Genomic DNA, 115,343 nt, shown 5'->3' on the forward strand with positions numbered 1-115,343 from the left:
GATGTCCACGACGATGCCGAGTTCGGACACGCCGATTCGACCGGAGGCGCTGCAGAGGAAGTAGTTGAACCAGCCGCCGTAGCTGGCGGAGCGGGTGATGGCGTTGACCTTGCCGGGCAGGTTCTTGAGGAAGTGGTCCACAGTGTCCTCATGCGCGGCAAGCGTGGTGGAGAGTTGGCCGAGGCCCGCGATGTCCTGCTTGAGCGACGGGCGGATGTCGGCGAGCAGCCCCGAGGTGATCGTGGTCAGGTCGCCCAGCGCGGTGATGGCGTCGCCGATCGGCTCGCGCTGCTCGGCCAGCCCGGTGCTCAGCCGCTGCATGTGGTCGATGAGCCCGGACACCTCCGCGCTGCGGCCGTTCACCGTGTCCAGCACGGTGTTGAGGTTGGTGATCACTTCGCCGATCACTTTGTCCTTGTCGGCGATGGCGGTGGTGAGCGACGCGGTGTGGCTCAGGATGCTGTCGATCGTGCCGCCCTCGCCCTGCAGCACCTGGATGAGGTGTGCGGTGAGTTCGTTGACCTGGGCCGGGTCGAGCGCCTGGAACAGCGGGCGGAACCCGTTGAACAGCACGGTGAGGTTCAGCGCGGGTTTCGTCCGGTCGACCGGAATCGTGTCACCTGGCTGGAAGACGTCGTTCGGGTCGCGGATGTCGCCGACGCCGAGCGCGATGTAGCGCTGGCCGATCAGGTTGCGGTACTTGATGGTCGCGGTGATCGAGCCGGGCAGCTTCCGCGCGGACTCGACGTCGAAGGCGACCTCGGCGAGCCGGTCGTCCACCACCCGCACGTCGGTGACCTGGCCGATGCGCACACCCGACATGCGGACGTCGTCGCCGACGACGATGCCGGTCGCGTCGGTGAACCGGGCCGCGTAGCCCATCGTCTGCCCCAGGGACTTGTTGGCGATCGTGAGGCCCAGCATGGCGGTCAGCGTCACGGTGACCACCGCGAACACGGCGATCTTGACCAGCGGTGCGAGCACTGTCCTCATCGCAGCGTCACCTCCGCGCCGCGGAACGCCGGGCCGAGCAGCAGACCCGCCCAGCGCGGCACGTCCTCGGGCATGACGCCGAGTCCGGGCGCGATCAGGGCGTTCACCAGGTCGCGCTCCTGCGGGCTGTTGGCCAGCGCGGGCGCGTCCGCGGCCTGCGGGACGGTCGGGCAGAACTGCTCGGGCCGGTCCGACTTGGGCGCGGGCGGCTTGGAGGTGCCGTCCTTCACCGGCCCGTCCGTGGTGTACTGCGGGAACTTCTCGCCGGGCTGGGCCATCCGGTAGCAGCGCGGACCGCGCTTGTCGTTGTAGCGCGGAGTGTCGACACCGGGCAGGTACTTGCCCCGGTTCGCCGCGATCTCGATGGTGACCCTGGAGACGTTCGGGTGGTCGGTTCCCTTGCCGAACGCGCGTTCCGACGCGGGGATCGCCTTGACCAGGTTCTCCAGCAGGCAAGGGTATTCCGGCGCGTACTTCGCCAGCACGGCCAGCGTGGACTGGGCGGTGTCGGCCAGGTCGATGAGGTTTCCCTTGTTCACGGCCAGGAATCGGTCGAGGTCGACCGCCGCCGTGGTGGCGGTGCTGAAGAGCAGGTCGAGGTTCGCCCGCTGCTCGGCGATCGTCCTGGTGGTCGTGGTCAGGTCGCTCATGGCTTGGAGCAGGTCGGGCGCGGCGTCGGCGTAGGTGTCGGCGACAGTGGCCAGGGCCGCCAGGTCCGCCTTGAGATCGGGCATGCTGGGCAGCAGCTGCTCCAGGTAGGCGTCGAGGTCGGCGATGGTCCGGCCGAACTGCGCGCCGCGGCCGTCCAGGGCGGTGGACATCGCGTTGAGCGTGGTCGCGAGTTTGGCTGGTTCCACGGCTTGGAGGACGGGCATCAGGTGGTCGAGGACCTTCTCCAACTCGATCGCCGACGAGGTCCGGTCCTGCGGGATCACCGAGCCGCCGCGCAATGCCTGCGGCGCGGGAACAGTGGGGATCAGCAGGGCCACATAACGTTCGCCGAACAGGGTCTTCGGCAGCAGGCGGGCGGAGACGTTGGCGGGGATGAGGTCGACGGAGTCCGGGTCGAGCGCGAGGTCGAGCACCGCGCGGTCGCCAGTAGGCCGGATTGCCCGCACCTCGCCGACGATCATCCCACGCAGCTTCACGTCGGAGCCCACCCGCAGCTGGTTGCCGACCCGATCGGTCTCCAGGCTGACCGGAACGACTGTGGTGAAAGCCTTGTTGTAAAATCCGATCGACAGCCACACCAACGTCGCCACGACGACCAGGAACACCAGCCCGTAGAGCTGGTACCGGACCTTCTCGAACCTCTCAGTGGGCCTCATCCGGCGATCCGCACTGTGGTCGACGCGCCCCAGATGGCCAGGCTGAGGAAGAAGTCCAGGAGGGTCTGCAGGACGATCGCCGTGCGCACGGCCCGGCCGACGGCCACGCCGACCCCCGCGGGACCGCCGCTCGCGGTGTAGCCGTAGTAGCAGTGCACCAGGATCACCACGACGCTGAACACCATCACCTTGAGGAACGACCAGAGCACGTCCTCAGGCGGCAGGAACAGGTGGAAATAGTGGTCGTAGGTTCCCGACGACTGCCCGTAGAACCAGACGGTCACCTGACGTGAAGCCAGATAGGAGCAGAGCAGACCCACCACGTACAGCGGGATCACGGCCGCGACGCCCGCGATCACCCTGGTGGTGACCAGGTACGGCACGCTCGGGACGGCCATGACCTCCAGCGCGTCGATCTCCTCGGAGATCCGCATCGCGCCGAGCTGCGCGGTGAAGCCGCACCCGACGGTGGCCGACAAGGCGAGCCCGGCGGCCAGCGGCGCGACCTCGCGGGTGTCGAAGTAGGCGGCGATGAACCCGGTCAGCGCGGAGGTGCCCAGCTGGTTGAGCGCCGAGTAGCCCTGCAGGCCGACGATCAGTCCGGTGAAGACAGTCATGCCGATCATCACGCCGAGCGTGCCGCCGATGACCGCGAGCGCGCCGCTGCCGAAGAACACCTCGGACAGCAGCCGCATGGTCTCGCGCGGATACCGGACGATCGTGCGTGGCACCGAGCGCAGCACCATCAGGTAGAAGGCGAGCTGCCGGCCCAGGACGGCCAGGCCGTCGAACGGCTGGTTCGCCACCGCGAGGACGCGCGTGGTGACCTGGCGGGGTGCCCTCTCCCGGATCGCCATGGTCACAAACCCTTGGGCGGGACGATTTGCAGGTACAGGCCGGTCAGCACGACGTTGATCGCGAACAGCAGCAGGAAGGTGATGACGACGGTCTGGTTCACCGCGTCACCCACGCCTTTCGGGCCGCCGGCGGGGTTCAGGCCGCGGTAGGCGGCGATGATGCCCGCGACGAAGCCGTAGAGGATCGCCTTGATCGTGCTGATCCACAGGTCCGGCAGCTGGGCCAGCGCGTTGAAGCTGGACAGGTACGCGCCCGGTGTGCCGCCCTGCATGACCACGTTGAAGAAGTAGCCGCCCGCGACGCCGACCACGCTGACCAGTCCATTGAGGAGGGTTGCGACCACGATGCAGGCCAGGACCCGCGGCACGATGAGCCGCTGGATCGGCGAGACGCCCAGCACCTCCATCGCGTCGATCTCCTCGCGGATGGTGCGCGACCCGATGTCGGCGCACACCGCCGACCCGCCCGCGCCCGCGACCAGCAGCGCGGTGATCAGCGGGGCGGCCTGCTGCACGATGGCCAGCGCGCTCGCCGCGCCGATGAACGACTGCGCGCCGATCTGCTGGGTCAGCGAGCCGAGTTGCAGCGCGATGACCGCGCCGAACGGGATCGCCACCAGCGCGGTCGGCAGGATCGTGACGCTGGCGAAGAACCAGCACTGCTGGATGAACTCGCGGCCCTGGAACGGTCTGCGCGGGATGAAGCGCAGCACGTCCCACGCCAGCGTGGTGACCCGGCCGACCTGGCGAAGGCCGCGCATGACCACCGCGTCGGACTCGAGTCGCAGGCTCAACGGCTGATCCACTTCGGCGGGGACTTCAGGCGTTCGTGCTGGTCACCCAACGACGGCGCGACGGAACAGATACGCGAAAAATCCACATGTACTAGAAGGACAGGGCGTGCGTAGTCGTGGCGCCACCGTCGGCGACGAACTCGGCGCCGGTGCAGTAGGAACTCTCGTCACTGGCCAGGAACAGCACGAGGCTCGCGATCTCCTCGGCCTGGCCGTTGCGCTTGAGGGCGACCCGCTTGCCGATCCGGCTGGTGTCGACCTCGATGCCGCCGAGCGCGGTCGGCAGCATCTGGGTGTCGATCACGCCGGGGTGCACGGAGTTGACCCGGATGCCGTGCTCGCCGAGTTCCATGGCGGCGACCTTCGTCATCCCACGAACAGCGAACTTGCTCGCCGTGTAGGCGATCACCATCTTCGCGGCGGCGAGACCCTCGATGGAGGACAGGTTGACGATCGAGCCCTCCTTGGCCGCGATCATCCCCGGCGCGACCGCGCGCATACCGAGGAAGCAGCCGAACTGGTTGACCCGGATGATCCGCTCGTAGTCGGCGAGCTTGGTGTCCACCAGCGGGCTGAAGTGCAGGATGCCCGCGTTGTTGACCAGCACCGTGACCGGGCCGAACCGCCCGGTCGCGTCGGCCACCGCGTCCGCCCACTCGTCCTCTTCGGACACATCGAGGTGGCGGAAGTACGCGTTGTCACCGAGTTCGTCGGCGAGTGTCTTGCCCTCGTCGTCGAGCACGTCGGCCAGGACCACCTTGGCGCCCTCGGCGACGAACCGCCGCGCCGCCGCCGCACCCTGCCCTCGCGCCGCGCCGGTGATCAGCGCGACCTTGCCGTCCAACCGTCCCATCTGGACTACTCCTACATCAGTTCATCGGTGAGTGGCATGAGCACGGTCTTGAGTTCGGTGTACGCCTCGAACGCGGAGCGACCGCCCTCGCGACCGAGTCCGGACTGCTTGAAGCCGCCGAAGGGCAGGTGCGGCTCGACCTGGAAACCGTTGATGCCCACGGTTCCCGCCCGCAACGCGCGGGCCACCCGGAAGGCTCGACGGTTGTCGGTGGTGTAGATCCCGGCGCCCAGGCCGTACTCCGTGGCATTGGCCAGCCGGATGGCTTCGTCCTCGTCGGTGAACGGCACGACCGCGAGGACCGGGCCGAAGATTTCCTCCTGCGCGAGTTCCGCGGTGTTGTCCACGTCGGCGAAGATCGTGGGCTGGACGAAGTTGCCCCCGGCCAGGTCCCCATCCACCCGGGACCCACCAGCCACCAGCCGGGCGCCGCTGTCCTTGCCGCGCTCGATGTAGCCGAGGACGCGGTCGAGCTGCTTGGCGTTGATCAGCGGCGAGGAGAGGACGGCCGGGTCGAACGGGTCGCCGTAGGTGATCATTCCGGCGAGAAGCTGGGCGGCGTTGAGGAAGTCGTCGTAGACATCGCGGTGCACCAGCGCCCGGGTGTGCGCGACGCAGGCCTGGCCGGACAGTCCCATGGTGACGGTGCCCATCGTGGTCATCGCGGCGAGGCCCACGTCCGGCGCGTCCGGGAACACCAGAGTCGGGCTCTTGCCGCCGAGTTCGAGGGAAACCCGCTTGAGCGTGCCCGCCGACGCCTCGATGATGTGCCTGCCGACCGCGCGGCTGCCGGTGAAGCTGACCTTGTCCACCAACGGATGCGTGACCAGGGCATCGCCGGTCGGGTTGCCCGGTCCGGTGACGACGTTGAGCACACCGTCCGGCAGGCCTGCCTCGACCAGCAGCTCCACCATGCGCAGCACGGTGAACGTGGCGAACTCGGACGGCTTGAGCACCACGGTGCAGCCCGCCGCCAGCGCGGGTGCGACCTTCTGGGCGTAGAGCAGGAAAGGGGCGTTCCACGGCAGGATCGCCGCTACCACGCCGATCGGCTCGCGGAAGGTCATCGCGAGGTGGTCGCCGCCCTGGTACGGCGGCAGGGTCTCCCCGCCCACCTTGTCGATCCAGCCCGCGTGGTGCTCGAACACGTCCGCGGCGGCCTCGACCGACGTCGCGTAGATGCCCGCGAACGAGAGCGGGACACCGTTGTCGAGCGCCTGCAGCCTGCGCAGCTCGTCGGCGTTGGCCCGCAGCAGATCCGCGTAGCGGTGCAACAGCTTGACCCGCTGCCCCGCCCGCGAACGCGGCCACGGGCCCTCGTCGAACGCGATACGGGCGGCGTGCACCGCCTTGTCCACATCGGACTCGGTGGCGATCGGGAAGGTGCCGATCGTCTCGCCGGTGGCCGGGTGGGTGTGGGTCCACGACGCTCCGTCGGCGGCGGGCCGCCACTGGCCGTCGATGAGGATGCCCTGGTCTGGCAGCCGTCCCACGTGGGAGAGCAAGGAGAGTGTCACTGCGCCTCCTGGCCGAGCTCGAGGATGTCGTTGGCGGCGAAGGAAAGCCTGGGGTCACGGTCGGCGAAGTAGCCGCCGACCTGGTCGGCCAGCGTTGCGGGGGTCCAGAGGTCGGCGTCGAACCGGCGCTCGACGGCGGGGGCGGCCAGCAGCGCCACCATGCCGCCGTGCACGACGAAAACCTGACCACTCACCGCTTGTGCGGCCGGTGAAGCGAGATAGACGACCAGCGGCGCGACATGCTCGGGAGAGAGCGGGTCAAGACCGTCAGCGGGGGCCTCGCCGAACACCTGCGCGGTCATCGCGGTGCGGGCGCGTGGGCAGATCGCGTTGGCGCGGACGCCGTAGCGCTCCAGGCCGCGCGCGGTGGCCAGGGTCAGCGCGACGATCCCGGCCTTGGCGGCGGCGTAGTTCGCCTGGCCGGCCGACCCGACGAGGAACGCCTCCGACGCGGTGTTGACGATCCGCGCGTAGACGGGTCCGCCCTTGGCCTTGGATTCGGTGCGCCAGTGCGCGGAAGCGTTGCGGGAGAGCAGGAAGTGGCCGCGCAGGTGGACCTTGAGCACGAGGTCCCAGTCGTCGTCGGACATCGAGAACAGCATCTTGTCGCGCAGCAGGCCGGCGTTGTTGACCACGATGTCGAGTCCGCCCCTGTCGAGCGCGGCCAGTGTCAGCGCGTCCGCCGTCGACCGCTCGGAGACGTCGCCCTCGACCAGGACGGCCTTGCCGCCCAGCGCCTCGATCTCGTCGACCACGCCGCCGCCCGGACCGCCCGGGAGGTCGTTGACCACCACGTCGGCGCCCGCGGCCGCCAGCGCCAGTGCCTCCGCCCGGCCGAGTCCGGCGCCCGCGCCGGTGACCACGGCGACCTTGCCGTCGAGGCTCACGGCGTCCACAGGCATCTCCCTCGGCACCGGGGGTGAATGGAACGCCAGACTAGAATCTGTTCTCGTTTTAGGCAAGCCCCGTCAGTCGCGCAAGGCCAAGGCCACCTTCGGGCACGACGCGACAGCCTGGACTAGTCGTGGACGGTCAGCCTCGGCGTCCTCGGGTTGCTTGACCAGCAATTCGTCGTCATCGTCAAGCTCGAAGTAGTCCGGCGCGACGTTCACGCACAGCCCGTTGGCCTCACACTGGTCACGATCGACATCGATACGCACGACAGCCTCCAGAACGAATAGAGAACGTGTTCCATGCTAGCTGCTATCTTCGACAAGAACGCGTTCCAGTCCGATGGGAGAACGCATGCGGATCACCTACACCCCCGAACAGGAACGGCTGCGCGCCGAACTGCGGGCCTACTTCGCCGAGCTGATGACCCCGGAGCGGCGTGAGGCGCTGACTAACTCCGGCGGCGAGTACGGCGGCGGCGACGTCTACAAGGAGGTCGTGCGCCAGATGGGCGCGGACGGCTGGCTCGCGCTGGGTTGGCCCAGCGAGCACGGCGGCCGCGACGGCTCGATGCTCGACCAGCTCATCTTCACCGACGAGGCCGCCATCGCGGGCGCGCCCGTGCCGTTCCTGACCATCAACACCATCGGGCCGACGATCATGAAGTACGGCACGCCCGAGCAAAAGGCGTTCTTCCTCCCCCGGATCGCGCGCGGCGAGCTGCACTTCTCCATCGGCTACTCCGAACCGGAGGCGGGGACCGACCTCGCGGCGCTGCGCACCCGCGCGGTGCGCGACGGGGACGAGTACGTCATCAACGGCCAGAAGATGTGGACCAGCCTCATCCAGTACGCCGATTACCTGTGGCTGGCCTGCCGCACGGACCCGGACGCGGCCAAGCACAAGGGGTTGTCCATCCTGATCGTCCCGGTCGACACCCCCGGCTTCTCATGGACGCCGGTGCACACCATGGCGGGACCGGGCACCAGCGCGACGTACTACTCCGATGTGCGGGTGCCCGTGTCGTCGCTCGTCGGCACGGAGCACGAGGGCTGGAAGCTGATCACCAACCAGCTCAACCACGAGCGGGTCGCGCTCACCTCGGCCGCCCCGATCCAGAACGCCCTGCGCGAGGTGCTCGAGTGGGCACGGGAGACGAAGCTGCCGACCGGCGACCGGGTGATCGACCAGGAGTGGGTCCAGATCCACCTCGCCCGGGTGCACGCGAAGGCGGAGTTCCTCAAGCTGATCAACTGGAAGATCGCCTGGGGCGTCGGCAAAGCGATCAGCCCGGCGGACGCCTCGGCGACGAAGGTGTTCGGCACCGAGTTCGCCACCGAGGCCTACCGGCTGCTCATGGAGGTGCTCGGCCCGGCGGGCCCGGTCCGCGCGGGTTCCCCGGGCGCGGTGCTGCGCGGCCGGATCGAGCGGATGCACCGGTCGTCGCTGATCCTGACCTTCGGCGGCGGCACCAACGAGGTGCAGCGCGACATCGTGGCGACCGTCGGCCTGGGCCTGCCGCCCGCGCGCCGCTGAACTGGAGGACTTCGATGGACTTCGCCTTCTCCGAGGCCCAGGACGACCTGTCCGGCCTCGTGCGCACCCTGGTCGACAGCGATCGTCCACTGTGGACGTTGTTGGACGAGGCCGGGGTGCTGATGGCCGCGCTGCCGGAGTCGGTGGGCGGCGGCGGTTTCGGCCTGCTCGAACAGTGCTCGGTCGCCCTCGAACTCGGCCGCGCGGCCGCTCAGGTCCCGTACGCGGCTTTCGCGGTGGCCGCGTCGGCGATCGCCGAGTTCGGCGACGATCCACGGGTGGACCTCGGAATGTCGTGCGCGGTGACCGACGACCCGCTCGACCCGGTGACTTTCTCGAACGGGCGGCTCAACGGGACCAAGACCCTGGTGCCGACCGGGGAGGTGTTCGTGGTGACCGCGGGCGCGGACGCCTTCGTCGTGCGGGCTGACGGGGTGAGCACAGCGGTGCAGGAGCTGGTCGACGGCACGGCCCTGGTGGTGACGCTGACCAACGTGACACCGGAGCGGATCCTGCCGGACGCCGCGGACTGGGTGAGCGATCGGCTGACCGTGTTGACCTGCGCGGAAGCGGTCGGTGTGCTGGCCGAGGCGCTGCGGCTCACAGCGGCGTACGCGGGTGAGCGCGTCCAGTTCGGGCGGCCCATCGGCACCTTCCAGGCCGTCACCCAGCGGCTGGCGGACGCCTACATCGACGTCGAGGCCGTGCGCCTCACCCTGTGGCAGGCGGCTTGGCGACTGAGCGAAGGGCTAAGCGGGGCCACCGAGGTGGCGACCGCGAAGTTCTGGACCGCTGACGCGGGACACCGAGTCGCGCACACGGCGGTGCATGTCCATGGCGGGGTCGGGATCGACCTGGATCACCGGCTGCACCGGTACTTCACGGCGGCGAAGCGGGTGGAGTTCACGTTGGGCGGCGCCACCGATCAACTGCGCAAACTGGGGGCCACCCTGGCCGTCACGCCCTGACCTGGCGCCGGTTGCCGAGGGTCCAGCCTGCCAGGACGACCGCCCCGAACGGGATTTCGATGGTGTACGTCCAGAAGCCGAAGAGCAGGGCGGCGACGGTCGCGGCGACCGGGTCGACGCCCAGGGCGGTGAGCATCAGGATCACCCCGCCCTCCATGACGCCCGCACCGCTGGGAGTGATCAGCACGGCGGTGAGGACCCGGGAGAGCGCGAAGACAGCGATGGACTGGGCGAGACCCGGGTAGGCGCCCGCCGCCCAGAGGCAGCACAGCATGACCAGCCACTGGGCGCCGAGGAAGCCGACCATGCCCGCGGACAGGCCGGGCCAGCGGGTGCCGACGATGGAGGCGGTGTCGGCGCGCAACCGGTCCAGGGCGGCGGAGGCGCGGAACCGCACGCGGGCGAGGCGGGCGACGGCGTCGAGGGCGCGGCCGACCCTGTCCGCCGCGGCATCCCAGTAGAGCGCGGCCGCGACCACGGCGACGAGCAGCAGAATCGACGCCGCACCAACCCAACCCGCCTTGGCCACCATCGGATCCGGGGCCTGCCCGGCCACCAGCAGGGCGATGATGCCGACGGCGGGCAGCACGAACCGGAACATGGTGTTCCACACGCCACTGACCAGCGTCATCACCATGATCGGCCGCCCGCGGAACCCCCAGCTCCTGGCCATCGCGAAGGTCAGCGCCACCCCGGCCGCACCGCCGAACGGCAGGAGGTTGCTGACCGCGCTGCCCGCCGCGTTGAGGGCCAGTGCGCGGCCCGTCGTCAGGCCGGGCAGCGAGTTGGTCAGCACGACGGTGTATGCCAGCAGACTGACCAGCCACACCGCCGTCATCAGCACGATCATGCCGGTGCCCAGGCGGGCGAACCGTGCGCCGATCTCCTGCCACGACACGGGATTGCCGGTGAGGGCCTGGGTGATCCGCGGCAGGTAGACCACGATCAGGACCGCCAGCCCCAATGACACCGCCGACAGCGCGACCCGGCGAGTCACGGCGCCTCGTCGAACGGATGGCGCAGCCGCACCCCGGCCGGAAGGTCGCGGCGCACGTACCACTCGGTGCCGAACACGAAGCGGTACAACGGATCCGGGATCTTCAGCAGCATCGCCAGGGTCCGCACGTCGGCGCCGCCCGCCTGGGAGGCGTGTGCGGCCATGCTCGCCCGTTTCCGTCCGGCGAACCGGCGGACGTTCACGCGGTGGGTGATCCGGCGGCCGGGGGTGTACGCGCGCTCGAAGGTTTTGATGTCGAAGGTGGGCGGGAAGCGGTAGCACCAGCCGATAACGCGCAGTGCCCTGCGCAGGAGGTTCCGGTCCACGGTGGCTTCCAGGACGATCGGGGTGCCCGCCAGCCGGGCGGCCGCCGTGCCGACCCGGTGCACCTGGACGTGATCGGGATGGCCGTAGCCGCCCGCGGGGTCGTAGATCGTCAGCAGGTCGGCGTGCTCCTCGCGCAGCACCGCCGCGAGTGCCTCGGCCGCCTGCCCCGGGTCGGCGTCGGCGAACGCGTCGGCCGGGCGGTCTTGGTCCAGCCCGGAGTCGGCGTACCCCAGGCAGACCACCCGTCCGCAGCCGAGCACGGCCGCGGAGTGGTCCAGTTCCCGCAGCCGGGTCACGCCGAGAGCAGCGCCCCGTGGCGTTTCCGCGAGGCCGCTCTCGCCCGCGGTGGCCACGACCAGCACCACCCGGTGGCCCTCGGCGGCGAGCCGCGCCATCGTGCCCGCCGTGAGGAGTGCCTCGTCGTCGGGGTGGGCGTGGAAGAAGACCGCGACACGTGGGTTCACCCGATCAGCGTAAGGAGCGCCCCGGGCCGGATCCAGCGTCAGGCACGGCAAGTCCACCCGGGCGGGGGGCGATTCCAGCCAGTTGGGGACGGTATCGGCGGGCGCCGGAAAATAGGCTGAATGGGTGAGGATCCTCCACGTGACAGACTGCTATCTGCCCAGGCTCGGAGGTATCGAGGTCCAGGTCTCGGACCTCGTGGCGGCGCAGCGAGCGGCTGGGCACCAGGTCGAGGTGGCCACGGCCACCACCGGTCCCGATCTGGCGGGCGTGCACCGGATCGCCGTCCCTTTGCCCTTTGACCTGCCAGTTCACCCGCTCGGCGGCGCGCGGATCACGTCGCTGCTGGCCGCGCGTCTGCCCGATGTGGTGCACGTGCACGTCGGCGCGGTCTCCCCGTTCGGCTGGCAAGGGGTGCGGGCCGCGGACCGGGCGGGCCTGCCCACCGTCGTGACGGTGCACAGCATGTGGGATCCGGTGACCCGCGGTATCTACGCCGCGCTGCGTACCACGTTCGATTGGCACCGATGGGGGCTCGTGGTCACAGCGGTGAGCACGGCCGCGGCGGCCGGTGTCCGCGCGGTGGCCGGGCAGGACGTGCCGGTGCACGTGGTCGCCAACGGCTTGGACGTTCCGCGCTGGCGGCCCACTTGTCCCGCCGGTGGCGGGGACGGCGCCGTGCATATCGTGGCCGTGGGCCGGCTCGCCCCGCGCAAACAACCGGTCCCACTGCTGCGGCTGTTGCTCGCCGCCCGCGACCGGGTCCCGGATGAGGTGGCGATGCGGGCCACGATCGTCGGCGACGGGCCCGCCCGGCGTTCCATGGAGCGGTTCGCCGCCGCACATGGCCTGGCGTCCTGGGTCGCGATGCCCGGGCGCTGTTCTCGTGACCAGGTCGCCGAGATCCTGGCGGGCGGGGACGTCTTCGTCGCGCCGGCGCCCCGGGAGTCCTTCGGTATCGCGGCGCTCGAGGCCCGAGCGGCGGGCCTGCCGATCGTGGCGCGCACCGAGAGCGGAGTCGGCGACTTCGTCCGGCACGGCACCGAGGGCCTGCTCGCGGGCACGTTCGACGACATGGCGGCCGCTCTGGCGCTGCTGTGCACCGACCGTGCCCTACGCGAGCGCATAGCCCGCCACAACCACACGGTCCCGCCCACGGTCGGCACGTGGCCCACGGTCTTGGCCGACACCGCCCGCTGCTACGCCCAGGCCCGCCACCGCTTGTCGGACACCACCACCCCCGACCGCCGCGCCGGCTAACCGCCCGCACTCCACCGACTCCGACCACCAGGCCACTCACCCGGCAGCCTCGAGCACCTGGCCCACCTGACAATCCCGCCACCAAGCCACAAACCCGACCACCAGTGCCCCACCCACCAAACCCGACCACCCGCACAACCCAGACAACCCCACCAACCGCCACCTAAGGGGACCGAGACGCCACTCGACCACGGCGATCGCCCCTCCGCCAGGTGCCCACACAAGGCGACCAACACCCCAAAATTCCGGGGAGGCGGAACAGCTAGTGGCGGCGGAGTGGGGGGAGGGTGGCGGCGTCGCGGGGGCGGGCGGGGCGGGGGATTCGGGTCATGGCCCGCACCCGGCGGGTTCGTCCATGTTCGGCGAGCAGCATGAGCAGTTCGCCGTCGACCACGGCCGCGAGTTTGCGCTGTGCCCAGTCCGATGCCGAGAGCACGACGTCCGGGTTCACCGGCCTGCCCTCGAACACCTCACGGACTAATCGCCATTCGGCGAGGCGGTCGCGGAGGAAACTGTTGTGTGCCAACGCGGGTGCGACTTTCTCGGCCCAGGCGGAGAAGTCGCCCGCGGCGGTCGCCCTGGCCCCGATGCGGACCGCGACCGCGGACACCGCCATCGCCTTGTCCGGATCCCGGAGCACGGTTTCGAGGAACGCGCGCTCATCCCGTGGCCGGGCGTCGCGGTACCAATCGAACCGCAGGTGCTCGTCGGCGGCCAGTGCCGCCGGATCATGATCAACGCAGCCGGTCAGCGCCGCTACGCATGCGATGTGGTCGACCAGATTCACCCGTTCCCTCCGGCGACATAGAGTAACGCTTCGCCTCCCGGAACGATCACGCAGGCCACGGGTGCGAAATCGGTTCCGGCCGCTTCGGGTGTGGCTAGTGTCGAGGCCATGTTGTTCCGAACCTCGATCATCATCGGCGCCCCGCCGGAGCGGGTCTGGGCGGTCTACACCGACCTCGTCCGCTGGCCGGAGTGGACCGCGTCGGTCACCGCCGTGACGCTCCTCGACCCGGGCCCGCTGCACCTGTCCCAGCGGGTGCGGATCAAGCAGCCGAAGCTGCCGACCGCCGTCTGGACCGTCACCGGACTCGACGCGGGCCGCTCGTGGACGTGGGCGGCGACGGCCCCGTTGGTCAAGACGGTCGCCACCCACACGGTGGAACCGCATGAGAACGGCACGCTGATGAGCGCGACCGTCGAGCAGAGCGGGCCGCTCGGCAAGCTGATCGGCAAGGTCGCCGCCGGGCTGACCGACCGCTACCTGGTGATGGAGGCCGAAGGCGTGAAGGCGGCGTCGGAAGGGCCGTGACCGGCCGTTAGAGTGGGGACACGGGTGTGGGGGCCCCGCCAAATCGAGTCGACCCGACGCGGTGACCGTGCGAGGCTGACCCCACCAACACCGCGAAACGTGGAGGTCCGTATGTCCGAGCAACCGGAGCAGCCTGAATCCGAGGACGGCGCGGAGCCGAAGGACCTCAAGAGCAAGTTCCGTGAGGCACTGGAGCGCAAGCAGGCCAAGTCGCAGAGCGGCGAGGGCCACGCCAACGCGGGCTCGAAGGTCGGCGACGCGCACGGCAAGCAGGGTGGCAAGCGCACCTTCCGCCGCAAGAGCGGCGGCTGAGCCGCCCCGCATGGGGTCGCTGAAGACCGTGCCGGGTGACGCGACGGCTCCGGAGGGTTCGGGGCCGCGCGTCATCGCGCACATCTGCAATGACACGGGCGGATGGGGTAAGGGCTTCGTGCTTGCCCTGTCCGCCCGCTGGCCCGAGCCGGAGCGGGAGTACCGCCGCTGGTACCGGGAACGGGCCGGGAACGACTTCGCGCTCGGCGCGACCCAGTTCGTCGAAGTCGAACCGGGCCTGCGCGTGGCCAACATGGTCGCCCAGCACGGTCTGCGGCCCACCAAGGCGGGCCCGCCGATTCGCTACGACGCCCTTGAGCGGTGTCTGAACGAGGTTGCCGCGAAGGCGGCCGACCTCGGTGCGAGCGTGCACCTCCCCCGCATCGGCGCGGGGCTCGCGGGCGGTGACTGGGACCGGATCGAGGCGATGATCCGCGACGCCCTGGCCGAGCACGGCGTGCACGGCACCGTCTACCTGCGGGAATGAGGGGCGGGCCCGAAGGCCCGCCCCGATCGGGTCACCGTGCGGTGGCCCGCTCCCACAGCTCCTCGAACTCCCCGGCGCCGACTTCGGTCAGCTCGGGTTCCTCGGTGCGCCAGTCCTCGTCGAGGGCCGACTCGGTCAGCGTCGGGCCGAACTCCGGGTCCTCCTCGGCGTCGAGCGAGCTGACCAGGCGGTCGCCCACGACCGTGACCTGCCGGGTGGGCAGTCCGTCGACGAACTCGCAGACGGCGTACCCCTCGGCGGCGGACATCGGCTCGATGTCGAACCTGACGTAGACAGTTCCCATCAGAATGGCGTCTTTCCACTGCGGACGATCCGGCTCGCGATATCGAGGCTGCCTTCGGACAGGTGTGCGAAGACGTTCTCCCGGCCCTTGATCATGTTCAGGCCCGAGATGTCGATCTCGACGAAGTGCGTGGTCTTGTTGTACCCCTTCTTCGTCGGTCGGCCGAACAGCTTCTGGACCAACTGGTACCTCGACATCTTCCCACCGGCCAGCTGACCCGCGGTCAGGTCGGCCTTCTTCAGCCCGGCGATCGCCTCCGGCGCGATATCGGTGAAGTACTGCCCGTTGCCGTACCGGGCGTTCTTGGCGCCCTTCGAGGCGAAGAGCTGCCCGGACTCGGCGATGCCCTTCGCTCCCGCCGCGTCGGTGTAGTGGTACATCGTCTGCGGCTTGGACGGCGCCACCTTCGTCGGGGCGGGCGCGGGCTTGGGCGCGGCCTTCGGCGCCGGGGTGTCGGCGGCCTTCGCGGGCACGGGGACTTCGTCCGCGCCCTTCACCACCGGCGCCGCCACGTCGTCGGCTGTCTTGGTAGTGGCGGCGACCACCTCGTCGGAGGCCTTCACCGCGCCGCTGACCGCGTCCGCGCCCTTGATCGCGAGCTTGGTCCCGGTGGCGGCGTACCCGGCGAACGGGATCGCCGACGCCGCCGACAGCGCGGCGTTGGTGTAGTCGCCCTCTGCCGCGTACCAGGCGGCGTTGGCGAGGTCGGCGGCCTCACCGACGACCGGCACCAGGCCGACGACGTCGAGTGCGAGGTGGCCGATGTCCGACCAGCTCATGCCGAACAGGTGGCCGTCGATCTCGATGCCCGAGATCGGGTTGCCGCCCGCGAAGGCGTACCGGTTCATGGTGAACGGGTCGGTGCCCAGCGACAGGTCCGACAGGGCGCCGTTGTACATGTCCCTGGTGAGGAACCGGTTGCGCTCGGGGCTGTAGTCCCGCGCGCCCATGTCGTAGTCGCCGGTCGCCGAGTCGTAGCGCTTGGCGTTGAACCGGTAGGTGTTGTACGGCTTCTTGTCCGGGTTGGCCGGGTCCGGCTTGTCCACGCCGGTGTAGACCTGCGTGTCGTCCTTGCCGTAGGCGGTGTAGCCGTAGGTGGCCCTGGCCTTGCCGTCCTCCTTGGTGAGGACCTCGACGTCGGTGTGGGAGTTGTAGCTGAAGTACGAGTACTCCTTGCCGCCGTCGTGCTTGACCATGCCGAGCCGCTCGTTCCACGGCCCGAACGTGTAGGTCTTCTTGAGCACGCCGCCGACTTCCTCGGCGACGACCTCGTCGGACAGGCCCAGGAACGAGAACTCGGTGGTCTCCGCGCCGCTGCCGCCCGCCTTCTCGGTGCGGGAGACGGTGCGGTCGAACGGGTCGTGGACGTAGGTGGTCGTCTCGGTGGTGTTGTCCGGCTTGGTCTGCTTGTGCGAGGACACCCGGTCGAAGCCGTCGTAGGCGTACTTCTCCAGGATCTTGCCCGCGGAGCTGACGGTGTCGAGCCTGCCGAGCGGGTCGTAGTTGTAGGTGGAGGTCGATCCCTGGCTGCTGCTGGAGATCAGCCGGTTCCGGTCGTACACCGACGTCGTGGTCTTGCCCTCGACGGTCTCCTCGGTGATGTTGCCGTTGGCGTCGTGGACGTAGGTCTCGGTCTCCTGGACGCCGCCGCCCGCCGCGGACCGGGTGAGCTTGCTGATCCGGTCCCGCGGGTCGTAGGTGTAGTCGTAGACGTGGTCCAGGTAGGCCGAGTTGTCGTCGGCGTTCATCCGCTTCGCGGCGTCGCGCACCCGGTGGCCGTTGGCGTTGTAGTCGATCGTGTGCTGGGCGACCACGGTGCCCGCGCCGGTCTTCTCGACCTGGGTGCGGAGCTGCCCGTCGAGGTAGTAGCCGTAGTCGACGGTGTTGCCGTTGCCCTTGATCTCCTTGAGGACCTCGCCGCGCCGGGTGTAGGCGAAGGAGGTGATCTTCGGGCTGTCGCCGGTCTCGGTGGTGGTGACCTTCGAGACCAGGTCGCGGGCGTCGTACTCGAAGGTCGCGCTCTGCCGGTCGTGCGTGCGCGACTGCGGGTTGCCGTTGCGGTCGTAGCCGAACGACGTGGTGTTGCGGACCGTCCCCGCGAGCTTCTCCTCGACCTTCGCGAGCTGGTTCAGCCCGTCGTAGGCGAGGCTGTAGGTGTCGACCTTGGCGCCGGAGCCGGTGTCGGTCAGCGACGACAGGTTGCCGTTGGCGTCGTAGGTGTAGGCGAAGGTCTTCTTCTCGGTGTCGGTCTCGCCCGTGTTGTCGCGCACCAGCTTCACCGAGTCCGCCACGACGACGCCGTTCGCCGCGTCGCTGACGGTCACCTTGTGCGTGGCGCCCTCGGCGAAGCTGAACCGGCCCAGGCTGACCCACTCGCCTGCCCGCTTGGTCTGGTCGACCGCGACGGGTGTGGACCCGCCCGAGTGGTGGACGGTGAACGGCGCGTTGGTGGCCGTGCCCGGCGCGTACCGGGTGAACACCTCGTAGGTGCCCGCCGCGGCGACGACGGGCTTCCAGGTGAAGACCGCGCCGCCGCTGCCCGCGTTCGCCGTGCGGTAGTCGTAGCCGGAGAACCCGGTGCCCGCGCCGGAGGTCGCCCAGGTGCCGGTCTGCTCGACGTTGGCGGCGTCGGAGTTGTCGACGAGGGCCACGTGCTTGCCGACCGGGACACCGTCGTCGGACTTGGACTTGATCTTGCCGTCCGGGTAGTACGCGGTGTCGACCGTGCGGGTGACCGACCCGCCCGCCGCGCTCAGCGTGGACTTGGTCTGGTTGCCCACCGCGTCGTATTCGTAGCTGGAGACGATGTCCCACGGGTCGGTCGAGGTGCGCACCCAGCCGTTGTCGAAGTGGGTGTACTTGCTGACGTTGCGGACGGTCTGCCCGCCCGACGGCGGCGCGCTGGTCTCCACCAGGTTGCCCACGGCGTCGTAGCTGCTGATGATCTTGTCGGGGGTGTTGTACCGGGCGTCGTCGCGGTCGAACGGGAGAATCCGCTCCTTGGCCCGGTTGAGCTGGTCGTAGACGGTCTGCTCGACGAAGTCGTCCGGGTCGTCGCCGGTCTCCACGCCGCGCGGGGTGATCTTGCGGGTCTGGTTGCCGACCTCGTCGTACTCGAACTTCGTGCTGCGGGTGACCAGCGTCGAGCCGTCGAGCTTGTGCGGAGCCTTGACCTCGACCGGCTTTCCGCGTTCGTCGAAGGTGATCTCGACCCGGTTTCCGTCCTGGTCGACGTTCGCCACGGCGAGACCGTCACGGCTGTACTCGTTGCGGACCGAGTGGCCGTCGGCGTCGGTCTCGGTGAGAACCCGGCCGTTGAGGTCGTAGGTGTACTTGGTGGTGAAGTCGTTCGCGTCCGCCGTGGCGTTCTTGCGGGCGTCGACCACCAGGACCAGGTTGCCGACCGAGTCGTAGGCGTTGGTCAGCTTGTCGCCCGCCGCGTTGATCACCTGCGCCGGTCGGTACAGCTCGTCGTAGACCGTCCTGGTGACGTAGTCGTCAGGGTTGGCGGTGGTCAGTGTCCCCAGCGGCTGCGTCTCGGTCAGGACGTTGCCGACCTTGTCGTAGGTGAACGTCGACCGCTTCTCCGGGCCGGTCGGGGTGTCCTTCGGCTCGGTCACCGCGGTCACCAGGTCGCGGGCGTCGAACTCCGCGGTGGTGACGGCGCCGTTCGCGGCGGTTCGGACGGTGGTGTTGTTGTTGGCGTCGTAGACCGGCGCCGGGGTGGTGATGAACTCGCCCGCCGTGGCGTCCTTGGGGATCTTGGATTCCAGGTCCCGGCCGAACACGTCGTAGGTGAAGGTCGAGGTCTTGCCCTTGGCGTCGGTGACCGAGGTGACGTTGCCGCGGATGTCGTAGTTGGAGTTGGTGACGTTGTTCAGGGCGTCCTTGATCGACTTCGGATAGCCGACGGGGTCGTAGTCGGCGTAGGTAGTCGGGTTCCCGTTCGCGTCGGTGGCGACGAGCAGCTGCCCATACTGGTCATACGTGTAGGTGGTCTCGTAGTCGCCCGCGGTCGGGGTCGCGGTGCCCTTGGGGTCGGTGACGGAGGTGAGGTTTCCCTTGGCGTCGTAGGCGAAGGCCCACCGTCTGCCCTCGGGACTGGTCTTCGACGTCAGGTCGGCGGTGTATCCGTCGGGGCTGAACTGGTAGCCGAGCGTGCCCGCCGGGGTGTTGTTCTTGTTGGCCTCCGGGTCGCGGACGGAGGTGGGGACACCGGTCTTGGCGTCGTAGGTCCACGTGGTGAGGGCGCCGTTGGGGGCCTTGGAGGAGACGACCTTGTTGTCGGCGTCCCAGCCGAGTTCGGTGACCTCGTTCTTCGCGTTGACCACCTTGGTCGGCCTGCCATAGCCGTCCATCGTGTACTTGGTGGTCTTGTTCTCCGCGTCCACCGCGGTCGCCTCGATCACCGAACCCGCGGTGCCGTCCGGGTCCACATAGGACAGCCTCGACACGCCACGGCCGCGGTCGGTGATGGTCTCGGGCTTCCACTTGTCCTTCGGGTCGACCGGGGCGGTGTAGTAGGTCAGGTCGGTGGCGTTGCCGCGCGGGTCGGTGACCTTCACCAGCTTGACGTTCTTGTTGCCCTGGGTCGCGTCGTAGGTGAAGCCGAACGTCTTCGCGATCGGGGTGCCCGCGCCGTCGACGATCCGCTCCATCAGGCCCTTGTCGCTGTAGGACAGGGTGATCGTGCGGCCGGAGAGGTCCTTGATGGACTTCACCTGGTCGATGATGTGCGGGTTGTTGGTGTCGGCCTTGGTGTAGTAGTCCAGGGTCAGCGTCTGCCGACCGGCCGGGTCGGTGACGTAGGCGAGGAACTTGCGCGGCTGGTTGTTCGACTTGCGCTCGGTGTAGGTGAAGCGCAGCTCGTTGCCGTTCTTGTCGCGGGTCGCGGTGAGCCAGCCCGCCTCGTCGAACCAGAACTGGGTGCGGTCGGGTCGGGTCATCACCCAGCGGCGGGACTGGTCGGTTCCGCCGTCACGGCGCAGCTGCAGGTGCACGCCCGCGGGCCGGTCGTAGGTCCACCGAGCCGGGTCGGTGCTGTTGTTCTTGTTCAGCTCGAACTCGTGGCTGGTGCCGTCGCCGTCGGCGAGGGTGACCCGGGTCGGGTAGTCCTGGCCGCGCGGGTGCAGGTCGAGCGGGGTGCCCAGGCGCACGATGCTGGAGACCGACAGCGACCAGCCGAAGCCCATGGACGTCGCGGCGGTGTCGAGGCTGTTGTAGGTCATCCGGACGAACGACGCGAGGCCGCGGCCGGGCAGGCTGATCGGGTCGTAGTTCCAGACCACGTTGCCCACGTAGGGATTGACCTTGAGCCCGCTGCCGGAGCCGGTGCCGGTCGCGACGTACTGGTAGAACTTCTCGAGACCGAGCTGGTCGGACGTCGGGTCCTCGACGGTGACGTTCTGCGGCAGCGCGGGCAGGTTCCCGGTCTGCGAAAGCCATTGGCCGGTCGTGCGGTTCAGCAGGTCCCAGTTCAGCACGAACTGCTCGCGCTTGTTTCCCGCTCCGCTTTGGATCGGCGTCTTCACCTTGGCCTGCACGGTGACCGTGGCGCCGGGGGCGACGTCGCCGGGCAGCGCGGTCTCCAGGCGGTTGCCGCCGGTGGTGACGTCGGTGCCGTCGGGCAGCGACCAGCGGTAGGACAGCACCTGGTTGGCCGCCGACCAGGTCGTGGTCGTGGTGTTGGTCAGGGTGACCGGGAAGGTGTACTCGTCGCCCGGGATCATCCGCACCGACGGGGTGTCGGCGGCGTAGTAGGTCAGCTCCGGCGTGGGCGCGGTGTAGGTGACGACGAGCTTGGGCCGCAGCTGCGGTTCCACCGCCTCACCGGAGTTGAAGATCGCACGCTGGGTCGGGCCCGCGGTGGTCTCGTCGCGGAGCTTCACGATGACGCCGTTGTTGGCGGCGCGGTTGCCGATCCAGTTCTGCACCGTCGACGTGGCGTCCCAGATCCGCCAGCTGGGGTCGTTGGTGATGTTCGGGACGTTGTCGAACGCGGCCCCGAAGTCGCCGCCCGGCGAGGTCCAGGCCGCCGCGGCGGACGCGCGCTGCCAGGTGGCCTCGGACTCGACGAACGGCTTGCTCAGCGGGTGCGCGTCGAACACCCCGCCCGAGCCGAATGTCGACGTCGCCCACAGCTGGAACTCGGCGTCGAGAATCCTTGCCTGGTCGGGGATGTCGGTCAGGTCGCCGAAGTCCACAACGGACCGGGTGGTGCCGAAGGTGCTGCTCTGCTTGCCGACGAGCTGCCAGGACATCCCGGTGGGGCTGTTCTGGTTCGACGTCGGCTGGGCGCTCGACAGCGTGGTGTCGGAGTGCGGATCGCCCGCGAGGTTCTGGTAGAGCTTGACGACCCGGCCCGCCTTGGGCAGCCGGACGAGTTCGGTGGTCGACGGGATGAGCTGGCCGTCGCGGGTCTTCACCACGATCATGTAGTAGTACGCGGAGCCGAACGGGTCGGCCGAGTCGGCGGCCGTGGGCTTGGCCGTGGTGTCGACGAAACTGGTGGTGGTGGCCGAAAGCGGCCCGACCAGCGTCCACGGCGACGGGGTGAACGACTGGAACACCGTGCGGTGGACCTGGTATTCGACGATATCGTCGGCCTGGTTGCCCGGGTCCGGGTCGGTGTACGGGGTCCAGGACAGCTCGGCGCCGGTGGCGTGGATCGTGGTGGGCGCATGGAGAACGGCGCTCGGCCTGCCGTAGGTGAGCACGAGCTTCGGCGTGTTCGCGGTCTCGCCGTTGTAGGCGTACTCCGCGGCCTCGTAGCGCACGCCGCCGAGCTGCGGGGCCTCGTTCTTCGCCTTGAGCATCACCCCGTGGTTGGCAGCGGTGCCGGACACCCAGGCCTGGGCGAGGTTGCGGATGTCGAACGAGTGCCAGTTGCCGGTGACGTTCGCGGGCTTGCTCTGCGTCCCCGTTCCCGCCTCCGCGATCGCGGAGTTGATGGAGTTCCAGGTGGCCGTGGCCTCGTCCCAAGCGGCGGTGACCCGGCGGGCTTCGATCTCCACGGTCTTGCCGTAGGGCTCGAAGTCCTGGTCGTAGTACAGCCGCAGCTGCGCGGAGCTCAGGGTGGTGCCCGACGGCACGGTGCCGAGGCCGAAGCGGACCAGGCTGCGGTACGCGGTCGTCGTGGTGGCGTTCGTGGTGCCGGTCGAGAGCCGCCAGTTGCCGTCGTAGTTCGTGGTCGGCGTGTCCTGGCCGATCATCACGTCCTGCGACTGGCTGACCGTGGGCTGGATGGTGATCGTCGGGTCGATAACGACCGGGTACTGACGCTCAGCGGCAGACAACCAGGCCTGGTCGGCGCGCACGATGATGGTGATCTTGGCGCCCTGCTGCTCGACGGTCTGGGTGACCTTGTCGCTCCATGCCTTGCCGTAGACCGAATTCCGGTCGTCGCGGCTGTCGTGCATGAACGGCTTGGGCATGGTGAACAGCGGGGTACCCTCGGCCTCGGCGCCGGAGTAGAAGCGGATCGAGCCGTCGGCCTCTGCCTTGGCGGTAACGCCGCCGAGTTGCATGGTGAACCGGTAGACCGCCTCGCGCGGGGCCTTGGCGAGGACGATCTTCTCCTTGAGCGAGTCGCCGACCTGGTAGACGAGGTCGGCGCCGTCGAAGGCGTTCGGGTAGACGATCGTGTTGCGCTCGACCTTGGGCGTCAGCGTCTTCTGCCCGCTGTCGACGCCCAGCGCGACGTGCTTGCCCGCGTGCTCGAAGCGCACGAGCTTGTCGGACTTGTCGCCGAAGGAGCTGCGGAAGACGTTGGTGTCGTTGCCGAAGCGGTACCCGTCGCGCTCGGCCGCGCGGATCGCGGTGTCGATGGGCTGCCAGGCGCCCTTGGCGTCGCGGTAGTGCTCCGGCCTGGCCGAGACCTCGGCCTCGAACTGGCCGTCGGCGCGCTGGAAGACCTTCGAGGTCTCCGACCGCAGCTCGGCCACCTCGCGGATCCGCTCGTGCGGCTGCCGTGGCGGCGCGGGCTTCGACAGCGGCTCGGCAGCGGCGGGCGGGGGCTCGAACAGGGAGTCCAGCCAGGCCAGGGCCCGGCTGATGCCGGGCCAGGCGCCGGAGCTGTGCGGCTCGCCCGCGGGTATGCCGGTGAAGGCGACCGCGAACAGCGCGAGAACGATGAGAAGGCGTGCGGGCATGGCAGAGCGGCGCGACGTGCGCATTGATCCCCCAGTAATCAACACGGCCCAGCAGGTGGAGATTCACCGACTGGGTTCGGCTTCGGTTCCGAGCTAACCCGAGCCGTGTTGGGGGGACAATCGGCCGAACGGCCGAACCCGAGGACCGTCCTGCGCCGAACGGCTCAGTGACCTCGCAAGTCATTGAGGTGAGCGAGAGTGGCGTCGAGGTCGTCCACGAGTTCGGTCATCACGTCGGCCACCGCGCGGATCTCGTTCATCGAGCCGACGATCTGGCCGACCGGCATGGCCAGGACCGACGGGTCGCCTGCCCGCATCATCCGCTGGTGCGCCTCGCTGACCAGCAGGTTCTGCAGCGGCATCGGCAGCGGCGCCGGGGCGTCGGCCTCCGCCCACGCCTGGGTCCACTGGTTCTTGAGCAGCCGCGCGGGCTTGCCCGTGTAGACGCGTGAGCGCACGGTGTCGCTCGACGTCGCGCGGACGAGGGCCTGTTGCAGCGTGCCCGCCGAGCTGAGTTCCTGGTACTCCTTGGTCGCCAGCCAGTACGAGCCCATCCACGCGCCGACCGCGCCGAGGGCCAGGGCCGCGGCGATCTGCCTGCCGGACCCGATCCCGCCCGCCGCCAGCACGGGCACGCGGTCGCCGACGGCGGCGACGATCTCCGGGATCAGCACCATGGACGCGATCTCACCGGTGTGCCCGCCTGCCTCGTATCCCTGTGCCACCACCAGGTCCACGCCGTTGTCGACGTGCCGCACGGCGTGTTCGGCCTTGCCCGCGAGGGCGGCGACCGGCACGCCGCCACGGTGCGCCTGCTCGATCACGTCGGTCGGCGGTGAGCCGAGGGCGTTGGCGATGAGCGCGATGGGGTGTTTCATCGCGACGTCCACATGGGACCGTGCCACGGAGTGCAGCCAGCCGAGGACCCCCGCGCCGGAAGCCTCGTCCTCGGGCAGCGGGGGGACGCCCAGCTTGCGCAGCGTGTTGTCGACGAACTCGCGATGGCCTTGCGGGATAAGGGAATCGAGGTCGATCTGGGTGCCCTCGGTCGGCACCTTGGCAGGCATGACGATGTCGACGCCGTAGGGCTTGCCGTCGCAGTTCGTGTCCATCCAGTCGAGGACGGCGTCGAGTTCCTCGGGGTCGTTGAAGCGCACGCAGCCCAGGACGCCGAGCCCGCCCGCGCGGCTGATCGCGGCGGCGACGTGCTCGGACGGGGTGAACCCGACGATCGGGTGCTCGATGCCGAGGGTGTCGCACAGGACCGTTCGCATCAGGGCGTCTCCTCAGGTCCGGGCGGGCGCGGCGGCCCAGGTCGGCTCGTGCTCGGCCGCGTGCGCCTTGGCCCACCGGTAGTCGGGCTTGCCGCTGGGCAGGCGGCCGACCTCGTCGACGATCCACAGGCTGCGCGGGGCCTTATAGCCGGCCAGCTCGTTGTGCATGTGGGCGCTGATCGCCTCGAAGTCCGGTTCGGCGCCCGGCCGGACCTGCACGACGGCGGCGACCCGCTGGCCCAGCCGGTCGTCGGGGACGCCGATGACCAGCGCGTCGAAGACGTCCGGGTACGCCTTGAGCGCGCCCTCGACCTCCTCGGGGAAGACCTTCTCGCCCGCGGTGTTGACGCACATGTTGCCGCGGCCGAGCAGGGTGACCGTGTCGTCGTCCTCGAGCCGGGCGAAGTCGCCGGGCACGACGTAGCGCTTGCCGTCGATCTCGACGAAGATCGTCGCGCTCTTCTCAGGGTCCTTGTAGTAGCCGAGCGGGACGTGCCCACCGCGGGCGAGGCGGCCGGTCTCCCCTGGCTTGACCGGCTGGTTGTGCTCGTCGATGACCAGCACGTTCGGGCCTCGGCGCACCCGCGGACCGCCGGTGGAGGGCTCAGCGCCCTTGACGACCATGCCCATCCCGTTGAAGCCGGACTCCGAGGAGCCGATGGCGTCGGTGATCACCACGTTGGGCAGCGCCTCGATGTACTGCTGTTTGACCGACGCGGAGAACAGCGCGGCATGGCTGGAGATGGCGAGCAGCGAGGAGGCGTCGTAGTCGCCATCGTGGAAGGCCTCGATGACCGGGCGGGCCATGGCGTCGCCGACCAGGGTGACGACCCGGACCTGGTGGCGGGCGATCGCCTTCCACACCTCGTGCGCGTCGAAGGTCGGGAGCAGCACCACGGTGTCGCCCGCGAACATCGCCGCGAGCGCGGCCCACTGCGCGGCGCCGTGGATCAGGGGCGCACACGCGAGCCGGGTCAGCCCGCCGGTCACCTGCCCTTGGCGGGACTGGGCGTACTCGTCGGGCAGGGGTTCACCGGAGAGGAAGTCGATGCCGCCGCCGAGGACGCGCCAGACGTCCTCCTGGCGCCACATCACGCCCTTGGGGCTGCCGGTGGTGCCGCCGGTGTAGAGGATGTACAGGTCGTCGGGGCTGCGCTCCTCGAAGTCCCGCTCGGTGTTGCGACCGTCCATCGCGGACTCGAGGGCCACGCCGGTGAAGTCGAGGTCGGTGTCGTCATCGATCACGACCACTGTTTTGAGCTTGGGCATGTCGGGCAGCACGGCCGCCACCCGCTCGGCGTAGCGGCGCTCGTGGACGAGGGCGACGAGGTCGGCGTTGTCGAACAGATATCGCAACTCGTTCTCGACATACCGGTAGTTGACGTTCACCGGCACGGCCCGGAGCTTGTAGACCGCCACCATGGTCTCGATCGCCTCGATCGAGTTGCGTGCGTAGAGCCCGACGTGCGAGCCCTTGCCGACACCTTGTTCGGCCAGGTAGTGGGCCAGTTGATTGGCCCGAGCGTCGAGTTCGGCGAAGGTCCTGGAGTGCTCGCCGCAGGCAACCGCGACCCGCTCCGGGAAGAGGTCCACCGCGTGCTCGAAAAGATCCGCGATTGTGAGCGCCATGGGCTTAAAGTAGAACGTGTTATCGTTCGTGACAATCCCCTGTCGCCAGGAGGTTTCGGATGGACTCAGCGCAGCCGCACTGTCTGGTCGAACAACGAGGCCCGGTCCTGGTGGTGACGATGAACCGCCCACAGGCCCGGAACGCCTTGTCCGGCCCGATGATGGCGATCATGCGGGACGCCTGGGACCGGGTCGACAAGGACGATTCCGTCCGGGCCTGCATCCTCACCGGCGCGGGCGGCTCGTTCTGCGCGGGCGCCGACCTCAAGGCCATGACCAGCACCCACCCCGGCGATTCCTTCTCCTCGGGCGGCTGGGACCTGTCGGTCATCGAGCCCCTACTGAAGGGCCGCCGCCTCACGAAGCCCCTGATCGCGGCGGTCGAGGGACCGGCGATCGCAGGCGGGACCGAGATCCTTCAAGCCACGGACATCCGGATCGCCGGCGAAAGCGCGCGTTTCGGGGTCTCGGAAGCCCGGTGGGGCCTGTTCCCACTGGGCGGCTCAGCCGTGCGGCTACCTCGCCAAATCCCGTACACAGTGGCAGCGGACCTACTCCTCACCGGCAGACACCTCAAGGCGACCGAGGCACGGGACATCGGGCTGATCGGGCATGTGGTCCCGGACGGCCAGGCCTTGGACAAGGCCCTGGAGATCGCGGGCCTGATCGCGGCGAACGGGCCTTTGGCGGTTCAGGCGATCTTGCGGACGATGCGGGAGACCGAGGGGATGCCGGAGAACGAGGCGTTCAAGGTCGACGCACGGTTGGGGGTGGAGGTCTTCCTCAGCCAGGACGCGAAGGAAGGCCCCACAGCCTTCGCGGAGAAACGCACCCCCAACTTCCAGGGCCATTGACGCGGGTCGCCCACCCGGGGGGCCGGGTGGGCGACCGACGGTCATTCGCCTAGAACTGAAGGCTCCAGGCGTCGATGTAGCCGGTGTCGTACCGGGCCACGTCCTGGACCTTGAGCTTCCACGTGCCGTTGGCGACCTCGGTCGACGCGTTCACCGTGTACGTGGTGATCACGTTGTCGGCCGAGTCGTTGCCCGAGGAGTTCTTCAACCGGTACGCCGTGCCATCCGGGGCCACCAGGTCGATGACCAGGTCACCGCGCCAGGTGTGCTTGATGTCGACGTTCACCTTCAGCGTCGACGGAGCGTTGCCCGCCTGGCCCGTCACGGTGACGTCGCTGGTGATCGCGGCGCCCGCGTCCGGGATGTTGACGTTGTTGGTGTTCTCGAACTTGCCACCCGTGGGCGGCGGGTCGGTGCCGCCGCCGTTGTCGATGAGGTCCTTGACCTCCGGGTAGATCAGTTCGATCCGGGTGCCCTCGTTGAGGCAGCCGCCCAGGTGGTGCAGGGCGATCACCTTGTGCGAGGACGCCGCGAGCACCGGGGAACCTGATGATCCGCCGGTGGTGTCGCAGTAGTAACCCATGTTGATCGAGTCACTGCGGGGGTTGTCGACGTCGCAGGTGGCGCCGCCCTGGGTGTCCTCGTAGACGGACAGCTCGTTCGGGTCGCCGCTGCCGTGGCCGGTGATGTAGATGCGCTCGTTCTGCACGGGCGCGCGGACGTCGAGCAGCAGGTATCCGAAGGACTCGATGCTGGCGAAGTTGTTCACCGAGAACAGGGTGTAGTCCAGGCTGGCACTGGTCTTCAAGAACTGCGCGCCCGTCACCTTGACCGCGGGCTTCGGGTTGTTGCCCCCGCAAGTCGCGCAGGCGTAGTCGAACCAGATCTCCATGGAAGCCATTTCGGTGGCGCTGGCGATGCAGTGGTTGTTGGTGAACAACCGGTTCGTCGAACCGACACGCCACGCGGTGCAGTGGGAAGCACCGTTCTTCAGGATCTTCGCCACCGAGCGGGACTTCGCGTACTCGGTGGGGTGGCTCTGCTGGTAGCAGACGGCGTCCTTGCGGGCGTCCGTGCCGCACACCGACAGGATCCCGGAGTCATGCTGCGCCTGCTCCTCATCGGTGAAGCCGCGGGTGAACTTGTCGACCACCAGTCCGGTGTCCGAAGTGGACGGCTTGCCGCCCGCCCGGTGCAGCGTCACCACAGCGGTGTCGCCGGTAATCGACAACGCCCAGAAACCGTCGCCTTGCTTGGTGTAGAGCGAGTCGGTGGCGGCGGCCTCGGCCCTCGTCGGGTCGCCGCTGTAGGTGTGGACCTCGGTGCCCGCCGGGTTGGCGACGGTCACCCGGTCGCCGTCGGCCAACGCGAGTGACGCGAAGTGCACCTTGATGTAGGCCGAACCCGGCTTGCTGATCACCTGCCGCGCGGAGCGCGCGGCGTAGCCGATGCGAATGTCGGCCGCGTGTTCCTCGCCGACCTGCTGAACCTGCTGGACGCCCTCAGTCACAGCGGGTCGCACGTCGTCCGGTGCGGCCACGGCCGAACCGCTGGTTCCCAGGACGGAACCGGCGGCCAGTGCCATGGCCAAGGTCAAGAACAAGCGCTTTCGCCTGTCGGATTTCGGTTGGAGTGTCATCGCAGGGGAAACTCCTCTCGTGTCGCGATCGCGACACGAAAAGGTTTACCGCCAAGGAACCGGGACGAACACCCCCATTCCGCCGTTGCCATTCCCAGTAGCTCAGATCACGGACTCATGACCGGCCCAGTAGGGGTCACGGAGCCGCCGCTTGTAGAGCTTTCCGTTGGGATCTCGGGGAAGTTCGGCGAGATAATCGATCGTGCGGGGCAATTTGAACTTCGCAAGTCGAGCCGCGGCGAAGGCGAGGATGTCCTCGGTGAGCTCATCGGACCCGCTCACACCGTCGACCGGCTGGACCACCGCCTTGATCTCCTCACCCCAGTCCGGGTGCGGGATGCCGAAGACGGCGACGTCGGCGACCTCGGGGTGACACGAGATCTCGCCCTCGATCTCCGCCGGGTACACGTTGACGCCACCGGTGATGATCAGGTCACTCTTGCGGTCGCACAAGAACAGATAGCCGTCCTCATCGAGATAACCGATATCCCCCAGGGTGAACATCTCCCCGATCCGCGCCGCCCGCGTCTTGGCCGCGTCGCCGTGGTACTCGAAAGTCGAGGTGCCCATTCGCATATAGACGAGCCCGGGCGTGCCGGTCGGTGCCTCGACACCGTCGTCGTCGAAGATCTTCACGATCGATCCGGGCCACGGCAGACCCACGGATCCGGGTTTGCGCAGCCATTCCTCAGCCATGATGGTCGTGCCGCCGCCCTCGGTCGCGGCGTAGTACTCGACCACGACCGGCCCCCACCAGTCGAGCATCCGCCGTTTGACCTCGACCGGACACGGTGCGGCGCCATGGATCATCACCCGCAGCGACGAGAGGTCGTATTTCGACCGGACGTCGTCCGGGAGTGCGAGCAGCCGGTGGAACTGGGTGGGAACCATGTGGCTGTGCGTCACCCGGTACCGCTCGATCAGCCGCAGCATCTCCTCGGGCTCCCAGCGGTCCATCAGCACCACGGAGTGTCCCAATTGGAGGGAGGTGACCACGAAGTTGATGACCGCCGTGTGATACAGCGGCGACCCGCACAGGTGCACGTGGTGATGGAAGGGTTTGAGCCCGAAGATGCCGAAGAACCACGACGCCGCGGGCGGCACGTCGTCCGGGTCGGTCCCGGAGAGCGGCCGGCGGACGCCTTTCGGCCTGCCGGTCGTGCCCGAGGTGTAGAGCATGGGCGAGCCCTGGGTGCGGACGTCCGGGCGGCCTGCGGGTTCGTCTGCGCCGAGCTGGTCCAGCGGCCGGAATCCGGCGACCTCGCCCACCGCGAACCGCGCCTGCGCGGGAAGCCCACTCCGCGCGGCGGCGTCCGCGGCGGTCTCGCCGAACCGGGCGTCGGCGATGAACGCCTTCGCGCCGCTGTCGTCGATCAGGTACGCCACTTCGGCGCCCACCAGGTGCCAGTTCGCCATGACGACGTACAGCCCCGTCTGCATGGCGGCGAAGTACACCGCAAGCAGGTCGGCGCCGTTGGGCAGCATCAGGACCACACTGTCGCCCGGGCGCAGGCCCATGGCCTGCAGCCCTCTGCCGTAGCGGTCGGCAGCGGCGGTCAGTTCGCCGTAGGTGACCTCGCGGCCGTCCGGGCAGACGACCGCGAGACCGTCGGGGGTGTCGCTGGCGATGTTCCACAGACCGATCGAGCGCATCCACCCAATCTAGAACGTGTTTCAACCGGCGACAAGGCTCGCGAGAGCCTCAATCTCGGCCGTCGACCCGCAGCCGACGACGAGCATCGTCACGCCCGCCTTCTCCCACTGGCCGATCCGGGTGCGAACGTCCTCCGCGGTCCCGATGATCGCGATGTCGTCGACCAGTTCGTCCGGGATGGCGGCGGCGGCCTCGTCGCGGCGGCCCGCACGGAACCGCTCACCGACCTCGTCGACCACGGCGTCGTAGCCCATACGCCGGAACAGCGTGGCGTGGAAGTTGAGCTCGGGCGCGCCCATGCCGCCGAGGTAGAGCGCGAGGATCGGTTTGATACCCGCGTAGGCGGCGGCCGGGTCGTCGGTGACGATCACCTGGGCGCCCGCCGCCACCTCGAAGTCCGCCCTGGAACGCCGAGCGCCGGGAGTCGCGAACCCCTCGTCGAGCCAGGAGTTGTACTGGTCGGCCATGCGCAGCGAGAAGTACACCGCGAGCCAGCCGTCGGCGATCTCGGCGGCGAGCGCGACGTTCTTCGGCCCTTCGGCGCCGAGCCAGATGGGGAGGTCAGCCCTCAGCGGATGCGTGATGGGGCGCAACGGCTTGCCGAGGCCGGTGGCGCCTTCGGCGGTGTAGGGCAGTGGGTAGTGCGGGCCGTCGGCGACCACCGGAGCCTCACGGGCGAGGACCTGGCGGATGATGTCGACGTACTCGCGGGTGCGGGCGAGCGGACGGGCGAACGGCTGGCCGTACCAGCCCTCGACCACCTGCGGCCCGGACACGCCGAGACCGAGGATGGCCCGGCCGCCGCTGAGGTGGTCCAGGGTGAGGGCGTGCATGGCGCACGACGTCGGTGTGCGCGCCGAGAGTTGGGCGACCGACGTGCCCAGCCGGACGCGGCTGGTCGACGAGCCCCACCAGGCCAGCGGGGTGAACGCGTCCGAGCCCCACGATTCGGCGGCGAACACCGCGTCGAAACCGTGTTCGTCCGCGGCGGCCACGAGCTCACCCGCGTTGCCGGGCGGCTGCGCGCCCCAGTAGCCGAGCTGAAGTCCGAGCTTCATCCTGGCACCTCCTTGCGCGCAATCTTAGAACGTGTTCCACTCGAATGGTGACGGTGCCACTGAGCGCCCCGCTGCGTGTGGGGTTCGACTACACCCGGTCTCTCGGGCCGGTGCTGGGCCACTTCATGACCGAACTCCGCTCCCGGCGGATCGTGGGCGTTCGCGGTTCGGACGGCCGGGTGCACGTCCCCCCGGTCGAGTACGACCCGGTCACGGCCGCGCCGCTGGGCGAGTTCGTCGAGGTGGCGGCCGAGGGAACGGTGGTGACGTGGTCTTGGATGCCGAAACCACTTGCGGGACAACCCTTCGACCGACCGTTCGCCTGGGCGATGGTGCGCTTGGACGGCGCGGACACACCCTTGCTGCACGCCGTCGACGTGCCCGACTCTTCGGCGATGTCGACCGGCATGCGCGTGCGCGTCCGCTGGACGGCGGAGCCGGTCGGCGGAATCACGGATATAGCATGCTTCGAGCCTATCTCGAACCCGACGACAGATCTGCCGCCCGTCATAGCCGCGGATGTCTCGATGGTGACGACACCCATTCACCTCGACGTCGTGCACTCCGTCTCCCCTGAGGAAAGCAAATACCTGCGTGCGCTCGCCCACGGGAAGCTGCTCGGCCAGCGGTGCCCCAAGTGCCACAAGGTCTACATCCCCCCACGCGGCGCCTGCCCCGTCGACGGGGTGCCCACCACCGACGAGGTCGAGCTGCCCGATATCGGGACCGTGACAACGTTCTGCGTGGTCAACGTGCCGTTCCTGGGCCAGCGGATCAAACCGCCCTACGTCGCCGCCTACGTGCTGCTCGACGGCGCCGACATCGCGTTTCTGCACCTCGTCCTCGGCTGTGCGGCCGACGAGGTGCGGATGGGCATGCGGGTGCGCGCGGTATGGAAACCGCCCGAGGACTGGGGAACGACGTTGGAGAACATCGACCACTTCGCGCCGACCGGTGAGCCGGACGCGGCCTACGAGACCTACGAGGGCCACCTATGAGCACCGAGGTGGCCGTCGTCGGCTTCGCCCAAGCCCCCCATGTCCGCGCCACCGAGGGCACGACCAACGGCGTGGAGATGCTCGTGCCGGTGTTCGCCGAGCTGTTCGCCGAGACCGGGATGACCAAGGAGGACATCGGCTTCTGGTGTTCCGGGTCGTCGGATTACCTTGCCGCGCGGGCGTTCTCGTTCATCGCCGCGGTCGACGCGATCGGGGCGATCCCGCCGATCAACGAGTCGCACGTCGAGATGGACGGCGCCTGGGCGCTGTACGAGGCGTGGCTGAAGATCCGGACCGGGGAGGTGGACACGGCCCTGGTGTACGGGTTCGGCAAGTCGTCGGCGGGAGACCTGCGCCGCACCTTGGCTTTGCAGCTCGACCCGTACACGGTCGCTCCACTGTGGCCGGACTCGGTCAGCGTCGCCGCCCTGCAGGCCCGTCTCGGGATCGACGCCGGGCTGTGGTCGGAGCTGGCGATGGCCGAGGTCGCCGCGCGGGCAGGCGGCGGTGACGCGGTCGACCTGCTGGGTCAGCCCTACATCGCCGACCCGTTGCGCCGACACGACTGCGCGCCGATCACCGATGGCGCGTCCGCCGTCATCCTGGCCTCCGGCGACCGGGCCCGCGAGCTGCGGGAACGACCGGCCTGGATCACCGGCATCGAACACCGGATCGACTCCGGCAGCCTCGGCGCCCGTGACCTCACCACCTCACCGTCCACTGTGGCCTCCGCCAGAGCCGCGGGAGTCGACGGTGTCGAGGCGGCGGAGCTGCACGCGCCGTTCACCCACCAGGAGATCCTGCTGCGCCAGGCGATCGGGCTCGACGACACCGTGTCGGTCAACCCGTCCGGCGGGCCGCTCGCGGGCAACCCGATGTTCGCCGCGGGCCTGTCCCGCATCGGCGAAGCGGCCCGGCTGGTGTTCGACGGGCTGTACGGCCGGGTCCTCGCCCACGCGACCAGCGGCCCCGCCCTGCAACAGAACCTTGTCTGCGTCATGGAGGCCCGATGAAGCAGCCCGCGGCCGTGCTCGGCGTCGGCCAGACCCACCACCGGGCCAAGCGGCTCGACGTGTCGATGGCCGGGCTGTGCCGGGAGGCGATCGACCGCGCGATGGCTGACGCCGGGGTCGACTGGGACGGGATCGACGCCGTGGTCGTCGGCAAGGCGCCCGACCTGTTCGAGGGCGTGATGATGCCCGAGCTGTTCCTCGCCGACGCCCTCGGCGCCGTGGGGAAGCCGTTGCTGCGCGTGCACACCGCGGGTTCGGTCGGCGGCTCGACCGCGAACGTCGCCGCGAGCCTGATCCACTCCGGCGTGCACCGCCGGGTGCTGGCCGTCGCGTTCGAGAAGCAGTCGGAGTCGAACGCCATGTGGGCGCTGTCGATCGCGCCGCCGTTCTCGATGCCCGTGGGCGCCGGGGCGGGCGGCTACTTCGCCCCGCACGTGCGCTCCTACATCCGCCGCTCCGGCGCCCCCGAGCACATCGGCTCGCTGGTCGCGGTGAAAGACCGGCACAACGGCGCCCGCAACCCGTACGCGCACCTGCGTCAGCCGGACATCACCCTGGAGTCGGTACGGGCGTCGACGATGCTGTGGGACCCGATCCGCTACGACGAGACGTGTCCGTCCTCCGACGGCGCCTGCGCCATCGTGCTGGGCGACAGTTCCGCGGCACACAAGGATTCCGCCTGGATCCAGGCCACCGCCATGCGCACCGAGCCCACGACCTTCGCGGGCCGTGACCAGGTCAACCCGCGCGCGGGCCGCGACGCCGCGCACGCGCTGTGGCGCGAGGCCGGGATCAGCGACCCGCTCCAGGAGATCGACGCCGCCGAGATCTACGTGCCATTCTCGTGGTTCGAGCCGATGTGGCTGGAGAACCTCGGTTTCGCCGCGGAGGGCCAGGGCTGGAAGCTGACCGAGTCGGGCGCGACCGCGATGGACGGGCAGCTCCCGGTGAACGCCTCCGGCGGTGTCCTGTCGTCCAACCCGATCGGCGCCTCCGGCATGCTGCGCTTCGCCGAGGCCGCCCTGCAGGTCATGGGCCGCGCGGGCGACCACCAAGTCGACGGGGTCCGCCGCGCGCTGGGCCACGCCTACGGTGGCGGGTCGCAGTACTTCTCGATGTGGGTGGTGGGCAACGAAAAGCCATAACCGCGCGAGTCCCCAGTTCCCGACGATGAGTTCTCATGTGAAGTGAGAAGTCATCGTCGGGAACTGGGGACTCGCGTTGTTACGGCTTCGGCTGGGTCACTTGTAGGCGACCTGGAATTCCTTGATGCCGTTGAGCCAGCCCGACCGCAGCCTGCGCGGCTCCCCCACCTTGCGGATGTCGGGCATGTGGTCGGCGATCGCGTTGAACATCAGGTCGATCTCCATGCGGGCGAGGTTCGCGCCGACGCAGAAGTGCGCGCCCGTGCCGCCGAAACCCAAGTGCGGGTTGGGATCGCGAGTGATGTCGAACTTCTCCGGCGCGTCGAACACCTCGGAGTCGTAGTTGGCCGAGCTGTAGAACAGGCCGACCCGCTGGCCCTTCTTGATCTCCACGCCGCCCAGCTCGGTGTCCTGCGTCGCGGTGCGCTGGAAGGAGACCACCGGGGTGGACCAGCGGACGATCTCGTCGGCGGTGGTCGAGGGACGCTCGGCCTTGTACAGCTCCCACTGCTCCGGGTTCTCCAGGAACGCGTGCATGCCGTGGGTGATGGCGTTGCGGGTGGTCTCGTTGCCCGCGACGGCGAGCAGCAGGACGAAGAAGCCGAACTCGTCGGACCCCAGGTTGCCGCCGTCGACGTTGGCGTTGACCAGTTTGGTGACGATGTCGTCGGCCGGGCAGCGCTTGCGCTCCTCGGCCAGGTTCCAGGAGTAGCCGAGCAGCTCCATCGACGCGGCCTCGGGCTCCACCGAGTACTCCGGGTCGTCGTAGGCGATCATCTGGTTGGACCAGTCGAACACCTTGTGCCGGTCGTCCTGCGGAATGCCCAGCAGCTCCGCGATCGCCTGCAAGGGCAGCTCGCACGCGACGTCGGTGACGAAGTCGCCCGTGCCGGTCTCCTTGGCGGCGTGCACGATCCGCGCGGCCCGGCAGGCGAGGGCGTCCTTGAGGCTGTTGACCGCCTTCGGCGTAAACCCGCGCGAGACGATGCCGCGCAGCTTGGTGTGGTGCGGCGGGTCGATGTTGATCAGGATGTTGCGCTGCAGGTCGATCTTCTCGCGCTCCATGTCCGGGCCGAACCGGATGATCGCGGTGTTCTCCCAGGTCGAGTAGAGCTCGCTGTTGCGCGAGACCTCCTTGACGTCGGCGTGCCTGCTGACCACCCAGTAGCCGTCGTCGCCGAACCCCGCCGCGTTGTGCGGCTGGGCGTTCCACCACACCCCCGAGGTACGCCTCAGCTCTGCGAACTCCGCGACCGGCACGCGCTGGGCGTAGAGGTCGGGGTCGGTGAAGTCGAAGCCCTCGGGGATCTCAGCCACGGCTACCTCCATGCTGGAACAGGTTCTATATTCGATTTGAGCATACGGTGTTAACTTTTGGAACCCCAGCAGCAAGATCGATCTTCGGCCGATCTTGCCTCGTTTAGGAACGTGTTCTAGTTTGGGGGACGGAAGCCGAGTGGATGGAGTGCGGTCGTGGGCAATCCCGTCATCGTCGAGGCCGTGCGCACCCCCATCGGCAAGCGCAACGGCGCCCTGTCCCACCTGCACGCCGCGGAGATATTGGGCGCCGCCCAGCGCGGCCTGGTCGAGCGCGCGGGAATCGACCCGGCGCTCGTGGAGCAGGTCATCGGCGGCTGCGTGACCCAGGCGGGCGAGCAGTCGAACAACGTCACCCGAACGGCCTGGCTGCACGCGGGTCTGCCGCACACCACCGGCTGCATGACCGTCGACTGCCAGTGCGGCTCGGCGCAACAGTCCACTCACCTCGTGGCGGGCCTGATCGCCATCGGCGCGATCGACACGGGAATCGCCTGCGGCATCGAGGCGATGAGCCGGGTCCCCCTGCGCGCGAACGTCGGCGACGCGTCACCGCGGCCGGAGTCGTGGTCGATCGATCTGCCCAACCAGTACATCGCGGCGGACCGCATCGCCGCCAACCGGGGAATCACCCGGTCCGATGTGGACGATTTCGGCGTCCGGTCGCAAGCGCTGGCAAAGCGCGCGTGGGACGAGGGCAGGTATGACCGCGAGGTCATCCCCGTCGGCGACATGACCCGAGACGGCGGGCTGCGCGACACGACGATCGAGGGCTTGGCGGGGCTGAAGCCGGTGCTGGAGGGCGGATTGCACACCGCTGGTACGTCATCGCAGATTTCGGACGGCGCCTCCGCGGTCCTGGTGATGGACCTTGAGCGGGCACGGTCGCTGGGTTTGCGACCGCGGGCCCGGATCGTCGCGCAGTGCCTGGTGGGGGCGGAGCCGTACTACCACCTCGATGGCCCGGTCCAGGCCACCGGGCGGGTGTTGGAGCGCAGCGGGATGAAGCTGGGCGACCTGGACTTGTTCGAGGTCAACGAGGCCTTCGCGTCGGTCGTGCTGTCGTGGGCGCGGGTGCACAACCCGGACATGGACAAGGTCAACGTCAACGGCGGCGCCATCGCCCTGGGCCACCCGGTCGGCAGCACCGGCACCCGCCTGATCACCACAGCCCTGCACGAACTCGAACGCCGCGACGGTTCCACCGCCCTGATCTCGATGTGTGCGGGCGGCGCACTGGCCACCGGCACGATCATCGAACGCCTCTAGGCGCCGTAGACAGGGGTGGGTGGGGCCGCCTTGTCGAGCAAGTCGGCGATCACCGGGGCCAGTTCCGCGGGAACCCAGCGAGCGCCCTTGTCCACCGAAGGACCGTGCCGCCAGCCATCGGCGAGCGACACCTTGCCGCCTTCGACCTCGAAGACCCTGCCGGTGACACCGGCGGATTCCGCACTCCCCAACCACACCACCAAGGGCGAGACGTTCTCCGGCGCCATGGCGTCGAACCCCGAGTCTGGCGCGGCCATCGAGTCGGCGAACGCCACTTCGGTCATCCTCGTGCGGGCGGCGGGGGCGATCGCGTTGACAGTGACGCCATAACGGCCGAACTCCGCCGCCGCCACCAGCGTCAGCCCCGCGATTCCCGCTTTGGCCGCCGAGTAGTTCCCCTGCCCGACACTGCCCAGCAGACCCGCGCCCGAACTCGTGTTGATGATCCGCGCGTCCACCGTCAATCCGGCTTTGCTTTGACCACGCCAGTATTCGGCGGCGTGGCGCATCGGGGCGAAGTGCCCCTTGAGGTGCACGCGAATGACCGCGTCCCACTCGGCTTCGCTCAGGTTGACCAGCATGCGGTCACGCAGGAAACCCGCGTTGTTCACCAGGACATCCAGCCTGCCGAAGGCGTCCAACGCCGTGTTGATCAAGTCGCCCGCGCCTGCCCAGTCGGCGACGTCGGAGGTGTCAGCGACAGCCTGGCCACCGAGCGCCTCGATCTCGGCGACCACCTCGGCCGCCGGGCCCGCGGAAGCGGACGATCCATCGAGGGCAGCGCCGAGGTCGTTGACGACCACCTTCGCGCCCTCGGCGGCGAAGGCGAGTGCGTGGGCACGGCCGATCCCCCGCCCGGCACCCGTGACCACGACGACCCGGTCCTGGCACAGCCCCATCAGTTCTCCCTGGTGTCGCTCGCGGACAGGAACGCGGGGACCTCGCCCCCGCCGTGCACCAACAGCGTCGCCCCGGTGACGTAGGACGCCATCGGCGAGGCCAGGAACACCGCGCAGGCGCCGATCTCGTCCGGCTCGGCGAGCCGTCCAATCGGGACGGTCGCGCCGACCGCGGCCACCCCGGCGTCGGTGCCGTAGTGGAGTTCGGCCATTTCGGTGCGCACCATGCCGACGGCCAAGGCGTTGACCCGCACGTCCGGCGCCCACTCGATCGCCAGGCTCGCGGTGAGGTTGTTGAGGCCCGCTTTGGCCGCGCCATAGGCGGCGGTGCCGGGCGAGGGGCGAGTGCCGCTGATGCTGCTCACCATGACCACCGACCCCGACCGCTCAGCGAGCAGCGGGTACGCACGCTGGGCGACGATCAGCGGAGCCAGCAAGTTCAGCTCGACGACTTTCGCGTGGAACCGCGGGGACGCCTCGGCGGCTTTGGCGAACGGCGCGCCGCCCGCGTTGTTGACCACCGTGTCGAGCCGGCCGTAGCGCGCGCGGACGGTCTCGATCAAGGCGTCGACCTGTTCGGCGTCGCGCACGTCGCACTGGACGAACTCGCCAAGTGGGACGTCCGGGCGGGTTCTTCCGCAGGTCACAACGGTGGCGCCGGCCTTGTGGAACGACCTGGTGATGCCCGCGCCGACGCCGCGCTCGCCGCCGGTCACCAGCACCACCGAGTCCGGCAGGGACAAGCTCACGGGCGCCTCCTAGCCGTCGTCGGGATCCGCTGCTAACGTACCAAGCAATCGCTAGGTTTGGAAGGAGGCGGGCCCACCATGGGCATCACGACCAGCCGCGTCGACACGGGCGTCGCGGTCGTCACCGTCGACTTCCCGCCGGTCAACGCGATCCCCGTGCAGGGGTGGTTCGACCTCGCCGACGCGGTGACCGCGGCGGGTCGGGATGAGTCGACGCACGTGGTGGTGTTGCGGGCCGAGGGGCGCGGGTTCAACGCGGGCGTGGACATCAAGGAGATCCAGCGCGCGACCGGGTACGACGCGCTGGTCGGGGCGAACCGGGGCTGCTACGCGGCTTTCGCCGCGGTGTACGACTGCGCGGTGCCGGTGATCGCCGCGGTGCAAGGGTTCTGCCTCGGTGGCGGGATCGGTCTGGTCGGCAACGCCGATGTGGTCATCGCCAGCGAGGACGCGACGTTCGGCCTGCCCGAAGTGGACCGCGGCGCGTTGGGCGCGGCGACCCACCTGGCGCGGCTCGTCCCACAGCACCTGATGCGCACGCTGTACTTCACCGGCCGGTCGGTCGACGCGGCGACGTTGCTCCACTATGGATCGGTGTACGAGGTGGTTCCGCGCGCATCGCTCGACTCGGCCGCTTTGGCACTGGCGAAGGAGATCGCGGCGAAGGACACCCGGGTCATCCGGCGGGCCAAGGAAGCGATCAACGGCATCGACCCGCAGCCGGTGCACCGCAGCTACCGCTTCGAGCAGGGCTTCACCTATGAGCTCAACCTGATCGGCGCGTCCGACCACGCCCGCCAGTCCTTTCTGGACGGCAAGAACTAGAGAGGATCACGGTGCGCGACAAGCGGATGACGGCCGACGAGGTGGTGGCCTGCCTGTCCGACGGCATGACGGTCGGGATCGGCGGCTGGGGCTCGCGACGCAAGCCGATGGCGCTGGTGCGGGCCATCCTGCGGTCGAAGTTGAAGGATCTGACGGTCGTGTCCTACGGCGGGCCGGACGTTGGTCTGCTGTGTGCGTCGGGGCAGGTGCGCAAGGTCGTGTTCGGGTTCGTCTCGCTGGACACGATCGCCTACGACCCGTGGTTCAAGCACGCCAGGGAGAACGCGCGGATCGAGGTCCGCGAACTGGATGAGGGGATGCTCCAGTGTGGCCTGCGGGCCGCCGCGCACCGGTTGCCTTTCCTGCCGATCCGCGCGGGCCTCGGCTCGGATGTGTTGCGACTCGACCCGACGCTGCGCACTGTCCGGTCGCCGTATGACGATGGCGAGGACCTGGTCGCGATGCCCGCGCTGCGGCTCGACGCGGCGTTGGTCCACCTCAACCGGGCGGACCGCCACGGCAACGCCCAGTACCTCGGCCCCGACCCGTACTTCGACGACCTGTTCTGCCTGGCCGCCGAACGCCGCTATGTCTCCTGCGAACAGATCGTCGACACAGCGGAACTGACCGCCACGGCCCCAGTGCAAACGTTGCTGCTCAACCGAATGATGGTCGACGGTGTCGTGGAAACGCCGCGTGGTGCGCATTTCACCAGCTGCGCTCCCGACTATGGCCGCGACGAAGCCTTCCAGCGCTCCTACGCCCGGTCGGCGGCCGACCCGGCGCTGTGGGCTGAGTTCACGAACCGCTACCTGTCCGGCGACGAGGCCGCGTACCAGGCCGAGGTTGGGGTACCCGCATGAGAGCCGACATCTGCGCCGTCGCGTGCGCCGACCTGTTCCGCGGGGACGGCGAGATCCTGGCCAGCCCCATGGGAACCATGCCCACCCTGGGCGCCCGCCTTGCCCGCCTGACCTTCGCCCCCGACCTGCTCATCTCCGACGGCGAAGCCCTGCTGTTCGCCGACACACCGGCGCTGGGAACACCCGGCCAGGTCGAGGGCTGGCTGCCGTACCGGGCGGTGTTCGACGTCCTGGCGTGGGGCCGCAGACACGTCGTCATGGGCGCCAACCAGCTCGACCGGTTCGGCAACCAGAACATCTCCTGCATCGGCGACCACGCCCAACCCCAACGCCAACTACTCGGCGTACGCGGGGCGCCGGGCAACACGGTCAACCACCGAACCAGCTACTGGGTTCCGAAGCACAGCCCACGAGTTTTCGTCGACCAGGTCGACATGGTTTCGGGCGTCGGCTACGACAAGGCGGCGGGCCCTTTTCATGACCTCCACCGGATCGTGACGGACTTGGCCGTACTCGACTTCGACACCCCGACCCGCGCGATGAGGCTCGTGTCGGTACATCCGGGCGTGACGGTCGCAGAGGTGGAAGCAGCGACGGGTTTTGCTTTGTCCGTTGAGGACGCAGTGGAGACCCGGACGCCGACGCCGGAGGAACTGACCCTGCTGCACACCCTCGACCCCAACAACCTGCGCGAGCGCGAGGTCCCCTCCCGCGAGCCCGCGGTCCGGGCGGCGACACACCGATGAGCGCATCCAGCTCGCCAGCCCCGGGACTCGGTCGACAAAGCAAGCCCGAAGTTCTCAATTTTGCGACCGAAACCCGAAAAATCGCAGCCCCCACCCGTCCCGGGGGGACGGCCCTTGTCCAGTTTATCGGGGGTAAGGGCTGGGTGGGCGGTTGTGGATCTTCCTGTGGATAGCCGGAGGTAGGTGTGGACAACTTGATGGAAACGGCGTTCACGAGGTTGGTCGGGGTTCGGTTCCCGGTGGTGCAGACCGGGATGGGGTGGGTCGCGGGGCCTCGGTTGGTCGGGGCCGTCGCGCAAGCGGGTGGGCTTGGGATTCTTGCCTCGGCGACCATGACCTACGACGAGTTGGCCAAGGCGATCGCGGAAACCAAGGGCCGCACGGATAAGCCGTTCGGGGTCAATCTGCGGGCCGACGCGGTGGACGCCCCCGCGCGGGTGGACTTGTTGATCCGTGAAGGGGTCAAGGTCGCCTCCTTCGCGTTGGCGCCCAAGAAGGAGTTCATCAGCAAGCTCAAGGACCACGGCGTCGTCGTGGTCCCCTCCGTCGGTGCCGCGCGGCATGCCGAGAAAGTCGCGGCCTGGGGTGCTGACGCCGTCATCGTGCAAGGCGGGGAGGGCGGTGGGCACACGGGACCGGTGGCCACGACACTTCTTCTCCCGTCCGTTGTGGACAGTGTGGACATCCCGGTGGTGGCCGCCGGTGGGTTCTTCGACGGTCGTGGGCTGATGGCCGCCTTGTCCTACGGCGCGGCCGGGATCGCTATGGGGACGCGGTTTCTCCTCACCCAGGAGAGCACCGTGCCCGACGAGGTGAAGCGCGCCTATCTCGAGCGGGGGCTCGACGGCACGGTCGTCAGCACCCGGGTGGACGGGATGCCGCATCGTGTGTTGCGCACCGAGCTGGTGGACAAGCTGGAGAGGTCCGGCCGAATCCGGGGCCTGGCCGCCGCCGTCCGAAACGCCACGAGGTTCCGCGCGCTGACGAAGCTGAGCTGGTCGGCGATGGTCCGTGAGGGCCTGGCCATGCGCCACGGCAAGGAGTTGAGCTGGTCGCAGGTGATCATGGCCGCGAACACGCCCATGCTGCTCCGCTCAGGCCTGGTCGAGGGCAACACCGACGCGGGTGTGCTGGCCAGCGGTCAGGTCGTCGGCCTGCTCGACGATCTCCCGACCTGCGCGGACCTGATCGACGCGATCATGGCTCAGGCCCAGGAGACCGCCGAGCGGCTGGCGACACTCAGACGAGTTCCTTCTCCATCGCCGCCAGGCTCGTCTCCAGGTGCGTGAGCAACCGCTGCAGATGCGGGACCGTGCGCCTGCACCCGGTCAGGCCGAACTCCAGGCTGCCGTCGTAGCTGGTCACCGTGATGTTGAGTGCCTGCCCCTCGTACGGGATCGACACCGGGTACACGCCCTCCATCCGCGCGCCGTTCCAGTACAGCGGGCGCTTCGGGCCCGGGACGTTCGAGATCAGGAGGTTGAACGCCGGCGGGGTGAGCTTCTGCGCGCCGGGCACCAGGGCCACCGCGAGTGGGGCGAACGGGATGGCGCTGAGCGCGGTGATCTGGAGTTGGCTCATGCCGCTGTAGAACTGCTTGCCGCGCCGCATGGACTCCGAAATGGCGGTGAGGCGGTCCACCGGGTCCTCGACGTCGGTGGCCAGCGTGCAGAGGATCAGCCCGACGGCGTTGCCGCCCGCCTCACCGTCGCTGTCCGAGCGCAGGGAGATCGGGACGGCCGCGACCAGCGGCTTGTCCGGCAGCGCACCCAGTTCGATCATGTACTCGCGCAGCGCGCCGGCGCACATGGCCAGCATGACGTCGTTGACCGTGGCGCCCGCGGCGACGCCGACGGCGCGGATGCGGTCCATCGGCCAGCCCTGCGCGGCGAACCGGCGGGCACCGGTGATCGGGACGTTGAACATCGACTTCGGCGCCTCGAAAGGCAGCGTCGCGGACTGCTCCTGAAACACCTGATTGGCGTAACGCACGACCGCCGGGGCCAGGCTGATCACGTCGCGGACCGCGCCGAACGCGTTGGCGATGCCGCTCAGCGGCGGGCCCTCGCGACCCCGTGGCGGCGCCGCCGCGTCGGTACGCATCCGCGGGGACCACGGCGGACGCATGTCGCGCTCGTCCGGGTCCTCCGACAGCGACTTCTGCAGCAGCCGCAGCGCGGACACGCCGTCGACGAGCGCGTGGTGGACCTTGGTGTACACGGCGAAGCGGTTCTCCGACAGCCCGTCGATCAGGTGCGCCTCCCACAGCGGCCGGTGCCGGTCGAGCAGCGAGCCGTGCAGCCGCGACACCAGCTCCAGCAGCTGGCGGACCTGGCCCGGCGCGGGCAGCGCGGACAGCCGGACGTGGTATTCAAGATCGATGTCATCGTCGTTGGCCCAGGCGAGCGGCCCGACCGTGCCGATCCCGCGCGGCCTGCGCCGGAACAGCGACCGGATGTCGACTTCGGACAGCAGCTCGCGGTGCAGGTTGCCCACGAAGTCCGGCCCGGCGCCCTCCGGACGCTGGAACAGCTGCAGCCCGCCGACGTGCAGGGGATGCTCCCGCGACTCGCCGAGCAGGAACATCGAATCCGTCACGGGCATCATCGCCATCGCGTTCCTCCTGGTACGGGTCGTCCCGAAGGGTCAACGCTGCCACTCGGATGTGGTTACCGCAATCAACCGAGACGTTCGACAATGGTGACGTTGGCCTGACCGCCACCTTCGCACATCGTCTGCAGGCCGAAGCGGCCGCCGGTGCGTTCCAACTCGTGCAGCAGCGTGGTGAACAGCTTGGTCCCGGTCGCGCCGATCGGGTGTCCCAACGCGATCCCGCCGCCGTTGACGTTGACCTTCGCCGGGTCCGCGCCGGTCTCGGAGATCCACGCGAGCGGCACGCTGGCGAACGCCTCGTTCACCTCGAACAGGTCGATATCCGAAATGGACATTCCGGCCTTGTCCAGGGCGAACCGGGTCGCCCGGATGGGGGCGGTGAGCATGTAGACCGGGTCGTCGCCGCGCGCGGACAAATGGTGGATACGCGCGCGCGGGACAAGGCCGTGGTCTTTGACCGCGCGTTCGGACGCGACGAGAACCGCGCTGGCGGCGTCGGAGATCTGGCTGGCCATGGCCGCGGTGGAGATCCCGCCCTCACGCAGCGGCTTGAGCCCGGCCATCTTCTCCAGTGACGTGTCCCGGCGCGGGCCCTCGTCGACCCGCGCGTCGCCGAGCGGGACGAGCTCGCGGTCGAACCGGCCTTCGTCGATGGCGGTCACCGCGCGCTGGTGGCTGGTCAGGGCGAACCGCTCCATTTCCTCGCGCCCGATCGCCCAGCGCTCGGCGATCAGGTCGGCGGAGCGGAACTGGTCGACCTCCTCGGCGCCGTAGCGCGCGGCCCAGCCGGTGGACCCGGACATCGGGGTGGGGAAGCCGAACTGCTGCCCGACGGTCATCGCCGAGCCGATCGGGATCTGGCTCATGCTCTGCACGCCACCCGCGACGACCAGGTCGGCGGTGCCGCTGAGCACGGCCTGCGCGGCGAAGTGCAGGGCCTGCTGACTCGACCCGCACTGCCGGTCGACGGTCACCCCGGGGACCTCGTCGCTGAACCCGGCGGCCAGCCAGGACAGCCGCGCCACGTCGCCTGCCTGCGGGCCGATGGTGTCGACACACCCGAAGACCACGTCGTCGACCGCCGCCGGGTCCATGTCCGTCCGACCCATGAGCGCGCGCAGCACGTGCGCGCCGAGGTCGAGCGGGTGCACGCCGCTGAGCGCTCCGCCGCGCCTGCCGGTGGGCGTGCGCAGGGCGTCGACGATGTAGGCCTCGGCCATGATCACTCCTTCGTCTTGGTGGCGATCCCGTCCAGGAGGATGCCCAGGTACTGCCTGGCGATGTCGTCGTGGGTGAGCGGGCCGCCGGGGCTGTACCAGCGGACGGCGACCCAGACGGTGTCGCGCAGGAAGCGGTAGGCGACCTCGACGTCGAGGTCCGGGCGGAACGCGCCGCGGGCGATGCCGTCGGTGAGGATGGCCGACCACATCTTGCGGAACTCGACGTTGCGTTCCTCGATGTAGCCGAACCGCTCGAACTCGGCCAGGTACCCGGCTTCGTTCTGGTAGATCGCGACCTCGGCGTGCCGCTCGTCGATCGCGGCGAAGGAGGCGGCGACGATGGCCTCCAGGGTCTCGCGCGGGCCGAGACCGCGGGCGAGGATCTCGTCGTAGCGGCCGAAGAGCGCGTCGAGGAAGCCGGTCAGGATCTCGTCCACCATCGACTCTTTCGAGTCGAAGTGGTGGTAGAGGCTGCCGGACAGGATGCCCGCGCGGTCGGCGATGTCGCGGACCGTGGTGGCCCGGAACCCGCGCTCGGCGAACATGTCGGCGGCGAGCGCGAGCAGCTCGGCGCGTCTGCCGGTGCCCTCGGACGGCTTCCGTTCTCGCATGTCTGGGGTGTTCCTTCGCTCAGGGGTGCTGGCTGCTGACCGAGATGACCTCTCCGGTGAGGTAGGAGGCGTAGTCGCCGGCCAGGAACACCATGACATTGGCGACTTCCCACGGCTCGGCGGCCCTGCCGAACGCCTCCCGGCCCGCCAGTTCGGTGAGCAGTTCGTCGCTGGTCACCTTGGCCAGGAAGGGATGCATGGCCAGGCTGGGCGCGACGGCGTTCACCCGGATGCCGTGTTCGGCGACGTCGACGGCGGTGCACCTGGTCAGCGCCATCACCCCAGCCTTGGCCGCCGCATAGTGGGCTTGGCCAAGCTGGGCGCGCCAGCCGATGACCGAGGCGTTGTTGACGATCGACCCGCCGCCGCCTTGGGCGATGAACCGCCGGACCGCCGCGCGGGTGCAGCGGAAGGTGCCGTTGAGGGTGACGTCGAGGACGCGGGACCACTCGTCGTCCGTCATGTCCACAATGGACTTGGTGCCACCCAGGCCTGCGTTGTTGACCAGGACGTCGATGCGGCCGAAGTGCTCCGCGGCGCCGTCGATGAGGGCCTGCACGTGGGTTTCGTCGGTGACGTCGCAGACCAGTGAGTGCACCTTGCCGGGGTGGTCGGCGGCCAGTTTCGCGGCCGTCTCGTTCAGGCGGCGTTCGTGCCAGTCGCTGACGACGACCTTGGCGCCCTCCTCCAGCGCGCGGCGGGCGACCGCGGAGCCGATGCCGGTGCCCGCGGCGGCGGTGACGACGACGACCTTGCCGTCGAGCAGGGCGTGCCCGGCCGGGTACGGCGGAATCTTCATGAGCGGGCCTCTCGCGGCAGGCCGAGGACACGCTCGGCGATGATGTTGCGCTGGATCTCGTCGGAGCCGCCGTAGATCGTGTCGGCCCGGCTGAACAGGAACAGCCGCTGCCACTCGTCGAGGCCGTCCGGGGTGAGCATCGAGGCCGCGCCGATGACGTCCATCGCGAGTTCGCCGAGACCGCGGTGCCAGCGGGACCAGACGAGTTTCGCGACGGAGGCGTCGGTGCCGCGCATGGCGTAGGCGTGCATGACTTCCAGGCCGACGCGGGCCCGGGCGAGCCGTTCCGCGATCGCCGGGTCGTCGGCGGCGCCGTTCCTGGTCGCCAGGGCGACGAGGGCGTCGAGTTCGCGGCGGAAGCCGACCTGCTGGCCGAGGGTGGCGGCGCCGCGCTCGAAGGAGAGGGTGCCCATGGCGACCTTCCAGCCGTCGCCGGGTTCGCCGACGACCAGGTCGGCGGCGGTGCGGGCGCCGTCGAAGAAGACCTCGTTGAACTCGGAAGTGCCGGTGAGCTGGACGATCGGGCGGACCTCGATCCCGGGCTGGTCCATTGGGACGAGCAGGTAGGACAGGCCGTGGTGGCGCCGCGAGCCGGGGTCCGTGCGGACGATCACGAAGCACCAGTCGGCCAGGTGCGCCAGCGAGGTCCACACCTTCTGCCCGGTGATCACCCAGTCGTCGCCGTCGCGGCGGGCCGACGTGCGCACCGACGCCAGGTCGGAGCCCGCGTCCGGCTCGGAGTAGCCCTGGCACCACAGCTCGCGGACGTGCCGGATCCCTGGAAGAAAACGTTTGCGCTGCTCGTCGGTGCCGAACGCGAGCAGGGTCGGGCCGAGCAGTTCCTCGCCGATGTGGCTGACCCTGGCGGGTGCGTCGGCTCGCGCGTACTCCTCGTGGAAGGCGATCCGGTCGGCGAGGCTCGCGGCGCGGCCGCCGTGCTCGACCGGCCAGCCAAGGCAGGTCCAGCCCGCGGCGGCGAGGTGGCGATCCCAGGCGAGGCGCTCGTCGAACGCCTCGTGCTCACGACCCGGTCCGCCGAGTCCGCGCAGGTGGCGGTACTCGCCGGAGAGGTTGTCGGCCAGCCACTCCCGCGCCGATGCCCGAAAATCGTCCACGCGCACCTCCGCTCTTGCTCCCGTCGGTACAGTAGCCTACCAAGCACTTGCTTTGGAGGAGGTTCGGTGACGACCACCACCCCGGCGGCGTTGCGCGCGGCGGCCGAGCGGTTCGGCGACGGCGAGGCGGTCGCGGACGGCTCGGTGCGGCTGAGCTGGCACGACCTGCTCACCGCCGCCGAGACGGTGGCCCGGGCCTTGATCGCGGAGGGCCTTGCGCCTGAGGACCGGGTGGCGTTGTGCGCACCGAACACCCATCACTGGGTGGCCGCGGTGTTGGGCGCGCAGTACGCGGGATGCGTGGCGGTGCCGGTGAACACACGGTTCACGGAGCCGGAGATGGCCGAAATCCTGACCCGCAGCAGGGCGCGGGCACTGTTCGTCGTGGGCACATTCCTTGGGGTGGACCGACTTGCCAGGTTGCAGGGCTTTCTTGACGGGGTGACCGTCATCCGGATTCCCGGCGAGGGCGACCGGCCGTCGCCGGACGTGATCGAGTGGGACGCGCTGGGTGCGGTCGCGGAACGGGTGCCGGTCGAGGTGGCGCGGGCGCGGGCCGACGCGGTCACCCCGGACCAGGTCTCCGACATCCTGTTCACCTCGGGCACCACCGGGCGCAGCAAAGGGGCGATGACCGCGCACCGGCAGGCGCTCGGGGTGGCCGCCGCGTGGGTGGAGTGCGGCGAGGTGACCTCGGCCGACCGGTACCTGATCGTCAACCCGTTCTTCCACAGCTTCGGCTACAAGGCGGGCATCCTGGCCGCGCTGCTCAGCGGGGCGACGATGGTGCCGCAGGCCGTGTTCGACCTCGATCGGACGCTGGAGCTGGTCGAGCGCGAGCGGATCACCGTGCTTCCCGGTCCGCCGACGATCTACCAGACGATGCTCGACCGGCCAGGCAAGCGGCCGTCGACGCTGCGGCTGGCGGTGACCGGGGCCGCGCCCGTGCCGGTCGTGCTGGTGGAGCGGATGCGCTCGGAGTTGAGCTTCCAGACCGTGTTGACCGCCTACGGGCTGACCGAGGCGGTCGTGGTGACGATGTGCCGTCCCGGTGACGCGCCGGAGACCGTGTCCCGTACCTCCGGCCGGGCGGTCGCCGGGTTTGAGGTGCGGATCGCCGGGGACACAAGGGAAATCCTGGTGCGTGGGCCCAATGTCATGCTCGGTTACCTTGACGATCCCGAGGCCACCGCGCAGGCCGTCGACGGCGACGGCTGGCTGCACACCGGGGATGTGGGCGTGCTTGACGCGGACGGGTACCTGACGATCACCGACCGGCTCAAGGACATGTACGTGTGCGGCGGGTTCAACGTGTATCCGGCGGAGGTCGAGCAGGTGCTCGCCCGGCTGCCGGGGGTCTCGGAGTGCGCGGTGGTCGGGGTGCCGCATGAGCGGCTCGGCGAGGTCGGCCGGGCGCACATCATCCTGGCCCCGGGCACCTCATTGTCCACTGAGGACGTTCTGGCGCACTGCGCGGAACGGCTTGCCAACTACAAGATTCCCCGCTCGGTCGAGTTCCGGACGGAGCTGCCGCGCAACGCCACCGGGAAGATTCTCAAGAGAATGCTGAGGGACGGATGAGCGAGGTCCTCTACGAGCGTCGTGGCGCCACGGCCGTGGTCACGATGAACCGCCCGGAGTTCCGCAATGCGCAGAACTCCGCGATGACCTACGCGCTGGACACGGCGTTCGGCCGGGCGGTGGATGACCCCGAGGTCAAGGTGATCGTGCTGGCCGGTGCGGGCAAGCATTTCTCCGCCGGGCACGACATCGGCACGCCGGGCCGGGACGTGGACGTCTCGTTCGAGCGCAAGGCGGTGCTGTGGTGGGACCATGTCGGGCGCGAGGGCGGTGACCAGCGGTTCGCCCGGGAGAGCGAGGTCTACCTCGGGATGTGCAGGCGGTGGCGGGAGATCCCGAAGCCGGTGATCGCGATGGTGCAGGGCGCATGCGTCGCGGGCGGGCTGATGCTGGCCTGGGTGTGCGACCTGATCGTCTGCTCGGACGACGCGTTCTTCTCGGATCCGGTGGTGCGCATGGGGATTCCCGGGGTCGAGTACTTCGCGCACCCGTGGGTGCTGGGTCCGCGCGCGGCGAAGGAGTTCCTGTTCACCGGCGACCGCTTCGACGCGGCTTGGGCGCTGCGGCACGGGATGGTGAACCGGGTGGTGTCCCGGGAGTCGCTTGAGTCCGAAGTGGAGGCACTCGCGGCGCGGATCGCGGAGATGCCGCAGTTCGGGTTGGCGTTGACGAAGAAGGCCGTCAACCAGGCGGAGGACCAGATGGGGATGCGGGCGGGCATGGACTCGGTGTTCGGCCTGCACCACTTCGCGCACGCGCACAACGCTGAGGTGTCGAAGGATTCCCTTGGCGGCTTCGACGCCCGCTCGATGAAGCAGGCCGCTGATGGATCTTGACCTGTCACCCGCCGTGACTGCCTTCCGCGACGAGGTCCGCGCGTGGCTGGCGGCTCACGTGCCCGAGGGTCTGCCGTCGATGGACACCGCCTCTGGCTTCGCCGCGCATCGGGAGTGGGAGCGGACCCTGGCCGACGCGCGGCTGGCGGTGGTGTCGTGGCCCGCCGAGTACACCGGGCGGGACGCGTCATTGCTGGAGTGGGTCCTGTTCGAGGAGGAGTACTACGCGGCGGGGGCGCCGGGGCGGGTCAGCCAGAACGGGATCTTTCTGTTGGCGCCCACCCTGTTCGCCCATGGGACCCAGGAGCAGCGGGACCGGTTGCTGCCCCGGATGGCGCGGGCTGACGACGTGTGGGCTCAGGCGTGGTCCGAGCCGGAGGCGGGCAGCGATCTGGCCGCGCTGCGCAGCCGGGCGGTGCGCACGGACGGCGGGTGGCTGTTGTCGGGTCAGAAGACGTGGAGTTCGCGGGCGTCGTTCGCCGACCGGGGCTTCGGTCTGTTCCGCACCAACCCGGAGGCGGCGCGGCACAAGGGGTTGACGTACTTCCTGTTCGACCTGCGGGCCGAAGGGGTGACCGTCCGCCCGATCGACCAGCTCGACGGCGAACCCGGCTTCGCGGAGATCTTCCTCGACAACGTCTTCGTCCCGGACTGCGACGTTTTGGGCGCGGTCGACGACGGCTGGCGGGTCGCGATGAGCACGGCCAGCAACGAACGCGGACTGTCTTTGCGCAGCCCAGGACGCTTCCTCGCGGCCGCGGACCGGTTGGTCGACCTGTGGGTTTCCCGGGGCGACCTGTCTTCCCGCGACCGGGTGGTCGACGCGTGGATCGGGGCGCAGGCCTACCGGCTGCACACCTTCGGCACCGTGAGCAGGTTGGCCGAGGGCGGTGAACTGGGGGCGGAATCGAGTGTCACCAAGCTGTTCTGGTCGGAACTGGATGTCGCGCTGCACGAGACCGCGCTCGACCTGCTTGGGGCTGACGGCGAGTTGGCGGGGCCTTGGCAGGACGGTTACCTGTTCTCGCTGGCGGGCCCGATCTATGCGGGCACCAATGAGATCCAGCGCAACGTCGTGGCTGAGCGCTTGCTGGGGCTGCCGCGATGAAGTTCACCCTGTCCGCGGAACAGCGCCAGTTCGCCGCGTCCCTCGACGATTTCCTGTCCGCCGCCGCAGTTCCTTCCGCGGCTAGGGCATGGGCCGCGGGTGACCACGCTCCCGGCCTCGCGATTTGGCGGGAACTCGCCGACCTGGGTGTCATGGCCCTCGCCGTCCCCGCACGCTTCGGCGGCCTTGACGCGACCACGGTCGACCTGGTGGTCGCCTTCGAACAACTCGGCAGGCACGCCGTTCCCGGCCCCTTGGTGGAATCCGTCGCGGTCGCACCATCCCTGGCCGACGTGTCCCTGCTCCCGGACTTGGCCTGCGGCAAGGTGATCGCCACCGTAGTCCTCCCACCCCACGTCCCCCACGCCCTGGACGCCGACATAGCCGACGTCATCCTCACCCCACCTTTGTCCACAGCAGGGCTGCCTTATCCACAGCCCACCCCAACCCCCTCCCCTCCACCCCCCACCCCCGATAGACTGGCCAAGGGCCGTCCCCCCTGGGAAGGGCGGGGGCTGCTCGGAGGTCGGCTTGGCGATTTCGACGGCGGTGGGGGCCGGCTGGGCGACTTCGACGGCGGTGGGGGCCGGCTGGGCGACTTCGACGGCGGTGGGGGGCGGGTTGTGTCCTCTGTGGACGGGGCTCGGCGGCTGTTTCGGGTTGACGCGCCCGTAGTAGAGCATCCCGCGTTTGAGGTTGGGGTGTTGGCTGTGTCGGCGCAGTTGGTTGGGTTGGGGCAGGGGCTGCTGGAGCGGGCGGTCGATTATGCCAAGGCGCGCACGCAGTTCGGTGGTCCCATTGGGCGGTTTCAGGCTGTGAAGCACCAGCTTGCCGATGTTCTCGTGGGGCTCGAACTGGCGCGGCCCTTGGTGTTCGGTGCGGCGGTGACGATGAGTCCGCGTGATGTGTCGGCGGCGAAGGTGGCTGCGGGGGAAGCAGCGGATCGGGCGGCGCGGGTGGCGTTGCAGGTGCATGGGGCGGTGGGTTACACGCGGGAGTGTGATCTTGGGTTGTGGCTTACTAAGGTTCGTGCGCTGCGATCGGCGTGGGGTGCGGCGTCTGTGCATCGGGCGCGGGTGTTGGAGTCGCTCGTTGCTCGATGACGTTCTTGCTGCGCGGGTTCTTGCTGCGCGGGTTCTTGCTGCGCGGGTTCTTGCTGCGCGGGTGCGCGGGTGCACGGGTGCACGGGGTGCGGGTGCGCGGGGTGCGGGTGCGCGGGGTGCGGGTGCGCGGGGTGCGGGTGCGCGGGGTGCGCGGGTTCCTGTGGGTGGGTGCCTGTTTGGGTGGTTCGCCTTGATTCGGGGACCCCTCGAAATGGGGCTGTGCGGGTCAAAAGGCGGGGCACGTAAAGCCCACCCGCACCGCGAGTTTAGCCCCATTTCCCCCGAATCAAGGCGAACCACCCAAACAGGCCGTTGGGCTTGGCCCGTTGCGTTCGCGGGGTTGTGGGGTTGCGGGTCGCGAGGTTGTGGGTCGCAGGGTTGCGGGTCGCGGGGTGGCGGGGTTGCGGGTTGTGAGGTCGCGGGGTTGCGGGCACCGCGGTTGTGGCACCGCCGACGCCCAGCGCGACTAGCGGGTTATCGCGAGTCGGAGTCGATGAGGTGTTTGCCGCCGACCAGGATGACCTTCACGGTCCGCTTCTTCATTTCCTCGCCCGCGGCGGTGCTCGTGGTGACGTCGACCGGCACGTTCACTGAGCCGTCCGAGTTGGCGGTCACGCCTCGGGCGTTGCGGGAGCTGACGTACTTGAACTGGCCCCAGTACTCGTCGAATGCCGCTCGGTCGGCGAAGGCCGCCTTGCCGTTGGGGCCGAGCATGTTCCAGCGGTCGTCGAGGGACGCCTTGCCGTAGTAGGCGATGACCAGCTCGCCCGCGGCCGGATAGCTGGTGACCTTCTCCGCACCCGTCACCGCCGTCGACGGTGTGGTGCTGGGCCGATCCGACGATGAGGACGACGGGGGTGACGCGTCGGCGGTGTCGCCCTTCGCGGCGTTCATCGCGATGAACGCGATGGTGCCGCCGATCAGCAGCAGCACACCCACGACCGCCGCGATCAGCTTGGTGCGCACCGGGTCGGGCTGCCTGCGGGCGGGCGCGGGCCGCTTGGGCTCGGGGACGTAAGCGGTCGCGGGCGGCTCGTGGCGGACCGGGCGGGTGTCGTGGTCGGCCTGCCGGGTCGGGCGCCAGTCGTCCTGTTCGGTTGGCCGAGCTGGGCGCCAGTCGTCCTGCTCTGTGGGGCGGGACGAGCGCCAGTCGTGCTGTTCGGCGGGGCGAGCGGGCAGTGGGGCCTGCGGGCGCATCACCGGGCGCACCGGTCTGGTCTGCGGTTCCGCCGCCATCGCCAGCTGCGCCAGCTGGTCGGTCGGCGTCGACAAGGTGGCCGCCGCCTCCGCCATCGTCGGGCGGTTCTCGGGTTCGGTGCGCAGCAACGACATCAGCGTCGACGTGAGCGGCCCGGCGTTCTGTGGGCGGTCGATGCGGCCCGAGGCCACCGCGTGCAGCAAGGCCAGCGGGTTGGGGTTCAAACCGAACGGCGGCGTGCCCTCGACCGCGTGGTACAGCGTGGCGCCGAGGGAGAAGACGTCGGAAGCGTGGCCCGGGTCCTTGCCGCGCGCGATCTCCGGCGCCAGGTAGGCGGGGGTGCCCGCGAGCATTCCGGTCTCGGTGATCGTGCCGTCGCCGAGCGCGCGGGAGATGCCGAAGTCGGTGATCTTCACCGTGCCCTCGCCGGCGAGCAAGATGTTGCCGGGCTTGACATCGCGGTGGACGATCCCGGCCGCGTGCGCGGCGGCGAGGGCCGCGGCGACCTGGTGGCCGATGGAGGCCACCTGCTCCGGCGGGAGCGTGCCGCGCTCGGCCAGGACCGCGGAGAGGCTCTGGGACTCCAGGTACTCCATCACCAGGCACGGGTCGCCGTCGTGTTCGGCGACGTCCAGCATGGCGATGGCGTTGCGGTGCTGCAGCCGCGCGGCGATCCGCGCCTCGCGCATGGCGCGCCTGCGCGCCTCATCGGTCTGGGCGGCGCTCAGGCCCGGCCGGACGTGCAGGTGCTTGATCGCGATGACCCGCCCCAGCCGTTCGTCCTTGGCACGCCACACGACTCCCATGGCTCCGCTGCCGATGGTCTCCAGCAGCCGGTAGCGATCGGCGACAAGCTGACCCTCTTCGATGACCCGGCACTCCTTGGATTCGACGTTGACATGTGACAGTAGCGAACCCGGTCGGACCAACCGCATTGGTCCGGGTAGTCAACCAAGCGATTGTTTGGTTGAATTGGGCCGTGACTCAAGAGCGGATCGCGCTGCGTGACACCGTGCGATTGCTGCTGTCCCGCACCTCGGACGTCCGTACGGCGATGGAGTCCGATCTCGGGTATGACCCAGCCCTCTGGAAACGCCTGTGCTCGGACATCGGCGTCGCCGCGCTGGCCATCCCCGAGCGCTTCGGCGGGCTCGGCGCGGGCATCGCGGAAACCGCCGTGGTCCTGGGTGAACTCGGCCGAACGCTGACACCCGCGCCACTGCTGGGAACCACTCTCGCCACGCACGCGCTGCTGGCCTCCGGCGACGACGACGCATGCGCCCGGCTGCTGCCGGAAGTCGCCACCGGCCGGATCGTGACGCTGGTGTGGTCCGACGCACAGGGAACCTGGCGTGACCCACCCTGCGTAGCGAAGGGACAGTGGGTAACCGGGCAGGCGCATTATGTGCTGGATGGTGACATTGCTGACACGGTATTGGTTTTCGCCTTGGCAGGCCCCGAAATCGGCCTGTTCGAGGTGACGGCGGACGCTCCCGGCTTGGTCAGGACGAGCACCCCCACCCTCGATCCGACACGCAGGCTGACGACTGTCACCGTCGACTCCCCTGCCGTGCGGTTGGGCGGCGACCTGACCTCGGCGCTGCCCCGAATCCGCGACCTCGCTTGCGTCGCGTTGAGCGCGGAACAGGCGGGCGCGGCGGCACACTGTCTCAATGAGACGGTCAGGTACAGCAAGGAGCGGGTCCAGTTCGGCAGGCCGATCGGTTCGTTCCAGGCGTTGAAACATCGTATGGCGGACCTGCACGTGCTCGTGGAGACCGCGCGGGCCACCGCTGAAGCCGCCGCAGAGGCGGATGTGAGTGCACTGCCGGTGCTCGCGGCCGCAGCCAGAATTCATTGCACGGAGGCGTTCCAAACGGTCGCGGCGGAGATGATCCAGTTGCACGGCGGCATCGCCATCACCTGGGAGCACGACGCCCACCTGTACTTCAAACGCGCCCACGGCACTTCGCGGCTATTCGGTCCGGTCAGCGACCATCTCGCCGCGTTTACATCCAGTCGTCATGGCGGGACCAGGTGATCAGGTTTTCCAGGATGCCGGGCGTGGCTTCGGAAGTTTCCGTTGCCGCATAACGCCCGCGGTAGAACAACAAAGGCCGCTCGTCGCGAGGTTCGCTCAGGGTGGTGACGCGGCCGACCACGACGTAATGGTCGCCCGCGTCATGCACGGCCTCGATGGCGCAATCGATCCACACCAGCACGCCGTCCAGCGCGGGCGCCCCGGAGGGTGCCGGATGCCATGGCACGCCCGCGAACTTGTCGGCGCCCTTGGTGCCGAACACGGTGCTGACGTCGCGCTGGTCGTGGGTGAGGACGTTGACGCAGAAGTGGCCCGCCCGTTCGATGGCGGGCCAGGCGCGGGACTGCTTGCCCGGGCAGAACAACACCAGCGGCGGGTCCAGCGACAGCGCCGCGAACGACTGGCAGGCGAAGCCGACCGGCTCACCGCCGTCCATCGCGGCCACCACCGTGACCCCGGTGCAGAAGTGCCCGAGCGCCGCGCGGAACGTGCGGGAGTCGACGGTGGTGGCCACGGTCATCGCATGCCCACGCCGAAGTCATGGCCCCACAAGGAAACCGCGGTGCTCTCGCGGGCGATCCAGTCCTCGTCGTCGACCTGCCTGCCCTCACAACCGAACTCGACGTCGAACCCGCCTGGTGTCTTCATGTAGAACGACAGCATCAGGTCGTTGACGTGCCTGCCGAGCGTCGCCGACATGGGCACCTTGCGCCGCTGCGCGCGGTCCAGGCACAAACCGACGTCGTCGGAATTCTCCACCTCGACCATCAGGTGCACGATCCCGCTCGGGGTCGGCATCGGCAGGAACGCGAGACTGTGGTGGCGCGGGTTGCACCCGAAGAACCGCAGCCAGGCGGGCGGCCCATCGGCCGGGCGACCGACGAGCTGCGGGGGCAACCGCATAGAGTCGCGCAGGCGGAAACCGAGCACGTCGCGGTAGAACCGCAGGGCTGCCTCGTCATCCTTTGTGGACAAAACCACGTGCCCAAGCCCCTGTTCGCCGGTGACGAACCGGTGGCCATACGGGCTGACCACTCGCCGGTGCTCCAAAGCCGCGCCGTGGAACACTTCCAGGGTGTTGCCGGACGGGTCGTCGAACCGGATCAGCTCCGCCACCCGACGATCAGCGAGTTCCTCGGCCGTGCCCTCCTTGAACGCCACCTCGGCGGCGGACAGGTTCGCCCGCACCTCGTCCAGGTCGGCCGCGTTCGCCGCCTCCCAGCCGGACGCCGAGAGCCGGTCGGCCGCACCGGGGACGATCACCAGTCGGGCCGGGAAGTCATCCATCCGCAGGTAAAGCGCTTCCGGGTCACTTCCCTTGCCTTCGACCATCCCCAGGACCTTGAGCCCGTACTCGCGCCACGCGGGCATGTCGGTGGCCTCGATGCGCAGGTACGCCAGGGACCGGATGCCCATCACTTGCTCCCATCGGTAAGGAAGTCCAGCACCAGCCGGTTGAACTCGGCGAACTTCTCCAACTGCGCCCAGTGTCCACACCGGCCGAACACATGCAGTTGCGCGCGCGAGATGAGCTTCAAGGCGACCAGCGCGCCGTCGAGCGGGTTGACCCGGTCCTCGCGCCCCCACACCAGCAGCACCCGCTGCCGCAGCCGGTGCGCCTCGCGCCAGAGCATGCCTTCCTCGAAGGTGTCGGGCCGCATGAAGGACGCGCCCATGGATGCCATGGCGCGCAGCGAGTCCGGGTCCGCGGCGGCTTCGAACCGTTCGGCCACCAGCTCATCGGTGACGAGCGAGCGGTCGAACACCAGGGTCCGCAGGAACTCCGCCAGCTTCTCCTTGGACGGTCCGGGTGGCGCGCCGAACCGGGCGAGCTTCTGCACGCCCTCGGTCGGGTCCGGTGAGAACACGTTGAGGCTCAACCCACCGGGCGCCATCAGCACGAGCCTGCCTGCGCGATCCGGGTGTCGCAGCGCGAACCGCACTGCGGTTCCGCCGCCGAGGGAGTTGCCCACCAGGTCGGCCTTCTCGACGCCGAGCGCGTCCAGTGTGGACAGCAGCGCGTCGGCGCTGAAGGTGAAGTACTGGCCTTTCACCTCGGGCCGGTCGGACTTCCCGTAGCCGGGCTGGTCGATGAGGATGGTCCGGAACCGCTCGGCGAACACCGGGAAGTTCGGGCCGAAGTTGCTCCAGCCGGACGCGCCCGGCCCGCCGCCGTGCAACAGCACCACTGGCGCACCGGAGCCCGATTCCTGGTAGTGCACCCGGTATCCGCCCGCGTCAACGAAGCCAGAGGAAATATCCACAGTGGACGTCATCAGACCCACGCGTCCCGCACCGGCAGACCGAGCTCGGACTGCCCGTACATGGCCAGGGCCTTCTCCGGGTCGTTGATGGCGTGGACCCGGCCCGCGTGCGCGTCGCGCCAGAAGCGCTGGATGGGGGTGCCCGCCTTCAGTGCGCGCCCGCCCGCGCTCTCGAACAGCCGGTCCACCGCGCCGATCGCGGCGCCGGTGGCGTTGACCTGGTCGCGGCGCACCCGCATCCGCAGCGTCATCGGGATCTTCTCCCCCGCCTCGGCGTAGGCGAGTTCCTCGTTGATATCGCGCTCGATCGCGCTGATGGCGCCGTCGATGCGGCTCGCGGCGTCGGCGATGCGCAGCTGAGTGAAGGAGTCGTCGGCCGCCTTGCCACCGGTGGACGCGCGGACCCGCTCCCGGGTGTAGCCGATGTACGCGTCGTAGGCGCCCATGGCCATGCCGATGACCGGCACGGAGATGGAGCACGAGAAGACCGAGGCGAACGGCAGCTTGTAGATGGCCGCTGTGTTGACCGCGTGCCCAGGGCAGACGCACTTGCCGGTGGCCATGAAACTCAGGGTGCGGTGCTCGGGGACGAACACGTCCTCGACGATGATGTCGTTGCTTCCGGTGCCGCGCAGGCCGATGGTGTCCCACACGTCATCGATGGCGTAGTCCGCGCGCGGCAGCAGGAACGTGCGGAAGTCGACCGGGGTGCCGTCCTCGCCGAGGACCAGCCCGCCGAGGAACACCCAGCCCGCGTGGTCGCAGCCGGAGGAGAAGCTCCACCGGCCGCTGAACTGGAACCCGCCGTCGACGGGCTTGGCCCGCCCCATCGGCGCGTACGACGAGGACACCAGGGTGTCGGTGTCCTCGCCCCACACCTCCTGCTGCGCCCGGTCGTCGAACAGGGCCAGCTGCCAGGGGTGCACGCCCAACACCGACGCCACCCAGCCGGTCGAGCCGCAGGCGCCCGCAATCATCCGCACCGCCTGGTAGAACGTGTTCGGCGACGCCTCGTGGCCGTCGAAGCGGGCGGGTTGAAGCAGCTTGAAGAAGCCCGCCTCGCGCAGCGCCTTGATCGACTCCACCGGGATTCGCCTGGCGTCTTCGGTCTCCTGGGCCCGCTCACGCAGGCCGGGAAGCAGGTCGCCCACCGCGGCTAGGACGTCGTCACTCATCGACCGCACCCCAAACTGAAACGTGTTCTGCTGATACCAGTCAGACTAGAACACGTTCTCGTTTGTGTCGACAGGTCGCCGGTCAGACCGGCGACCCACCGCCCCTGGCCCGGTCCCAGTGGCCGCCATGAACCCAGGTCAACAGCCGGGTCCAGGTATCAGCACGCAGCGACAGCGTTCGACTCGCGTTGTCGCGCAGGGACGATCCAGTCCCGCGGACAGCGACCAGGACGCAGTTGCCGGTCGTGCAGAAGCTGCTTCTGCGATAGACGACAGCCATGATGACGACTCCTCGCTCGGTGAACGTGCCGAACGGGGTCGCGCCAAAGGAACCTGTCACTGAGGGTGACACGACCCTCGAACAATCAGGTTAGCGTTCGATAACTAGCGCGGGCTATCGACCAACCGGGGCATCGCAGTGGGGCCGTTTGTCACTGCGGGATAGTCGAATTCGCCGTGTTTCACGCCTTGGGTGAACGCGATCCACTCATCCGGGGTGAACACGTGCGGCGGCAGCGACTCGTCTTTGGAGTCACGCAGCGAGACATCACCGTTGTCCAGGACGGCGACCTCGACGCAGGCGCCAGTAGAGCAGAAGCTGCTCTTCCGATAGATGATCATTGAGCTGGTTGGTCCTTGCTCGTGTAGGTGCCGATCATTGAGCTGATCTTCGCCCGGCTTTCCTCCACGCTGAGGCACTTGCGACCGAGGTCGTCGAAGAGCCGCGCGTAGCGGAGGACGTCGGATTCCTGCTCCAGCCACCGATCGCCCGCGCCGAGCTCGATGTGGACCGAGTTGCGGTCGTACTCGCTCTCGAACGTGAAAACGACGAAGGTGCACTGGTTTCCCAGGTCGGGCCCGGCGGAGAAGGGGTAGATCCGCAGGGTCACGTCCTGGCGTTCGCTCGCCTCGAGGAGGGCACGCAGCTGACCGTCCATGACCTCGGGGCCGCCGACCATCCGGTGCAGCGTCGCCTCGTCCATGATCGCGCTGACGCGCGGTTTGTCCTCGCGTTCGGCGAACGAAGCCTGCCTGCCGAGCCGCAGGTCGACCCGCTTCTGCAGGGCCTGCTCGGTGTCGCGCGGGTAGAGCGCCCGGAACAGCTCGCGCGCGTACTCGGCGGTCTGGAACACGCCGGGGATGACCGACTGGACGCAGTAGCGCAGATTGGTCGCCTCGGACTCCAGCGCGATGAAGGTGTCCATGTTGGTGGACACGATCTCGGAGAGGTCCTGCCACCACGCCTGCCTGCGCCCGTCGCCCGCGAGCCGGACCAGCCGGTCGATCAGCTTCTGGTCGTCGACCTCGTAGAGGGCGAGCAGATCGCGGACGTCGCGCTGCTTGGGGATGCCGCGGCCGGTTTCGAGCCTGCTGACCTTGGAGACGCTGCACTCGAGTTTCTCGGCGGCGTCCTCGAGGTGCATCCCGGCGGCTTCCCGGAGCTCGCGCAGGAGCTGTCCGAGTCGCCGTCTGGGGATCAGTGGCCCCTGGGACGGCATCGCCCCTCCTCGAACGTCTTGCGGTCACCGTGCAATTGCGGGACGCGTTTGCCTCGGCCGATGCCGCGTGACGGTACACCAGGATCCTCGGAGATCCGCACGTCGTGCTGCACCGATCGGGTGGATTTGACCTGATTGTGTCATGCAATTGCATGAGGGCATTGCTTCGTTCCCTCTCATAACGCAACCTGAGAGTGGACACGCGTCACATCCAAGCCGGGAATCGGGTCCCGGCCGGTGGAGGGGAGGACGCGCGATGACCACCAGAAGGATCACCACTCTCGCGCTCGCCGCCGCGCTCATGGCCGGATGCACAGGCCCCGAGGCGGGCGAAGCGGGAACGACGCTGCTGATCGCGATGACCGCCGTGGCCAACGAGCCCCGGCCCGCGCTCACCACCCTGGCCCGCCAGGAGCTCTCCGCGGCCATCAACAGCGACCGCGCCGCGCTGCGGATCGTGCTCAGCGGGACCGAGCGGCCCGTGGTCGTGGACGAGCGCGACCTGCGGCTGCGGCGCGGCACCCAGATCGAACACGACCCGGGCAGACGGGCCGACCTCGCGGGGCGCGAACTGGACCGGGTCGCTGGCGTGCTTTCCAACGGTGCCAGCAACTCCGCGCACCTGGACCTGCTCACCCTGCTCGACCACATCGCCCGCACGCCCGGCCGGGTCACCGCCGTGGTGATCTCGTCCGGCCTGCAGACCACCGGACCGCTCGCGGTGGACCGGCTCGACTGGGACCACGTCGGCGCCGACTCGGTGACCGATCAGGCCCGGTCCTTGGGCCTGGTCCCGGATCTGCGAGGCAAGCGGGTGGTGTTCGCCGGGCTCGGGGAAGTCGCCCGCCCGCAGGACACGCTGTCCCCGCCGCTGCGCAGTCGGTTGGTCGACATGTGGTTGAAGCTCTGCCGCGCAGGCGGCGGGGAGTGCGTCAGCGACAGCGATCCGGCCGTCGGTGGGCCGCCGCTGTCGACGACGCCGGTGCCGACGGTTCCGGTGCCGCAGCCGCCGCCGATCCCGGCTGAGCCGAAGGCGGTCAACCTGCCCAGCGACATCCTGTTCGGCCCGGACTCGGCGGTGCTGCTGCCCACCGCGGAGCCACTGCTGGCCCGGCTCGCGGCGGCGACACCGCCGGGGGCGCGGGTGAGTCTCGTGGGGCACACCGCGTCGGTCGGGCCCGCGGAGTCGGCCCGGGAGTTGAGCAGGCAGCGGGCGGCGGCGGTGCGCGACGGGCTGGTTCGGCTCGGCGTGCCCACGGCGGCGATCACGGTCGACGGGGTCGGCTACGACCAGCCGCTGGTCGCCGACCGGGACGCGGCGGGAGCGCTGATTCCCGCCGCGGCGCAACAGAACCGGACTGTCACGGTCAGTCTGCGGTGAAAGGAGTACGCCATGACACGACGAATCCGCCACCTGCCACTGTCGATGTGGCTGCGGCACCCGGTGCGCTCGGGTGCGGTCGCGTTCCTGGCCCGTCGGGGGGCGCAAGACCACGCCGAGATCGAACACGAAGCCAACGGGCAGGCCGCCGCGAGCCGGGTGGTCGGCAGGCGCGGCAGGCGAATCGGCAGGCTGTGCGAGCGTTCGATGACCGCCGCGATCCGCGCGACCTGGCACCTGGAGAACGCGCTGATCGCCGATGACCGCCCGCATATCCTCGGTGGCAGGCGATCCGCACGGCACGCCAACGCGGAGAAGGGCTGGTCGGCGACCGGCCGGACCGCGCGGCGCGATCTCGTGTCGACCCTGCGGACGATCCAGCGTGATCAGGACGCGGGGGTCACCGTGCACCAGCATTCGCGCAGTTCAGTGGTGACGGTGTTCGCCTACGTGCTCTTAGCCGTCGACGCGGTGGCGCTGTTCGCGGTGTTCAGCCTGCTGCTCAACATCGACTGGGCCGCGCCCGCCACCGCGCCGCTGGTCACCGCCGCCGCGTTCTCCGTGTTCGGCGCCGGGGTGCAGGCGAAACTGGCGGTGGAGCTGGGGAAGCGGATCTGGTCCTGGCGGGTGGCGAGCGCGCACCGGGCGCCTGACGGGCTCGATCCGCATGACCCGGCGGAGGAGTTTCCGCCGCGGGGGTTCGTGGTCGCCGTGTCGGCGACGGTGTTGGGGCTGGTCAGTGTGTTCGCGGCGTTGTCCATCCTGTTGCGGGTGCGGCATGAGGGCGAGCTTGTCGGGCAGGTCGGAGTCGCCACGGTGGTCGGGCTGGTTCTGGCTGGGTGTGCGATCGCGGCGCCGTGGATTCTGGTGCAGCAGGAGGCTTTTGACGGCTCTCCACTCACCCGGCGGGCAGGCGCGTTGACCCGGGTTGTTCAGGCCGCCGACGAGTCTCGGTTCCGGGCGCTTCGGCTTGGGGATCGGGACATCGCCAAGGCGCGGCGGCTCGACGCCCGGGCCCGCAGGAACTACGGACGGGTGGAACTAAGGGTCGGCCAGTGCTATGCCCGCAGGCATCGGGCGATTCTGCTGGCCCGGGAGCTGGGTTCGGTGGAGATTCCCAGCCCCCGGCCGGACAGCACGCCGCCACGGGCCGCCTTGCCGATCCGCGTGCCGGTCGACCTCGGCTACCTGACGACCGCGTTGGACCAGTCGGACACTGCGATCGAGGAAGCTCGGGCTGCCCGGGCAGCGCTCACCGCGCGGCTGTCGCCGCCTGCCGAGCGGTTCGATCCCGAGCTGTACATGTCATGAGGCTTCCCGCCGAAGCTCCAGGGCTATGTCGATGAGTTGGTCCTCCTGCCCACCGACCAGCTTGCGTTCTCCGGCGCGCACCAAGATCTGCGCGCCGGAGACGCCGTAGCGCTCCGCTTGGCGGTAGGCGTGGCGCAGGAAGCTGGAGTAGACACCCGCGTAGCCCATCATCAGGGCCATCCGGTCGAGCAGGCACTCCTGGGGCATGGCTGGGCGCACGACGTCCTCGGCGGCGTCGACTATCGCGAAGAAGTCGACGTCGGTGCGGATGCCGAGTTTGTCGCACACCCCGACGAACGCCTCCACCGGCGTGTTTCCCGCTCCCGCACCGAATCGGCGGGTGCTGCCGTCGATCTGGACCGCACCGGCACGGGCGGCGGCGATGGAATTCGCGACGCCCAGGCCGAGGTTTTCGTGGCCGTGGAAGCCGACCTGCGCGTCGGTGCCAAGTTCTGTGACGAGCGCGGCCACCCTGTCCGCGACCTGTTCGAGCACCAGGGCGCCCGCCGAGTCGACGACGTAGACGCACTGGCAGCCCGCGTCGGCCATGATCCTTGCCTGCTTTGCCAATGCTTCCGGCGGTTGCGAGTGGGCCATCATCAGGAAGCCCACGGTCTCCAGTCCCCGCTCACGCGCCAAACCGAAGTGCTGCACCGAGATGTCCGCCTCCGTGCAGTGGGTGGCGATCCGGCAGATCGACGCGCCGTTGTCCTGGGCGATCAGGATGTCGTCCTTCACCCCGACGCCGGGGAGCATCAGGAAGGCGATCTTGGCGCGCTTGGCCGTGTCCACCGCGACCTTGATGAGGTCCTGTTCCGGGGTGGTCGAGAAGCCGTAGTTGAACGACGAGCCTCCCAGCCCGTCGCCGTGCGCGACCTCGATGACCGGCACACCCGCTCCATCGATGGCGGACACCATCGCGCGGGCCTCATCGAGGGTGAACTTGTGCCGCTTGTGGTGCGAGCCGTCGCGCAGCGAGGTGTCGGTGACGCGGACGTCGAGGGAGTCGGAAAAGGTGATGGGCAGCAACGGTCTAGTCCCCTCGCGTGGCTAGCAGTTCGCCGACGCGGGTGGCGGCGGCGGTCATGATGTCGAGGTTCCCGGCGTAGGGCGGGAGGAAGTCCCCGGCACCCTCGACTTCGACGAAGACGGTGACCCTGGCTGGTCCGCCGTCGTCGGTCGGGTCGAACTGGGGGTCGGACAGCAGCCGGTAGCCGGGCACGTAGGTGGCGACCTCGGCGACCATGTCGTGCACCGACTGGGCGATCTTGTCGGTGTCGGCGTCCTCGGGGATGGCGCAGAAGATGGTGTCGCGCATGACCATCGGCGGGTCGGAGGGATTGAGCACGATGATCGCCTTGCCGCGTTCGGCGCCGCCGACCACCTCGATGCCGCGGCTGGTGGTGCGGGTGAACTCGTCGATGTTGGCCCTGGTGCCCGGACCGGCCGACGCGGAGGAGACGGTGGCGACGATTTCCGCGTAGGACACGGGAACCACGCGGGACACGGCGGCGACGATCGGGATGGTGGCCTGTCCGCCGCAGGTGATCAGGTTGACGTTGCCCGCGTCGCGGTGCTCCCCCAGGTTGACCGGCGGCACGACGTACGGGCCGATCGCGGCGGGGGTCAGGTCGACCACCGGGATACCCGCCTCGGCGAAGCGCGGCGCGTTCGCCCGGTGCACATACGCCGACGTGGCCTCGAAGATGAGGTCCGGCAGGGGGTCCTGGGCGAGCAGCCAGTCGACGCCCTCGGCGCTGGCCTCGACACCGAGGTCGCGCGCGCGGGCCAGGCCCTCGCTCGCCGGGTCGACGCCGATCATCCAGCGCGGCTCGATCACCGGGGAGCGCAGGAGCTTGTAAAGCAGGTCGGTGCCGATGTTGCCGGACCCGACGATCGCGGCGGTCGTCTTGCTCACTGGGCACTCCGTCCGAAGTGGAGGGATACGTCGCCGAGTCCGGCGAAGGCGGCGACGAACGTGTCGCCGGGTCGCGCGTCGATCGCGCGGGTGCAGGAGCCGGGCAGGACCACGTGGCCCGCCTTGAGCCGGACGCCGAAGGACGCGACCTTGCGCGCCAGCCAAGCGACCGCGACGACCGGGTCGCCGAGGACCGCGTCCGACCTGCCCGCCGCGACATCCTCGCCGTTTCGGGTCAGCACGGCGTCGATGCCTTTGGTGTCCACCTCACTGGGGCGGACCCGGGCGTCGCCGAGGACGAAGCCCGCGGAGGACGCGTTGTCGGCGATGGTGTCCGCGATGCTGATCTTCCAGTCGAGGATCCGGCTGTCGATCAGCTCGATGCTGGGGACCAAAGCCTCGGTGCGTTCCAGGACGTCGGCCTCCGTGCAGTCCTCGCCGGGAAGGTCGTCACCGAGGATGAAGCCGACCTCGACCTCCACCCGGGGATAGCAGTAGCGACCGGCGTCGACCGGGGTTCGCTGGTCAAGACGCATGTCGGCGAGCAGGTGACCGTAGTCGGGCTCGTCGACGCCCATCATCTGCTGCATCGCCGCCGACGACAGCCCGACCTTGTGGCCGACCACCGCCGCCGTGCGCCGCCGGATGTTGATCAGCTGGATCTCGTAGGCATCGGCGGGGTCGAGCTCGGGGTAGGCCAGGACCAGCGGGTCGATCGGCGCCCGCCCGGTCTCGGCGGCCCGCAGCAGGTCCGCCAGCTGGGTGCGTTCGTCAGCCGTGAGCAAGGGAATCTCCCATCGGGACAGCGAGGGACTGGCCGGCGCGGCGGCCGGAGAACACGCAGTCGGCGAGCGAGAGCCCGCTGACGTAGGACTCGGAGCAGAGGCCGACCGCCGACCGGCCCGCGGCGTACAGCCCGGCAACGGTCCCGCCGTCCTCGCGCAGGACTTGGCCGGTGGTCTCGTCGACGCGCAGGCCGCCGAGGGTGAGCATCGGGCAGGGGTAGCCGATCGAGGGTCGGATGGAGACATCGATCAGCGAGAAGGGTCCGGTGGTGAGCGGCCGGACCAGGTCGGCGGGCTTGCCAAGCGGGTCGGTCTCGGCGGCGTTGTAGGCGGCGAGGGTGCGGGCGAGGCCGTCAGCGTCGACACCGGCTTCGCGTGCGGCCTCGGAGAGAGTCTTTCCGCGCACCCGCGCGACTTTCAGCAGGTAGCGGACCTGCAGGTACTGGAACCACAGCGACTGCGAGCGGGCCTGGGCGCGAGCGGCGCGCACGCCTTGCTCGTCGATCAGCAACCAGCCTTTGCCGCCGTGTCGGGTGATCAGCTCGTGGCCGATGGCCGCGCCATACCGCGACTCATCGCAGATCCGGTCGCCGCGCTCGTTCACCAGGACGCCTTCGAGGAGCGCCGAGGGCGGGGTGATGAACCGCCACGCCGACACCTTGTCCATCGCCCCGACCGCGCCGCCAACCGACTGGCCGAGGCGAATGCCCGAGCCGTCGTCGCCCGACGTGCCGAGCGGCAGGCCGCCGCGGTACGCGGGTGCGTGTTCGCGCAGCATCTCCCGGTTGGCGACGAAGCCGCCCGCCGCGATGACCACGCCCCGGCGAGCGGCGATGGTGACGGTCTTGCCGTGCCGCCGCTCGATCCGCTCGGCCCGCGTGGTCAGCGCCCGGCGCAGGGCCGGGACGTAGAGGCCGGGTTTGGCCGCGTACCTGCCGAGCAGCCGATACCTGAACCGCGCCCACCGGGATGCCTCGGCGAGCGTGCGGCATTCGACACCGGTGACCCGGCCGTCCTCGCTGGTCAGCGCGGTCACCCGAGTCTGCGGCAGGACCCGCGCCCCGGCGCGCGTAGCCGATTCCGCGAGGCGCGAGTAAAGGAGCTTTCCGGAAGTCCCGGAGCCCTTCGCGCGGTGGCCGCGGGGTGCGGGGTCGGGGCTGAGGGAGCGCTCGCTGCCGGAGTAGTAGAGGTAGTAGTCGTTCGTCGGGTAGGAGGTCTTGGTCGGGCACACGCTGCCCTCGAACGGGACCCCCTGCTCCTTGAGCCACTCGATCGACTCGGCCGAGCCGTCGACGAACGCGCGCAGGGTGGCCGGGGTGACCGCGTCGCCGACTTCGAGCCGCAGGTACGCCGCCATGGCCTCCGCGGTGTCGGTGACGCCCGCCTCCCGCTGGACCGACGTCCCGCCTCCCGCGTAGACCACGCCCCCGCTGGCCGCGGTCGCGCCCCCGCCGCCGAAGCGGTCGAGCACGAGCACGTCAGCGCCCCCGGCGGCGGCTTCGATGGCCGCGCAGGCCCCGGCGGCACCGAACCCGATGACCACGACATCGGCCGACTCTTGCAACTCGTTCCTCCTGCGAATCCGCAGTTCCCGTAGCGCTCGACGGAACAGAACTATAACCTGTTCTAGTATTGTGCGGAACGGTGAGACGACCGGAGGTGGACATGCCCGACGCGACCGACCTCGATGCCGACTGCGACATCGACCACGACACCGCCTATGACGTCGTGGTGGTCGGCAGCGGGGCAGCGGGCATGACCGCGGCACTCGCCGCGGCCCGGCGCGGGCTGCGGACGGTGCTGGTCGAGAAGGCCGCGACCTACGGCGGCTCGACGGCCAGGTCCGGCGGCGGGGTGTGGGTGCCGAACAACCCGGCCCTGCTCGCCGCGGGGGTGCCCGACAGCCCGGAGCAGGCACGGGACTACCTCGCGCACATCGTCGGCGACGTGGTCCCCGAGGATCGGCGGCAGGCCTTCCTCGACAATGGGCCCGCCGTGGTGTCCTTCGTGCTGGCGAACACGCCGCTGGAGCTGGCCTGGGTGCCGGGCTATTCCGACTACTACCCCGAGGCGCCCGGCGGACTGCCCGGTGGCCGGTCGGTGGAGCCGAAGCCGTTGGACGCCAAGCTGCTCGGCGCCGACCGCGCGCGACTCAACCCGCCGTACCTCAAGGCGCCCACGGGGATGGCGATCACCCAGGCCGACTACAAGTGGATGAACCTGATGGCCCGGCACCCGCGCGGACTGCTGCGGACGATGCGGGTCGCGGGCAGGCGGATGCTGTCGCTGCTGCGCCGGCGCGAGATGCTGACCATGGGGCAAGCGCTTTCGGCCGGTCTTCGGGTCGGCCTGAGCCGGGCCGGTGTGCCACTGCTGCTGGAGACACCGTTGGTCGACCTGTGCGTCGAGGACGGCCGGGTCACGGGTGTCGAAGTCGCGCGCGGCGAGGAGAAAGTCGTGCTGCGGGCCCGGCACGGCGTGGTGCTGACGTCGGGTGGGTTCGAGCGCAACGAGCGGATGCGCAAGGAGTACCAGCGCGAGCCGATCACGGCGGACTGGACCGTGGGCGCGGTGGAGAACACCGGCGACGGCATCGAAGCGGGCCTGCGCGCGGGCGCGGCGGTCGACCTGATGGACGACGCGTGGTGGGGTCCGTCGATCGAACTGCCGCGCGGGCCGTACTTCTGCCTCGCCGAGCGGACGCTGCCGGGCTGCGTCCTGGTGAACCAGGCCGGAGAGCGGTTCGTCAACGAGGCCTCGCCCTACGTCGACGCCGTGCACGCGATGTATGACGGCCACACCGAGGACAAGCCGCACATCCCGGCGTGGCTGATCCTGGACCAGCGCTACCGCAACCGGTACGTCTTCGCCGGACTCGGCCCCCGCCAACCGCTCCCCGGCAAGTGGTTCAAGTCCGGTGCCCTGCACAAGGCCGCCACACTGGGCGAGCTGGCCAAGCGGATCGACGTCCCGACGGATGCGTTGGTGTCCACTGTGGAGCGGTTCAACGGCTTCGCCAGGACCGGGCGGGACGAGGACTTCCAGCGCGGCGAGAGCGCCTACGACCGCTATTACGGCGATCCGCGCAACAAACCCAACCCGTGCCTGGGCCCGGTGGACAAGGCGCCGTTCTACGCGGTGCGCATCGTTCCCGGCGACCTGGGCACCAAGGGCGGGCTGCGCACCGACACCCACGCCCGGGTCCTGCGCGGGGACGGCACGGCGATCCCGGGGTTGTACGCGGCGGGCAACGCGAGCGCGGCCGTCATGGGCCACACGTACGCGGGGCCGGGCGCGACGCTCGGTCCCGCCATGGTTTTCGGCTACCTGGCGGCGCAGGATATCGCCGACCGGGCAGGTACCACTGGAGGAACGCGATGACGCAGGCCGAACAGCCCGTCCGGACCATCGACGTGGGCGCCCCGCCCGCGCGCTTCGCCCGCGGCTGGCACTGCCTCGGCCTGGCCGAGTCGTTCCGCGACGGCAAGCCGCACGCGATCGAGGCCTTCGGCACCAAGCTCGTGGTGTTCGCCGCCGAGGACGGCACGCTGAACGTGCTCGACGGCTACTGCAGGCACATGGGCGGCGACCTCACCCAGGGCACGGTCAAGGGCGACAACATCGCCTGCCCGTTCCACGACTGGCGCTGGGCGGGCAACGGCAAGTGCGCCGCGATTCCTTACGCCAAGCGGATTCCGCTGCGCGCCCGGACCCGGTCGTGGCTGACCCAGGAGCAGAACGGGCAGCTGTTCGTCTGGAACGACCCGGAAGGGAACCCGCCGCCGGAGAACGTCGTCATCCCGAAGATCGATGGCGCGTTCTCCGACGAGTGGAGCAACTGGACCTGGGACAGCGTGCGGATCGACGGCGCGAACTGCCGGGAGATCATCGACAACATGGTCGACATGGCGCACTTCTTCTACATCCACTTCGCCTTCCCGACCTTCTTCAAGAACATCTTCGAAGGCCACATCGCCACCCAGTACTTGAACTCGCGCGGCAGGCCGGACGTGCACTCGAAGTCCAACTACGCCTCGGAGGATCTCGCGCTGCGCTCGGAGGCGTCGTACTACGGGCCGTCGTACATGATCAATTACCTGTGGAACGACTACAAGGGCACGGTGATCGAGACCGTGCTGATCAACTGCCACTACCCGGTCAGCGAGAACTCGTTCGTGCTGCAGTGGGGGGTGATCGTCAAGCGGCTGCCGGGCGTCTCACCGGAGGACGCCGACCGGATCGCGGGCAAGTTCGCGAAGAGCTTCAGCGTCGGGTTCCTGCAGGACGTGGAGATCTGGCGGAACAAGACCCGCATCGACAACCCGCTGCTGTGCGAGGAGGACGGCCCGGTCTACCAGCTTCGCCGCTGGTACGAGCAGTTCTACGTCGACGCCGCCGAGGTCAGCGACGACATGACCAGGCGCTTCGAGTTCGAAGTGGACACCACCAGGGCGAACGAGGTGTGGGCCAAGGAGGTCGCCGAGAACCTGGCGGCTCGCGAGACCACGGAGTAATGGTGTCCGAGCGGCGGGAGTTCCTGGAGGGCGGCTTGGCGCCGCTGGCCTGCGACCGGTGTGGGACACGGGTGCTGGTCAAAAAGAACAGCGCCCGGCACACCAGTGTCCAGTGGACGACCGACCCCGCCGCGACCTGCCCGGAGTTCGCCGAGGCCGTGGCGGGCGGCGCGGTGAGCGCCTTGGTCGACACCTGTTGGACCCTGCACGCGACGATCGAGCGCGCGGCCCGCGACGGAGAGCTGGAGGTGCCCGGTGAGTGAGCTGACCTCCCACCTGCTCACGGTGGCGGCGGTGGTCGAGGAGACCGCCGACGCCCGGTCGATCGTCTTCGACGCCGACTTCCCCTACGCCCCGGGCCAATTCCTCACCCTGCGGGTGCCCAGCGACCAGTGCGGCTCGGTCGCCCGGTGCTACTCGCTGTCGAGTTCCCCGTATGAGGGCGGCAAACCGCAGGTCACGGTGAAGCGCACCGCGGACGGGTACGCGTCGAACTGGGTGTGCGACAACGTCTCCGCGGGCTCGACGATCGAAGTGCTTCCCCCGTCGGGCATCTTCACCCCGAAGTCACTGGACGCCGACCTGCTGCTGTTCGCGGGTGGCAGCGGAATCACCCCGGTCATGTCGATCCTGAAGTCCGCCCTGGCAGCGGGTTCCGGCCGAATCGTGCTGATCTACGCCAACCGCGACGAGTCCTCGGTGATCTTCGCCCGCGAGCTGCGGGAGCTGGCGGACAAGCACCCCGAGCGGCTGACGGTGATCCACTGGCTGGAGAGCGTGCAAGGCTTGCCCAGCGTGGCCCAGCTCCTTACCCTGGCCCGCCCGTTCGCGACCTACGAGGCCTTCACCTGCGGACCCGCGCCGTTCATGAAGGCCGTCACCGAAGCGCTGAAGACGCTGGGCTTCCCCCGCGAACGCCGCCACCTGGAACGGTTCGCCTCCCTGGGCGCGAACCCGTTCGACCAGGCCGTGACCGCCGCCCCCGATCCGGACGGCGAGAAGGCGGTCGTCGAACTGGAGCTGGACGGCAGACGCCACACCGTCGACTGGCCGGTCACCAGCAAACTCCTGGACGTCCTGCTCGACAAGGGCCTGCCCGCGCCGTACTCCTGCCGGGAAGGCGCGTGCAGCGCTTGCGCGTACCGGCTGGTGTCGGGTGAGGTGAAGCTGCTGAACAACGAGGTGCTGGACCAGGAAGACCTCGACGAGGGCATCCGTCTCGCCTGCCAGTCGGTGCCGGTGACCTCGAAGGTCGAGATCAGCTACGAATGAGGGTGTCGCATGCCAATTGACCCCAAGGTCGCGATCGGGGCGGAACTGCCCGGGACGTCCTTCACCTGGACGGCCTCGGATGTCCTGCTGTACCACCTGGCCCTCGGCGCGGGTGCCGACCCGACGTCGCCTCGGGAACTCCGGTACGCGCTTGAGGACGACCTCCGAGTGCTCCCCACGTTCGGTGTCGTGGCGCCGAGCCTGCGGGTGTTCGAGCCGCCGTCCGTGTCGTTTCCGGGTATCTCGGTCGACTTGGCGAAGGTGCTGCACGGCAGCCAGGGGATCACCGTGCACGGGCCGATCCCGGCCGACGGCAAGGCCCGGATCGACTCGCGGATCGTCGAGGTGTGGGACAAAGGAAAGGCGGCCGTGATCGTCCAGGAGGCGACCGCGACCAGCCCGGAGGGCGTGCTGCTGTGGACGACCCGTTCCAGCATCTTCGCCCGGGGTGAGGGCGGGTTCGGCGGCGAACGCGGGCCCGCCACCGTCGCGTTCGAGCCCTCTCGGGAGCCCGATTTGGTGATCGACACGCCAACCCTTCCGCAGCAGGCGCTGCTGTACCGGCTGTGCGGGGACCGCAATCCCCTGCACGCGAGCCCGGAGTTCGCCGCCGCGGCGGGCTTTCCCGCACCGATCCTGCATGGGCTGTGCACGTACGGGATCGTGGCGAAGGCGATCACGGACGCCGCGCTCGACGGCGACGCCACCCGCGTGCGGTCCTTCGAGGCGCGGTTCGCCGGTGTGGTCTATCCGGGCGAGACACTGCGGACGTCGATGTGGGCGGACGGCGACAAGATCCACGCGACCTCTGTCGTGGCTTCCCGCGACGACACTCCGGTCCTGAGCGGGATCACGCTGGCGGCGACAGAATCAGCGCGCTGGTAGGCACCCCGGTTCCGGCGGTGACCACGACGTTGCGCACGGCGGCGACCTGATTCGCCGCCGTGCCGCGAATCTGGCGGACTCCCTCGGCGATCCCGTTCATACCGTGGATGTACGCCTCACCGAGCTGCCCGCCATGCGGGTTGAGCGGGAGCCTGCCGTCCAGTTCCAGAGTGCCGTCGGCGATGAAGTCCTTTGCCTCGCCGGGTTTGCAGAAGCCGAGCTCTTCGAGCTGGACCAACACGAACGGGGTGAAGTGGTCGTAGAGCACCGCCACCGACATGTCTTCCGGCGACAGGCCCGACTGGCCCCAGAGCTGCCTGCCGACCAGGCCCATCTCAGGCAGGCCGGTGAGGTCCGGCCGGTAGTAGCTGTTCATCACGTACTGGTCGGTCCCACTGCCCTGCGCGGCGGCCCGCACGATCGCGGGCCGGTGCGGCAGGTCACGGGCCCGCTCGGCGGAAGTGACGACCAACGCCACCCCGCCGTCGCTCTCCTGGCAGCAGTCCAACAGCCGCAGCGGCTCGGCGATCCAGCGTGAGGACTGGTGGTCGTCGAGGGTGATCGGCCTGCCGTGGAACCAGGCGTGCGGGTTCGTGGCCGCGTGTTTGCGGTCGACCACCGCGATCCGGCCGAAGTCCTCGCTGGTGGCGCCGTACTCATGCATGTACCGCCGGGCGAACATCGCGACCGTGGCCGCGGGCGTGCCCAAGCCCATCGGGTAGTGCCAACCGTTGTCCACGCCGGTCGACGTCGGCTGCTGCGCGGCGGCGGCCTGGACCCGGCCGAAGCGTTGACCCGATCGCTCGTTGAAAGCCCGGTAGCACACGACGACCGACGCGATTCCGGTCGCGACGGCCATCGCGGCCTGCTGGACGGTCGCGCACGCGGCGCCGCCGCCGTAGTTGATCCGACTGAAGAACGACAGCTCCGGGATTCCGACCTCACGGGCGACCGCGATCTCGGAGTTGGTGTCCATGGTGAAAGTGACCAGACCGTCCACATCGGACGGCGACAGTCCCGCGTCCGCGATGGCCGAGCGCACGCACTCGGCGGCGAGCCGGAGTTCGGTGCGGCCGGAGGCCTTGGAGAACTCGGTGGCGCCGATGCCGACGATCGCGGCCGCGCCGGACAGCGTGCTCACTAGGCCACCTCACAGGTTCGGTGGCTCCACTCGCGAAGGCACTGTGACATTGATTCGCTCGCAAGCTCGCTCATGGCAGCTCCACCCGGACCGTCCCGGTGACGTGGTCGCCGATGCTGTTGCGCCCCACCACGTTCACCACGACGAGACTCCCCTCACGTTCGCTGACCTGGCCGCTGAACGTGAGCGTCTCGTTGGCGTAGCACGGCACGCCCAACCGGATCGCGATGCCACGCACCAAGGCATTCGGGCCCGCCCAGTCGGTCACGAACCGCTGCACCAGGCCGGTGTCGGTGAGGATGTTGAGGAAGATGTCCTTCGACCCACGCGCCACAGCCGCGTCGCGGTCGTGGTGGACGTCCTGGTAGTCGCGGGTGGCGATGGCCGTGCTGACCACGAACGTCGGCGTCACCTCGACGACCAGCTCGGGCAGGGTGTCCCCGACGGCGACCGTCATGACCGCACCCGCCAGACCGGCAGGGTGAGCTCGTCGTCGATCCGCTGGAAGTCCACCCGCACCGGCAATCCGACCCGCACGTCCGCCGAGTCCGCGTCGATCAGCTCGGCCAACAACCGCACTCCTTCGGCCAGTTCCACCAGCGCCACCACGAACGGCAGCCGCTTGCCGGGCATCGGCGGGTGGTGGTGCACGACAAAGCTGTAGACCTCGCCGACGCCCTGCGCCACGACATAGGTCAGTTCCGTCGACCCGCAGGCAGCGCACATCGGGCCGGGCGGGTGCCGAACCTCGCCGCAGGCCACGCACTTCTGGATCCGCAGCTCGCCTCGTCGCGTGCCCGCCCAGAAGAACTCCGTGTCCAGGCTGACCACCGGCCGCAGCACCTCGCCGACCGGTTCCTCGACGGGCGGGCGGAACTTGAGCACCCGGAACAACATCTCCGCCACCGGCTCATCGCCGACGTACCAGGTGCTGACCGTGGTGACGAACCAGCCCTCACCCAGCGCAGTCCGCTTGGGGCCCACCACCTCGGTCAGCCGCGCGCCGACCGTGACCTCGTCGCCCGGACGCAGATAGCGGTGGTAGGTCTGCTCGCAGTTCGTCGCGACCACCGAGGTGAAACCCGCCTCGTCGAGCACGGACACCATGGCGCCCAAGGGATCGTCGGCCGGGCGGGTGCCACGCAGGCCGAACATCGTCCACACCTGGGCCATCGCGGGCGGCGCGACGAGTCCACCGTGGACGGACTCGGCGGCGGCCACCGGGTCGGTGTAGACCGGGTTGGAGTCACCGAGCGCCTCGACCCAGTGCCGGACCATGGGCACGTTCACCGGGTCCGGGGCGGCCCGCCGCGACGACTCGCCGCGGGCGATGACCTCGTCGGCCACTTCCCGGATCATCGCGGCACCCGAGGCAGCTTCAGGCCGACGGTGGCGATCAGCTCCCGTTGGATCTCGTTCACGCCGCCGCCGAAAGTCAGCACCAGGTTGCGCTTGGCCTGCGCGTCGAGCCAGCGCACCAGGTCCGCGGTGTCCGGGTCGGCGGGATCACCGTGCCTGCCCACGATCTCCTCCAACATCCGGCACGCGCGCTGGGTGCGCTCGGAGGCGAACACCTTCGTGGCCGAGGCGTCGGCAACGTCGACCGGTCCGTCGACGGCAGCGACCTGCCAGTTGAGCAGCTCGTTGACCCGCACCCACGCCGACACCTGGGCCAGCGTGGTGCGGACGTCGTCGAACGACAGGATGGGCGCACCGTCCGGGCCTTTGGTCGAGCCCGCCCAGTCACGCACCCGGTCGCACAGCCCGGCGAGCCTGCCCGCCGGTCCGAGCATGACCCGCTCGTGGTTGAGCTGGGTCGTGATCAGCCGCCAGCCCTCGTTCTCCTGGCCCACCAACATGTCCACCGGGACCCGAACGTCGCTGTAATAGGTGGCGTTGACATGGTGCGCGCCGTCGCAGGTGATGATCGGCGTCCAGCTGAACCCCGGGTCGGTGGTGTCCAGGATGAGAATCGAGATCCCCTTGTGCCGCGGCGCGTCCGGGTCGGTGCGGACCGCGAGCCAGATGAAGTCGGCGTCGTGGGCGCCGGTGGTGAAGATCTTCTGTCCATTGACCACATAGGACTCGCCATCGCGGACCGCGGTGGTGCGCAGCGACGCCAGGTCGGTGCCCGCCTCCGGTTCGGTGTAGCCGATGGCGAAGTGCACCTCGCCCGCGAGGATGGCGGGGAGGAAGCGTTCCTTCTGCTCCGGTGTGCCGTACCGCTGCAGCGTCGGCCCCACGGTCTGCAGCGTGACGTAGGGCAGCGGGATGTCGGCGCGCGCCGCCTCGTTGACGAAGATCTGCTGCTCGACACCGCCGAACCCGCGCCCGCCGAACTCCGTCGGCCAGCCGACTCCGAGCCGGCCGTCTCGGCCCATCCGCCGGACGACGTCGCGGTACACGGCGCCGTGCCGCTCGGTCAGCATGAGGTCGCGTTCGGCCTGGGTGAGCAGACCGGCGAAGTAGGCCCGCAGCTCGTCGCGCAGCGCGCGCTGGGTGTCGGTGAGGTCGAGGAGCATGGTCACCCTCCTACCGCGGCCAGGCGATCTAGCCGCTGGCCCGCGCCGCCGACGAAACGGGCCAGGTCCTTGCCCGTCGAGTAGTACCGGTGCATGGGGTACGCGGCGTCGACGCCGAGCCCGCCGTGCAGGTGGTGGCAGACCTGCAGCGCGGCGGGCAGTTCCTCGGCCAGCCAGTAGGCGGCGACGTCGAGGTCATACCCGGCGTCGCGGCCGGAGTCGAGCCGCCAGCAGGCCGACCGCGCGGCCAGGTGCAGGGTCCGGGCGCAGGTGTAGACGTCGGCGATCTGCTGGGCCACGGCCTGGAAGGTGGCCAGCGGCTTGCCGAACTGCTCGCGCCGCCGCACGTGCTCGGTAGTCAGGTCCAGCGCTCCCGCGGCAAGCCCGTCAGCGACCGCGCAGGCGCCCGCCAGGGCGAACCGGTTCAGCTCCCGGGCGGCTTGACCGCTCGGGTCGCGGCCCAGCAGGTCGCCCGCCGAGACCACGACGTCGGCCAGGTCCATTGTGTACTCCGGCATCCCGGACGAGGTCGACGTCGGCGTGAGCCGCACCCCGGCCGCGTCCGGCGCGATGAGCAGGACACCCGCCACACCGCCGCCGCGGATGGTGGCCGGGACAAGGATCTGGGCCGCTTCGGCCGCGTAGGGGACGCCGATCTTGGTGCCGGACACCAGGAACCGGTCGCCGTCGCGCCGGGCAACGGTGGTCGGCACCGCGGGCAGCGACACCGAGGGCTCCCTCGTCGCCGCGGTGAGCAGTGCATCACCGGTCGCGACCGCGCACAGGTGCGCGTCCTGCTGGGCATGGGTGCCGAGGCGGGCCAGGGGCAGCACGCCGAGTGCCAGGGTCGCGAGGGCGGGCAGTGCCGCGGCGCGGCGGCCCACCTCGGTCAGCACGAGCGAGGTCTCCAGGACGCCGAGGCCGTCCCCGCCGAGCCGGAGCGGCATGGCCAGGGCGACCAACCCCGCCCGGACCAGGTCCGGCCAGTGGGTGTCGTCGCGGGCCAGCACTTCCGCGGCGAGCGCGGCCACCGCCGACCGCGTTTCGTCGAGTCCGAAGTCCACGCCGCCTCCGAAATTGGAACCTGTTCTAGTTTTAGCCGACCAGCCCGCCCATCGCAAGAGCTTTGGCCCAGGAACGCGTTTTACCCGGACGATCCAGCCGCTAGGCCGAATGGACTAACTTGGGATCGGCGAATGACACAATCTGTAACAAGCCCACAAAACGGCGCGAGTCTCCGCTTAAGCGCGCAGCGCTTTTTAGTCGCTCCCAGCCGGAGGGGCAGCGGGCCATGCGAAGGACCAAGATCGCCGCCATCTCGACCCAACTCCTGCTGCTGTGCGGCCTGGTCCCGGTGGCGGCGGTGACCCTCACCGCGCCCATCGCCTCCGCCGCGCTCCCGACCGGGTTCAGCGAACAAGTGGTGGTCAGCGGCCTGGTGCAGCCCATGGCGGTGGAGTTCAGCCCGGACGGGCGGGTGTTCGTCGCGGAGAAGAGCGGGCTGGTCAAGGTGTTCGACGGCCTGGCCGACACCTCGCCCACGATCTTCGCCGACCTGCGCACCAAGGTGTTCAACCAGCACGACCGCGGCCTGATGAGCCTCGTGCTGTCCCCGACGTTCCCGACCGACCCATCGGTGTACGTGCTCTACGCGCACGACGCCGTCATCGGCGGCACCGCGCCCCGCTGGGGGACGGTCAACGGCACCAACGACGTCTGCCCCAACCCGCCCGGTGAGACCGCCGACGGCTGCGTGATCTCCGGGCGGCTGTCCAAGCTGAACGCGGCCGTGCCCGGCGGCGCCGAGCAGGTGCTGGTCGAGGACTGGTGCCAGCAGTACCCCAGCCACTCCGTCGGCGACCTGGCGTTCGGCCCGGACGGCTTCCTCTATGCCAGCGCGGGCGACGGCGCGAGCTACAACTTCGTCGACTGGGGCCAGGACGGCAACCCGCGCAACCCCTGCGGCGACCCGCCCACCGGCGTCGGCGGCGTGCAGACCGTCCCGACCGCCGAGGGCGGCGCGCTGCGCTCGCAGGACATCCAGACCATGGGCGACCCGTTGGGCCTGGACGGAACGGTCATCCGGATCGACCCCGCCACCGGCCAGGGCGCGCCCGGAAACCCGATGGCGGGCCACGCCGACCCGAACGCGCGCCGGGTCATCGCCAACGGCCTGCGCAACCCGTTCCGGTTCGCGATGCGCCCAGGAACCAGCGAAGTGTGGATCGGCGACGTCGGGTGGAGCACCTGGGAGGAGATCGACCGGATCGCCAACCCGACCGACGGCACCGTCGACAACTTCGGCTGGCCGTGCAAGGAAGGCACCGCGCCCAACGACGGCTACAACAACGGCCTGACGATGTGCACCCGGATCAACAACAACACCGTGCCTACCGTGAATCCCCACTACACCTACCAGCACGGACAACCCGTCGTGAGCGGCGACGGCTGCTCGACCGGCACCGGTTCGTCGATCTCCGGGGCGGCCTTCTACAACGGCGGCGCGTACCCGGACAGCTACGACGGCGCGTACTTCTTCGCCGACTACAGCCGCCGCTGCGTCTGGACGATGCTCGCCGGCGCGGGTGGCGTCCCGAACCCGGCGACGCGCGCGGTGTTCCAGCAGGGCATCTTCCCCGTCGACCTCACAGTCGGGCCCAACGGCGACATGTACTTCGTGGACATCGCGCTGGGCCAGGTGAAGCGGTTCCGGTTCAACGCGGTCAACCAGCCGCCGGTCGCGTCCATCGTGGCGAACCCGAGCCAGGGTCCGCTGCCGCTCACCGTGTCGTTCACCGCGGCGGCCTCGGCCGACCCGGAGGGCGGCCCGCTGACCTACGCCTGGGACCTCGACGACGACGACATCTTCGACGACGCCACCGGCCCGACCACCAGTCGCACCTACACGACGGCGGGCAGCTACGACGCCGCCGTGCGCGTCAGCGACGCGAGCGGCCAGACCGACATCGCCCGCACGGTGGTCGTCGCCGGGTCTACCCCGCCGACCGCGACGATCAACACCCCAGGCACCTCTTTCACCTGGGGCGTAGGGGATCCGATCGCCTTCAGCGGGTCCGCGACCGACGCCGAGGACGGCCCGCTGCCCGCGTCGGCGCTGAGCTGGCGGGTGGTCCTGCAGCACTGCGTCACGATCGACGCCTGCCACGAGCACACCCTGGTCGGCTTCGACGGGGTCGCCTCCGGGCAGTTCGAGGGTCCCGACCACGAATACCCCGCCTACCTCGAGATCCGGATGACCGCGCGCGACAGCACCGGCGTGGAGACCACCGTCAGCAGGCGGCTGGACCCGAAGGTCGCGACGGTCACCGTGGACAGCTCACCGCCGGGCCTGACCGCCACCGTCAGCGGGAAATCGGGCACGACCCCGTTCACCACGCAGGCCATCCTCGGTTCGCAGGTGACGCTGTCGACCGCCGAGCAGCAGACGCTGGGCACCACGACCTACGCCTTCCAGAGCTGGTCCGACGGCGGGCCGCGGGCCCACAACATCACCGCGTCGAACACCACGTACACGGCGACTTTCGCCCCCATCTCGGGCAGCGACCCGACCCTGGTGGCCGCCTACAGCTTCGACGAGGGCGCGGGCACCACCCTGACCGACCGCTCGGGCAACGGCCACACGGGCACGCTCGCCGGGCCGCTCTGGTCGGCGGCGGGCCGCTACGGCGGAGCCCTGTCCTTCGACGGCGTCAACGACCTGGTCACGGTCAACGACACGGCCAAGCTCGACCTGACGACCGGGATGACCCTGCAGGCGTGGGTGCGGCCGACGACCAGCACCGGCTGGCGCACGGCGATGCTCAAGGAACGCCCGGGCGGCCTCACCTACGCGCTGTACCCGGCGGGTTCCAACCAGCCGTCGGGCTACATCTCCAGCGGACCCGACCACGCGGTCAACGGCCCCACCACGCTGCCGACCGCCACCTGGTCGCACCTGGCGATGACCTACGACGGCACGACGATGCGCTTGTACGTCAACGGAACCCAGGTCGCCACCACGGCCAGGAACGTGGCCGCGCTGACGTCGACCTCACCGCTGCGTCTGGGCGGCAACACGGTGTGGGGCGAGTACTTCTCGGGCCTGCTCGACAACGTGCGGATCCACAGCCGGGCCCTGACCGCGGCGGAGATCGCCGCCGACCGCGACATCCCGGTCGCCGGTGACACCGCGCCCCCGACCGCGCCGACCGGCCTGACCGCGCAGGGTTCGCTGGGCACGGCCACCCTGTCGTGGACCGCCGCGACGGACAACGTGGCCGTCACCGGCTACCAGGTCCACCGTTCGACCACCTCGGGCTTCACCCCGAGCGCGGGAACCCTGATCACCACGGTGACCGGCACCGGTCACACCGACCAGGGCCTCGCCGCGGGCACCTACCACTACCGCGTGATCGCCCGCGACGGCGCGGGCAACCTGTCGCCGCCCTCGGCCCAGGCGAGCGCGACGGTCACGGCGGACACCACACCCCCATCGGTGTCGATCAGCACACCGGCCGCGGGATCGGAGCTGGCCGGGATGGTCCAGGTCATGGCGTCGGCAGCGGACTCGGGCGGCGTCGCCGGTGTCCAATTGCGACTGGACGGCCAACCGCTGGGCGCCGAGGACACGGCCGTGCCCTACGGAACCACCTGGGACACCCGCCTCAGCACCAATGGCACGCACACCCTGACCGCCGTCGCACGGGATTCCGCGGGCAACACGGCGACTTCGGCCCCGGTGACCGTGACGGTGTCCAACACCGCCGCACCGCCGGGCGCGCCGGTGGCGTCGTACAACTTCGACGAGGGCAGCGGCACGACACTCAACGACCGCACCGGAAAGGGCCACACCGGCACCCTCGCCGGCCCCCTGTGGTCGGCGGCGGGCAGGTACGGCGGAGCCCTGTCCTTCGACGGCACCAACGACTTGGTGACCATCGCCGACGCGAACGACTTGGACCTCACCTCGGCGATGACGCTGGAAGGCTGGGTGCGCCCCGCCGGGAGCGCCGACTGGCGAACGGTTCTGCTCAAGGAACAGCCAGGCGGCCTGAACTACGCCCTGTACTCGGACAACGCCGCGAGCAGACCGGCCGGGTACATCCGAGTCGGGTCATCCGACCGGGGAGTCACGGGACCGAGCGCGGTGCCGCAGAACGCGTGGACCCACCTGGCCATGACCTACGACGGCACGACGATGCGCTTGTACGTCAACGGAACCCAGGTGAGCACAGCGGCGGTGACCGGCGCGGCCGCCACCTCGACCAGCGCGCTGCGCATCGGCGGAAACGCGGTGTGGGGCGAATACTTCAACGGCCTGATCGACGACGTGCGGGTCTACGGCCGGGTGCTCACCCAGCCTGAGATCAGCACCGACATGAACACCCCGATCGAGTAGGTGATGCGAGCGACCAGGGCGTGTGCGCAGGCGCCACGCCCTAGTCGCGCGGCAGGCCCAGAACCCGCTCCCCGGCGACCGTGAGCAGGATCTGTTCCGTCCCACCCGCGATCGTCAGACACCGCGACAGCAAGAACTCATGGAGTGCCGCCGAGGACCGCTCGTCCACGACCGCCCCGTGTTGTCCGAGGAGGTCCACAGCGGCCTCCGCGACCGCCTGCCGGTGCCGCACGCCGATCAGCTTGCGCACCCCGGACTCCGGGCCCGGCCCCTGCCCGTCGAGCGTGCGCAGCGTCGATCGCAGGTCCACCAGCGACACCGCCGTGCCGTCGGCGACGAGCCCGCCGAGCCGGTCGAGCACCACCGGATCGGTCACCGGACCGAGGGCGGACACCAGCTTCTCCACCGATTCGCCCACCGCCGAACCGCTGCCCATCGCCACCCGCTCATCGGCCAGCGTCGCCCGCGCGAGAGCCCAACCACCGTCCACCGCCCCGACAACACAGTCGTCCGGCACGAAGACGTCATCGAGGAACACCTCGTTGAACATCGATTCCCCGGTGATCTCCCGCAGCGGCCGCAGCGTGATCCCCGGAGCGGTCATGTCGACCAAGAAGTACGTGATCCCCTTGTGCTTGGCCACCTCCGGGTTTGTCCGAGCCAGACAGATCCCCCAGTCCGCCTCCCGCGCCCGCGAAGTCCACACCTTCTGCCCGCTCAGCGACCACCCGCCGTCGACCTTCGTCGCCCGGGTGCGCAGCGCGGCCAGGTCTGAGCCCGCTTCGGGTTCGCTGAACAGCTGGCACCACGCGATCTCGCCACGCAAGGTCGGCCACGCGAAGCGTTCCCGCTGCTCGTCGGTGCCGTGCCGCAGGATGGTCGGCACCGCCCAGGCCCCGATCACCAGGTCCGGCCTGCGCACCCCGGCGGCGGCCAGTTCGGCGTCGATCACCAGTTGTGTGCGGGCCGACGCGCCGAGGCCGAAGGGCTTGGGCCAGTGCGGGACGAGGTAGCCGGTGTCGACGAGGGCGGCCCGCTGCTTCTCGACCGGCAGCGCCGCGATCCGGCGAACCTGCTCGCGAACGTCCTCATCGACACCCACGTCGATCCCGAGCCGCCGACGCGCGCCGCCGACGACCAGCGTGGCCGCTCGCTGCCGCCACCGCGCGGAGCCGCCGAGCAGGCTCCGCAGCGCCGACGCGCGCCGCAGGTAGAGGTGGGCGTCGTGCTCCCAGGTGAAGCCGATACCGCCGAGGACCTGGACGCAGTCCTTCGCGTTGTCGACCGCGGCGTCCAAGGCGATCGCGCCCGCGACGGCCGCGGCCACCGGGTCGTCCGCCCTGGCCGCGTCCCACGCGACGGCGGCGGCCCGCTCGGACCGGCAGAGCATGTGCGCGCACAGGTGTTTCACCGCCTGGAACGAACCGATCGGCTTGCCGAACTGCTCGCGCACCTTGGCGTGGGCGACCGCGGTGTCCAGGCACCACCGCGCGATCCCGGCCGCCTCGGCCGCGCCGAGGGTGACCGCCAGGTCCGCGACCCGCGCCGCCGTGAGACCCGGCAGGGCCGCCTCCGGCCGGATCCCGTCGAGCCGGACCCGGACCAGCGGCCGGGAGAAGTCGAGCGTCTCGACCGGTTCCGTGCGGCCCGCGGTCGGCACCACCCACCACAGCTCACCCGCACCCACCACGAGCTGGTCCGCCGCCGCGACCAGGACCTCGCCGCCCAGGGTCCCGTCCGCCCGCACGGCCACACCGTCCGGACACAGCGCGACCGTGACCGACACCGTGCCGTCGACCAGTCCGGGCAGCAGTTCCTTCGCCTCGGGGGTGCCCGCCTCCGCCAGCAGCAGACCGGCGAGCGCCGAGGTCAGCAAGGGCCCGCCGAACAGCTCGTAGGCGCTCTGCTCGAGCGCGGCCGCCAGGTCCGACACGGACCCGCCCGCGCCGCCGAACTCGGCGGACACGGCCATCCCGAGTACCCCGAGGTCGATCAACTCGCGGGTACAGTGTGGAACGTGTTCACGGACCGACCGATGGGGAGCGACCCGGGCGGCGACCGCCCGAACCGCGTCCTGGATCGCGCGCTGTTCTTCGGTGACCGCGATCGGCACGGGCTGACCTCCTCGTGTCGGAACCACGAGCTACTATAGAACGTGTTTCAGTTTTCGACGGACAGGAATGTTGGATGACCGCCACGAACCGGCCCCGCGCGGCGAATGGTCTGCTCACCGAGGACGAGCCCGGCTCGGCCGCGCAGCGCGACCGCCGCAAGCGGATCCTCGACGCCACCATCGCGCTGGCCTCCAAGGGCGGCTTCGAGGCGGTCCAGATGCGCGCGGTGGCCGAGAAGGCCGACGTGGCACTCGGCACGCTCTACCGCTACTTCCCCTCGAAGATCCACCTGCTGGTCACCGGCCTGGCACGGGAACTCGAACGCGGCCTGGAGCGGCTCGACCGCGCGACCATCCCCGGTGAGACGCCCTACGACCGCGTCCTGCAGGTGCTCGGCCGGGTCACCCGCGCCATGCAGCGCGACCCGCACCTGACCGAGGCGATGACCCGGGCGTTCATGTTCGCCGACGCCTCCGCCGCCGCCGAGGTCGACGCGGTGGGCAGGCTGATGGACCGGATGTTCGCCTACGCCATGCACGACGAGCCGACCGAAGAGGACATGGCGATCGCCAGGGTCATCGCCGACGTGTGGCTGTCCAACCTGGTCGCCTGGGTGACCAGGCGGGCCACCGCGAACGACGTCGCCGACCGCCTCGAACTGACGGTCCGGCTGTTGCTGCGCAAGGATTCCCGCACTTGACCCATTCGGTAGCTGGCCCGCGGAGCCGGGGAGCGGCATGCTGTGCGGCGTGCCTACCGAGAACACCACTCCCGCGTTCGACCTGATCGGCAAGCGCTACGACGAGTCGTTCGTCGAGCGGGACGCGCAGATCGCCGAGACGAACTGGCTGATCGACCGACTGCCGCCCGGCGCCCGCGTGCTGGACCTGGGCTGCGGCAGCGGCCTGCCCACGGCCAAGCAGCTGATCGACGCCGGCTTCGAGGTCGTCGGCGTGGACGAGTCGCAGACGATGCTCGATCTGGCCGAGGAGCAGGCGCCCGGCGGCACCTACCTGCGCGGCGACCTTCGGGAGACAGCGGAGCTGGGCGAGTTCGACGCCGTCGTCGCCTTCTTCGCGCTGCTGATGCTGTCCAAAGCTGACATCGCCAAGACCCTGGCGAACATCCGCGAGCAGCTGCGCGGCCCGAAACTGCTGCTGATCAGCATGGTGCAGGGCGATTTCGACGCGTTCCCGGTGAACTTCCTCGGCGCGCCGACGTCGGTCTCGGCCTACCCGCCCGACCAGCTGCGCGAGGTGGTCACCAACGCAGGCTTCGAGGTGTCACACCTGCACGAGGTCGAAGCCATGGCCGAACCCGGCCGCATCGAGGTCCAGCTCTACCTACGCGCGGCAGCTGTCTGACCTCGCGAGTCGCCCCGCCAGGCAAACGAGTCGCCCCGCCAGGCGAGCGAGTTCAACGTTCAGGCAAGTGAGTTCAACGTTCAGGCAAGTGAGTTCGACCCTTCAGCCGAGCCAGTCCCCCGCCTGGAGGGCACCGCGCAGTCGGGTGAGGGCTCGGTGCTGGGCGACCCGGACGGCCGTCGCGGTCAGCCCGATCGCGGTGGCCGTCTCCTGCGCGGAGAGGCCGACGACCAGCCGCAGCACCAGGATCTCGCGCTGGCGCGGGGCAAGGGTGTCGAGCAGGGAGACCAGCCGGGTGCGCATCTCGCCGCGCAAGGTGAGCTGCTCCGGGCCGAGTCCGACGTCCATGGTCTCGGGCAGTTCGGCCACCGGCTCGGAGCGGTCGCGCCCGGAGCGGCGGTAGAAGTCGGCGACCTTGTGCGAGGCGATCCCATAGACGAACGGCAGGAACGACTCGCAGTTGTCGTGGTAGCGCGGAAGGGCGCCGAGCACGGCCAGCAGGATCTCCTGGGCCACGTCGTCGGCGGAGGAGTACGCGGACCCCGTGCGGCCGATCCGGGCCCGGCAGTAGCGGATGATCGCCGGGTTGATCCAGGCGAACAGCGTTCCGATGGCTTCGCGGTCGCCCTGCAGCGAGGCGGCGACCAACTCGTGGAACGCGGAGCTCTTGAGTCGAGTGAAGATCGCGTCGGTCCCCTGAGACCGCGCGGCGGGAGCGGAAACCGTCGTGTCGTGGTCCGACCCGACCGGCTTGATGGCAGAACTCACATGAGCCCCCAGAGTGTGCGGCGCAAGGTGCGCCGGTGAGATCCGGTGTGGCGCGGGCTCCCCGACTCGCGTCCCCTGTCCCGTCTCGGACCGTCGGATTCGATGGTGACCCTTGACGGAGAGTGATGCTAGCGGGGGAAGTGCTTCGGCACCAGGGTTTCCCCTAGTACTTCTCCGGAGATGTTTTCTCATTCAACCTTCGCCCGGTAAGGGTCCAAGGTCCCGAGACGCAACCTTGCGTGGGTGAACCCGGGAAATCAGTCACGAACGGTGGACGTCCGGTCGACTCTCCGAAGTTGCTGATCCACCGACAGTGGATTCTGTGGGAAACCGCCAGAACGCATCGACGTTCGTCACTGTGTCCACACGGAGGGTAGCGTCGAACGCGGTGACCGGATTTGTCACCGCGTTGACAGTGCCGCCTCCAGGTTTCTAGCGTTGCCTGGGTTGTCCAGTTGGGCAGCGAACCACCCGAAATGGGGATGCACCCGCTATGGACGCCACCCGGCGGCCGATCGTCGTCGTCCTGCACGGCGCCGAACGACCGCCCCGGATGACCACGATCGAGCAGAACGCGACGGTCCGCTACACCACGTCGCACCACCTCGCCGAGGCCCTGCCCGGCGCCGACGTGCTGCTGGTCTGGGACCTTCGCAGCACCGCGCTGGCCCAGGTCTGGCCAGCGGCGAACGGCCTGCGCTGGGTCCACGCGGCCGCCGCGGGCGTGGGCCACCTCGCGATACCCGAGCTGATCAACTCCGAGGTCGCACTGACCAACGCGCGCGGGATCTTCGACGAGCCGGTCGCGGAGTACGTGCTGACCGTCATGCTGGCCTTCGCCAAGGACCTGCCCACCACGATGCGGCTGCAGCAGCGCCGCACCTGGATGAAGCGCGAGACCGAACGCCTCGCCGGGTCGAGCGCGCTGATCATCGGAACCGGCCCGATCGGGCGGGCGATCGGGCGCAAACTCCGAGCCGTCGGGGTGGCGGTGTCCGGCGCGGGCCAGGCGGCCAGGGAGTCCGATCCGGACTTCGACTCGGTCGTCGCGCTCACGGACCTGCGCGCCGCGCTGCCCAAGCACGACCATGTGATCGTCGCCCTGCCGCTTTCGCCCGCCACGACCGGGTTGATCGACGCGCACGCCCTGCGGGCCATGCGGCCGACCGCCAGACTGGTCACCATCGGCCGCCGCGGCCTGATCGTCACCGCGGACCTGCTCGACGCCCTGGATTCCGGGACCATCGCGGGCGCGGCGATCGAGGTGTTCGCCGACGAGCCGCTCTCGCCGTCCTCGCCGCTGTGGGACATGCCCAACGTCCTCATCTCGCCGCACATGTCGGGCGACGTGAAGGGCTGGCGGGACGAGTTGGTCCGGCTCTTCGCCGACAACCTCGATCGCTACATCAGGGAAGAACCGCTGCTCAACGTGGTCGACAAGCGCCTCTACCGTCGGTGACCCGGGCCACAGGGGTCGACTGGAACCACTTGCTACTCTAGAGTAGGTAAGAGGTCCGAACCGATTAGGGAGCAGCATGGCCGGGAAAGAGGGAGTCGGCGCGAAGCCGCCGCGGCGCGACGCCATGGGAACGGCGCTGGCGGTGCTGAACCGTTTGGCGAGCACCGAGGTGCTCGACCGGTTCGGGTTGCGCAAGCCGATGCAGAACACCGTCTACCAGGCCACGAAGACCGGGTTCACCGCCATCGGCGCCGCGAGCCGCACGTTCGTCGCCGCGCAGAAGTCAGGCAAGCCCAAGCGGCTGCCGTCCGCGTCGGCCAAGGGTCTGTTCGACCTGACGCCGACCGAAGAGCAGCAGATGATCCGCGACACCGTCGCCGAGTTCGCCGCCGAGCGGCTGCGCCCGGTCGCCGCGGACGCCGACGCCAAGTGCGAGACCCCGCAGGAGCTGCTGACCCAGACCGCCGAGCTCGGCGTGACCCTGGTCGGCGTGCCCGAGGACCTCGGCGGCGTGGGCAGTGAGCGCTCCGCGGTCACCAACGTGCTGATCGCCGAGGCCATGGCGCACGGCGACATGGGCCTCGCGGTGGCCTGCCTCGCGCCGTCCGCGGTGAGCAACGCGCTCGTGCTGTGGGGCGACGCCGACCAGCAGGCGACCTACCTGCCCGCGTTCGTCGGCGACAACGTGCCCGCCGCCGCCCTGGCCATCCAGGAGCCGCGCGCGCTGTTCGACCCGTTCGCCCTGCAGACCAAGGCGCACCGCACGCCCGGCGGTTTCACCATCACCGGCGTGAAGTCCCTGGTTCCGCGCGCCGCGCAGGCCGAGTTGTTCATCGTCGCCGCCGACCTCGACGGCCGCGGTCCGGCGCTGTTCCTGGTCGAGTCCGGCAACAAGGGTGTGAGCGTCGAGTCCGAGCCCGCCATGGGTCTTCGGGCCGCGTCGCTCGGCAAGCTGCACCTGGACCAGGTCTCGCTGCCCGCCACCGCGCTGATCGCCGAGGGCAAGGGCGACGTCTACGCCGAGTGCGTCCGCCTGGCCCGCATCGGCTGGTGCGCGCTCGCCGTCGGCACCTCGCAGGCCGTGCTCGACTACGTGATCCCCTACGTCAACGACCGCGTCGCGTTCGGTGAGCCGATCAGCCACCGGCAGGGCGTGGCGTTCAAGGTCGCCGACATCGGCATCGAGCTGGAGAGCATGCGCCTGCTCACCTACCGCGCCGCCAGCCGCGCGGAGCAGGGCAAGACCTATGCGCGGGAGGCCGCGCTGGCCCGGAAACTGTGTTCGGACAAGGGAATGATGATCGGCAACGACGGCGTGCAGCTGCTCGGCGGACATGGCTTCGTCAAGGAGCACCCGGTGGAACGGTGGTACCGGGATCTGCGGGTTATCGGTCTGGCCGAGGGCGTCGTCCTCGTCTGAGGGCTCAGGACAACGGGAGAGATTTCAGATGATCAACCTTGAGGTTCCCAAGAAGTTCGAGCAGCTCGTCGACCAGGCACACCAGGCCGCCGCTGAGTTCTTCCGCCCGAACTCGCGCAAGTACGACCACGCGGAGCACACCTATCCCAAGGAACTCGACATGCTCGCCGCGCTCCTCGACGGCCTGTCGGCCTCGGGCGGCGGCGCGGGCGCGAGCGGTGTCCGGGCGGACACGAGCAAGGAGAAGGGCAACCGCAACGGGTCCAACCTGTCGCTGCTGCTCGGCACCATCGAGATGTGCTGGGGCGACGTCGGTCTGCTGCTGACCATGCCGCGGCAGGGTCTGGGCAACGCCGCCATCGCGTCGGTCGCCAACGACGAGCAGTTGGAGCGCTACAAGGGCAAGTGGGCCGCCATGGCCATCACCGAGCCCGACACCGGCTCCGACTCCGGCGCGATCCGCACGACCGCGGTGAAGGACGGCGACTACTACGTCCTCAACGGCGAGAAGATCTTCGTGACCTCCGGCGAACGCGCGGACTGCGTCGTCGTCTGGGCCACTTTGGACCGCTCGCTCGGCAAGGCCGCCATCAAGTCCTTTGTGGTCGACCGCGGCACGCCCGGCTTCGAGCTGGTCCGGTTGGAGCACAAGCTCGGCATCCGCGCCTCGGACACCGCGCACTTCCGCCTGGAGAACGTCAGGGTCCACAAGGACAACCTGCTGGGCAGCCCGGAAGTCAGCGCGGAGCAGGGTTTCGCGGGGGTCATGCAGACCTTCGACAACACCCGTCCGCTGGTCGCCGCCATGGCCGTGGGTGTCGCCCGCGCCGCCCTGGAGGAGACCCGGCGGATCCTTTCCGAAGCGGGCGTGGAGATCGACTACGACCGCCCCGCCAACACCCAGTCCGCCGCGGCGGCGACCTTCCTGCAGCTCGAAGCCGACTGGGAAGCCGCCTACCTGCTGTCGCTGGAAGCGGCGTGGATGGCCGACAACCGCAAGCCCAACTCGCTGCAGGCCAGCATGGCCAAGGCGAAGGCGGGCCGCTCCGGCTCGGACGTCACCCTGCGGTGCGTCGAGCTGGCCGGGTCGATCGGCTACAGCGAGAACTCGCTTCTGGAGAAGTGGGCCCGCGACTCGAAGATCCTCGACATCTTCGAGGGCACCCAGCAGATCCAGCAGCTGATCGTCGCCCGCCGCCTGCTGAACAAGTCGTCGGCCGACCTGAAGTGATGTAGTGCCAACGAAAGCGGCGCCCCTCGAACTCGAGGGGCGCCGCTTTGTCTTGGGTGGCTACAGGTGCGCGGCGCGCATGGCCTGGTCCATCTCGTCGTGCGTGGCCGCGGGACACGGCAGTGGGGTGGGGTTGTTCGCGCGGATACCGTCGAGCAGGACCGCCAGGTACCGCCGCCACAGGTCGGGATTGATCGCCCGCGTCAGCTCCGCCGACGCGGCGACCATGATCAGGAAAGCGCCGATGTCGGAGGCCTCGAAGTCCGGGCGGACCGCGCCCTGCGCCTTCGCGCGGGCGACCAGGGCGTCCACCGCCGGGATGAAGTGCTCGGAGATGCGCTCCACCTGCCCGAAGTCGGCCCGGGTGCAGATCTCGAACAGGCCGCGGTCGGCCGACTGGCGCTCGGCGATCTCGGTGATCAGTCCACACAGGCCTTCCCATGCGTCCGGCTCCGCCGCGGCGGCGTCGATCACCACGGCCAGTTCCTCGACCACGTGGTCGAACACGGCCGTGACCAGGGCTTCCTTGTTGGGAAAGCGCCGGTAGACGGTGCCGACGCCGACGCCCGCGTGTCGGGCCACGTCGTCCAGCGTGACGTTCAGGCCGTGCTCCGCGAAGACCTCGCGCGCGGCTCTGACGACGCGGACGCGGTTGCGTTCGGCGTCGGCGCGCAGGGGCTTGGTGGCGATCGTCACGCTCCCAGCATAACAAATCCGGAGGACGCCTCTCCGCTTCCTTGGTACCGTCGAAACCATAACCGGAGACCGGGTCTCAACTTTCTCCCCAGGGGCATTCATGACTCTCTCGGACACGCGCGCGCCCGAGCCACCGCTGCAGGCCGCGTCCAACAAGCGTTGGCTCATCCTCGCCGTCATCGCGCTCGCCCAGGTCATGGTGGTGCTCGACGCCACCATCGTGAACATCGCGCTGCCGTCGGCGCAGCTCGACCTGAAGTTCACCAACGACCAGCGCCAGTGGCTGATCACCGGCTACGCGCTGAGCTTCGGCAGCCTGCTGCTGATCGGCGGCCGGGTGGCCGACCTGTTCGGCCGCAGGCTGACCTTCCTCGCGGGCGTCGCGGGCTTCGCGCTCGCCTCCGCGGTCGGCGGTGCGGCGGGCAGCTTCGAGATCCTGGTGGCCGCGCGAGTCGGCCAGGGTGTGTTCGCCGCGCTGCTCGCGCCCGCCGCGCTGTCCCTGCTGACCACCACCTTCACCGACCCGAAGGAACGCGCCAAGGCGTTCGGCATCTTCGGCGCCATCGCCGGTGGCGGCGGCGCGATCGGCCTGCTGCTCGGCGGCGTGCTCACCGAGTACCTCGACTGGCGCTGGTGCATGTTCGTCAACCTGATCTTCGCGGGCGCGGCGTTCCTCGGCGGCGTGGCCCTGCTCGACCGCAGCACCGCCGACCACCGGCCCAAGCTCGACCTGTTCGGCGTCGCGACCGCGACCGCGGGCATGTTCGCGCTGGTCTACGGCCTGGCCAACGCCGAGACCGAGTCGTGGAGCCACGGGCTGACGTGGGGTGGCATCTCCACCGGCGTCGTGCTGCTCGCGGTCTTCGCCTGGTGGCAGACGAAGGCGCCGAGCCCGCTGCTGCCGCTGCGGATCCTGCTGCACCGCAACCGCGGCGGGGCGTTCCTGGCGATCTTCATCCTGTGCGCCGGAATGTTCGTGATCTTCCTGTTCCTGACCTACTTCCTGCAGGTCAACCTCCAGTTCGGCCCGGTGAAGTCCGGGGTGTCGTTCCTGCCGATGATCGGCACGCTGATGGTCGCGGCGACCCTGGCGACCACGGTGTTCCTGCCGCGCGTCGGGCCGCGGCCGCTGATCGCGGGCGGCATGCTGATCGCGGGCGCGGGCACCGGTCTGCTGGCCCTGATCGACGAGACCAGCACCTACGCCAGCGGTGTGCTGCCCGGGCTGCTGATCGCGGGCGCGGGCATCGGCCTGACCATGGCCGCGAGCATGAACATCGGCATCCTGGGCGTCGACCCCGACGACTCCGGTGCGGCGTCCGCGGCGATCAACGCCGTGCAGCAGGTGGGTGGCTCGATCGGCACCGCGCTGTTCAGCTCGGTCGCCGCGGGCGCGGTGACCACCGCCATGATGGAGGGCCAGGCCCCGGCGTCGGCCGCCATCGCGGGCTACAGCGCGGCGTTCCTCGGCAGCGCGATCCTCTTCGCGGTCGGTGCCGTTGTGGCCGGTCTGGTGCTGCGACCCGGCGTGCCTGAGGAACTCGGCACCGCCGCCCCCGCGATCCACATGTGACAGCTCCGGTGGCGTGGGCGAACCCGCTCACGCCACCGGGTTGTGGACCGCCAGGAAGTCGTCGAGGTGCTTCCACGTCGTGTCCCGCGCGCCCCGACCGGCGAGCACACCGAGGTGGCCGCCGGGGCAGGCGTGGAACTCGACCTCGGCCGCGTTGTCGAGCACGTCGACCAGATGCCGGACCGCGCGCTCGGGCGCGATGCTGTCGCCCTTGCCCGCGATGATCAGCACCGGGACCTTCACCTCGGCCAGGTTGATCCGCCGTCCGCCCAGGTCGAACGTGCCCTCGGCGAGGTCGTTCGCGCGGAAGAACCGGTGGTAGAGCTGCCCGAAGGTCCGCCCCGGGTAGGCGATCATGTTGTCGGTGAACCGGTCGACCGCCTCGATCTGCGCCAGGAAGTCGGCGTCGTCGAGGTGCGACAGGATCGCGTAGGGCTTGGTGACGACCTTGTCGATCGCCGAGAGCTGGAACGCGCGCTTCACCAGCGCCCGCGGCGCTCCGCCCAGCAGGCGGTAGGCCGGGGTGAGGATCCAGCCCTGGGTGAAGTCGACCAGCGGCTTCATCGGCGCGATCAGCGGGATGGCGGTCACGTCGAAGGGCGCGGCCACGGTCGAGATCGACGCGATCGGCAGGCCCGGCTGGTCGGCGGCGGTGAGCAGCGACATGATCCCGCCGAGGCACCAGGCCACCACGTGCACCGGCCGGTCGCCCGCGTCCCGGCTGACCGCGCGGATCGTGTGCGGCAGCACGTCGTCGATCCAGTGCTCCAGTCCCAGCGAGCGGTCGGCGAAGCTGACGGTGCCGAAGTCGACCAGGTAGGTCGAGCGGCCTTGGGCGACCATGTGCTCGGCGAGGCTGCAGCCCCGGCGCAGGTCGAAGCACAGCGACGGCGCGGCCAGCGGCGGCACGAACAGCACCGGGTCGCCGGACGCGGGAAGGTTTCCCTCGGCGAACCGGTACACCGACCGCATCCGGCCCTTGTCGATCAGAGTCCGCGGCATCGGCCGAAGATCGGCGATCCCCCCGCGCGCGACCTTCGCGCCCACATTCTCAACCGCCGCCGCCACCCACTCGGTCACGCCCACCGCGCCCACCTCCACCCCAAGTCTGCCCGCCCCGCGAGTCGCCCGCCCAGGCAAACGAGTCGCCCCTTCAGGCAAGTGAATTCAACATCGGGACAACGAATCCCGACTTCGCCTGGTTACGAAGGTGAGACCCATGTCCCAGCCGGTGTCGAACTCGGTTGCCGGAAGGGGCGACTCGTTTGCCGGACGGGGCGACTCGCGTTACTTGAGGCCTAGTTCGCGGGCGATGAGCATGCGCTGGACCTCGCTGGTGCCCTCGCCGATCTCGAGGATCTTGGCGTCGCGGTAGAAGCGGCCGACGGGGAACTCGTTCATGAAGCCGTAGCCGCCGAAGATCTGGGTGGCGTCGCGGGCGTTGTCCATCGCGGCGTTGGAGGCGTGCAGCTTGGCGATGGCCGCCTCCTTCTTGAACGGCTCGCCGCGCAGCATCTTCGCCGCCGCCGCGTAGTAGGCCAGGCGGGCGGTGTGGGCGCGCAGCTCCATGTCGGCGAGCTTGAACTGGATCGCCTGGTACTCGCCGATCTTGCGCCCGAACGCCTCGCGCTCGCCGACGTACCGCAGCGACTCGTCGATGCACCCCTGCGCCAGACCGACCGACAGGGCGGCGATCGCGACCCGGCCCTCGTCCAGTGTGGACAGGAACTGGGCGTACCCGCGGCCCTGCTCGCCGAGGAGGTTCTCCTTCGGCACGCGGACGTCGGCGAAGGCCAGCTCGCGGGTGTCGGAGGCGTTCCAGCCGACCTTCGAGTACTTCTTCGACACGGTGAACCCGGGCGTGCCCGACGGCACGATGATCGCCGAGATCTCCTTGCGGCCGTTGTCCTTCACACCGGTGACGGCGGTGACCGTGACCAGGCCGGTGATGTCGGTGCCGGAGTTGGTGATGAACGCCTTGGAGCCGTTGATGACCCACTCGTCGCCGTCGAGGCGCGCGGTCGTGCGGGTCGCGCCCGCGTCGGAGCCGCCGCCGGGCTCGGTGAGGCCGAACGCGCCGAGCTGCTCGGCGTTGGTCAGCTTCGGCAGCCAGGTCTGCTTCTGCTCCTCGGTGCCGTACCGGTAGAGCGGCATCGCGCCCAGCGAGACACCGGCCTCCAGCGTGATCGCGACCGACGAGTCGACCCGGGCCAGCTCCTCCAGGGCGATGCACAGGGCGAAGTAGTCCCCGCCCATGCCGCCGTACTCCTCGGAGATCGGCAGGCCGAACAGGCCCATGTGGCCCATCTTGGCGACGATCTCGTAGGGGAATTCCTCGCGCTCGTAGAAGTCCCCGATGACGGGAGCGACCTCCTCACGCGCGAACTCTTGGACGGTCTTGCGGAGCGCCTCGTGCTCCTCGCCCAGCGTGAAGTTGATCATGACTGGTCCTCCGTTGGGGTCACCACGGTGAGAATCTGGTTCAGCGCGACCTGTTGGCCGGCATGGACGTTCAGTTCGGAGACGACACCGTCGACCTTGGCCGTGATGGTGTGCTCCATCTTCATCGCCTCGACGACGAGCAGCGGCTGCCCCGCGGTCACGTGGTCGCCCACGGCGACCTTGACCACCAGGACCGTGCCCGGCATCGGGCTGGTCACCGGTCCGCCCGCGGCGGCCGACGATCCGGCGCCCTCGAGCATCGAGTGCTCCGCGACGGCCCACGCCTGGCCACCGGCCGCGAGCCAGAGGACGTCGCCGTCCTGGGCCCGGGTGTAGCGCAGGTTGTGGCCGCCGTAGGTGACCCGCAGTTCACCGTCCACACGCGACACGGAGGCTTTGACGGGGTCGCCGTCGTCGATCGTCACGGTCGCGGCCGACGGACTGCCCGAGAGCTTCACTCTCACGTCCCGGTCGCCGCAGGTCAGGCGCAGTGGGACCACCGCGGCCCGGCCGAGGCGCCAGCCGTTGGGGACCGACCACGGGTCGATCACCTCGCCCGCGGGCTGCATGGTGAGCAGCTCGTCGAGCGCGGCGGCGGCGAAGACCTCGTCAGGCACCGGCTCCGCGCGGGTCAGCGCGTCGAGCTTGCGTTCGACGAGCTGGGTGTCGAGCCTGCCCGCGCGCACGTCCTCATCGGCCAGCAGCGCGCGCAGGAAGGCGATGTTCGTGCCGACGCCGAGCACCACCGTGTCGGCCAGGGCGTCGGACAGCCGGATCAGCGCCTGCTCGCGGTCCTCGCCCCAGGTGATGACCTTGGCCAGCATCGGGTCGTAGTCCGAGCCGACGACAGAACCGGCCAGCAGCCCGGAGTCCAGCCGCGCCCAGTCCTCAGTGGACTGCGACAGGCCCAGTACGCGGCCACCGGTCGGCAGGAAGCCGGTCGATGGGTCCTCGGCGTACACCCGGGCCTCGACCGAGTGCCCGCGAAGCTCCACATCGGACTGCTTGAGCGACAGCGGCTCCCCCGCGGCCACCCGCACCTGCTGCTCGACGAGGTCGAGTCCGGTGACCTGCTCGGTGACCGGGTGCTCGACCTGCAGCCGGGTGTTCATCTCCATGAAGAAGAACTCGTCGGGCCGGTCGGCGGAGACGATGAACTCCACCGTGCCCGCGCCCGTGTAGCCCACGGACTTGGCCGCGTCGACCGCCGCCGTGCCCATCCGCTCCCGCGTCACCGCGTCGAGCAGCGGCGATGGCGCCTCTTCGATGATCTTCTGGTGGCGGCGCTGCAGGCTGCACTCGCGCTCGCCGAGGTGGATCACGTTGCCGTGCGCGTCGGCGAGGACCTGGATCTCGATGTGCCGCGGCCGCTGGACGAACCGCTCGATCAGCAGCGTCTCGTCGCCGAACGAGCCACGCGCCTCGCGCCGCGCGGACTCGATCGCGGAACGCAGTCCCTCCGGCTCGGTGACCAGGCGCATGCCCTTGCCGCCACCACCCGCGGACGGCTTGAGCAGCACCGGGAAACCGATCTCGGTCGCGGCGGACACGAGGTCGTCGTCGGACATCCCCGGCTCGGTGCGACCGGGGACCACCGGCACGCCCGCGGCGATAACCGTCAGCTTGGCGCGGATCTTGTCGCCCATGGCGTCGATCGCCGAGGCGGGCGGGCCGATGAAGACCAGCCCCGCTTCGGCGCAGGCGCGCGCGAACTCGACGTTCTCGGCGAGGAACCCGTAGCCGGGGTGCACCGCCTCGGCGCCGGTCTCGCGAGCCGCCGCGATGATGTTCGGGATGGACAGGTAGCTCTCGCGCGCGGCGGCAGGGCCGATGCGGACGGCCACGTCGGCCTCCCGGACATGCCGGGCGCCCGCGTCGGCGTCGCTGTAGACCGCGACCGACCGGATGCGCATCCGGCGGAGCGTGTCGATGACGCGGCAGGCGATCTCGCCGCGGTTGGCGATCAGAACGCTGGTGAACATCGCACTCACATCCGGAAGACGCCGTAGCCGACAGGGTTCAACGGTGCGTTGGCCGCCGCGGAGAGCGCGAGGCCGAGCACCTGGCGGGTGTCCGCCGGGTCGATCACACCGTCGTCCCACAGCCGGGCCGTGGAGTAATAGGGGTTGCCCTGCTCCTCGTACTGCTGCCGGATCGGCTCCTTGAACGCGTCCTCGTCCTCGGCGGACCACTCGTCGCCGCGCGCCTCGATCTGGTCGCGGCGGACGGTGGACAACACGGACGCGGCCTGCTCGCCGCCCATGACCGAGATGCGCGCGTTGGGCCACATCCAGAGGAAGCGCGGTGAATAAGCACGGCCGCACATCGAGTAGTTGCCCGCGCCGAACGAGCCGCCGACGACGACCGTGAATTTCGGTACGCGCGCGCACGCGGTCGCCATGACCATCTTCGCGCCGTGCTTGGCGATGCCGCCGGCCTCGTAGTCGCGCCCGACCATGAAGCCGGTGATGTTCTGCAGGTAGAGCAACGGGATGCTGCGCTTGTCGCACAGCTCGATGAAGTGCGCGCCCTTCATGGCCGACTCGCTGAACAGCACGCCGTTGTTGGCCACGATGCCGACCGGGTGGCCGTGGATCCGGGCGAACCCGGTGACCAGGGTCGAGCCGTACTCCTTCTTGAACTCGCGGAACCGGCTGCCGTCCACGATGCGGGCGATCACCTCGCGCACGTCGTACGGCGTGCGCGAGTCGGTCGGGACGACGCCGTACAGGGTGGCCGGGTCGACGGCGGGCTCCTCGACCGGCGCGACGTCCCACGGGCGTGGGGCGCGCGGGCCGAGCGTGCTGACGATGGAGCGGACGATCCGCAGCGCGTGGGCGTCGTCGTCGGCCAGATGGTCGGTGACGCCCGAGGTGCGCGAGTGCACGTCGCCGCCGCCGAGGTCCTCAGCGGTGACGACCTCACCGGTCGCGGCCTTCACCAGCGGCGGGCCGCCGAGGAAGATCGTGCCCTGGTTGCGCACGATCACGGCCTCGTCGCTCATCGCGGGGACGTACGCGCCGCCCGCGGTGCAGGAGCCGAGGACCGCGGCGATCTGCGGGATGCCCTGGGCGGACATGGTGGCCTGGTTGTAGAAGATCCGGCCGAAGTGGTCGCGGTCGGGGAAGACGTCGTCCTGCTTGGGCAGGAACGCGCCGCCGGAGTCGACCAGGTAGACGCACGGCAGGTTGTTCTGCAGCGCGACTTCCTGCGCGCGCAGGTGCTTCTTGACCGTCATCGGGTAGTAGGTGCCGCCCTTGACGGTGGCGTCGTTGGTGACGATCACGCACTCGCGTCCGGACACCCGGCCGACGCCGGTGATGACACCCGCGGCCGGGGCGTCGTCGCCGTACATCCCGGTGGCGGCCAGCGGGGAGAGTTCCAGAAAGGGAGACCCGGGGTCGACCAGGGAGTCGACCCGGTCGCGCGGGAGGAGCTTGCCCCGCTCGACGTGGCGCGTACGGGCCTTCTCGGGTCCGCCGAGCGCCGCCGTGCCGAGGCGTTCGCGCAGGTCGTCGACGAGCACCCGGTGCTCTTTGACGTTGCGCTGGAATGCCTCGTCGGCGGGATCGGCGTCGCTGCGCAGGACGGGCGCGTCCATCTCAGGTCCTCGCGATCGCAGGTTAGTCACCGTTAACTATGTGACCAATGTTAGCGCTCGCTAACGTCCACGTCCACCTACGACGAAGGCCACCCCCTACCGGAGGTGGCCTTCAGCGGGTCGAATCCGGGAATCAGCCGGTCACAGCGCGCACGGCGGCGTAGTAGCCACCGCTCTGACCAGCCACGTTCGGGTGATAAGACTCCTCGACCGGCCAGGCCCAGCTGTTGATCCAGCGGGTCCCGGACGCGCAGATCTCATGCCCGGCGAAGGCGGTGCGGCCGTCGACGAAGGTGAAGCCCCTGGCCGCCGCGCGACCCCGGGTGACATCGGCCAGCACGTCGGCCGACTGGTTGATCGCGGAGCGCTTGGTCTCGCTCAGACCCGCGTAGCAGTAGCCGGGGACCTTGTACATGCGCGGATAGCCGACGACGAGCACGCGCGCGTTGGGCGCCCGGGTGCGGATCTGGGAGTAGACCTGGTCCAGCTTGGGCGGCAGCTGGGTGCGGGCGTAGTTCTGCGCCTCCTGGTTGCGCTGCACGCAGGTCGAGTCGGAACCGAAGTTGCAGTCGGTCATGACACTGGCGAAGCCCGCGTCGTTGCCGCCGATGGAGATGGTGACCAGGGCGGTGTCGGCGGTGACCGCGCCGATCTGGTTGGCCAGGACGTCGCCGGTGCGCGCACCGGAGCAGGCGACGAAGGAGAAGGCGGACGGGGAGTGGGAGTTGGCCCAGAGCTGGGGATACGCGTTCGAACTGCGCTTGCACGAACCGCTCGTGCCGTAGCTGCCCGCGCCCAACCCGGAGGAGTAGGAGTCGCCGAGCGCCACGTACTTGCCGGTCGCGGCCGAAGCGGGCACCGCGAAGCCGGCCATGGATAACAGGGTGAGCAGGGTGATCACTAGGGACCTGGAGACACGCATGCCTAACCTCCGCCGTTGGAGGGGATTCCCGACAAGGTCATGACTACCAGCGACCAACCGCGTACGGAACTGCTCGGTAACTTATTAAGGGTTGCCAGTTTCCCAACGGATCCTGAACCCCTGTGGTTAGCGGTCGCTAACCACTCTGCAATACGATGACTCCGTGTCCCCAGCAGCCGAGCCAGCGAAAACAGGCCCCAGCCGCCGTGAGCAGATCCTCGCCGCCGCGGCGGAACTGTTCGCCAGGCACGGTTTTCACGGCGTCGGCATCGACGACATCGGCTCCGCCGTCGGCATCTCCGGGCCCGCGCTCTACCGGCACTTCCGGTCGAAGGACGCGATGCTCGGCGAGATGCTCACCTCGATCTCGGAAGTGCTGCTCGACGGCGGCCTCGCCCGGATCAGCTCCGCGGCGGGGGCACAGGAGGCGCTGGGCGATCTCGTGCGGTTCCACGTCGACTTCGCGTTGGACAACCCGTCGCTGATCACGGTGCAGGAGCGCAACCTCGGCAACCTGACCGACCCCGACCGGCGCAAGGTCCGCGCCCTGCAGCGCCGCTACGTCGAGGCCTGGGTCGAGGTCATCCGCGACGCCGGCCCCGCCGTCCCCGAACCCACCGCCCGCGCCGCCGCGCACGCGGTGTTCGGCCTGATCAACTCCACCCCGCACAGCAGGCACCTCGACCGTGACCAGATGGCCGACCTGCTGACCGCGATGGCCCTCACCGCCCTGATCCACACACCCGTCTCCTGACCGACCCCTACGCGGGCACCTCGACACTGCCGCCCAGCTAATTGGTAAGACCACTTGACCTCTGACCGGTCCGGCTTCTACCGTCGTCGGCATGGTGTTCCAGCCGGTGGCCCGACGGTCCGTGCCCGACGAGGTGTTCGCGCAGATGCTGCACGCGGTGATCGACGGCAGCGTCGCGGCGGGCGAGGCCCTGCCCAGCGAGCGCGCGCTGGCCGAAGTGCTCGGGGTGTCGCGGCCCGCGGTTCGCGAAGCGCTGCAGCGGATGTCGCAGGCCGGGCTGGTCGACGTCCGCCAGGGCGACGGCACGGTCGTGCGGGACTTCCGGCGCAGCGCGGGCCTGGACCTGCTGCCGCGCCTGCTGCTGCGCGGCGAGACGGTCGACCTCACCGTGGTGCGCGACATCCTCGACGCCCGGCTGCTCATCGGCCCCGAGGTGGCCGCCCTGGCCGCCGCACGCGCGGGCGAGAGCCTGGCGCGACCGCTGTCGGACGCGATCGACGCGCTCGCCACGACCGAGGACCCGGTGGCGTCGCAGCGGCACGCACTCACGTTCTGGGACCACCTCGTCGACGGCGCCGACTCGATCGTCTTCCGACTGGTGTTCAACAGCCTCCGCGCCGCCTACGAACCCGCACTCGACCTCCTCGGCCCGCTGATGGCCGCCGAGGTGTCGCGCACCGACGCGTACCGCGCGCTCGCCGACGCGGTCACCGAGGCCGATCCCGAGCGCGCGCGCTCGGCCGCGCTCGATCTCCTGAGCCCGGCCACCGAGGCGTTCCTCACCGTCATCAAGGAGCTGACATGAGCCGAAGGCAGGTGTCCCTGGCGGACTGCGCGCGGGAGTTCGCGCGCCACCCCTCACCGTGGCTGATCGGCGGCACGCTCGTGGCCGCGGTCGTCGCCCGCGTCGTGGTCGGCGACTGGTGGTCGAGCGACACCCTGCTGCCGTTCGTCATGCTGGCCGTGTTCCCGTTCTTCGAGTGGACCGTGCACGTCTGCGTCCTGCACTGGCGCCCGCGCAAGATCGCCGCGCTGACAATCGATCCGCTGCTCGCGCGCAAGCACCGTGAACACCACGCCGATCCGCGCGATGTCCCGCTGGTCTTCATCCCGTGGCCGGTCCTCGTGTGGCTGCTGCCGGTCATCACCGCCATCGCCCTCACCGCTTTCAGCCGGATCGCGTTGGGGCTCACGTTCCTCTGCTTCGTGGCGGCCCTCGGGCTCGCCTACGAATGGACGCACTACCTGATCCACAGCGACTACCAGCCGAAATCCCGGCTGTACCGGGCGGTGTGGCGCAACCACCGGCTCCACCACTTCAAGAACGAGCACTACTGGTTCACTGTCACCACCACGGGTACAGCCGATCGGGTCATGCGCACGTACCCCGATCCGCGTACCGTCACGAACTCGCCCTCCGTCAAGGATTTGCACAACACCTCGCGTGATCCACTGTCGGATCCCCTGGTCGGGTGAGTAATCTCTACGAGTCACCAAGCGATCGCGGAGAGTGGGTGTCGTGGCCGAATCGACGACTACGTGGGTGCCCGAGGGCATCGACCTGGACAGACCAAGCGCAGCACGGCTCTATGACTACCTTCTGGGCGGCGGCCACAACTTCGCCCATGACCGGGAACTCGCGCACCGGTTCCTGAAGGCGCAGCCGCACGCCAGGGAGATCGCCCGGCACAACCGGTCCTTCCTCCGCCGCAGCGTGCTGTTCATGATCGAGAACGGCCTCCGGCAGTTCCTCGACCTCGGGTCCGGCATCCCGACCGTCGGCAACGTGCACGAGATCGCGCACAACGCCGACCCCGCGTGCCGAGTCGTCTACGTCGACTACGAGGAAGTCGCCTGCGCGCACAGCAACCTGATGCTGGCGAGCAACCCCAACGCGACGATCGTGCAGGCCGACCTGACCGTCCCGGAGGAGGTGCTGGCCGCGACGCGGGCCACCGGACTGCTCGACTTCGACCAGCCGATCGGCGTGATCATGGCCGGGGTCTTCCACTTCGTGCCCGACGCGAAGGAACCGGCGAAGATCATCGGCCGCTACCGCGACGCCACGGCCGACGGCAGCATGCTGTCGTTCTCGCAGTTCACCCGCGACCTGATGCCGGAGGAGATGGACCGCGTCGTCGAGGTCATGAAGTCCAGCCGCGACCCGATGTTCCCCCGCACCCGCGAGGAGATCATCGCCCTGTTCGACGGTTACGAGATCGTCGAGCCGGGCATCGTCCCCACCGCGCTGTGGCACCCGGACACGGGTCTGGACGACGGCCAGGACCCGAACCTGGCGGGCATCCTCGCGGGCGTGGGACGCAAACGCTGAGTCCGATGTGATGGCCGAGCCCACCGTGCGCGTCCGGGCGGACCAGGACACCCTGGTCCGTTCGTGGCTGCGCGCGGTGGCGGCCACGGCCTACGTGCCGCGGACGTCGCAAGAGATCACCGCCGGCCTCGCCGAGATGGTCGACACCCTCGTCGCCGCGATGGTGGCCGAGCCCTTCGACCCCACGCCGGGAACCGAGGTCGGCGAGCGGATGGTGGCCGAGGGCCTGATCGGCGAGAACACGCTGCAGCAGTCGGTCGCCGCGCTCGCCGAAGGGCTGCACGGGCCCGCGGACCGGAAGGTGTCGCTCCTGGTCGCGGTGTCCTCCGGCTACGCGAACGCCTTGCGGAACCGGACGCTGGCGCAGCAGGAGAACATGAAGATCGCGCTGCACAGCGCGATGCGCCAGGCCGAACGCGACCGGCGGGCCACCGAGAGCCGGTTCCGGGAGGTGTTCGCCAGTTCCGCCGTCGGCATCGCGATCACCGAGCTGGACGGCCGGTTCGTGGAGACCAACCCCGCCCTGGCCACGATCCTGGCCTGCGAGACCGGCGACCTGGCGGGCCGCTCGCTGGCCGAGTTCATCACCAACGAGCCCGACGTCTCGGGCAGCCCGCTCGCGCACCTGCCGGACCGGCAGCGGCTGCGAAGACTCAACGGCGAGACGGCGTGGGTCTACGCGAAGTCCTCGCTGCTGCCCGACGAGTCCGGTGGGCCCGCCTACCGGGTGACGATGGTCCAGGACCTCAGCGAGCTGCACCTGCTGGGCGACCGGCTCAGCCACCAATTGCTGCACGACGCGCTCACCGGTGTGGCGAACCGGATCAGCTTCGAGTCGCGACTGGAGACGATGCACGGGAAGGCGGCGCCGACCAGCACGCTCACCCTGTGCTGCCTCGACCTCGACGCCTTCTCCATGGTCAACACCACCTACGGCCACGAGCTCGGCAACCGGGTGCTGCGCACGGTCGCGCAGCGGCTCGAAGCGGTGGCGGGCGAGAAGGCGGTCGTCGCGCGGATCGGCAGCGACGAGTTCGCCGTCCTCGTCCTGGACGCGCCGCCGGTGTCGGAGTTCGTCGACGCGATCAACGCCGAACTGTCCGAGCCGGACTACACCGACGGCGTGGGTCTCGCGGTCAGCGCGAGCATCGGGGTCGTGCGGGCCGGCCCGTCGGCGATGTCGAGCGCCGAGCTGTTCCGCGCGGGCGAATCGGCGCTGCGACAGGCGCGCGCGTCGGGCAGGCGGCAGTGGGTCGAGTTCGACCATGACGCCGACAAACGCGACCGCGCCCTCGGGTCCGCGGCGACCGCGCTGCCCGCGGCGTGGGAGAACGGCGAACTGGACCTGCGCTACGACGTCGTCGCCCGGTTGGCCGACCACAAGCCGGTGCGGGTCACGGCGGTGCCCGGGCTCGATCGGCCCGCCGCGGGCCTGCCGTCGGCGGCGGACCTGGCGGAGACGACGGGGCTCTCGGTGGCGCTGGGCCCGTGGCTGCTGTCCCGGTCGACCGAGCACGTCCCGGTGTGGCGGGCGCTGTTCGGGTCCGAGCCGGTGCACCGGGTGCTGCTCTCCCCGTTGCAGTCGGCCGACGCGGAGCTGTCGGGGGTGATCAACCGGGCCATCGCGGCCACCGCGATCCCGCCGGGGCTGCTGGAGGTCGGACTGCACACGGGCACGGTCACAGGCAACGGCGACGCCCAGGACAACCTGCGCACCCTCGGCGACATCGGTGTGGTCACCGCGTTGCACGGGTTCGCGGGCGGGCCGCGCGAGGTCACCATGGCCGAGCGGTTCAAGGTCGGCGCGGTGCTGCTGGCCGACCCGTTCGAGGGATGGCGGCCGGACTGGCTGCCGCACGACTGCGTCCAGGTGGAGACCACCCGCGGCCTGATCGACACGATGCGCTCGATCGGCGTGTCCGTGGGCGTGCGCGGCGTGCGTGACCTGGCCGAAGCCCGGTGGTGGGCGGAGTTGGGCGCCGACACCGGGGAGGGTCCGGCGTTCGGTCTGGGACTCGCGGTGGACGACGTGCTGAGCCGCGTCCGGTCCGCCAAGTGAACGAATCACCCGGCGTCGATCTCCCCGCGCGCCCGCGGGCTGTTGCAGGATGAGGAACGTGGAACCCGACAGCGAGCCGGACCCGAACCGCAGAGAACGCCTCATCGACACCGCGTGCGCGGCTCTCGCCGCCATGCGCGCGGGCGAGGACGACGGCGCGCTGGACCACGTGGCGTCGGCCGTCCAGTCCGCCCCCAACAGCCACGCCGACGCGCGTGAGCTGATGCTGCTGCTGTTCCACGAGTGCAGCGCGATGGTGGCCGAACTCGGCGACGGCGGCTCGACACCGGTGAAGATGCAGGTCTACGACGACGACGGGCAGGAAGTCCCGATCGACGAGGCCGACCCCCCGGTCCGCACGGCGGTCCGCACGCTGCTCGCGGAAGTCCACGGCGACCAGGCCGGGGCGAAGGCCCAGATCGAGATCGCCCTGGCCAACGCGGACCCGGACGAGATGGCGGCCCTGATGGTCCAGGCACTGCGGTGGACCCTGCGCCTTTCGGACGAGTGCGTGAGCCGCGACCTGCCGGTGCCCGCCTGGATTCGCGGCTGAAAAGTCCACAGTGGACTATTCAGTTGTCCACAGGCCGCCGCGGGGCCGTTGACGTGCCCTGATCCGAGGACGACGATTCAAGGCATGCGCCCAGCAGCCTTGGTCCTCATCTTGACGGTGCTCGCCACCTTCACGGTCCCCGCGTCAGCGGCGCCGCCGGCAAGGGACTATGTCGCCCTGGGCGATTCCTACGCGGCGGGCCCCGGCATCCCGATCCAGAACGCGACCCCTCCGGGCTGCGCCCGCTCCGACCAGAACTACCCCGCGCAACTGGCCCGCTGGCTCAAGGTCGACACCTTCCAGGACGTCTCCTGCAGCGGCGCCACCACCGTGCACATGACCGCACCCCAACAGGTCTCCGGCGGCCCCAACCCACCCCAACTCGACGCGTTGAGCCCCAAGATCGACCTGGTCACGCTGACCATCGGCGGCAACGACATCGGATTCGGGGAGATCCTGGCCCGCTGCGGCCAAGAGGGCGCCAAGGACCCCACGGGCAACCCGTGTCAGCGGTACTACACCCAGTCGGGCCGCGACGTCCTCGCCGACCGGGTCGCCGCCGTGGCCCCGAAGATCGCCCGGACACTCGACGGCATCAAGAAGCGGTCGCCCCACGCCAAGATCCTGGTGGTCGGCTACCTGAGGATCCTGCCCCCACACACCGGCTGCTGGCCCGCGGTCCCCTTCGCCGCCGGCGACACCGCGTACTTCGACGGAGTCGAACGCGCCCTCAACGCCACCACCGCCGCGACCGCCCACAAGGCAGGCGCCCACTTCGTCGACCCGTACTACTTCTCCCTCAACCACGACGCCTGCCAACCCCGCGACCGCCGCTGGGTGGAACCGTTACAGCCCGCCAACCCCGCCGCCCCCATCCACCCCAACGCCGCAGGCATGCGCGTGGTGGCAGGCCTGACTTGGGCAACCCACTTACTCACCCGCTGACCACTCGCTGACGCTGACTCCGCACAGCCGACCCCACCACCAGGTGCCGGCTGCGCAGGCAGCGAGCCCGACTCCACCGGCAGCCCAGCTCGCTACCCCTCCACAGCCGACCCGACCGACACCCCAACCCGCCACCCCCACCACAGCCGACCCAACCGACACCCCAACCCGCCATCCCCACCACAGCCACCACCTGACTGACACCCCACAACCAGAACCACCCCACCCACCACCGAGATCGCCCCCTGGTCTGGGCACCCGATACCCCCGCACCACCGCACACGCCGTCCCACACCGCACCACCCACCCGTCCCGCGCACCAACCCCGGACGAGCAACCCCCCACGATGCTCTTAATCCCTGCACTTCCCCCTGCTCCCTCGTCCTGGCCGCCTTTAACTCTCGATCGGCGGTGTCAAGGGTCAGCTCCGCTGATCGCGCAGCGACGGCCGTCCACGGCCGCCCTTGATACCGCCGATCGAGAGTTAAACAATCAAGCCAGAGCGAGACCCCCGCCGGAACCCACGAACACCGTGCACAGATCCACGAACACCGTGCACATAGGACAAAGAGCGCTACCTTGATGCAAAGAACCAAGGGAGCGCCATGATCACCGTGCAAGGAGTCGTGGACCGAGTTGGTCCCACCCTCCTCCGCATAGTCGCCCCACAAGATCCCACGCCCCAGGTAAGCGACGTGATCATCGCCGAAGCGGGCAAACGCACCCAGATAGCCACCGGCGACCTCGTCCTCGGCATCGCGGTCTCCTCCACCGCCGAAGCCGTCGAGCTGGTCCGCCACAGCGGTGCCCACGCGGCCGCCGCCGTCCTGCTCAAGCCGCCCCACGCCTCCCGCAGCGCCGTCAAGACCGCCGCCCAGCGCGGCGGCACGACCGTCGTGGAGGTGCACTCCGGTGCCGCCTGGGCCCAACTCGTCTGGCTCCTGCGCTCGGTTCTCGACGCCGCCGCCGACGAGTCCGACTCCTCCGGCGCCGTCACCGACGCGGGCCCCTTCGGCGACCTCTTCCGGCTCGCCGACGCGGCCGCCGCGGTCATCGACGCACCGGTCACGATCGAGGACGCCAACTCCCGGGTCCTCGCGTATTCCGCCCGGCAGGACCGGACCGACCCGGCCCGGGTGTCGACGATCATGGGCAGACGGGTGCCGGACGATGTCCTGGCCCGGTTCCGTTCCCGCGGTGTGTTCCGCGAACTGAGTCGCGGCCGGACCACGATCTTCGTGCCCGCGCAGCGCGACGGCACGCTTCCCCGGCTGATCGTCCCGATCCGCATGGGTGGGGAACTGCTCGGCTCGATGTGGGCGGTCGTCCCCGGTCCCGTCCCGGACGCGCGGGCCGCCGCGTTCGCCGACACCGCCCCCGTCGTGGCGCTGCACCTGCTGCGGCGGCGGGCCCGCGAGGACAGCGAGCGCAGGCGGACCGCGGAACTGGTCCGCTCGGCGCTGCAGGGCACGGGCAGCGCGCGTCTCCTCGCCGCCGAACTGGATCTTGCCCCCGACACCGCCCACCGGGTGGTGGCGATCGACGTGCAGACCGACGACGCCTTGGGCGGCGAAGGCGCGCGCCTCGCCCTGGTCCAGCGCCTGACCGACGGCATCGGCCGCCGCCCGGCCGTGGCCGACATGCACGGCGTCCTCTACGCCGTCGTCCCCGACCAACCCGGCGACACCGGGTGGACCGAGGTCCGTGCCGCGTTGGCCGCGTCCAGCGGCGCCCTGGTCGCGGCGGGCTCCCCGGTGGACGTGGCCGACCTTGCCCGGTCGCGCACCGAGGCCGACGAGGCACTCAGCCTCCTGCGCGCGGGCCTCGTCGAGGGCCCGGTGGCCGTCCATGACGACGTGTGGGCGGTGCTCGTGCTGCACCGGGCCGCCGTGGCCGCGGCCGGTGTGACCGCGTTCGGGCCGTTGGCCGCGCTCCGCGCCGCCGACGAGGAGTCCGACGGCTGGTACGTCGACACCCTCTACGAGTGGCTCCGCCACCCCGGCGACCCCCGCGCCGCCGCCGCGGCCCTGCGGATCCACCCGAACACCCTGCGGTACCGGATGTCCCGGGTGACCGCCGCCCTCGACGCCGATCTGACCGAGCCCGATGTCCGGCTCGCCCTACTCACACAGTTAGTAGCCATTCGCTGGGCGTGATGTGCTCGTAGCACAACCGACCCCTGCAGATCTCGTGCTCGCGACACGATGACACCGCTGCACGCGTGTCCGACCGTGGTACAGCACACCCCGAATGGCCCAGAGAGGACTTCCCGTTGAAGATCGCCGTCCCCCGCGAGATCAAGAACCACGAGTACCGGGTGGCGCTCACGCCAGCGGGTGCCCATGAGCTGACCAGCCGCGGCCACGATGTCTTCGTCGAGACCGGCGCGGGCTTGGGCTCGGCGATCACCGATGAGGAGTACCTGGGCGCGGGCGCGAAGATCCTCGCGACCGCCGACGAGGTGTGGGCCGAGGGCGACCTGGTCCTGAAGGTCAAGGAGCCCATCGCGGTCGAGTACCCGCGGCTGCGCAAGGGACAGACCCTCTTCACCTACCTGCACTTGGCCGCCGATGAGGCGTTGACGAAGGCCCTGTTGGACTCGGGCGTCACCGCGATCGCGTACGAGACCGTGCAGACGAGCACTGGCGCGCTGCCGCTGCTGGCGCCGATGTCCGAGGTCGCGGGCCGGTTGGCTCCGCAGGTCGGCGCGTTCGCCCTGATGAAGCCGTCCGGTGGGCGCGGTGTGCTGCCCGGTGGTGTTCCGGGGGTGACCCCGGCGAAGGTCGTCGTCATCGGCGGCGGCGTCGCGGGTGTCAACGCGGCCACCATCGCCCTCGGCATGGGCGCGGAGGTGCAGGTCCTGGACACGAATGTGGACCGGCTGCGCCAGATCGACAACCAGTTCGGCGGCCGGGTCCGCACCGTCGCGTCGAACCGTTACGCCGTCGAGCAGGCCGCCCGTGAGGCGGACTTGGTGATCGGCGCCGTCCTGGTGCCGGGCGCCAAGGCCCCGAAGCTGATCAGCAACGCGCTGGTGGCGGAGATGCAGCCGGGTTCGGTGCTGGTCGACATCGCCATCGACCAGGGTGGTTGCTTCGAGGACTCGCGTCCCACGACGCACGCGGACCCGACGTACCCGGTCCACAACTCGATCTTCTACTGCGTCGCGAACATGCCGGGCGCTGTCCCGAGGACGTCGACCTACGCGTTGACCAATGTCACCTTGCCGTACGCGGTGGCTTTGGCCGACAAGGGCTGGAAGTCCGCCCTGCGCGATGACGCCGCCCTGGCTTTGGGTTTGAACACCCACGATGGCCTGCTGACCAACGCTCCCGTCGCGACCGCCCACTCCCTCCCCGCGACCTCGCTGGACACGGTCCTCGCCTGAGGTTTCGACCCGGCCCACTGCCCTCGCGTGGGCCGGGTCTTCTCGCTTGGCCGCTCCCTGCCTCCGGTGGTGGGTCTCCCTCTGGCTTGATTGTTTAACTCTCGATCGGCGGTATCAAGGGCGGCCGTAAACGGCCGTCGCTGCGCGATCGGCAAGCCGACCCTTGACACCGCCGATCGAGAGTTAAAGGCGGCCAGGACGAGGGAGCAGGGGGAACTGCAGGAATTAAGAGCACCGCCCTGGTCCCCGAGTCCACCGTTGCCACGTGGGGACGGCCGTGGCCGTCGCGGGCCAGGGAGCGTTGCGGTAACGCCCCCCACACCGTGGGGCCTAAGCAAGTCGCGCGCCTGCCCACCCGTGGCCCGGCAGAGCCGGATAGCCACCAACGCACCTGGGCGATCATGCCCATCGCTTGTCCGCATACTCCGATGCGCGCAGCGCGAGCCCACACTGCTGGTCCGGTAGGGCTGGATTGGCCACCGATCGCACCGTGGGCGACATGCCTATTGGTTACATACTCTGGCTGTATGAGCGGTGACGGTGAGAGTGTGGCGGGTCGGGATGGGCGTCGCCCGGTGTATGACTCCTATGGGCGGTTGTCGCGGGTGCCGGAGACTGGGGAACTGGAGAAGATCGAGACCCAGTGGGCCGACAACCTGAAGGTGATCGAGCGCCACGGCGCGGTGTTGGGGGAGCAACTGTCCGACGGGTTGTCGGCGTGGAAGCTCAAGGTGCGCCGCAAGGGGTGGGAACGCCTGTTGGAGCGGGTGGAGTCGGGGGCCTCGGATGGGATCGTGGTCTGGCACACCGACCGCTTGTTTCGTCAGCCGCGTGATCTTGAGCGGTTGATCGAGTTGGCGGATAAGGGGTTCCTGGTGTTGTCCGCGCACGGTGCCCGTGATCTGTCGGACCCTGATGACCGGTTCATTCTGCGGATCGAGGTCGCGCACGCGGCCCGGTCCAGTGATGACACGTCGCGGCGGTTGCGACGACGGTTCGCGACGATGCGGGCGAAGGGGCGTGCGCAGACCGGTGGTCCGCGTCGGTTCGGGTTCGACGGGTTGGAAATGGAGCCCACCGGACCGGACGGGGAGCGGTTGCCGGTGGCAGCCGATGTGGTGGAGCGGGAGCGCAAGGCGTTGCGTGAGGCGGTGACCGCGATCCTGGCGGGGGTATCGATTTCGCAGGTGGCGCGGGACTGGAACGCGGCCGGGCTGCGCACGGTGCCGGGCGGGGTGTTGTGGGAACAGAAGACGGTGCGGATGACCTTGGAACGTCCGTCGCTGGCCGGGCTGATCGAGTACAACGGTGTGCTGGAGGGTCGGATGCCGGGTGAGCCGATCATCGATCCGCAGGTGTTCGACCGGTTGCGGGCGTTGTTCGCCTCCCGCAGCACCGGCGCGCCGGTCGGGGTGCGCTACCTGGGGACCGGAATCCTGCGGTGCGGATTGTGTCGGGCGAAGCTGTCCGCCCGCCCGTCCGGGGGAAGCACGTACTCGGATGGGGCGCAGCGCCGCATGTATTTCTGCAACGGGCAGCGCAAGGGTTGCGGGAAGGTCTACGCCGATCAACGCGGCGTAGACCGGGAGATCGAGGCGTTCACCATCGCGCGCCTGTCCGATCCGCGCGTCGCGGAGGCGATGAGCGCCGCCCGCGCGCGGGTGTCCACCCGTCTGGCCGAGGTGGAAGAAGAGATCGCCGCGTGCAAGCAGATCAGCAAAGCCCTGTCCATCCGGTTGGGCAAACGCAAGATCACGTTGGATGCGTTCGATGAGGCCAACGACCCGTTGGCCGCCGATCTTGAGCGGCTGACCGCCGAACGCGACGCACTGATCAACACCGTGGACGCGGGCGACGACGCCGCTAAGGCGGGGATGGCCGGTGCGGTCACCGATCAGTGGCGCGACGCCGAGGTACCCGAGAAGCGCGCCATGTTCGTGCAGGCGTTGAGCGCTATGACCATGGTCGTGGACCCGGCCGGGCAGGTACGGCACATGTTCGACCCGAACCGTGTTCGACTGCTGAAGCCCACGACCAAGCCGCGCTAGCTGTCGGCCTCCCGGCGCTGTTCGATGCGGTCGAGCACGACCGCCGCCGCGTTCACCGCATCGCCGCTCATCGGCTCAAGACCCGCGCACACACGCCGCCAATGGTCGAGCCGGGAATCACCCACCTCGGGAGAATCGGTGTCCATCGGCGTGTTCTTTCGGCTGGGATGGCGGGCACGCGCTCCATTCCTTGCGCGTTCGGCCACTCCCCGACGCCCCTTCGTTCTTCCAGTATGCCAACAAATGCGCCGCGATGGCGTGACTGATCTTGTCCGGTGAATGGCGTGCGTTCGTGATCGACGGGGCGGATACACTGGCGCGTAACGCGCCAGAGGACACGGGTTGTCGCCCGGGGGAGTGCCAGCCCTGTCCGAAGTGGACCTGTGTCCCGTGTGGCCGCTCGGAAGGAGTGGAGCGCGTGCCCGCCATCCCCAGCCGAAAGACTCCGATGGACACCGATTCTCCCGACCCACCCCGGCCGGACACGGGCAGCGTGACATCCGACATACAAGCCTGGATCGATCGCTTCCTGACCGCGCTGGAACGTCGCGGCCACTTCACCGAAGCAATGGCCAGAGACATACGACAGATGCTGCGGGAATGACCGAAGCGGGCGGGTGACCGGGTGCCTGTCCGGTGGGGACGTGGGGTGTCGACAGTCCCCCGGTTTGGGGTCGGTCCGCTCCCCCGCTGGGGAAGTGGGGGCGGCGAATTTCGTTGCGTGGAAACGATCTTGGGTGATCGCTCTCGCCCACCGATCCGGCCGACTCAGGAGGTATACTGGCCGCAAAGCGGCCAGGTATCTTCCGACAGGGTCGCGGCCGTCTCGAAATCCACTGTTCCGACTCGACGGTTCCGCACTGTCGCATGTGGACATAGACGGGCCCCCGAGGTGATCACCCCGGGGGCCGTGGTCGCCGATTGGCTAGATCGTCTTACGCCGAGTTCGCCCGACAAGGTGGACAGTGGTCCCGGACATGGGACCGCCCCGGCCGGATGCCGATGTGGCACCTGCCGGGGCGGGTATGGAGGGGCGGGGTTCAGGCCACGGTGTCGGCGCTCCCCAGGAACCACGCGACTAGTTCGACCCGGCCGCACACGCCCGCTTTGCTTGCCGCACGGCCGATGTAGGTCTCCACGGTGCGGGCCGATACATGCAGGCGTGAGCCGATTTCCTTGTACGTCAATCCATCGGTGACCAGGGCAACGACGTCGTGTTCACGTGGGGTGAGCACGGCGGCCGGGCTGCCGGTCAGCGGGCGGGCCCGTCTCGTTGAGTCCAGCGCGGACAGTGCGAGGGTCGTCGCTCCGTCCACACCGGAACCGATGAGTTCGGCCCCGGCCGCGATAGCCCGGTTGTACGCGCTGACGCCCAGCTTTCGGCGACAGGCCCCCATTGCCAGCACGCGAAGTTTGAGTAGCGGGTGCGCCGAGTGGAGGCAGACTCCGTGGCGACGCTGGCAGCGTTCGGCCGCTCCGAACAATCTCGCGGCGTCGCCGGCGTTGCTCGGTGCGAGGATCACCGCCGCCAACCACAGTGAGCCGCACACGCAACCGAGGTCTCCGCAGTCGCGTTGTCCCTCCAAGCCGATTCCCAGGTGGTGCGCCGCCTCGGTGTAGTCGGCGTTGGTGACAAGCGTCAGTGCGCGGGTCCAGTGCGCCCACGTCGTCGCCCACGGTGCCCCCGCTGTCTCGGCGATGGCCAGCACTTCCGCTGAGCGTTCGACCGCGCGCGCCGGATCGCCGTGCACCGCTTCGGCCAGCGTCGCCAACAGGCTCACCCCGAACCTGTCGGTGGGTGCGCTCATGGCCGCCGCCGCCGAATCCAACAGGGCGACCGATGCCGTGGCCGTGGCCGCGTCCACGGGTGCCAGCGCGGCGTAAGCACCCTCCACAAAGGTCAACACGGGCATGGCGGTACCACCGAGTTGCGCGGACAGGTCGTGCGCCCGGGTGAGCATCTGCCGGCCGGTAGCGGGTTCACCCTGCGCCAACTTCACCCACGCCAGGAAGCCCAAAGCGGTCACCTGCACATCCGACGGGTCCGCCGGATGTCGGGCCAATCCATCGGCCAGCGAGTCTGCCAGCACCCGCAGACGCGCGGCGTAGACGTGCGCGCGCGTCCGCGCGGTGTCGACCAACATTCCCAGCCCACGTTGCGGATGCCCTGTCTCGAACCAGAAGGCCGCCGCCGCGTCCAAATCCGCCCGCTGGGACACGACCGCCCGCAACAGGGGGACTTCCCCGGGGTTGAGCCACCCGACCGCCGCGCGTGCCGCCTCGTCGGCGTAGTACTGCGCGTGTGCCGCCCTGATTGCGTCGGGGTTCAGGTCCTCCCAGCGCATGCCTTGGCCGTAGAGACGGGCAAGGGCGTGCATCGAGTAGCGCGATACGCCCGCATCCTCGGTGCGGGTGATCAGCCCCCGGTCGATGAGTGCACCCAGCACGGTGACGACCTGTCGCAGACCCGGGAAGACACCGAGCGTGACACACGCGGACGCGATCGCTTCTTGCCGGGCACCGTCGCCGAAATGGGCGAGGACCGACCACAAGCGACGTTGCTCCTCGGTGAGCAACATCGCGGTGCGATCCAGCGCTATCCGCATCGAACACTGATGGTGTTCATCGGCCGGATGCGTCGCATCCAACAGCACCGTGGGGTCAGTGCGCGCTTGGGCGAGGGCTTCCGGGATGGATTGCACCGTGAGCCACGACGCCGCGAACACGAGTGGGCCAGGAAGCCGACCCACCAGCGCGCAAATTCTGTCCGCCCCTGCACGGTCACTGTCCGATATGGTCACGCCGCGCGAGGCGGCTTGCACGGTGAGCAGAGCAAGCGCATCCTCTGCCGGCATCGGCCCCACCGGCACCACGTGCTCTATCCCGATCCCCAGCACAACCTGACTGGTGAGCAGAACCGTCACGCCCGGACCGTGTGTGAGCAACGCCCGAACCACGTCGGTCAGTGATCCCGCGCCGGTCACGAGAAGCTCGCAGCCGTCCAACACGATCAGGATTTTCCGCTCACCCACGTGCGCCGCGATTTGCGCCATCCGATCGCCGGATGCGTGATCCGCCAACCCAAGCGCGCACATCAACTCGCTTTCGAGGTGATCCCGCGACCGCAGCCGGCCAACCCGCACCACGACGACTTCACGACCGCAGTCTGAACCGACGACTTGCAACGCAAGCGCGGTCTTCCCGGCCCCACTGGGACCATGCACCGTGACCAGACGCTCCCCGCGCAACGCCCGCCGCAGGTGATCCAACTCGGCGTTGCGGCCCATGAACGGGGTCAACACCGACAGCGCCGCAAAATCCGCTTGCGGAGCAACATCATCCGTACCCCGCAGAGCCCAATTCTCGTCCATACCAACAATCCCCCCGTCAATCGGCCATCCTCCCCAGGTAGCCGCGGTGACCCCCCACAATACCCCTGACCTGCGAAAACGGCACCGTGAAAATACTTAGAATTCACTAAGTTGGTGGGTCCTATAGCGACTCAATGTGGACAGTGCGTGCAAGATCCTGTGCGCAGCGTCGCCACGCGGGTGGTCGCGTACCGTCGATTCCACAAGGGACGGGGGTGGCCGTCCGGGACCGAACACGCACCCCCCGGAGACCCACCCCATGAACAAGAAGATCACCGCCGCCGGCCTCGTCCTGACCATCTCAGTCAGTACCAGCCTGGTGACCGACCACATCGCACAGACGCGCGCCACCGCCGCCCAACAGAGCGCCGCCGCGCACTCCGACCGACAGGCCAACATCGGCCGCGTCCTACCCCGCACACCCGTCACGGCGCTGCGCACATTCATGTCCCTAGTCGCACAGCGCATCCCGGAATCGGCCTGCGCAGGACTCGACACCCATGCCGCGACCCAACTGGCCACCCGGTACGGCGAACCGGACTGCGCCGCCGCCGCGCGCCGCATCCGCTCCCAGGTCGATGACATCAACGACTGGACCGAATTCACATTCGCCCCTGGGGACCAGAAGATCCACGCGGACGGCACCGCCACCATGAACGGATGCGCGATCCGCTTCCCCGGGCACCGCATCGGCAAGGCCCCCGCGCGCGACCCCGGCCCCCGTATCGGG

Annotated in this window: 100 protein-coding genes (2 of these 100 cut by a window edge); 47 read left to right on the plus strand and 53 right to left on the minus strand. The window is 69.6% G+C overall.

Going from position 1 to position 115,343, the window contains the following annotated elements:
• The 8 genes from C8E96_RS02655 to C8E96_RS02690 all read right to left on the minus strand — a co-directional run.
• Positions 1-993, minus strand: partial view of an MCE family protein gene (locus C8E96_RS02655; RefSeq protein WP_091381887.1) — the 5' portion only. 51 nt of this gene lie to the left of the window's left edge; only the first 993 of its 1,044 coding nucleotides appear in the window; its start codon is at positions 991-993; the stop codon falls past the left edge of the window.
• On the minus strand, positions 990-2,321 hold the full coding sequence (locus tag C8E96_RS02660) for an MCE family protein (protein WP_091381885.1): 1,332 nt from the start codon (positions 2,319-2,321) through the stop codon (positions 990-992). Before C8E96_RS02660 ends, C8E96_RS02655 begins: the two co-directional genes overlap by 4 nt.
• Positions 2,318-3,184 carry an MlaE family ABC transporter permease gene (locus C8E96_RS02665; protein WP_407642597.1) on the minus strand — a complete coding sequence of 289 codons (867 nt, stop codon included), beginning with the start codon at positions 3,182-3,184 and terminating at the stop codon, positions 2,318-2,320. Before C8E96_RS02665 ends, C8E96_RS02660 begins: the two co-directional genes overlap by 4 nt.
• On the minus strand, positions 3,181-3,939 hold the full coding sequence (locus C8E96_RS02670) for an MlaE family ABC transporter permease (protein ID WP_091382041.1): 759 nt from the start codon (positions 3,937-3,939) through the stop codon (positions 3,181-3,183). Before C8E96_RS02670 ends, C8E96_RS02665 begins: the two co-directional genes overlap by 4 nt.
• Before the next feature lie 124 nt (positions 3,940-4,063).
• Positions 4,064-4,825: a glucose 1-dehydrogenase gene (locus C8E96_RS02675; protein WP_091381880.1), complete on the minus strand. Its 762-nt coding sequence runs from the start codon at positions 4,823-4,825 to the stop codon at positions 4,064-4,066.
• 11 nt (positions 4,826-4,836) lie between these two features.
• A complete protein-coding gene (locus tag C8E96_RS02680) occupies positions 4,837-6,342 on the minus strand; it encodes an aldehyde dehydrogenase family protein (RefSeq protein WP_091381878.1) in 1,506 nt (501 codons plus the stop codon).
• The gene (locus tag C8E96_RS02685) at positions 6,339-7,229 is read right to left on the minus strand and encodes a 3-oxoacyl-ACP reductase (protein ID WP_091382040.1); all 891 of its coding nucleotides are present in this window, start codon (positions 7,227-7,229) and stop codon (positions 6,339-6,341) included. Before C8E96_RS02685 ends, C8E96_RS02680 begins: the two co-directional genes overlap by 4 nt.
• Positions 7,230-7,310: 81 nt before the next feature.
• A complete protein-coding gene (locus C8E96_RS02690) occupies positions 7,311-7,502 on the minus strand; it encodes a ferredoxin (RefSeq protein WP_091381876.1) in 192 nt (63 codons plus the stop codon).
• An 85-nt stretch (positions 7,503-7,587) separates the two neighbouring features.
• Between C8E96_RS02690 and C8E96_RS02695 the strand changes: the two genes are divergently transcribed.
• Complete coding sequence (locus C8E96_RS02695; protein WP_091381874.1) at positions 7,588-8,769, plus strand: acyl-CoA dehydrogenase family protein; 1,182 nt, start codon at positions 7,588-7,590, stop codon at positions 8,767-8,769.
• A gap of 14 nt (positions 8,770-8,783) precedes the next feature.
• Positions 8,784-9,737: an acyl-CoA dehydrogenase family protein gene (locus C8E96_RS02700; protein WP_091381872.1), complete on the plus strand. Its 954-nt coding sequence runs from the start codon at positions 8,784-8,786 to the stop codon at positions 9,735-9,737.
• On the opposite strand, the gene C8E96_RS02705 is transcribed toward C8E96_RS02700, so the two are convergent.
• Together C8E96_RS02705 and C8E96_RS02710 are read right to left on the minus strand one after the other, a co-directional pair.
• Positions 9,727-10,734, minus strand: a complete 1,008-nt coding sequence (locus tag C8E96_RS02705; protein WP_091381870.1) for a lysylphosphatidylglycerol synthase domain-containing protein — start codon at positions 10,732-10,734, stop codon at positions 9,727-9,729. The two genes, C8E96_RS02700 and C8E96_RS02705, sit on opposite strands and share 11 nt — an antisense overlap.
• Positions 10,731-11,525, minus strand: a complete 795-nt coding sequence (locus C8E96_RS02710; RefSeq protein ID WP_091381868.1) for a PIG-L deacetylase family protein — start codon at positions 11,523-11,525, stop codon at positions 10,731-10,733. Before C8E96_RS02710 ends, C8E96_RS02705 begins: the two co-directional genes overlap by 4 nt.
• A 139-nt stretch (positions 11,526-11,664) precedes the next feature.
• On the opposite strand from C8E96_RS02710, the gene C8E96_RS02715 reads away from it, so the two are divergent.
• Positions 11,665-12,783, plus strand: a complete 1,119-nt coding sequence (locus tag C8E96_RS02715) for a glycosyltransferase family 4 protein (RefSeq protein WP_228770177.1) — start codon at positions 11,665-11,667, stop codon at positions 12,781-12,783.
• A gap of 262 nt (positions 12,784-13,045) precedes the next feature.
• On the opposite strand, the gene C8E96_RS02720 is transcribed toward C8E96_RS02715, so the two are convergent.
• Positions 13,046-13,570, minus strand: a complete 525-nt coding sequence (locus C8E96_RS02720; RefSeq protein WP_091381863.1) for a hypothetical protein — start codon at positions 13,568-13,570, stop codon at positions 13,046-13,048.
• Positions 13,571-13,678: 108 nt separating this feature from the next.
• Here C8E96_RS02720 and C8E96_RS02725 point away from each other — a divergent pair, with 108 nt between their 5' ends.
• From C8E96_RS02725 to C8E96_RS02735, 3 genes are all read left to right on the plus strand, one after another.
• Complete coding sequence (locus C8E96_RS02725) at positions 13,679-14,098, plus strand: SRPBCC family protein (protein ID WP_091381861.1); 420 nt, start codon at positions 13,679-13,681, stop codon at positions 14,096-14,098.
• Positions 14,099-14,209: 111 nt separating this feature from the next.
• Positions 14,210-14,410 carry a DUF5302 domain-containing protein gene (locus tag C8E96_RS02730; RefSeq protein WP_091381859.1) on the plus strand — a complete coding sequence of 67 codons (201 nt, stop codon included), beginning with the start codon at positions 14,210-14,212 and terminating at the stop codon, positions 14,408-14,410.
• 10 nt (positions 14,411-14,420) lie between these two features.
• The gene (locus C8E96_RS02735; protein WP_091381857.1) at positions 14,421-14,897 is read left to right on the plus strand and encodes a macro domain-containing protein; all 477 of its coding nucleotides are present in this window, start codon (positions 14,421-14,423) and stop codon (positions 14,895-14,897) included.
• Between the two features lie 31 nt (positions 14,898-14,928).
• Here the strand turns inward: C8E96_RS02735 and C8E96_RS02740 are convergent, their stop codons facing one another.
• The 4 genes from C8E96_RS02740 to C8E96_RS02755 all read right to left on the minus strand — a co-directional run bounded on the left by C8E96_RS02740 (position 14,929) and on the right by C8E96_RS02755 (position 26,254).
• On the minus strand, positions 14,929-15,201 hold the full coding sequence (locus C8E96_RS02740) for a hypothetical protein (protein ID WP_091381855.1): 273 nt from the start codon (positions 15,199-15,201) through the stop codon (positions 14,929-14,931).
• Positions 15,201-23,351: a DNRLRE domain-containing protein gene (locus tag C8E96_RS02745; protein ID WP_228770176.1), complete on the minus strand. Its 8,151-nt coding sequence runs from the start codon at positions 23,349-23,351 to the stop codon at positions 15,201-15,203. Before C8E96_RS02745 ends, C8E96_RS02740 begins: the two co-directional genes overlap by 1 nt.
• A 164-nt stretch (positions 23,352-23,515) precedes the next feature.
• Entirely contained in the window at positions 23,516-24,625 is a 1,110-nt protein-coding gene (locus C8E96_RS02750) for an NAD(P)H-dependent flavin oxidoreductase (RefSeq protein ID WP_091381852.1), read from the minus strand.
• A gap of 12 nt (positions 24,626-24,637) precedes the next feature.
• The gene (locus C8E96_RS02755; protein ID WP_091381849.1) at positions 24,638-26,254 is read right to left on the minus strand and encodes an acyl-CoA synthetase; all 1,617 of its coding nucleotides are present in this window, start codon (positions 26,252-26,254) and stop codon (positions 24,638-24,640) included.
• A 59-nt stretch (positions 26,255-26,313) separates the two neighbouring features.
• On the opposite strand from C8E96_RS02755, the gene C8E96_RS02760 reads away from it, so the two are divergent.
• Positions 26,314-27,108 (plus strand): crotonase/enoyl-CoA hydratase family protein, encoded by a 795-nt coding sequence (locus C8E96_RS02760; protein WP_091381846.1) that lies wholly within the window; start codon positions 26,314-26,316, stop codon positions 27,106-27,108.
• A 49-nt stretch (positions 27,109-27,157) separates the two neighbouring features.
• On the opposite strand, the gene C8E96_RS33825 is transcribed toward C8E96_RS02760, so the two are convergent.
• The 3 genes from C8E96_RS33825 to C8E96_RS02775 form a co-directional block, all read right to left on the minus strand.
• Complete coding sequence (locus C8E96_RS33825; RefSeq protein ID WP_228770175.1) at positions 27,158-28,711, minus strand: proprotein convertase P-domain-containing protein; 1,554 nt, start codon at positions 28,709-28,711, stop codon at positions 27,158-27,160.
• A gap of 138 nt (positions 28,712-28,849) precedes the next feature.
• The gene (locus C8E96_RS02770) at positions 28,850-30,400 is read right to left on the minus strand and encodes an acyl-CoA synthetase (RefSeq protein WP_091381843.1); all 1,551 of its coding nucleotides are present in this window, start codon (positions 30,398-30,400) and stop codon (positions 28,850-28,852) included.
• A 21-nt stretch (positions 30,401-30,421) separates the two neighbouring features.
• The gene (locus C8E96_RS02775) at positions 30,422-31,459 is read right to left on the minus strand and encodes an LLM class F420-dependent oxidoreductase (protein WP_091381842.1); all 1,038 of its coding nucleotides are present in this window, start codon (positions 31,457-31,459) and stop codon (positions 30,422-30,424) included.
• A 44-nt stretch (positions 31,460-31,503) separates the two neighbouring features.
• Here C8E96_RS02775 and C8E96_RS02780 point away from each other — a divergent pair, with 44 nt between their 5' ends.
• Genes C8E96_RS02780 through C8E96_RS02790 form a run of 3 tightly spaced genes read left to right on the plus strand, consistent with a single transcriptional unit; the run spans position 31,504 to position 34,615 of the window.
• Positions 31,504-32,457, plus strand: a complete 954-nt coding sequence (locus C8E96_RS02780; RefSeq protein WP_091381840.1) for a Zn-ribbon domain-containing OB-fold protein — start codon at positions 31,504-31,506, stop codon at positions 32,455-32,457.
• Positions 32,454-33,470 carry a thiolase domain-containing protein gene (locus C8E96_RS02785; protein WP_091381838.1) on the plus strand — a complete coding sequence of 339 codons (1,017 nt, stop codon included), beginning with the start codon at positions 32,454-32,456 and terminating at the stop codon, positions 33,468-33,470. Before C8E96_RS02780 ends, C8E96_RS02785 begins: the two co-directional genes overlap by 4 nt.
• Positions 33,467-34,615: a thiolase domain-containing protein gene (locus C8E96_RS02790; protein ID WP_091381836.1), complete on the plus strand. Its 1,149-nt coding sequence runs from the start codon at positions 33,467-33,469 to the stop codon at positions 34,613-34,615. Before C8E96_RS02785 ends, C8E96_RS02790 begins: the two co-directional genes overlap by 4 nt.
• Positions 34,616-34,711: 96 nt before the next feature.
• Here the strand turns inward: C8E96_RS02790 and C8E96_RS02795 are convergent, their stop codons facing one another.
• Positions 34,712-35,944 (minus strand): cytochrome P450, encoded by a 1,233-nt coding sequence (locus C8E96_RS02795; protein ID WP_091381834.1) that lies wholly within the window; start codon positions 35,942-35,944, stop codon positions 34,712-34,714.
• Between the two features lie 144 nt (positions 35,945-36,088).
• On the opposite strand from C8E96_RS02795, the gene C8E96_RS02800 reads away from it, so the two are divergent.
• Positions 36,089-37,201, plus strand: coding sequence for a steroid 3-ketoacyl-CoA thiolase (locus tag C8E96_RS02800; protein ID WP_091381832.1), 1,113 nt, complete (start codon positions 36,089-36,091; stop codon positions 37,199-37,201).
• Here the strand turns inward: C8E96_RS02800 and C8E96_RS02805 are convergent.
• Both C8E96_RS02805 and C8E96_RS02810 read right to left on the minus strand, forming a co-directional pair.
• Positions 37,198-38,100, minus strand: a complete 903-nt coding sequence (locus tag C8E96_RS02805) for an SDR family oxidoreductase (protein WP_091381830.1) — start codon at positions 38,098-38,100, stop codon at positions 37,198-37,200. The genes C8E96_RS02800 and C8E96_RS02805 overlap by 4 nt on opposite strands.
• Positions 38,100-38,849, minus strand: coding sequence for an SDR family oxidoreductase (locus tag C8E96_RS02810; protein WP_091381828.1), 750 nt, complete (start codon positions 38,847-38,849; stop codon positions 38,100-38,102). The genes C8E96_RS02805 and C8E96_RS02810 overlap by 1 nt, the downstream gene beginning before the upstream one ends.
• 78 nt (positions 38,850-38,927) lie before the next feature.
• Between C8E96_RS02810 and C8E96_RS02815 the strand changes: the two genes are divergently transcribed.
• The 4 genes from C8E96_RS02815 (at position 38,928) to C8E96_RS02830 (ending at position 42,572) form a co-directional block, all read left to right on the plus strand.
• Complete coding sequence (locus C8E96_RS02815; protein WP_091381826.1) at positions 38,928-39,674, plus strand: enoyl-CoA hydratase family protein; 747 nt, start codon at positions 38,928-38,930, stop codon at positions 39,672-39,674.
• 11 nt (positions 39,675-39,685) lie between these two features.
• On the plus strand, positions 39,686-40,537 hold the full coding sequence (locus C8E96_RS02820) for a CoA transferase subunit A (RefSeq protein WP_091381825.1): 852 nt from the start codon (positions 39,686-39,688) through the stop codon (positions 40,535-40,537).
• Positions 40,534-41,283 carry a CoA-transferase subunit beta gene (locus C8E96_RS02825; protein WP_091381823.1) on the plus strand — a complete coding sequence of 250 codons (750 nt, stop codon included), beginning with the start codon at positions 40,534-40,536 and terminating at the stop codon, positions 41,281-41,283. The genes C8E96_RS02820 and C8E96_RS02825 overlap by 4 nt, the downstream gene beginning before the upstream one ends.
• Positions 41,284-41,480: 197 nt before the next feature.
• Positions 41,481-42,572 (plus strand): NAD(P)H-dependent flavin oxidoreductase, encoded by a 1,092-nt coding sequence (locus C8E96_RS02830; protein ID WP_091382036.1) that lies wholly within the window; start codon positions 41,481-41,483, stop codon positions 42,570-42,572.
• Here the strand turns inward: C8E96_RS02830 and C8E96_RS02835 are convergent.
• From C8E96_RS02835 to C8E96_RS02855, 5 genes are all read right to left on the minus strand, one after another.
• Positions 42,523-43,896 carry a WS/DGAT/MGAT family O-acyltransferase gene (locus C8E96_RS02835; protein WP_091381821.1) on the minus strand — a complete coding sequence of 458 codons (1,374 nt, stop codon included), beginning with the start codon at positions 43,894-43,896 and terminating at the stop codon, positions 42,523-42,525. The genes C8E96_RS02830 and C8E96_RS02835 overlap by 50 nt on opposite strands.
• Before the next feature lie 65 nt (positions 43,897-43,961).
• Complete coding sequence (locus C8E96_RS02840; protein WP_091381819.1) at positions 43,962-45,116, minus strand: acetyl-CoA C-acetyltransferase; 1,155 nt, start codon at positions 45,114-45,116, stop codon at positions 43,962-43,964.
• 2 nt (positions 45,117-45,118) lie between these two features.
• Positions 45,119-45,727 carry a TetR/AcrR family transcriptional regulator gene (locus C8E96_RS02845; protein WP_091381817.1) on the minus strand — a complete coding sequence of 203 codons (609 nt, stop codon included), beginning with the start codon at positions 45,725-45,727 and terminating at the stop codon, positions 45,119-45,121.
• A 19-nt stretch (positions 45,728-45,746) separates the two neighbouring features.
• Positions 45,747-46,526: an SDR family oxidoreductase gene (locus C8E96_RS02850; protein ID WP_091381815.1), complete on the minus strand. Its 780-nt coding sequence runs from the start codon at positions 46,524-46,526 to the stop codon at positions 45,747-45,749.
• Complete coding sequence (locus C8E96_RS02855) at positions 46,523-47,647, minus strand: acyl-CoA dehydrogenase family protein (RefSeq protein ID WP_091381813.1); 1,125 nt, start codon at positions 47,645-47,647, stop codon at positions 46,523-46,525. The genes C8E96_RS02850 and C8E96_RS02855 overlap by 4 nt, the downstream gene beginning before the upstream one ends.
• A 60-nt stretch (positions 47,648-47,707) precedes the next feature.
• On the opposite strand from C8E96_RS02855, the gene C8E96_RS02860 reads away from it, so the two are divergent.
• The 5 genes from C8E96_RS02860 to C8E96_RS02880 are packed head-to-tail and all read left to right on the plus strand — an operon-like array spanning position 47,708 to position 52,463.
• Positions 47,708-49,222: a FadD3 family acyl-CoA ligase gene (locus C8E96_RS02860; protein ID WP_091381810.1), complete on the plus strand. Its 1,515-nt coding sequence runs from the start codon at positions 47,708-47,710 to the stop codon at positions 49,220-49,222.
• Positions 49,219-50,058, plus strand: coding sequence for an enoyl-CoA hydratase (locus C8E96_RS02865; protein ID WP_091381808.1), 840 nt, complete (start codon positions 49,219-49,221; stop codon positions 50,056-50,058). Before C8E96_RS02860 ends, C8E96_RS02865 begins: the two co-directional genes overlap by 4 nt.
• On the plus strand, positions 50,048-51,166 hold the full coding sequence (locus C8E96_RS02870) for an acyl-CoA dehydrogenase family protein (RefSeq protein WP_091381806.1): 1,119 nt from the start codon (positions 50,048-50,050) through the stop codon (positions 51,164-51,166). Before C8E96_RS02865 ends, C8E96_RS02870 begins: the two co-directional genes overlap by 11 nt.
• Positions 51,163-52,269, plus strand: coding sequence for an acyl-CoA dehydrogenase (locus C8E96_RS02875; RefSeq protein ID WP_091381804.1), 1,107 nt, complete (start codon positions 51,163-51,165; stop codon positions 52,267-52,269). The genes C8E96_RS02870 and C8E96_RS02875 overlap by 4 nt, the downstream gene beginning before the upstream one ends.
• Positions 52,266-52,463 carry a hypothetical protein gene (locus tag C8E96_RS02880; protein ID WP_133794135.1) on the plus strand — a complete coding sequence of 66 codons (198 nt, stop codon included), beginning with the start codon at positions 52,266-52,268 and terminating at the stop codon, positions 52,461-52,463. The genes C8E96_RS02875 and C8E96_RS02880 overlap by 4 nt, the downstream gene beginning before the upstream one ends.
• Positions 52,464-52,743: 280 nt before the next feature.
• Here C8E96_RS02880 and C8E96_RS02885 read toward each other — a convergent pair whose 3' ends face one another.
• Positions 52,744-54,402 (minus strand): serine/threonine-protein kinase, encoded by a 1,659-nt coding sequence (locus tag C8E96_RS02885; RefSeq protein ID WP_091381802.1) that lies wholly within the window; start codon positions 54,400-54,402, stop codon positions 52,744-52,746.
• Between C8E96_RS02885 and C8E96_RS02890 the strand changes: the two genes are divergently transcribed.
• Positions 54,402-55,508 carry an acyl-CoA dehydrogenase family protein gene (locus C8E96_RS02890; RefSeq protein WP_228770174.1) on the plus strand — a complete coding sequence of 369 codons (1,107 nt, stop codon included), beginning with the start codon at positions 54,402-54,404 and terminating at the stop codon, positions 55,506-55,508. The genes C8E96_RS02885 and C8E96_RS02890 overlap by 1 nt on opposite strands.
• On the opposite strand, the gene hsaB is transcribed toward C8E96_RS02890, so the two are convergent.
• The 7 genes from hsaB to C8E96_RS02925 all read right to left on the minus strand — a co-directional run bounded on the left by hsaB (position 55,477) and on the right by C8E96_RS02925 (position 60,446).
• Positions 55,477-56,028, minus strand: a complete 552-nt coding sequence (hsaB, locus tag C8E96_RS02895; protein ID WP_091381799.1) for a 3-hydroxy-9,10-secoandrosta-1,3,5(10)-triene-9,17-dione monooxygenase reductase subunit — start codon at positions 56,026-56,028, stop codon at positions 55,477-55,479. The two genes, C8E96_RS02890 and hsaB, sit on opposite strands and share 32 nt — an antisense overlap.
• Positions 56,025-56,924, minus strand: a complete 900-nt coding sequence (hsaC, locus tag C8E96_RS02900; RefSeq protein ID WP_091381797.1) for an iron-dependent extradiol dioxygenase HsaC — start codon at positions 56,922-56,924, stop codon at positions 56,025-56,027. The genes hsaB and hsaC overlap by 4 nt, the downstream gene beginning before the upstream one ends.
• Positions 56,924-57,784 carry a 4,5:9,10-diseco-3-hydroxy-5,9,17-trioxoandrosta-1(10),2-diene-4-oate hydrolase gene (hsaD, locus tag C8E96_RS02905; protein WP_091381795.1) on the minus strand — a complete coding sequence of 287 codons (861 nt, stop codon included), beginning with the start codon at positions 57,782-57,784 and terminating at the stop codon, positions 56,924-56,926. The genes hsaC and hsaD overlap by 1 nt, the downstream gene beginning before the upstream one ends.
• Positions 57,784-58,947, minus strand: a complete 1,164-nt coding sequence (hsaA, locus tag C8E96_RS02910; protein ID WP_091382035.1) for a 3-hydroxy-9,10-secoandrosta-1,3,5(10)-triene-9,17-dione monooxygenase oxygenase subunit — start codon at positions 58,945-58,947, stop codon at positions 57,784-57,786. The genes hsaD and hsaA overlap by 1 nt, the downstream gene beginning before the upstream one ends.
• An 82-nt stretch (positions 58,948-59,029) precedes the next feature.
• Complete coding sequence (locus C8E96_RS02915) at positions 59,030-59,227, minus strand: DUF397 domain-containing protein (protein ID WP_133794137.1); 198 nt, start codon at positions 59,225-59,227, stop codon at positions 59,030-59,032.
• A gap of 104 nt (positions 59,228-59,331) precedes the next feature.
• Positions 59,332-59,568 (minus strand): DUF397 domain-containing protein, encoded by a 237-nt coding sequence (locus C8E96_RS02920; protein WP_091381793.1) that lies wholly within the window; start codon positions 59,566-59,568, stop codon positions 59,332-59,334.
• Positions 59,565-60,446, minus strand: coding sequence for a helix-turn-helix domain-containing protein (locus C8E96_RS02925; protein WP_091381792.1), 882 nt, complete (start codon positions 60,444-60,446; stop codon positions 59,565-59,567). The genes C8E96_RS02920 and C8E96_RS02925 overlap by 4 nt, the downstream gene beginning before the upstream one ends.
• Positions 60,447-60,702: 256 nt before the next feature.
• Between C8E96_RS02925 and C8E96_RS02930 the strand changes: the two genes are divergently transcribed.
• A complete protein-coding gene (locus C8E96_RS02930; RefSeq protein ID WP_166657860.1) occupies positions 60,703-61,827 on the plus strand; it encodes an OmpA family protein in 1,125 nt (374 codons plus the stop codon).
• A 12-nt stretch (positions 61,828-61,839) separates the two neighbouring features.
• On the plus strand, positions 61,840-63,138 hold the full coding sequence (locus tag C8E96_RS02935) for a hypothetical protein (protein ID WP_091381788.1): 1,299 nt from the start codon (positions 61,840-61,842) through the stop codon (positions 63,136-63,138).
• On the opposite strand, the gene dmpG is transcribed toward C8E96_RS02935, so the two are convergent.
• The 4 genes from dmpG to C8E96_RS02955 are packed head-to-tail and all read right to left on the minus strand — an operon-like array spanning position 63,133 to position 67,405.
• Entirely contained in the window at positions 63,133-64,167 is a 1,035-nt protein-coding gene (dmpG, locus tag C8E96_RS02940; RefSeq protein WP_407642598.1) for a 4-hydroxy-2-oxovalerate aldolase, read from the minus strand. The two genes, C8E96_RS02935 and dmpG, sit on opposite strands and share 6 nt — an antisense overlap.
• Positions 64,168-64,171: 4 nt before the next feature.
• Entirely contained in the window at positions 64,172-65,056 is an 885-nt protein-coding gene (locus tag C8E96_RS02945; RefSeq protein WP_091381786.1) for an acetaldehyde dehydrogenase (acetylating), read from the minus strand.
• On the minus strand, positions 65,053-65,841 hold the full coding sequence (locus C8E96_RS02950; protein WP_091381784.1) for a 2-keto-4-pentenoate hydratase: 789 nt from the start codon (positions 65,839-65,841) through the stop codon (positions 65,053-65,055). Before C8E96_RS02950 ends, C8E96_RS02945 begins: the two co-directional genes overlap by 4 nt.
• Positions 65,828-67,405, minus strand: coding sequence for an FAD-binding protein (locus C8E96_RS02955; RefSeq protein WP_091381782.1), 1,578 nt, complete (start codon positions 67,403-67,405; stop codon positions 65,828-65,830). The genes C8E96_RS02950 and C8E96_RS02955 overlap by 14 nt, the downstream gene beginning before the upstream one ends.
• A 101-nt stretch (positions 67,406-67,506) precedes the next feature.
• Here C8E96_RS02955 and kstD point away from each other — a divergent pair, with 101 nt between their 5' ends.
• From kstD to C8E96_RS02980, 5 genes are read left to right on the plus strand one after another with little or no spacing between them, the layout of a single operon-like run.
• Positions 67,507-69,222 (plus strand): 3-oxosteroid 1-dehydrogenase, encoded by a 1,716-nt coding sequence (gene kstD / locus C8E96_RS02960; protein ID WP_091381780.1) that lies wholly within the window; start codon positions 67,507-67,509, stop codon positions 69,220-69,222.
• A complete protein-coding gene (locus C8E96_RS02965) occupies positions 69,219-70,355 on the plus strand; it encodes a Rieske 2Fe-2S domain-containing protein (RefSeq protein WP_091381778.1) in 1,137 nt (378 codons plus the stop codon). Before kstD ends, C8E96_RS02965 begins: the two co-directional genes overlap by 4 nt.
• Positions 70,355-70,618, plus strand: coding sequence for a hypothetical protein (locus C8E96_RS02970; protein WP_091381776.1), 264 nt, complete (start codon positions 70,355-70,357; stop codon positions 70,616-70,618). The genes C8E96_RS02965 and C8E96_RS02970 overlap by 1 nt, the downstream gene beginning before the upstream one ends.
• Positions 70,611-71,627 carry a ferredoxin--NADP reductase gene (locus C8E96_RS02975; RefSeq protein ID WP_091381774.1) on the plus strand — a complete coding sequence of 339 codons (1,017 nt, stop codon included), beginning with the start codon at positions 70,611-70,613 and terminating at the stop codon, positions 71,625-71,627. Before C8E96_RS02970 ends, C8E96_RS02975 begins: the two co-directional genes overlap by 8 nt.
• A 9-nt stretch (positions 71,628-71,636) precedes the next feature.
• The gene (locus C8E96_RS02980) at positions 71,637-72,512 is read left to right on the plus strand and encodes a MaoC/PaaZ C-terminal domain-containing protein (protein WP_091381771.1); all 876 of its coding nucleotides are present in this window, start codon (positions 71,637-71,639) and stop codon (positions 72,510-72,512) included.
• Here C8E96_RS02980 and C8E96_RS02985 read toward each other — a convergent pair.
• The 5 genes from C8E96_RS02985 to C8E96_RS03005 form a co-directional block, all read right to left on the minus strand.
• A complete protein-coding gene (locus C8E96_RS02985) occupies positions 72,478-73,653 on the minus strand; it encodes a lipid-transfer protein (protein ID WP_091381769.1) in 1,176 nt (391 codons plus the stop codon). The genes C8E96_RS02980 and C8E96_RS02985 overlap by 35 nt on opposite strands.
• 70 nt (positions 73,654-73,723) lie before the next feature.
• Positions 73,724-74,110 carry a MaoC family dehydratase gene (locus C8E96_RS02990; RefSeq protein ID WP_091381767.1) on the minus strand — a complete coding sequence of 129 codons (387 nt, stop codon included), beginning with the start codon at positions 74,108-74,110 and terminating at the stop codon, positions 73,724-73,726.
• On the minus strand, positions 74,107-75,012 hold the full coding sequence (locus C8E96_RS02995; RefSeq protein ID WP_091381765.1) for a bifunctional MaoC family dehydratase N-terminal/OB-fold nucleic acid binding domain-containing protein: 906 nt from the start codon (positions 75,010-75,012) through the stop codon (positions 74,107-74,109). Before C8E96_RS02995 ends, C8E96_RS02990 begins: the two co-directional genes overlap by 4 nt.
• Entirely contained in the window at positions 75,009-76,175 is a 1,167-nt protein-coding gene (locus C8E96_RS03000; protein WP_091381763.1) for an acyl-CoA dehydrogenase family protein, read from the minus strand. Before C8E96_RS03000 ends, C8E96_RS02995 begins: the two co-directional genes overlap by 4 nt.
• A 2-nt stretch (positions 76,176-76,177) precedes the next feature.
• Positions 76,178-77,239: an acyl-CoA dehydrogenase family protein gene (locus tag C8E96_RS03005; RefSeq protein WP_091381761.1), complete on the minus strand. Its 1,062-nt coding sequence runs from the start codon at positions 77,237-77,239 to the stop codon at positions 76,178-76,180.
• 227 nt (positions 77,240-77,466) lie between these two features.
• Here C8E96_RS03005 and C8E96_RS03010 point away from each other — a divergent pair, with 227 nt between their 5' ends.
• On the plus strand, positions 77,467-81,573 hold the full coding sequence (locus tag C8E96_RS03010; RefSeq protein ID WP_091381759.1) for a LamG-like jellyroll fold domain-containing protein: 4,107 nt from the start codon (positions 77,467-77,469) through the stop codon (positions 81,571-81,573).
• A gap of 40 nt (positions 81,574-81,613) precedes the next feature.
• Here C8E96_RS03010 and C8E96_RS03015 read toward each other — a convergent pair whose 3' ends face one another.
• On the minus strand, positions 81,614-83,686 hold the full coding sequence (locus C8E96_RS03015; protein WP_091381757.1) for an acyl-CoA dehydrogenase: 2,073 nt from the start codon (positions 83,684-83,686) through the stop codon (positions 81,614-81,616).
• Positions 83,687-83,760: 74 nt separating this feature from the next.
• Here C8E96_RS03015 and kstR point away from each other — a divergent pair, with 74 nt between their 5' ends.
• Both kstR and C8E96_RS03025 read left to right on the plus strand, forming a co-directional pair.
• Positions 83,761-84,387, plus strand: a complete 627-nt coding sequence (kstR, locus tag C8E96_RS03020) for a cholesterol catabolism transcriptional regulator KstR (protein ID WP_091381755.1) — start codon at positions 83,761-83,763, stop codon at positions 84,385-84,387.
• Between the two features lie 49 nt (positions 84,388-84,436).
• Complete coding sequence (locus C8E96_RS03025; protein WP_228770173.1) at positions 84,437-85,051, plus strand: class I SAM-dependent DNA methyltransferase; 615 nt, start codon at positions 84,437-84,439, stop codon at positions 85,049-85,051.
• A gap of 102 nt (positions 85,052-85,153) precedes the next feature.
• Here C8E96_RS03025 and shbA read toward each other — a convergent pair whose 3' ends face one another.
• Complete coding sequence (shbA, locus tag C8E96_RS03030; RefSeq protein WP_267463803.1) at positions 85,154-85,819, minus strand: RNA polymerase sigma factor ShbA; 666 nt, start codon at positions 85,817-85,819, stop codon at positions 85,154-85,156.
• A 493-nt stretch (positions 85,820-86,312) separates the two neighbouring features.
• Here shbA and C8E96_RS03035 point away from each other — a divergent pair, with 493 nt between their 5' ends.
• The 3 genes from C8E96_RS03035 to C8E96_RS03045 all read left to right on the plus strand — a co-directional run bounded on the left by C8E96_RS03035 (position 86,313) and on the right by C8E96_RS03045 (position 89,929).
• Positions 86,313-87,278: a D-2-hydroxyacid dehydrogenase gene (locus C8E96_RS03035; RefSeq protein ID WP_091381750.1), complete on the plus strand. Its 966-nt coding sequence runs from the start codon at positions 86,313-86,315 to the stop codon at positions 87,276-87,278.
• A 124-nt stretch (positions 87,279-87,402) separates the two neighbouring features.
• On the plus strand, positions 87,403-88,698 hold the full coding sequence (locus C8E96_RS03040) for an acyl-CoA dehydrogenase family protein (RefSeq protein WP_091382029.1): 1,296 nt from the start codon (positions 87,403-87,405) through the stop codon (positions 88,696-88,698).
• A 28-nt stretch (positions 88,699-88,726) separates the two neighbouring features.
• Positions 88,727-89,929, plus strand: a complete 1,203-nt coding sequence (locus C8E96_RS03045) for an acyl-CoA dehydrogenase family protein (protein WP_091381749.1) — start codon at positions 88,727-88,729, stop codon at positions 89,927-89,929.
• Positions 89,930-89,989: 60 nt separating this feature from the next.
• Here C8E96_RS03045 and C8E96_RS03050 read toward each other — a convergent pair whose 3' ends face one another.
• Positions 89,990-90,625, minus strand: a complete 636-nt coding sequence (locus C8E96_RS03050) for a TetR/AcrR family transcriptional regulator (RefSeq protein WP_228770172.1) — start codon at positions 90,623-90,625, stop codon at positions 89,990-89,992.
• A gap of 100 nt (positions 90,626-90,725) precedes the next feature.
• Here C8E96_RS03050 and C8E96_RS03055 point away from each other — a divergent pair, with 100 nt between their 5' ends.
• Complete coding sequence (locus tag C8E96_RS03055) at positions 90,726-92,198, plus strand: MFS transporter (RefSeq protein ID WP_091381745.1); 1,473 nt, start codon at positions 90,726-90,728, stop codon at positions 92,196-92,198.
• Positions 92,199-92,225: 27 nt separating this feature from the next.
• Here C8E96_RS03055 and C8E96_RS03060 read toward each other — a convergent pair whose 3' ends face one another.
• The 5 genes from C8E96_RS03060 to C8E96_RS03080 form a co-directional block, all read right to left on the minus strand.
• On the minus strand, positions 92,226-93,284 hold the full coding sequence (locus tag C8E96_RS03060; RefSeq protein ID WP_091382027.1) for an alpha/beta fold hydrolase: 1,059 nt from the start codon (positions 93,282-93,284) through the stop codon (positions 92,226-92,228).
• A 201-nt stretch (positions 93,285-93,485) separates the two neighbouring features.
• Positions 93,486-94,640, minus strand: coding sequence for an acyl-CoA dehydrogenase family protein (locus C8E96_RS03065; RefSeq protein ID WP_091381744.1), 1,155 nt, complete (start codon positions 94,638-94,640; stop codon positions 93,486-93,488).
• Complete coding sequence (locus C8E96_RS03070; protein ID WP_091382025.1) at positions 94,637-96,622, minus strand: acetyl-CoA carboxylase biotin carboxylase subunit; 1,986 nt, start codon at positions 96,620-96,622, stop codon at positions 94,637-94,639. Before C8E96_RS03070 ends, C8E96_RS03065 begins: the two co-directional genes overlap by 4 nt.
• 5 nt (positions 96,623-96,627) lie before the next feature.
• A complete protein-coding gene (locus C8E96_RS03075) occupies positions 96,628-98,241 on the minus strand; it encodes a carboxyl transferase domain-containing protein (RefSeq protein WP_091381742.1) in 1,614 nt (537 codons plus the stop codon).
• A gap of 133 nt (positions 98,242-98,374) precedes the next feature.
• Positions 98,375-99,163, minus strand: coding sequence for an SGNH/GDSL hydrolase family protein (locus tag C8E96_RS03080; RefSeq protein WP_091381740.1), 789 nt, complete (start codon positions 99,161-99,163; stop codon positions 98,375-98,377).
• A 163-nt stretch (positions 99,164-99,326) separates the two neighbouring features.
• On the opposite strand from C8E96_RS03080, the gene C8E96_RS03085 reads away from it, so the two are divergent.
• The 10 genes from C8E96_RS03085 to C8E96_RS03130 all read left to right on the plus strand — a co-directional run bounded on the left by C8E96_RS03085 (position 99,327) and on the right by C8E96_RS03130 (position 111,242).
• Positions 99,327-99,917, plus strand: a complete 591-nt coding sequence (locus C8E96_RS03085) for an SACE_7040 family transcriptional regulator (protein WP_091381738.1) — start codon at positions 99,327-99,329, stop codon at positions 99,915-99,917.
• Positions 99,918-100,008: 91 nt separating this feature from the next.
• Positions 100,009-100,722, plus strand: a complete 714-nt coding sequence (locus tag C8E96_RS03090) for a FadR/GntR family transcriptional regulator (protein WP_091381736.1) — start codon at positions 100,009-100,011, stop codon at positions 100,720-100,722.
• Entirely contained in the window at positions 100,719-101,393 is a 675-nt protein-coding gene (locus C8E96_RS03095) for a sterol desaturase family protein (protein WP_091381734.1), read from the plus strand. The genes C8E96_RS03090 and C8E96_RS03095 overlap by 4 nt, the downstream gene beginning before the upstream one ends.
• A 43-nt stretch (positions 101,394-101,436) precedes the next feature.
• A complete protein-coding gene (locus tag C8E96_RS03100) occupies positions 101,437-102,249 on the plus strand; it encodes an SAM-dependent methyltransferase (protein ID WP_091382023.1) in 813 nt (270 codons plus the stop codon).
• Positions 102,250-102,259: 10 nt separating this feature from the next.
• Positions 102,260-104,308 (plus strand): diguanylate cyclase domain-containing protein, encoded by a 2,049-nt coding sequence (locus C8E96_RS03105; RefSeq protein WP_091381732.1) that lies wholly within the window; start codon positions 102,260-102,262, stop codon positions 104,306-104,308.
• Between the two features lie 49 nt (positions 104,309-104,357).
• Positions 104,358-104,861 (plus strand): hypothetical protein, encoded by a 504-nt coding sequence (locus C8E96_RS03110; RefSeq protein ID WP_091381730.1) that lies wholly within the window; start codon positions 104,358-104,360, stop codon positions 104,859-104,861.
• 84 nt (positions 104,862-104,945) lie between these two features.
• Positions 104,946-105,806 (plus strand): SGNH/GDSL hydrolase family protein, encoded by an 861-nt coding sequence (locus C8E96_RS03115; protein ID WP_091381727.1) that lies wholly within the window; start codon positions 104,946-104,948, stop codon positions 105,804-105,806.
• Positions 105,807-106,411: 605 nt separating this feature from the next.
• Positions 106,412-107,962, plus strand: coding sequence for a PucR family transcriptional regulator (locus C8E96_RS03120; protein WP_091381724.1), 1,551 nt, complete (start codon positions 106,412-106,414; stop codon positions 107,960-107,962).
• A 116-nt stretch (positions 107,963-108,078) separates the two neighbouring features.
• On the plus strand, positions 108,079-109,194 hold the full coding sequence (gene ald / locus C8E96_RS03125) for an alanine dehydrogenase (RefSeq protein ID WP_091381722.1): 1,116 nt from the start codon (positions 108,079-108,081) through the stop codon (positions 109,192-109,194).
• 527 nt (positions 109,195-109,721) lie between these two features.
• Positions 109,722-111,242: a recombinase family protein gene (locus C8E96_RS03130; protein WP_091381720.1), complete on the plus strand. Its 1,521-nt coding sequence runs from the start codon at positions 109,722-109,724 to the stop codon at positions 111,240-111,242.
• On the opposite strand, the gene C8E96_RS33055 is transcribed toward C8E96_RS03130, so the two are convergent.
• Positions 111,239-111,388: a hypothetical protein gene (locus C8E96_RS33055; protein WP_166657861.1), complete on the minus strand. Its 150-nt coding sequence runs from the start codon at positions 111,386-111,388 to the stop codon at positions 111,239-111,241. The two genes, C8E96_RS03130 and C8E96_RS33055, sit on opposite strands and share 4 nt — an antisense overlap.
• Positions 111,389-111,660: 272 nt before the next feature.
• Here C8E96_RS33055 and C8E96_RS03135 point away from each other — a divergent pair, with 272 nt between their 5' ends.
• Positions 111,661-111,846, plus strand: coding sequence for a hypothetical protein (locus C8E96_RS03135; RefSeq protein WP_133794139.1), 186 nt, complete (start codon positions 111,661-111,663; stop codon positions 111,844-111,846).
• A gap of 436 nt (positions 111,847-112,282) precedes the next feature.
• Here the strand turns inward: C8E96_RS03135 and C8E96_RS03140 are convergent, their stop codons facing one another.
• The gene (locus C8E96_RS03140; RefSeq protein ID WP_091381717.1) at positions 112,283-114,613 is read right to left on the minus strand and encodes an ATP-binding protein; all 2,331 of its coding nucleotides are present in this window, start codon (positions 114,611-114,613) and stop codon (positions 112,283-112,285) included.
• A gap of 259 nt (positions 114,614-114,872) precedes the next feature.
• On the opposite strand from C8E96_RS03140, the gene C8E96_RS03145 reads away from it, so the two are divergent.
• Positions 114,873-115,343 carry the start of a hypothetical protein gene (locus tag C8E96_RS03145; RefSeq protein ID WP_091381716.1) on the plus strand. 546 nt of this gene lie beyond the right edge of the window, so only the first 471 of its 1,017 coding nucleotides appear in the window; it begins with the start codon at positions 114,873-114,875; its stop codon lies beyond the right edge, outside the window.

The sequence above is a fragment of the Actinokineospora alba genome (genome assembly GCF_004362515.1).
GTDB classification, from domain to species: Bacteria; Actinomycetota; Actinomycetes; order Mycobacteriales; family Pseudonocardiaceae; genus Actinokineospora; species Actinokineospora alba.

Coding starts and splice junctions, on each gene's coding strand:
- C8E96_RS02660 (WP_091381885.1), bottom strand. CDS start 2,321: ATGAGGCCCACTGAGAGGTTCGAGAAGGTCCGGTACCAGCTCTACGGG.
- C8E96_RS02670 (WP_091382041.1), bottom strand. CDS start 3,939: ATGCGCGGCCTTCGCCAGGTCGGCCGGGTCACCACGCTGGCGTGGGAC.
- C8E96_RS02675 (WP_091381880.1), bottom strand. CDS start 4,825: ATGGGACGGTTGGACGGCAAGGTCGCGCTGATCACCGGCGCGGCGCGA.
- C8E96_RS02695 (WP_091381874.1), top strand. CDS start 7,588: ATGCGGATCACCTACACCCCCGAACAGGAACGGCTGCGCGCCGAACTG.
- C8E96_RS02700 (WP_091381872.1), top strand. CDS start 8,784: ATGGACTTCGCCTTCTCCGAGGCCCAGGACGACCTGTCCGGCCTCGTG.
- C8E96_RS02725 (WP_091381861.1), top strand. CDS start 13,679: ATGTTGTTCCGAACCTCGATCATCATCGGCGCCCCGCCGGAGCGGGTC.
- C8E96_RS02730 (WP_091381859.1), top strand. CDS start 14,210: ATGTCCGAGCAACCGGAGCAGCCTGAATCCGAGGACGGCGCGGAGCCG.
- C8E96_RS02735 (WP_091381857.1), top strand. CDS start 14,421: ATGGGGTCGCTGAAGACCGTGCCGGGTGACGCGACGGCTCCGGAGGGT.
- C8E96_RS02740 (WP_091381855.1), bottom strand. CDS start 15,201: ATGGGAACTGTCTACGTCAGGTTCGACATCGAGCCGATGTCCGCCGCC.
- C8E96_RS02745 (WP_228770176.1), bottom strand. CDS start 23,351: ATGCCCGCACGCCTTCTCATCGTTCTCGCGCTGTTCGCGGTCGCCTTC.
- C8E96_RS02750 (WP_091381852.1), bottom strand. CDS start 24,625: ATGCGAACGGTCCTGTGCGACACCCTCGGCATCGAGCACCCGATCGTC.
- C8E96_RS02755 (WP_091381849.1), bottom strand. CDS start 26,254: ATGGCGCTCACAATCGCGGATCTTTTCGAGCACGCGGTGGACCTCTTC.
- C8E96_RS02760 (WP_091381846.1), top strand. CDS start 26,314: ATGGACTCAGCGCAGCCGCACTGTCTGGTCGAACAACGAGGCCCGGTC.
- C8E96_RS02770 (WP_091381843.1), bottom strand. CDS start 30,400: ATGCGCTCGATCGGTCTGTGGAACATCGCCAGCGACACCCCCGACGGT.
- C8E96_RS02775 (WP_091381842.1), bottom strand. CDS start 31,459: ATGAAGCTCGGACTTCAGCTCGGCTACTGGGGCGCGCAGCCGCCCGGC.
- C8E96_RS02780 (WP_091381840.1), top strand. CDS start 31,504: ATGGTGACGGTGCCACTGAGCGCCCCGCTGCGTGTGGGGTTCGACTAC.
- C8E96_RS02785 (WP_091381838.1), top strand. CDS start 32,454: ATGAGCACCGAGGTGGCCGTCGTCGGCTTCGCCCAAGCCCCCCATGTC.
- C8E96_RS02790 (WP_091381836.1), top strand. CDS start 33,467: ATGAAGCAGCCCGCGGCCGTGCTCGGCGTCGGCCAGACCCACCACCGG.
- C8E96_RS02795 (WP_091381834.1), bottom strand. CDS start 35,944: ATGGAGGTAGCCGTGGCTGAGATCCCCGAGGGCTTCGACTTCACCGAC.
- C8E96_RS02805 (WP_091381830.1), bottom strand. CDS start 38,100: ATGGGGCTGTGCCAGGACCGGGTCGTCGTGGTCACGGGTGCCGGGCGG.
- C8E96_RS02815 (WP_091381826.1), top strand. CDS start 38,928: ATGGGCATCACGACCAGCCGCGTCGACACGGGCGTCGCGGTCGTCACC.
- C8E96_RS02825 (WP_091381823.1), top strand. CDS start 40,534: ATGAGAGCCGACATCTGCGCCGTCGCGTGCGCCGACCTGTTCCGCGGG.
- C8E96_RS02830 (WP_091382036.1), top strand. CDS start 41,481: ATGGAAACGGCGTTCACGAGGTTGGTCGGGGTTCGGTTCCCGGTGGTG.
- C8E96_RS02835 (WP_091381821.1), bottom strand. CDS start 43,896: ATGGCGATGATGCCCGTGACGGATTCGATGTTCCTGCTCGGCGAGTCG.
- C8E96_RS02840 (WP_091381819.1), bottom strand. CDS start 45,116: ATGGCCGAGGCCTACATCGTCGACGCCCTGCGCACGCCCACCGGCAGG.
- C8E96_RS02845 (WP_091381817.1), bottom strand. CDS start 45,727: ATGCGAGAACGGAAGCCGTCCGAGGGCACCGGCAGACGCGCCGAGCTG.
- C8E96_RS02850 (WP_091381815.1), bottom strand. CDS start 46,526: ATGAAGATTCCGCCGTACCCGGCCGGGCACGCCCTGCTCGACGGCAAG.
- C8E96_RS02865 (WP_091381808.1), top strand. CDS start 49,219: ATGAGCGAGGTCCTCTACGAGCGTCGTGGCGCCACGGCCGTGGTCACG.
- C8E96_RS02870 (WP_091381806.1), top strand. CDS start 50,048: ATGGATCTTGACCTGTCACCCGCCGTGACTGCCTTCCGCGACGAGGTC.
- C8E96_RS02875 (WP_091381804.1), top strand. CDS start 51,163: ATGAAGTTCACCCTGTCCGCGGAACAGCGCCAGTTCGCCGCGTCCCTC.
- C8E96_RS02880 (WP_133794135.1), top strand. CDS start 52,266: ATGACGTTCTTGCTGCGCGGGTTCTTGCTGCGCGGGTTCTTGCTGCGC.
- C8E96_RS02885 (WP_091381802.1), bottom strand. CDS start 54,402: ATGCGGTTGGTCCGACCGGGTTCGCTACTGTCACATGTCAACGTCGAA.
- hsaB (WP_091381799.1), bottom strand. CDS start 56,028: ATGACCGTGGCCACCACCGTCGACTCCCGCACGTTCCGCGCGGCGCTC.
- hsaC (WP_091381797.1), bottom strand. CDS start 56,924: ATGGGCATCCGGTCCCTGGCGTACCTGCGCATCGAGGCCACCGACATG.
- hsaD (WP_091381795.1), bottom strand. CDS start 57,784: ATGACGTCCACTGTGGATATTTCCTCTGGCTTCGTTGACGCGGGCGGA.
- hsaA (WP_091382035.1), bottom strand. CDS start 58,947: ATGAGTGACGACGTCCTAGCCGCGGTGGGCGACCTGCTTCCCGGCCTG.
- C8E96_RS02915 (WP_133794137.1), bottom strand. CDS start 59,227: ATGGCTGTCGTCTATCGCAGAAGCAGCTTCTGCACGACCGGCAACTGC.
- C8E96_RS02920 (WP_091381793.1), bottom strand. CDS start 59,568: ATGATCATCTATCGGAAGAGCAGCTTCTGCTCTACTGGCGCCTGCGTC.
- C8E96_RS02925 (WP_091381792.1), bottom strand. CDS start 60,446: ATGCCGTCCCAGGGGCCACTGATCCCCAGACGGCGACTCGGACAGCTC.
- C8E96_RS02930 (WP_166657860.1), top strand. CDS start 60,703: ATGACCACCAGAAGGATCACCACTCTCGCGCTCGCCGCCGCGCTCATG.
- C8E96_RS02935 (WP_091381788.1), top strand. CDS start 61,840: ATGACACGACGAATCCGCCACCTGCCACTGTCGATGTGGCTGCGGCAC.
- kstD (WP_091381780.1), top strand. CDS start 67,507: ATGCCCGACGCGACCGACCTCGATGCCGACTGCGACATCGACCACGAC.
- C8E96_RS02965 (WP_091381778.1), top strand. CDS start 69,219: ATGACGCAGGCCGAACAGCCCGTCCGGACCATCGACGTGGGCGCCCCG.
- C8E96_RS02970 (WP_091381776.1), top strand. CDS start 70,355: ATGGTGTCCGAGCGGCGGGAGTTCCTGGAGGGCGGCTTGGCGCCGCTG.
- C8E96_RS02980 (WP_091381771.1), top strand. CDS start 71,637: ATGCCAATTGACCCCAAGGTCGCGATCGGGGCGGAACTGCCCGGGACG.
- C8E96_RS02990 (WP_091381767.1), bottom strand. CDS start 74,110: ATGACGGTCGCCGTCGGGGACACCCTGCCCGAGCTGGTCGTCGAGGTG.
- C8E96_RS02995 (WP_091381765.1), bottom strand. CDS start 75,012: ATGATCCGGGAAGTGGCCGACGAGGTCATCGCCCGCGGCGAGTCGTCG.
- C8E96_RS03000 (WP_091381763.1), bottom strand. CDS start 76,175: ATGCTCCTCGACCTCACCGACACCCAGCGCGCGCTGCGCGACGAGCTG.
- C8E96_RS03010 (WP_091381759.1), top strand. CDS start 77,467: ATGCGAAGGACCAAGATCGCCGCCATCTCGACCCAACTCCTGCTGCTG.
- kstR (WP_091381755.1), top strand. CDS start 83,761: ATGACCGCCACGAACCGGCCCCGCGCGGCGAATGGTCTGCTCACCGAG.
- C8E96_RS03035 (WP_091381750.1), top strand. CDS start 86,313: ATGGACGCCACCCGGCGGCCGATCGTCGTCGTCCTGCACGGCGCCGAA.
- C8E96_RS03040 (WP_091382029.1), top strand. CDS start 87,403: ATGGGAACGGCGCTGGCGGTGCTGAACCGTTTGGCGAGCACCGAGGTG.
- C8E96_RS03045 (WP_091381749.1), top strand. CDS start 88,727: ATGATCAACCTTGAGGTTCCCAAGAAGTTCGAGCAGCTCGTCGACCAG.
- C8E96_RS03055 (WP_091381745.1), top strand. CDS start 90,726: ATGACTCTCTCGGACACGCGCGCGCCCGAGCCACCGCTGCAGGCCGCG.
- C8E96_RS03065 (WP_091381744.1), bottom strand. CDS start 94,640: ATGATCAACTTCACGCTGGGCGAGGAGCACGAGGCGCTCCGCAAGACC.
- C8E96_RS03070 (WP_091382025.1), bottom strand. CDS start 96,622: ATGTTCACCAGCGTTCTGATCGCCAACCGCGGCGAGATCGCCTGCCGC.
- C8E96_RS03075 (WP_091381742.1), bottom strand. CDS start 98,241: ATGGACGCGCCCGTCCTGCGCAGCGACGCCGATCCCGCCGACGAGGCA.
- C8E96_RS03080 (WP_091381740.1), bottom strand. CDS start 99,163: ATGCGTGTCTCCAGGTCCCTAGTGATCACCCTGCTCACCCTGTTATCC.
- C8E96_RS03090 (WP_091381736.1), top strand. CDS start 100,009: ATGGTGTTCCAGCCGGTGGCCCGACGGTCCGTGCCCGACGAGGTGTTC.
- C8E96_RS03095 (WP_091381734.1), top strand. CDS start 100,719: ATGAGCCGAAGGCAGGTGTCCCTGGCGGACTGCGCGCGGGAGTTCGCG.
- C8E96_RS03105 (WP_091381732.1), top strand. CDS start 102,260: ATGGCCGAGCCCACCGTGCGCGTCCGGGCGGACCAGGACACCCTGGTC.
- C8E96_RS03110 (WP_091381730.1), top strand. CDS start 104,358: ATGAGGAACGTGGAACCCGACAGCGAGCCGGACCCGAACCGCAGAGAA.
- C8E96_RS03115 (WP_091381727.1), top strand. CDS start 104,946: ATGCGCCCAGCAGCCTTGGTCCTCATCTTGACGGTGCTCGCCACCTTC.
- C8E96_RS03120 (WP_091381724.1), top strand. CDS start 106,412: ATGATCACCGTGCAAGGAGTCGTGGACCGAGTTGGTCCCACCCTCCTC.
- C8E96_RS03130 (WP_091381720.1), top strand. CDS start 109,722: ATGAGCGGTGACGGTGAGAGTGTGGCGGGTCGGGATGGGCGTCGCCCG.
- C8E96_RS33055 (WP_166657861.1), bottom strand. CDS start 111,388: ATGGACACCGATTCTCCCGAGGTGGGTGATTCCCGGCTCGACCATTGG.
- C8E96_RS03140 (WP_091381717.1), bottom strand. CDS start 114,613: ATGGACGAGAATTGGGCTCTGCGGGGTACGGATGATGTTGCTCCGCAA.